At 66.7% G+C, this 111855-nt stretch carries 106 protein-coding genes and 3 pseudogenes (2 of these 109 cut by a window edge); 73 read left to right on the forward strand and 36 right to left on the reverse strand.

Annotation, left to right across the window (positions count from 1 at the left end; all coding sequences use genetic code 11):
* Positions 1-340, forward strand: partial view of a flagellar export chaperone FliS gene (gene fliS / locus L3N39_RS15305; protein ID WP_224109755.1) — the 3' portion only. It extends 47 nt beyond the left edge of the window; only the last 340 of its 387 coding nucleotides appear in the window; the start codon falls outside the window, past its left edge; it ends in the stop codon at positions 338-340.
* 126 nt (positions 341-466) lie between these two features.
* Here fliS and L3N39_RS15310 read toward each other — a convergent pair whose 3' ends face one another.
* Positions 467-748, reverse strand: a complete 282-nt coding sequence (locus L3N39_RS15310; RefSeq protein WP_237258324.1) for a pyrimidine/purine nucleoside phosphorylase — start codon at positions 746-748, stop codon at positions 467-469.
* Between the two features lie 201 nt (positions 749-949).
* On the opposite strand from L3N39_RS15310, the gene L3N39_RS15315 reads away from it, so the two are divergent.
* The gene (locus L3N39_RS15315; protein ID WP_237258325.1) at positions 950-1201 is read left to right on the forward strand and encodes a YkgJ family cysteine cluster protein; all 252 of its coding nucleotides are present in this window, start codon (positions 950-952) and stop codon (positions 1199-1201) included.
* 33 nt (positions 1202-1234) lie between these two features.
* The gene (locus L3N39_RS15320) at positions 1235-1843 is read left to right on the forward strand and encodes an START domain-containing protein (RefSeq protein ID WP_431978035.1); all 609 of its coding nucleotides are present in this window, start codon (positions 1235-1237) and stop codon (positions 1841-1843) included.
* 178 nt (positions 1844-2021) lie between these two features.
* Here the strand turns inward: L3N39_RS15320 and gltA are convergent, their stop codons facing one another.
* Positions 2022-3296 (reverse strand): citrate synthase, encoded by a 1275-nt coding sequence (gene gltA / locus L3N39_RS15325; RefSeq protein ID WP_237258326.1) that lies wholly within the window; start codon positions 3294-3296, stop codon positions 2022-2024.
* A 359-nt stretch (positions 3297-3655) separates the two neighbouring features.
* On the opposite strand from gltA, the gene sdhC reads away from it, so the two are divergent.
* The 15 genes and pseudogenes from sdhC to htpG all read left to right on the forward strand — a co-directional run bounded on the left by sdhC (position 3656) and on the right by htpG (position 21698).
* A complete protein-coding gene (gene sdhC, locus L3N39_RS15330) occupies positions 3656-4030 on the forward strand; it encodes a succinate dehydrogenase, cytochrome b556 subunit (protein WP_237258327.1) in 375 nt (124 codons plus the stop codon).
* The gene (gene sdhD / locus L3N39_RS15335; RefSeq protein WP_237258328.1) at positions 4024-4392 is read left to right on the forward strand and encodes a succinate dehydrogenase, hydrophobic membrane anchor protein; all 369 of its coding nucleotides are present in this window, start codon (positions 4024-4026) and stop codon (positions 4390-4392) included. Before sdhC ends, sdhD begins: the two co-directional genes overlap by 7 nt.
* Before the next feature lie 3 nt (positions 4393-4395).
* Positions 4396-6168 (forward strand): succinate dehydrogenase flavoprotein subunit, encoded by a 1773-nt coding sequence (gene sdhA / locus L3N39_RS15340; protein WP_237258329.1) that lies wholly within the window; start codon positions 4396-4398, stop codon positions 6166-6168.
* 10 nt (positions 6169-6178) lie between these two features.
* On the forward strand, positions 6179-6883 hold the full coding sequence (locus L3N39_RS15345; protein WP_237258330.1) for a succinate dehydrogenase iron-sulfur subunit: 705 nt from the start codon (positions 6179-6181) through the stop codon (positions 6881-6883).
* Between the two features lie 279 nt (positions 6884-7162).
* Positions 7163-9991: a 2-oxoglutarate dehydrogenase E1 component gene (locus tag L3N39_RS15350; RefSeq protein WP_237258331.1), complete on the forward strand. Its 2829-nt coding sequence runs from the start codon at positions 7163-7165 to the stop codon at positions 9989-9991.
* Positions 9992-10060: 69 nt separating this feature from the next.
* Positions 10061-11281 (forward strand): 2-oxoglutarate dehydrogenase complex dihydrolipoyllysine-residue succinyltransferase, encoded by a 1221-nt coding sequence (gene odhB, locus L3N39_RS15355; protein WP_237258332.1) that lies wholly within the window; start codon positions 10061-10063, stop codon positions 11279-11281.
* Positions 11282-11373: 92 nt separating this feature from the next.
* On the forward strand, positions 11374-12810 hold the full coding sequence (gene lpdA, locus L3N39_RS15360) for a dihydrolipoyl dehydrogenase (RefSeq protein WP_237258333.1): 1437 nt from the start codon (positions 11374-11376) through the stop codon (positions 12808-12810).
* A 182-nt stretch (positions 12811-12992) separates the two neighbouring features.
* Positions 12993-14162: an ADP-forming succinate--CoA ligase subunit beta gene (sucC, locus tag L3N39_RS15365; protein ID WP_237258334.1), complete on the forward strand. Its 1170-nt coding sequence runs from the start codon at positions 12993-12995 to the stop codon at positions 14160-14162.
* The gene (gene sucD / locus L3N39_RS15370; protein ID WP_237258335.1) at positions 14159-15046 is read left to right on the forward strand and encodes a succinate--CoA ligase subunit alpha; all 888 of its coding nucleotides are present in this window, start codon (positions 14159-14161) and stop codon (positions 15044-15046) included. The genes sucC and sucD overlap by 4 nt, the downstream gene beginning before the upstream one ends.
* Positions 15047-15319: 273 nt before the next feature.
* A pseudogene (brnQ, locus tag L3N39_RS15375) lies at positions 15320-16628 on the forward strand (branched-chain amino acid transport system II carrier protein); the annotation flags it as partial.
* A gap of 62 nt (positions 16629-16690) precedes the next feature.
* Entirely contained in the window at positions 16691-17416 is a 726-nt protein-coding gene (locus L3N39_RS15380) for a DUF599 domain-containing protein (protein WP_237258337.1), read from the forward strand.
* Positions 17417-17472: 56 nt separating this feature from the next.
* Positions 17473-17937 carry a PaaI family thioesterase gene (locus L3N39_RS15385; protein ID WP_237258338.1) on the forward strand — a complete coding sequence of 155 codons (465 nt, stop codon included), beginning with the start codon at positions 17473-17475 and terminating at the stop codon, positions 17935-17937.
* Positions 17934-18380, forward strand: coding sequence for a PaaI family thioesterase (locus tag L3N39_RS15390; protein WP_237258339.1), 447 nt, complete (start codon positions 17934-17936; stop codon positions 18378-18380). The genes L3N39_RS15385 and L3N39_RS15390 overlap by 4 nt, the downstream gene beginning before the upstream one ends.
* A 57-nt stretch (positions 18381-18437) precedes the next feature.
* Positions 18438-19676 carry an MFS transporter gene (locus L3N39_RS15395; RefSeq protein ID WP_237258340.1) on the forward strand — a complete coding sequence of 413 codons (1239 nt, stop codon included), beginning with the start codon at positions 18438-18440 and terminating at the stop codon, positions 19674-19676.
* A gap of 123 nt (positions 19677-19799) precedes the next feature.
* Entirely contained in the window at positions 19800-21698 is a 1899-nt protein-coding gene (htpG, locus tag L3N39_RS15400; RefSeq protein WP_237258341.1) for a molecular chaperone HtpG, read from the forward strand.
* A 47-nt stretch (positions 21699-21745) separates the two neighbouring features.
* Here htpG and L3N39_RS15405 read toward each other — a convergent pair whose 3' ends face one another.
* Positions 21746-22180, reverse strand: a complete 435-nt coding sequence (locus tag L3N39_RS15405; RefSeq protein WP_237258342.1) for an OsmC family protein — start codon at positions 22178-22180, stop codon at positions 21746-21748.
* A 236-nt stretch (positions 22181-22416) separates the two neighbouring features.
* Between L3N39_RS15405 and L3N39_RS15410 the strand changes: the two genes are divergently transcribed.
* The 5 genes and pseudogenes from L3N39_RS15410 (at position 22417) to sstT (ending at position 27143) form a co-directional block, all read left to right on the forward strand.
* Positions 22417-23448, forward strand: a complete 1032-nt coding sequence (locus tag L3N39_RS15410) for an amidohydrolase family protein (RefSeq protein WP_237258343.1) — start codon at positions 22417-22419, stop codon at positions 23446-23448.
* A 49-nt stretch (positions 23449-23497) separates the two neighbouring features.
* Entirely contained in the window at positions 23498-23962 is a 465-nt protein-coding gene (locus L3N39_RS15415) for a DUF3859 domain-containing protein (protein WP_237258344.1), read from the forward strand.
* A gap of 167 nt (positions 23963-24129) precedes the next feature.
* Positions 24130-24600, forward strand: a pseudogene (locus tag L3N39_RS19055) (MCP four helix bundle domain-containing protein); the annotation flags it as partial.
* A gap of 81 nt (positions 24601-24681) precedes the next feature.
* Positions 24682-25734, forward strand: a complete 1053-nt coding sequence (locus L3N39_RS15420; protein WP_431978037.1) for a methyl-accepting chemotaxis protein — start codon at positions 24682-24684, stop codon at positions 25732-25734.
* Between the two features lie 179 nt (positions 25735-25913).
* Positions 25914-27143, forward strand: coding sequence for a serine/threonine transporter SstT (gene sstT, locus L3N39_RS15425; protein ID WP_237258346.1), 1230 nt, complete (start codon positions 25914-25916; stop codon positions 27141-27143).
* Positions 27144-27249: 106 nt separating this feature from the next.
* On the opposite strand, the gene L3N39_RS15430 is transcribed toward sstT, so the two are convergent.
* The 3 genes from L3N39_RS15430 to fabA form a co-directional block, all read right to left on the reverse strand.
* On the reverse strand, positions 27250-27684 hold the full coding sequence (locus L3N39_RS15430; RefSeq protein ID WP_237258347.1) for a hypothetical protein: 435 nt from the start codon (positions 27682-27684) through the stop codon (positions 27250-27252).
* A gap of 230 nt (positions 27685-27914) precedes the next feature.
* Positions 27915-29132 (reverse strand): beta-ketoacyl-ACP synthase I, encoded by a 1218-nt coding sequence (gene fabB / locus L3N39_RS15435; RefSeq protein ID WP_237258348.1) that lies wholly within the window; start codon positions 29130-29132, stop codon positions 27915-27917.
* Between the two features lie 11 nt (positions 29133-29143).
* Positions 29144-29659, reverse strand: a complete 516-nt coding sequence (gene fabA / locus L3N39_RS15440; protein ID WP_003285418.1) for a 3-hydroxyacyl-[acyl-carrier-protein] dehydratase FabA — start codon at positions 29657-29659, stop codon at positions 29144-29146.
* Between the two features lie 364 nt (positions 29660-30023).
* Between fabA and L3N39_RS15445 the strand changes: the two genes are divergently transcribed.
* The 8 genes from L3N39_RS15445 (at position 30024) to L3N39_RS15480 (ending at position 36283) form a co-directional block, all read left to right on the forward strand.
* Positions 30024-31046 carry an NAD(P)H-dependent glycerol-3-phosphate dehydrogenase gene (locus L3N39_RS15445; protein WP_237258349.1) on the forward strand — a complete coding sequence of 341 codons (1023 nt, stop codon included), beginning with the start codon at positions 30024-30026 and terminating at the stop codon, positions 31044-31046.
* A 20-nt stretch (positions 31047-31066) separates the two neighbouring features.
* Positions 31067-31411, forward strand: a complete 345-nt coding sequence (locus L3N39_RS15450; RefSeq protein WP_237258350.1) for a DUF4389 domain-containing protein — start codon at positions 31067-31069, stop codon at positions 31409-31411.
* A complete protein-coding gene (gene sixA, locus L3N39_RS15455) occupies positions 31408-31866 on the forward strand; it encodes a phosphohistidine phosphatase SixA (RefSeq protein ID WP_237258351.1) in 459 nt (152 codons plus the stop codon). Before L3N39_RS15450 ends, sixA begins: the two co-directional genes overlap by 4 nt.
* A 39-nt stretch (positions 31867-31905) precedes the next feature.
* Positions 31906-32346: a hotdog fold thioesterase gene (locus L3N39_RS15460; protein WP_237258352.1), complete on the forward strand. Its 441-nt coding sequence runs from the start codon at positions 31906-31908 to the stop codon at positions 32344-32346.
* Positions 32347-32475: 129 nt separating this feature from the next.
* Complete coding sequence (locus tag L3N39_RS15465) at positions 32476-33285, forward strand: alpha/beta fold hydrolase (RefSeq protein ID WP_237258353.1); 810 nt, start codon at positions 32476-32478, stop codon at positions 33283-33285.
* The gene (locus L3N39_RS15470) at positions 33282-34139 is read left to right on the forward strand and encodes an alpha/beta fold hydrolase (RefSeq protein WP_237258354.1); all 858 of its coding nucleotides are present in this window, start codon (positions 33282-33284) and stop codon (positions 34137-34139) included. Before L3N39_RS15465 ends, L3N39_RS15470 begins: the two co-directional genes overlap by 4 nt.
* A 173-nt stretch (positions 34140-34312) precedes the next feature.
* Positions 34313-35119 carry a DUF4892 domain-containing protein gene (locus tag L3N39_RS15475; RefSeq protein WP_237258355.1) on the forward strand — a complete coding sequence of 269 codons (807 nt, stop codon included), beginning with the start codon at positions 34313-34315 and terminating at the stop codon, positions 35117-35119.
* Positions 35120-35197: 78 nt separating this feature from the next.
* Complete coding sequence (locus tag L3N39_RS15480) at positions 35198-36283, forward strand: AI-2E family transporter (RefSeq protein WP_237258356.1); 1086 nt, start codon at positions 35198-35200, stop codon at positions 36281-36283.
* Between the two features lie 9 nt (positions 36284-36292).
* On the opposite strand, the gene L3N39_RS15485 is transcribed toward L3N39_RS15480, so the two are convergent.
* The gene (locus L3N39_RS15485; protein ID WP_237258357.1) at positions 36293-37282 is read right to left on the reverse strand and encodes a patatin-like phospholipase family protein; all 990 of its coding nucleotides are present in this window, start codon (positions 37280-37282) and stop codon (positions 36293-36295) included.
* 149 nt (positions 37283-37431) lie between these two features.
* Here L3N39_RS15485 and selD point away from each other — a divergent pair, with 149 nt between their 5' ends.
* From selD to L3N39_RS15520, 7 genes are all read left to right on the forward strand, one after another.
* Positions 37432-38466 carry a selenide, water dikinase SelD gene (gene selD / locus L3N39_RS15490; RefSeq protein WP_237258358.1) on the forward strand — a complete coding sequence of 345 codons (1035 nt, stop codon included), beginning with the start codon at positions 37432-37434 and terminating at the stop codon, positions 38464-38466.
* Entirely contained in the window at positions 38466-39557 is a 1092-nt protein-coding gene (gene mnmH, locus L3N39_RS15495) for a tRNA 2-selenouridine(34) synthase MnmH (RefSeq protein ID WP_237258359.1), read from the forward strand. Before selD ends, mnmH begins: the two co-directional genes overlap by 1 nt.
* Before the next feature lie 26 nt (positions 39558-39583).
* Positions 39584-39862, forward strand: a complete 279-nt coding sequence (locus L3N39_RS15500; RefSeq protein WP_237258360.1) for a hypothetical protein — start codon at positions 39584-39586, stop codon at positions 39860-39862.
* Positions 39863-39996: 134 nt separating this feature from the next.
* The gene (locus L3N39_RS15505) at positions 39997-40914 is read left to right on the forward strand and encodes an AAA family ATPase (RefSeq protein ID WP_237258361.1); all 918 of its coding nucleotides are present in this window, start codon (positions 39997-39999) and stop codon (positions 40912-40914) included.
* Positions 40915-40942: 28 nt separating this feature from the next.
* Entirely contained in the window at positions 40943-41902 is a 960-nt protein-coding gene (locus L3N39_RS15510; RefSeq protein WP_237258362.1) for a DUF58 domain-containing protein, read from the forward strand.
* Positions 41899-43899 (forward strand): transglutaminase TgpA family protein, encoded by a 2001-nt coding sequence (locus L3N39_RS15515; protein WP_237258363.1) that lies wholly within the window; start codon positions 41899-41901, stop codon positions 43897-43899. Before L3N39_RS15510 ends, L3N39_RS15515 begins: the two co-directional genes overlap by 4 nt.
* Positions 43900-44007: 108 nt before the next feature.
* Complete coding sequence (locus L3N39_RS15520; protein WP_237258364.1) at positions 44008-44805, forward strand: acyl-CoA thioesterase; 798 nt, start codon at positions 44008-44010, stop codon at positions 44803-44805.
* Positions 44806-44814: 9 nt separating this feature from the next.
* Here L3N39_RS15520 and L3N39_RS15525 read toward each other — a convergent pair whose 3' ends face one another.
* Together L3N39_RS15525 and L3N39_RS15530 are read right to left on the reverse strand one after the other, a co-directional pair.
* A complete protein-coding gene (locus L3N39_RS15525; protein ID WP_237258365.1) occupies positions 44815-46287 on the reverse strand; it encodes a methyl-accepting chemotaxis protein in 1473 nt (490 codons plus the stop codon).
* Positions 46288-46380: 93 nt separating this feature from the next.
* Positions 46381-47187 (reverse strand): TatD family hydrolase, encoded by an 807-nt coding sequence (locus tag L3N39_RS15530; RefSeq protein WP_237258366.1) that lies wholly within the window; start codon positions 47185-47187, stop codon positions 46381-46383.
* A gap of 140 nt (positions 47188-47327) precedes the next feature.
* On the opposite strand from L3N39_RS15530, the gene L3N39_RS15535 reads away from it, so the two are divergent.
* Positions 47328-48743 (forward strand): MltF family protein, encoded by a 1416-nt coding sequence (locus tag L3N39_RS15535; protein ID WP_237258367.1) that lies wholly within the window; start codon positions 47328-47330, stop codon positions 48741-48743.
* Positions 48744-48745: 2 nt separating this feature from the next.
* Here the strand turns inward: L3N39_RS15535 and L3N39_RS15540 are convergent, their stop codons facing one another.
* The 5 genes from L3N39_RS15540 to L3N39_RS15560 all read right to left on the reverse strand — a co-directional run bounded on the left by L3N39_RS15540 (position 48746) and on the right by L3N39_RS15560 (position 54760).
* Positions 48746-49759: a lipase secretion chaperone gene (locus L3N39_RS15540; protein ID WP_237258368.1), complete on the reverse strand. Its 1014-nt coding sequence runs from the start codon at positions 49757-49759 to the stop codon at positions 48746-48748.
* A gap of 46 nt (positions 49760-49805) precedes the next feature.
* Positions 49806-50738 (reverse strand): triacylglycerol lipase, encoded by a 933-nt coding sequence (locus tag L3N39_RS15545; RefSeq protein WP_237258369.1) that lies wholly within the window; start codon positions 50736-50738, stop codon positions 49806-49808.
* A 291-nt stretch (positions 50739-51029) separates the two neighbouring features.
* The gene (gene greB, locus L3N39_RS15550; RefSeq protein WP_237258370.1) at positions 51030-51527 is read right to left on the reverse strand and encodes a transcription elongation factor GreB; all 498 of its coding nucleotides are present in this window, start codon (positions 51525-51527) and stop codon (positions 51030-51032) included.
* 42 nt (positions 51528-51569) lie between these two features.
* Positions 51570-54077: an ABC transporter permease gene (locus tag L3N39_RS15555; protein WP_237258371.1), complete on the reverse strand. Its 2508-nt coding sequence runs from the start codon at positions 54075-54077 to the stop codon at positions 51570-51572.
* Positions 54074-54760 carry an ABC transporter ATP-binding protein gene (locus L3N39_RS15560; RefSeq protein WP_237258372.1) on the reverse strand — a complete coding sequence of 229 codons (687 nt, stop codon included), beginning with the start codon at positions 54758-54760 and terminating at the stop codon, positions 54074-54076. Before L3N39_RS15560 ends, L3N39_RS15555 begins: the two co-directional genes overlap by 4 nt.
* A gap of 10 nt (positions 54761-54770) precedes the next feature.
* Between L3N39_RS15560 and L3N39_RS15565 the strand changes: the two genes are divergently transcribed.
* The 3 genes from L3N39_RS15565 (at position 54771) to L3N39_RS15575 (ending at position 56774) form a co-directional block, all read left to right on the forward strand.
* Complete coding sequence (locus tag L3N39_RS15565) at positions 54771-55376, forward strand: arylesterase (RefSeq protein WP_237258373.1); 606 nt, start codon at positions 54771-54773, stop codon at positions 55374-55376.
* A gap of 78 nt (positions 55377-55454) precedes the next feature.
* Positions 55455-55736, forward strand: coding sequence for a hypothetical protein (locus L3N39_RS15570; RefSeq protein WP_237258374.1), 282 nt, complete (start codon positions 55455-55457; stop codon positions 55734-55736).
* A 69-nt stretch (positions 55737-55805) separates the two neighbouring features.
* Entirely contained in the window at positions 55806-56774 is a 969-nt protein-coding gene (locus tag L3N39_RS15575; protein WP_237258375.1) for a L,D-transpeptidase family protein, read from the forward strand.
* 87 nt (positions 56775-56861) lie between these two features.
* On the opposite strand, the gene L3N39_RS15580 is transcribed toward L3N39_RS15575, so the two are convergent.
* On the reverse strand, positions 56862-57116 hold the full coding sequence (locus tag L3N39_RS15580) for an Lpp/OprI family alanine-zipper lipoprotein (RefSeq protein WP_003294452.1): 255 nt from the start codon (positions 57114-57116) through the stop codon (positions 56862-56864).
* 377 nt (positions 57117-57493) lie between these two features.
* Here L3N39_RS15580 and L3N39_RS15585 point away from each other — a divergent pair, with 377 nt between their 5' ends.
* The gene (locus L3N39_RS15585; protein WP_237258376.1) at positions 57494-57787 is read left to right on the forward strand and encodes a GNAT family N-acetyltransferase; all 294 of its coding nucleotides are present in this window, start codon (positions 57494-57496) and stop codon (positions 57785-57787) included.
* 27 nt (positions 57788-57814) lie between these two features.
* On the opposite strand, the gene L3N39_RS15590 is transcribed toward L3N39_RS15585, so the two are convergent.
* Positions 57815-58897, reverse strand: coding sequence for a 3-deoxy-7-phosphoheptulonate synthase (locus tag L3N39_RS15590; RefSeq protein WP_237258377.1), 1083 nt, complete (start codon positions 58895-58897; stop codon positions 57815-57817).
* A 485-nt stretch (positions 58898-59382) separates the two neighbouring features.
* On the opposite strand from L3N39_RS15590, the gene L3N39_RS15595 reads away from it, so the two are divergent.
* Positions 59383-61530: a dihydrolipoyl dehydrogenase family protein gene (locus L3N39_RS15595; RefSeq protein WP_237258378.1), complete on the forward strand. Its 2148-nt coding sequence runs from the start codon at positions 59383-59385 to the stop codon at positions 61528-61530.
* A 15-nt stretch (positions 61531-61545) separates the two neighbouring features.
* Here the strand turns inward: L3N39_RS15595 and L3N39_RS15600 are convergent, their stop codons facing one another.
* Positions 61546-63285, reverse strand: coding sequence for an FAD-dependent oxidoreductase (locus L3N39_RS15600; RefSeq protein ID WP_237258379.1), 1740 nt, complete (start codon positions 63283-63285; stop codon positions 61546-61548).
* A gap of 493 nt (positions 63286-63778) precedes the next feature.
* On the opposite strand from L3N39_RS15600, the gene L3N39_RS15605 reads away from it, so the two are divergent.
* The 15 genes from L3N39_RS15605 (at position 63779) to pcaC (ending at position 76157) form a co-directional block, all read left to right on the forward strand.
* Positions 63779-63961 (forward strand): hypothetical protein, encoded by a 183-nt coding sequence (locus tag L3N39_RS15605; protein ID WP_237258380.1) that lies wholly within the window; start codon positions 63779-63781, stop codon positions 63959-63961.
* Entirely contained in the window at positions 63961-64110 is a 150-nt protein-coding gene (locus L3N39_RS15610; RefSeq protein ID WP_237258381.1) for a hypothetical protein, read from the forward strand. The genes L3N39_RS15605 and L3N39_RS15610 overlap by 1 nt, the downstream gene beginning before the upstream one ends.
* A gap of 81 nt (positions 64111-64191) precedes the next feature.
* Positions 64192-64611, forward strand: coding sequence for a hypothetical protein (locus L3N39_RS15615; protein ID WP_237258382.1), 420 nt, complete (start codon positions 64192-64194; stop codon positions 64609-64611).
* A gap of 102 nt (positions 64612-64713) precedes the next feature.
* Complete coding sequence (gene pcaQ / locus L3N39_RS15620) at positions 64714-65625, forward strand: pca operon transcription factor PcaQ (RefSeq protein WP_237258383.1); 912 nt, start codon at positions 64714-64716, stop codon at positions 65623-65625.
* Between the two features lie 119 nt (positions 65626-65744).
* Complete coding sequence (gene pcaH / locus L3N39_RS15625) at positions 65745-66464, forward strand: protocatechuate 3,4-dioxygenase subunit beta (RefSeq protein ID WP_237258384.1); 720 nt, start codon at positions 65745-65747, stop codon at positions 66462-66464.
* Between the two features lie 14 nt (positions 66465-66478).
* A complete protein-coding gene (gene pcaG, locus L3N39_RS15630; protein ID WP_237258385.1) occupies positions 66479-67084 on the forward strand; it encodes a protocatechuate 3,4-dioxygenase subunit alpha in 606 nt (201 codons plus the stop codon).
* A gap of 13 nt (positions 67085-67097) precedes the next feature.
* A complete protein-coding gene (zapE, locus tag L3N39_RS15635) occupies positions 67098-68168 on the forward strand; it encodes a cell division protein ZapE (RefSeq protein WP_431978038.1) in 1071 nt (356 codons plus the stop codon).
* A gap of 10 nt (positions 68169-68178) precedes the next feature.
* On the forward strand, positions 68179-69108 hold the full coding sequence (locus tag L3N39_RS15640) for an AEC family transporter (RefSeq protein ID WP_237258387.1): 930 nt from the start codon (positions 68179-68181) through the stop codon (positions 69106-69108).
* A gap of 68 nt (positions 69109-69176) precedes the next feature.
* Complete coding sequence (locus L3N39_RS15645; protein ID WP_237258388.1) at positions 69177-70019, forward strand: IclR family transcriptional regulator domain-containing protein; 843 nt, start codon at positions 69177-69179, stop codon at positions 70017-70019.
* A gap of 269 nt (positions 70020-70288) precedes the next feature.
* On the forward strand, positions 70289-71140 hold the full coding sequence (locus L3N39_RS15650) for a CoA transferase subunit A (protein WP_237258389.1): 852 nt from the start codon (positions 70289-70291) through the stop codon (positions 71138-71140).
* The gene (locus tag L3N39_RS15655) at positions 71140-71928 is read left to right on the forward strand and encodes a CoA-transferase subunit beta (RefSeq protein ID WP_237258390.1); all 789 of its coding nucleotides are present in this window, start codon (positions 71140-71142) and stop codon (positions 71926-71928) included. Before L3N39_RS15650 ends, L3N39_RS15655 begins: the two co-directional genes overlap by 1 nt.
* Positions 71925-73130, forward strand: a complete 1206-nt coding sequence (pcaF, locus tag L3N39_RS15660) for a 3-oxoadipyl-CoA thiolase (RefSeq protein WP_237258391.1) — start codon at positions 71925-71927, stop codon at positions 73128-73130. Before L3N39_RS15655 ends, pcaF begins: the two co-directional genes overlap by 4 nt.
* 200 nt (positions 73131-73330) lie before the next feature.
* Positions 73331-74701 carry a 3-carboxy-cis,cis-muconate cycloisomerase gene (locus tag L3N39_RS15665; protein ID WP_284691951.1) on the forward strand — a complete coding sequence of 457 codons (1371 nt, stop codon included), beginning with the start codon at positions 73331-73333 and terminating at the stop codon, positions 74699-74701.
* Positions 74702-74709: 8 nt separating this feature from the next.
* A complete protein-coding gene (gene pcaD / locus L3N39_RS15670; protein ID WP_237258392.1) occupies positions 74710-75498 on the forward strand; it encodes a 3-oxoadipate enol-lactonase in 789 nt (262 codons plus the stop codon).
* A gap of 260 nt (positions 75499-75758) precedes the next feature.
* The gene (pcaC, locus tag L3N39_RS15675; RefSeq protein ID WP_237258393.1) at positions 75759-76157 is read left to right on the forward strand and encodes a 4-carboxymuconolactone decarboxylase; all 399 of its coding nucleotides are present in this window, start codon (positions 75759-75761) and stop codon (positions 76155-76157) included.
* Between the two features lie 123 nt (positions 76158-76280).
* Here the strand turns inward: pcaC and L3N39_RS15680 are convergent, their stop codons facing one another.
* The 5 genes from L3N39_RS15680 to L3N39_RS15700 form a co-directional block, all read right to left on the reverse strand.
* On the reverse strand, positions 76281-76601 hold the full coding sequence (locus L3N39_RS15680) for a copper-binding protein (RefSeq protein ID WP_237258394.1): 321 nt from the start codon (positions 76599-76601) through the stop codon (positions 76281-76283).
* A complete protein-coding gene (locus L3N39_RS15685) occupies positions 76598-79750 on the reverse strand; it encodes an efflux RND transporter permease subunit (protein WP_237258395.1) in 3153 nt (1050 codons plus the stop codon). Before L3N39_RS15685 ends, L3N39_RS15680 begins: the two co-directional genes overlap by 4 nt.
* Positions 79747-81180 carry an efflux RND transporter periplasmic adaptor subunit gene (locus L3N39_RS15690; RefSeq protein ID WP_237258396.1) on the reverse strand — a complete coding sequence of 478 codons (1434 nt, stop codon included), beginning with the start codon at positions 81178-81180 and terminating at the stop codon, positions 79747-79749. Before L3N39_RS15690 ends, L3N39_RS15685 begins: the two co-directional genes overlap by 4 nt.
* Positions 81177-82430, reverse strand: coding sequence for a TolC family protein (locus L3N39_RS15695; RefSeq protein ID WP_237258397.1), 1254 nt, complete (start codon positions 82428-82430; stop codon positions 81177-81179). Before L3N39_RS15695 ends, L3N39_RS15690 begins: the two co-directional genes overlap by 4 nt.
* Before the next feature lie 93 nt (positions 82431-82523).
* Positions 82524-82871, reverse strand: a complete 348-nt coding sequence (locus L3N39_RS15700; RefSeq protein WP_237258398.1) for a hypothetical protein — start codon at positions 82869-82871, stop codon at positions 82524-82526.
* A 265-nt stretch (positions 82872-83136) separates the two neighbouring features.
* On the opposite strand from L3N39_RS15700, the gene L3N39_RS15705 reads away from it, so the two are divergent.
* From L3N39_RS15705 to L3N39_RS15730, 6 genes are read left to right on the forward strand one after another with little or no spacing between them, the layout of a single operon-like run.
* The gene (locus L3N39_RS15705) at positions 83137-83988 is read left to right on the forward strand and encodes an STAS domain-containing protein (RefSeq protein WP_237258399.1); all 852 of its coding nucleotides are present in this window, start codon (positions 83137-83139) and stop codon (positions 83986-83988) included.
* Positions 83988-84350, forward strand: coding sequence for an STAS domain-containing protein (locus L3N39_RS15710; RefSeq protein WP_237258400.1), 363 nt, complete (start codon positions 83988-83990; stop codon positions 84348-84350). The genes L3N39_RS15705 and L3N39_RS15710 overlap by 1 nt, the downstream gene beginning before the upstream one ends.
* Positions 84347-84751 carry an anti-sigma regulatory factor gene (locus L3N39_RS15715; RefSeq protein ID WP_237258401.1) on the forward strand — a complete coding sequence of 135 codons (405 nt, stop codon included), beginning with the start codon at positions 84347-84349 and terminating at the stop codon, positions 84749-84751. Before L3N39_RS15710 ends, L3N39_RS15715 begins: the two co-directional genes overlap by 4 nt.
* The gene (locus L3N39_RS15720) at positions 84742-85755 is read left to right on the forward strand and encodes an ATP-binding protein (RefSeq protein WP_237258402.1); all 1014 of its coding nucleotides are present in this window, start codon (positions 84742-84744) and stop codon (positions 85753-85755) included. The genes L3N39_RS15715 and L3N39_RS15720 overlap by 10 nt, the downstream gene beginning before the upstream one ends.
* Positions 85748-86611 carry a sensor histidine kinase gene (locus L3N39_RS15725; RefSeq protein ID WP_237258403.1) on the forward strand — a complete coding sequence of 288 codons (864 nt, stop codon included), beginning with the start codon at positions 85748-85750 and terminating at the stop codon, positions 86609-86611. The genes L3N39_RS15720 and L3N39_RS15725 overlap by 8 nt, the downstream gene beginning before the upstream one ends.
* On the forward strand, positions 86601-88547 hold the full coding sequence (locus tag L3N39_RS15730) for a response regulator (protein WP_237258404.1): 1947 nt from the start codon (positions 86601-86603) through the stop codon (positions 88545-88547). Before L3N39_RS15725 ends, L3N39_RS15730 begins: the two co-directional genes overlap by 11 nt.
* 195 nt (positions 88548-88742) lie before the next feature.
* Here the strand turns inward: L3N39_RS15730 and L3N39_RS15735 are convergent, their stop codons facing one another.
* On the reverse strand, positions 88743-89735 hold the full coding sequence (locus L3N39_RS15735; RefSeq protein ID WP_237258405.1) for a YhdH/YhfP family quinone oxidoreductase: 993 nt from the start codon (positions 89733-89735) through the stop codon (positions 88743-88745).
* A 9-nt stretch (positions 89736-89744) separates the two neighbouring features.
* Positions 89745-90767, reverse strand: coding sequence for a protease SohB (gene sohB / locus L3N39_RS15740; protein WP_237258406.1), 1023 nt, complete (start codon positions 90765-90767; stop codon positions 89745-89747).
* A gap of 181 nt (positions 90768-90948) precedes the next feature.
* Between sohB and L3N39_RS15745 the strand changes: the two genes are divergently transcribed.
* From L3N39_RS15745 to L3N39_RS15755, 3 genes are all read left to right on the forward strand, one after another.
* Positions 90949-91659 (forward strand): histidine phosphatase family protein, encoded by a 711-nt coding sequence (locus L3N39_RS15745; RefSeq protein ID WP_237258407.1) that lies wholly within the window; start codon positions 90949-90951, stop codon positions 91657-91659.
* 62 nt (positions 91660-91721) lie between these two features.
* On the forward strand, positions 91722-92036 hold the full coding sequence (locus L3N39_RS15750) for an SCP2 sterol-binding domain-containing protein (RefSeq protein ID WP_237258408.1): 315 nt from the start codon (positions 91722-91724) through the stop codon (positions 92034-92036).
* Positions 92037-92249: 213 nt separating this feature from the next.
* Positions 92250-93260 (forward strand): sterol desaturase family protein, encoded by a 1011-nt coding sequence (locus L3N39_RS15755; protein WP_237258409.1) that lies wholly within the window; start codon positions 92250-92252, stop codon positions 93258-93260.
* Between the two features lie 202 nt (positions 93261-93462).
* Here L3N39_RS15755 and L3N39_RS15760 read toward each other — a convergent pair whose 3' ends face one another.
* The gene (locus L3N39_RS15760) at positions 93463-93906 is read right to left on the reverse strand and encodes a DUF2846 domain-containing protein (protein ID WP_237258410.1); all 444 of its coding nucleotides are present in this window, start codon (positions 93904-93906) and stop codon (positions 93463-93465) included.
* Positions 93907-94205: 299 nt separating this feature from the next.
* Here L3N39_RS15760 and L3N39_RS15765 point away from each other — a divergent pair, with 299 nt between their 5' ends.
* The 3 genes from L3N39_RS15765 to L3N39_RS15775 all read left to right on the forward strand — a co-directional run bounded on the left by L3N39_RS15765 (position 94206) and on the right by L3N39_RS15775 (position 98024).
* Positions 94206-94670, forward strand: a complete 465-nt coding sequence (locus tag L3N39_RS15765; protein ID WP_237258411.1) for an SRPBCC family protein — start codon at positions 94206-94208, stop codon at positions 94668-94670.
* A gap of 269 nt (positions 94671-94939) precedes the next feature.
* The gene (katG, locus tag L3N39_RS15770) at positions 94940-97171 is read left to right on the forward strand and encodes a catalase/peroxidase HPI (protein ID WP_237258412.1); all 2232 of its coding nucleotides are present in this window, start codon (positions 94940-94942) and stop codon (positions 97169-97171) included.
* Between the two features lie 109 nt (positions 97172-97280).
* Entirely contained in the window at positions 97281-98024 is a 744-nt protein-coding gene (locus L3N39_RS15775) for a class I SAM-dependent DNA methyltransferase (protein WP_237258413.1), read from the forward strand.
* A 16-nt stretch (positions 98025-98040) separates the two neighbouring features.
* Here the strand turns inward: L3N39_RS15775 and L3N39_RS15780 are convergent, their stop codons facing one another.
* The 3 genes from L3N39_RS15780 to L3N39_RS15790 form a co-directional block, all read right to left on the reverse strand.
* Entirely contained in the window at positions 98041-98736 is a 696-nt protein-coding gene (locus L3N39_RS15780) for a GNAT family N-acetyltransferase (protein WP_237258414.1), read from the reverse strand.
* Positions 98737-98857: 121 nt separating this feature from the next.
* Positions 98858-99208: a TfoX/Sxy family protein gene (locus tag L3N39_RS15785; RefSeq protein WP_237258415.1), complete on the reverse strand. Its 351-nt coding sequence runs from the start codon at positions 99206-99208 to the stop codon at positions 98858-98860.
* A 76-nt stretch (positions 99209-99284) separates the two neighbouring features.
* A complete protein-coding gene (locus L3N39_RS15790) occupies positions 99285-100007 on the reverse strand; it encodes an FMN-dependent NADH-azoreductase (RefSeq protein WP_237258416.1) in 723 nt (240 codons plus the stop codon).
* Between the two features lie 117 nt (positions 100008-100124).
* Between L3N39_RS15790 and L3N39_RS15795 the strand changes: the two genes are divergently transcribed.
* Positions 100125-101030 (forward strand): LysR substrate-binding domain-containing protein, encoded by a 906-nt coding sequence (locus L3N39_RS15795; RefSeq protein ID WP_237258417.1) that lies wholly within the window; start codon positions 100125-100127, stop codon positions 101028-101030.
* Between the two features lie 45 nt (positions 101031-101075).
* Here the strand turns inward: L3N39_RS15795 and L3N39_RS15800 are convergent, their stop codons facing one another.
* From L3N39_RS15800 to L3N39_RS15835, 8 genes and pseudogenes are all read right to left on the reverse strand, one after another.
* The gene (locus tag L3N39_RS15800) at positions 101076-101606 is read right to left on the reverse strand and encodes an REP-associated tyrosine transposase (RefSeq protein WP_237258418.1); all 531 of its coding nucleotides are present in this window, start codon (positions 101604-101606) and stop codon (positions 101076-101078) included.
* 79 nt (positions 101607-101685) lie between these two features.
* Positions 101686-101868 carry a hypothetical protein gene (locus L3N39_RS15805; RefSeq protein ID WP_237258419.1) on the reverse strand — a complete coding sequence of 61 codons (183 nt, stop codon included), beginning with the start codon at positions 101866-101868 and terminating at the stop codon, positions 101686-101688.
* 308 nt (positions 101869-102176) lie between these two features.
* The gene (locus L3N39_RS15810; protein ID WP_165563302.1) at positions 102177-102566 is read right to left on the reverse strand and encodes a hypothetical protein; all 390 of its coding nucleotides are present in this window, start codon (positions 102564-102566) and stop codon (positions 102177-102179) included.
* On the reverse strand, positions 102563-103918 hold the full coding sequence (locus tag L3N39_RS15815) for a hypothetical protein (RefSeq protein WP_237258420.1): 1356 nt from the start codon (positions 103916-103918) through the stop codon (positions 102563-102565). The genes L3N39_RS15810 and L3N39_RS15815 overlap by 4 nt, the downstream gene beginning before the upstream one ends.
* Before the next feature lie 221 nt (positions 103919-104139).
* Positions 104140-104364: pseudogene (locus L3N39_RS15820) on the reverse strand (REP-associated tyrosine transposase); the annotation flags it as partial.
* A 202-nt stretch (positions 104365-104566) separates the two neighbouring features.
* Positions 104567-106285, reverse strand: a complete 1719-nt coding sequence (locus tag L3N39_RS15825) for an AIPR family protein (protein ID WP_237258421.1) — start codon at positions 106283-106285, stop codon at positions 104567-104569.
* Positions 106286-106394: 109 nt separating this feature from the next.
* The gene (locus L3N39_RS15830) at positions 106395-107642 is read right to left on the reverse strand and encodes a ribonucleotide-diphosphate reductase subunit beta (protein ID WP_041104672.1); all 1248 of its coding nucleotides are present in this window, start codon (positions 107640-107642) and stop codon (positions 106395-106397) included.
* A gap of 287 nt (positions 107643-107929) precedes the next feature.
* Positions 107930-110812 (reverse strand): ribonucleoside-diphosphate reductase subunit alpha, encoded by a 2883-nt coding sequence (locus L3N39_RS15835; protein ID WP_237258422.1) that lies wholly within the window; start codon positions 110810-110812, stop codon positions 107930-107932.
* A gap of 692 nt (positions 110813-111504) precedes the next feature.
* Between L3N39_RS15835 and L3N39_RS15840 the strand changes: the two genes are divergently transcribed.
* Positions 111505-111855, forward strand: the start of a protein-coding gene (locus L3N39_RS15840) for a winged helix-turn-helix domain-containing protein (protein WP_237258423.1). 372 nt of this gene lie beyond the right edge of the window; the window shows 351 of its 723 coding nt (coding positions 1-351); its start codon is at positions 111505-111507; its stop codon lies beyond the right edge, outside the window.

Raw genomic sequence — 111855 nt, forward strand, 5'->3', positions numbered from 1 at the left:
GGCGCAGGTCACCGAGGCCGATCCGCACCGCCTGATCCAGATGCTGATGCAGGGCGGGCTCGATCGGATTGCCCAGGCTCGCGGGGCGATGCTGCGCGAGGCCTATGCCGACAAGGGCGTGCTGATCGGCAAGGCGATCAATATCATCGGCGGCCTGCGTGATGTGCTGGACAAGAACGTGGGTGGCGAGCTGGCCGACAACCTGGAGCGGCTGTACGACTACATGACGATGCGTCTGTTCGAGGCCAGCCGTCACAACGACGTCGCCAGGCTCGATGAGGTTGCGACCCTGCTGGGCGAGATCAAGGGTGCCTGGGACGAGATTTCGCCGAAAGATTGATCTGCAGCATACGCCGGGTGACACCGCGGCGGTTGCGGCAGCTTAGATACCGCCTCTGCGCACCGAGTCGCGCGAGGAAGACAAAGCGCTGGCCCAGGCTGGCGCTTTGTCTTTCCGGCATGCGGCTCAGCGGTACTCGCAGAGGTAGGCGGTGTCGGTGGCGACTTTCAGCTGGAACTTGCTGTTGGCAGGTACCGTGAAGCTGGAGCCGGCGGCGAAGGTCTGGAAGCCTTCAGCTCCGGGCAGTTGGACGTCCAGGCTGCCTGCAACCACGTGCATCACTTCCAGCTGGCTGGTGCCGAACTCGTATTCGCCCGGCGCCATCACGCCGACGGTGGCCGGCCCTGCTGCCATATCGAAGGCAATGGATTTGACGGTGCCGTCGAAGTATTCGTTGACCTTGAACATGCTGACTACCTTGCATGGGTGGAAAAGGGTCGCCAGTATGCCCAAGCGATTCAATGCCGTCACCTGGCCGGGCCGTGGCGCCTGGGGCGCAATGCCTGCACACCGGTTTGGGCGGCTTCAAAGTAAAGAATGGTCAGGCCTTGATGATCTCGTTGTGACTGTCTTTTATCATTCCGCTCCCGATTCGAGCGTGGGTCTGTAATGGAGTGTCGTCCTGGCTGTGGTGCTTGCTGTATAGCACCTTCGATCAGCTCTCCGATCCCGGGCATGCCACGGGGCAAGCCGGCCGGTCAGCGCTGCCTTCATCTTTCCGAGCAATCGCTCTGCCTGCTGTTCGGTAACCCCCTGCGGCCTGCCGTATGCGCTGCGTTCAAGCCGGATCCAGACATCTGTGGCGCTGACCAGGCCGCTGCCGTGCGCATTCTTGGCTGGCTGGAACAGGCCACCGCCTGATCGTCCAATCTCATATCTGGAAAGGGAAGGGCTATGAAGCGAACGAGCTGTTTGGCAATCGGTGCCTTGTCGATGCTGGCGATGGCGGTCCAGGCTGCGCCTGCCGGATGGGAGCTGGCCAAGGAAGAGGATGGCATCAAGGTCTATCTCCAGGCCGTCCCGGGCTCCAAGTACAAGGCCTATCGCGGTGAGGTGACCATGCGCACCGATGTCGCGACCCTACGGAAGCTGCAGGATGACGTTGGCAGCGCCTGCGCCTGGATTCATGAATGCAAGGAGCAGAAGCTGCTGGAGCGCAAGGCCGACCAGGCCATTACCTATACGCGCTTCAATACACCCTGGCCGGTGACGCCGCGCGATTCGGTGGTCCGGATAACCGAGCGGGCGCTCGTCGGGGCGGGAGTACGTCGTGACCTGGAAGGGCTCCCACAGTATCTCCCGGAAGAAGAAGGCTTCGTACGGGTCAGCCAGGTGGAGGGCTTCTGGGAGATGACGCCGCAGCCAGACGGACAGGTCGAGGTGATCTATCAGGTGCATACCGAGCCGGGCGGCAGCGTGCCATCCTGGCTGGCCAACAAGTTCGTGGTCGAGGCTCCGTTCAATACCTTGCGCGGGCTGCGCGAGCGGGCGGAGCAGCGCTGAGCGGGCGTGGCTGTCGAGCGACGCCGGTGAGGGTGGGTATAGCGCGGGCTTTGGCCAATGCGCCGGCGGCTCAACACCCGAGCCAGTTGGCGTAGCCTTCGGCTGGGGTGCGTCATGCGAACCACGTAAAAAAAGGAAGGCTGCCCAGGGCAGCCTTCCTTTTATATAGCGACGGTTATCAGCGCGTCAGGTCGCGCTTGGCCGGGCCGGTGTACAGCTGGCGCGGACGACCGATCTTCTGGCCGGAGGCGATCATTTCCTTCCAGTGCGAGATCCAGCCGACAGTCCGCGACATGGCGAAGATGACGGTGAACATGCTGGTCGGAATGCCGATGGCCTTCAGGATGATGCCCGAGTAGAAGTCGACGTTCGGATACAGGTTGCGCTCGGCGAAGTAGGGGTCGCTCAGGGCGATCTCTTCCAGCTTCATCGCCAGTTCCAGCTGCGGGTCGTTGATGCCCAGCTCGCCCAGCACCTCGTCGCAGGTCTGCTTCATGACCTTGGCGCGCGGGTCGAAGTTCTTGTACACGCGGTGGCCGAAGCCCATCAGCTTGAACGGATCGTTCTTGTCCTTGGCCTTGGCCAGGAACTTCTCAATGTTGGATACGTCGCCGATCTCGTCCAGCATGGTGAGTACGGCTTCGTTGGCGCCACCGTGAGCCGGACCCCACAGCGCGGCGATGCCGGCGGCGATACAGGCGAACGGGTTGGCACCGGTCGAGCCTGCCAGGCGGACGGTGGAGGTGGAGGCGTTCTGCTCGTGATCGGCGTGCAGGATGAAGATGCGATCCATGGCCTTGGCCAACACCGGGCTGATCGGCTTAACCTCGGCCGGGGTGTTGAACATCATGTGCAGGAAGTTTTCTGCGTAGTTCAGGTCGTTGCGCGGATACATCAGCGGCTGACCCATCGAGTACTTGTAGACCATCGCGGCGATGGTCGGCATCTTCGCGATCAGGCGATGTGCAGAGATCTCGCGGTGCTGGGCGTTATTGATGTCCAGCGAGTCGTGATAGAAGGCGGAGAGCGCGCCGACGATGCCGCACATCACGGCCATCGGGTGAGCGTCGCGGCGGAAGCCGTTGAGGAAGGTCTTCAGCTGCTCGTGGACAATGGTGTGGTTCTTGATGGTGTCGACGAACTTGGCCTTCTGCTCGACCGTCGGCAGCTCGCCGTTGAGCAGCAGGTAGCAGGTTTCCAGGTAGTCGGATTTCTCGGCCAGCTGCTCGATCGGGTAGCCGCGATGCAGCAGGATGCCCTGGTCGCCGTCGATGTAGGTGATCTTGGATTCGCAAGAGGCGGTGGACATGAAGCCCGGGTCGAAGGTGAAGTGACCCGTGGAGGTCCCCAGGCTTCGTACATCTATAACGTCAGGCCCTACGGTGCCGGAATAAACGGGCAGTTCGACGGGGGCGGCGCCCTCGATGATCAACTGCGCTTTCTTGTCAGCCATGCATGGCCTCCTGTTTTGTGCTTGGAATCATCATGGCCCCCCACGCAGGGCCCGCATCACTATAGTGTGATAAATCGCAAAGTCAATTTGCGCCGAGCCTCGCTGCAAAGGGCTTCCTGGGTGACTGTGCAGCGTTGGGACGACTGTTTACGGCATTTGTTTGGGGGTCGCCATCAGCCTTTAGTGGCACTTCACCACATTGTGCTTAGTGACCTAACTGTTTATACTCCGGCACCGACCGGCAGGGGCCTTACAGGTGAGATTCTGTAGGTTGTCACTCGTGGGTAGCGGGTACTGCTGCGTACTCTTCCCAACAACTTTGCCCTGCGCTCTGGGGCTCTCAAGTGTGAAAAGAAGCCGTGAAAAGCCAACGACCTGTAAACCTAGATCTTAGGACAATAAAACTCCCAATCACTGCTTACACGTCGATTCTCCACCGTGTATCCGGTGTCATCCTGTTCATCGGTATCGCGCTCATGCTGCTCGCGCTCGATGCGTCGCTGTCTTCGCCAGAAGGCTTCGACGAGGTGCGAGCCTACCTGGGCAGTCCGCTGGCCAAGCTGATCGTCTGGGCATTGCTGTCGGCGCTGCTCTACCACCTGGTGGCCGGTATTCGCCATCTGGTGATGGACACCGGGCATGGCGAGACGCTCGAGGGCGGCAAGCTGGGCTCGAAAATCGTCATCGTCGTTTCTGCGGTACTGATCGTCTTGGCGGGAGTGTGGATATGGTAACCAACGTCACTAACTTCTCGCGTTCAGGTCTGTACGACTGGATGGCGCAGCGTGTGTCGGCAGTCGTGCTGGCGGCTTATTTTCTGTTTCTCCTCGGATACCTGGTTGCAAACCCAGGGCTGGAGTTCGCCCAGTGGCGCGAGCTGTTCTCGGCTACCTGGATGCGCATCTTCAGCCTGCTGGCGCTGGTTTCCCTGAGCGTTCATGCGTGGGTCGGCATGTGGACGATTTCCACTGACTACCTGACCAACATGGCGATCGGTCGCTGGGCTACCGGTGTGCGTTTCCTGTTCCAGGCGGTGTGTGGCATTGCCATGTTCACCTTCTTCGTCTGGGGCGTACAGATTCTGTGGGGTATCTGATTCATGGCTAACATTCGTACGCTTTCCTTCGATGCCATCATCGTCGGTGGTGGCGGCGCCGGCATGCGCGCTGCGCTGCAGTTGTCCCAGTCCGGCCACAAGACCGCTGTGGTGACCAAGGTCTTCCCGACTCGTTCGCACACCGTTTCCGCCCAGGGTGGCATCACCTGCGCCATCGCCTCGGCCGACCCGAACGACGATTGGCGCTGGCACATGTACGACACCGTCAAGGGCTCCGACTACATCGGTGACCAGGACGCCATCGAGTACATGTGTTCCGTCGGCCCCGAGGCGGTCTTCGAGCTCGAGCACATGGGCCTGCCGTTCTCCCGTACCGAAACCGGCCGCATCTACCAGCGTCCGTTCGGTGGCCAGTCCAAGGACTACGGCAAGGGTGGCCAGGCTGCGCGTACCTGCGCCGCGGCCGACCGTACCGGCCACGCACTGCTGCACACCCTTTATCAGGGCAACCTGAAGAACGACACCACGTTCCTCAACGAGTGGTATGCCGTCGACCTGGTGAAGAACCAGGATGGTGCCGTCGTGGGTGTCATCGCCATCTGCATCGAGAATGGCGAGACCGTCTACATCCGCTCCAAGGCCACCGTTCTGGCCACCGGCGGTGCCGGTCGCATCTACGCCTCGACTACCAATGCCCTGATCAATACCGGTGACGGCGTGGGCATGGCCCTGCGTGCCGGCGTGCCGGTGCAGGACATCGAGATGTGGCAGTTCCACCCGACCGGCATCGCCGGCGCCGGTGTTCTGGTCACCGAAGGCTGCCGCGGCGAGGGTGGCTACCTGATCAACAAGCATGGCGAGCGCTTCATGGAGCGTTACGCGCCGAACGCAAAGGACCTGGCCGGTCGCGACGTGGTTGCACGCTCGATGGTCAAGGAAATCCTGGCGGGCAACGGCTGTGGCCCGGATGGCGACCACGTGATGCTGAAGCTGGACCACCTGGGCGAGGAAGTGCTGCACAGCCGCCTGCCGGGTATCTGCGAACTGTCCAAGACCTTCGCCCACGTCGACCCGGTTACCGCACCGGTACCGGTCGTGCCGACCTGCCACTACATGATGGGCGGCATCGCCACCAACATCCATGGTCAGGCGATCACCCAGGATGCCAACGGCAACGACAAGATCATCGACGGCCTGTTCGCGGTCGGCGAGGTGGCTTGCGTATCCGTGCACGGTGCCAACCGTCTGGGTGGCAACTCGCTGCTGGACCTCGTGGTGTTCGGTCGCGCGGCCGGCCTGCATCTGGAAAAGGCACTCAAGGAAGGTATCGAGCATCGCGGTGCCAGCGAGACCGACCTGGATGTTGCCCTGGCGCGTCTGGCAGGCGTCAACGAGCGTACCACCGGCGAAGACGTGGCCCCGCTGCGCAAGGAACTGCAGAACTGCATGCAGAACTACTTCGGCGTGTTCCGTACCGGCGAGTACATGCAGAAGGGCATCGCCCAGCTGTCCGACCTGCGCCAGCGCATTGCCAGCGTCAAGATCGCCGACAAGAGCCAGGCGTTCAACACCGCACGCATCGAAGCGCTCGAGCTGCAGAACCTGCTCGAGGTTGCCGAAGCGACCGCGGTCGCGGCCGAGGCGCGCAAGGAATCGCGTGGCGCCCATGCTCGCGAGGATTTCGAAGAGCGTGATGACGAGAACTGGCTGTGCCACACCCTGTACTTCCCCGGCGAGAAGCGGGTAGGCAAGCGTGCCGTGAACTTCGCTCCGAAGACCGTTCCGGCGTTCGAGCCGAAGGTCCGGACTTACTGAGGCCACCGATATGTTGCAAGTGAGTGTTTATCGCTACAACCCGGAGCAGGACGAGAAGCCCTTCATGCAGGACTTCCAGGTCAATACCGACGGGAAAGACCTGATGATTCTCGATGTCCTGGCTCTGATCAAGGAACAGGACCAGGGTTTCTCGTATCGTCGCTCCTGCCGCGAAGGCGTTTGTGGCTCCGATGGCATGAACATCAACGGCAAGAACGGCCTGGCCTGCATCACGCCGCTGTCGGCGGTGGTCAAGGGCAACAAGCTGGTGATTCGCCCGCTGCCGGGTCTGCCGGTCATTCGTGACTTGGTGGTCGATATGGGCATCTTCTATAAGCAGTACGAGAAAGTCCGCCCGTATCTGATGAACGATACGCCGGCTCCGGCTATCGAACGACTGCAAAGTCCGGAAGACCGCGAGAAGCTGGATGGTCTGTACGAGTGCATCCTGTGCGCCTGCTGCTCGACCAGCTGCCCGTCCTTCTGGTGGAACCCTGACAAGTTCCTCGGTCCTGCTGCACTGCTGCAAGCCTATCGCTTCCTGGCAGACAGCCGTGACACCGAGACGGAGAATCGTCTGGCTGCCCTGGACGATCCGTTCAGCGTGTTCCGTTGCCGCGGCATCATGAACTGCGTCAGTGTCTGCCCGAAAGGGTTGAACCCGACCAAGGCCATCGGCCACGTTCGCAACATGCTGCTGCAAAGCGCCACCTGAGGTGGTCGGGGGAAGGAGTGGTGCAGCCTGCCGCTCCAAACTCCTGCGTTACCCGTGACACCTGCGGCGCCGAGACTAGGCGCCGCAGTCTTAGTAGGAATCCCAGCCCAAAAAGCCGGGATTTCACTTTTGAAAATTTGATGACCAGCAGGAGCATCCGGGGAACCGGAACTATCTGCGCGGTCCGTAGTGGCTTTACCTGAGTCGCTGCTCCAGAACTTGGGAAGTCATGCTGCGGTCTCCACGCTGGTGGTGTCTCCTTATCGAAGGTGACCAGACATGCAAGAAAGCGTAATGCAGCGCATGTGGGACAGCGCGCACCTATCCGGTGGTAACGCTGCCTATGTGGAAGAGCTTTACGAGCTCTATCTGCACGACCCCAACGCTGTGCCCGAAGAATGGCGCAACTACTTCCAGAGGCTGCCATCGAGCACCGGTGCAGCGGACGTGTCGCATTCGACTGTTCGCGATCATTTTGTGCTGCTGGCGAAGAACCAGCGCCGCGCGCAGCCCGTTTCTGCCGGCGCAGTCAGCAGTGAGCATGAAAAGAGGCAGGTGGAAGTCCTGCGCTTGATCCAGGCCTATCGCCTGCGCGGCCACCAGGCTGCCCAGCTCGATCCGCTCGGCCTGCAACAGCGTCCCAGTCCGGCGGACCTGTCGATCCATAACTACGGCCTGACCGACGCCGACCTTGATACGGTGTTCCGTACCGGCGACCTGTCGATCGGCAAGGATCAGGCAACTCTCCGTGAAATCGTTCAGGCGCTGCAAGAGACATATTGCCGCACCATCGGCGCCGAATTCGCCCATATCGTCGATTCCGAGCAACGCAACTGGTTCATCCAGCGCCTCGAGAGCGTGCGTGGCCGTCCGCAGTTCTCCGCCGAGCTGCGTGGCCACCTGCTCGAGCGCCTGACCGCTGCCGAAGGCCTGGAAAAGTACCTGGGCACCAAGTATCCGGGAACCAAGCGTTTCGGTCTCGAAGGTGGCGAAAGCCTCATCCCGCTGCTTGATGAGCTGATCCAGCGCTCCGGCTCCTACGGCGTGAAGGAAGTCGTTATCGGCATGGCCCACCGCGGTCGCCTGAACGTGCTGGTCAACACCCTGGGCAAGAACCCGCGCGACCTGTTCGACGAGTTCGAAGGCAAGAAGGTCGAGGGCCTGAGCTCGGGCGACGTGAAGTACCACCAGGGCTTCTCCTCCAACGTGATGACCCCTGGTGGCGAAATCCACCTGGCCATGGCGTTCAACCCGTCGCACCTGGAGATCGTCTCGCCGGTAGTCGAGGGTTCGGTACGTGCCCGCCAGGATCGCCGCAAGGATCCGATCGGCGACAAGGTGATGCCGATCACCATCCACGGTGACGCGGCATTCGCCGGGCAGGGCGTGGTCATGGAGACATTCCAGATGTCCCAGACCCGCGCCTACAAGACCGGCGGCACCATCCGCATCGTGGTCAACAACCAGGTCGGCTTCACTACCAGCAAGCAGGAAGATGCTCGTTCCACCGAGTACTCCACCGACGTCGCCAAGATGATCCAGGCGCCGATCTTCCACGTGAATGCCGATGACCCGGAAGCGGTACTGTTCGTCAGCCAGCTGGCCGTTGACTACCGCATGCAGTTCAAGCGCGACATCGTCATCGACCTGGTGTGCTACCGCCGTCGCGGCCACAACGAGGCCGACGAGCCGAGCGGCACCCAGCCGCTGATGTACCAGAAGATCGCCAAGCAGCGCACCACTCGCGACCACTACGCCGATGCGCTGATTGCCGCCGGCGTGCTGAGCGCTGACGAGGTGCAGGCTCGCGTGGACGAGTACCGCCAGGCGCTGGACAACGGCCTGCACGTGGTCAAGAGCCTGGTCAAGGAGCCGAACCCCGAGCTGTTCGTCGACTGGCGCCCCTACCTTGGGCATGCCTGGACGGCCCGTCACGACACCAGCTTCGATCTGAAGACGCTGCAGGAACTGTCCGGCAAGCTGCTGCAGGTCCCGGAAGGTTTCGTCGTGCAGCGCCAGGTCTCCAAGATCCTCGAAGACCGCACGAAGATGGCCGCCGGTGCGATGCCCATCAACTGGGGCTTCGCCGAGACCATGGCCTACGCCACCCTGCTGTTCGAAGGCCACCCGGTGCGCATCACCGGCCAGGACGTCGGCCGCGGCACCTTCTCGCACCGCCATGCGGCGCTGCACAACCAGAAGGATGGCTCGACCTACATCCCGCTGCAGCACCTGTACCAGCAGCAGCCGGACTTCACCCTGTACGACTCCTTCCTCTCGGAAGAAGCCGTGCTGGCGTTCGAATACGGTTATGCGACCACCACGCCGAACGCGCTGGTGATCTGGGAAGCGCAGTTCGGCGACTTCGCCAACGGTGCCCAGGTAGTGATGGACCAGTTCATCAGCAGCGGCGAGGCCAAGTGGGGGCGTCTGTGTGGCCTGACCATGCTGTTGCCGCACGGCTACGAAGGGCAGGGGCCGGAGCACTCCTCGGCTCGCCTGGAGCGCTACCTGCAGCTGTGCGCCGAGCACAACATCCAGGTTTGCGTGCCGTCGACACCGGCGCAGGTCTACCACATGCTGCGTCGCCAGGCGATCCGTCCGCTGCGCAAGCCGCTGGTTGCCCTGACGCCCAAGTCGCTGCTGCGTCACAAGCTGGCCGTCTCCACGCTCGAGGAACTGACCCAGGGTTCGTTCCAGACCGTGCTGCCGGAGATCGATCCGATCGATCCGGCGAAGGTCGAGCGCGTGGTCATGTGCAGCGGCAAGGTGTACTACGATCTGCTGGAGAAGCGTCGCAACGAAGGTCGCGAAGACATCGCCATCGTCCGGATCGAACAGCTGTATCCGTTCCCGGAAGACGACCTGGCTGAAGTCCTGGCGCCGTACCAGAACCTCAAGCACATCGTCTGGTGCCAGGAAGAGCCGATGAACCAGGGCGCCTGGTACTGCAGCCAGCACCACATGCGGCGTGTCGCCACTGCGCACCGGAAGGAGCTGTTCCTCCAGTACGCGGGCCGCGAGGCATCTGCGGCCCCGGCGGTCGGTTACGCATCCATGCACGCCGAGCAACAGGAAAAGCTGCTCCAGGATGCCTTCACCGTTTAAACCCCAGCTGCAAGAGGCCGCGCGATGCGCGGCCTCGACGTAGACAACGAATCAATAGGACCCCTGATAATGGCTATCGAGATCAAAGCCCCTACTTTCCCGGAATCCGTTGCGGACGGCACCGTCGCCACCTGGCACAAAAAGCCTGGCGATGCCGTCAAGCGTGACGAGCTGATCGTCGACATCGAGACCGACAAGGTGGTCATGGAAGTGCTCGCCGAGGCCGATGGCGTGCTCAGCGAAATCGTCAAGAACGAAGGCGACACCGTGCTCAGTGGCGAACTGCTGGGCAAGCTCGAGGCCGGCGCTACCGTCGCTGCAGCCCCGGCTGCCGCTCCTGCCGCCCCAGCCCAGGCGCCTGCCGCTGCTGCCGCCGAATCCGCCGAGGAGCCGATCCTGGCGCCGGCTGCGCGCAAGCTGGCCGAAGAGAACGGCATCGACCCGAACAGCGTTCGTGGTACTGGCAAGGATGGCCGCGTGACCAAGGAAGACGTGGTTGCCGCCATCGAAGCCAAGAAGTCCGCGCCGGCCGCTGCTGCCAAGCCGGCTGCTCCGGCTGCCGCGGCTCCGATCTTCGCCGCCGGTGACCGCGTCGAGAAGCGCGTGCCGATGACCCGCCTGCGTGCCAAGGTCGCCGAGCGCCTGGTCGAAGCCCAGTCCTCCATGGCCATGCTGACCACCTTCAACGAGGTCAACATGAAGCCGATCATGGAGCTGCGCGCCAAGTACAAGGACCTCTTCGAGAAGACCCACAACGGCGTGCGCCTGGGCTTCATGTCCTTCTTCGTCAAGGCTGCCGTCGAAGCGCTCAAGCGCCAGCCGGGGGTCAACGCGTCCATCGATGGCAACGACATCGTCTACCACGGCTATCAGGACATCGGCGTGGCCGTGTCCAGCGACCGCGGCCTGGTCGTACCGGTGCTGCGTAACGCCGAGCGCATGGGCCTGGCAGAGATCGAGGGTGGGATCAACGAATTCGGCAAGAAGGCCAAGGCCGGCAAGCTGACCATCGAAGAGATGACCGGCGGCACCTTCACCATCTCCAACGGCGGTGTGTTCGGTTCGCTGCTGTCGACGCCGATCGTCAACCCGCCGCAGACCGCTATCCTCGGCATGCACAAGATCCAGGAGCGCCCGATGGCCGTGAACGGCCAGGTCGTGATCCTGCCGATGATGTACCTGGCCCTGTCCTACGATCACCGTTTGATCGATGGCAAGGAAGCGGTAACCTTCCTGGTCACCATGAAGGACCTGCTGGAAGATCCGGCTCGCCTGCTGCTGGACATCTGACAAGGCAGCCACGGGCGGTGGGCGGTTCGCTGGTAGCAGCGCCGCCCACGGCTCGTGGCTTTTCGTTTGCCGCTTAGAAAAGAGGATTGGTAATGAGCGAGAAATTCGACGTCATCGTCATCGGCGCAGGCCCTGGCGGCTATGTGGCCGCGATTCGTGCAGCACAGCTGGGTCTGAAGACCGCGTGCATCGAGAAGTACAAGGGCAAGGACGGCAAGCTCGCACTCGGCGGAACCTGCCTGAACGTGGGTTGCATCCCCTCCAAGGCCCTGCTGGACAGCTCCTACAAGTTCCACGAGGCGCACGAGAGCTTCAACGTGCACGGCATCTCGACTGGCGAAGTCAAGATGGACGTGCCGACCATGGTCGCGCGCAAGGACCAGATCGTTAAGAACCTCACCGGCGGCGTATCGGCGCTGCTGAAGGCCAACGGCGTCACCGTCTTCGAAGGTCACGGCAAGCTGCTGGCCGGCAAGCAGGTCGAAGTCACCGGTGCCGACGGCGCCCTGCAGACCCTGGCTGCGGAGAACGTGATCCTCGCCTCGGGTTCCACCCCGGTGAACATTCCGCCGGCTCCGGTGGACCAGAACATCATCGTCGACTCCACCGGCGCACTGGACTTCCAGAGCGTCCCGGGCAAGCTCGGCGTGATCGGCGCGGGCGTCATCGGCCTGGAGCTCGGTTCGGTCTGGGCACGCCTGGGCGCCGAGGTTACCGTCATCGAGGCGATGGACAAGTTCCTGCCGGCGGCTGACGAGCAGATCGCCAAGGAAGCCTTCAAGGTGCTTTCCAAGCAGGGCCTGAACATCCTGCTGGGCGCTCGCGTCACCGGCTCGGAGATCAAGGGAGAGCAGGTCACCGTCAGCTTCACCAACGCCGAAGGCGAGCAGCAGCTGACCTTCGACAAGCTGATCGTGGCGGTCGGTCGTCGTCCGGTCACCTCCGACCTGCTGGCTGCCGACGCCGGTGTCGACATGGACGAGCGTGGCTTCATCTTCGTCGACGACCAGTGCGCCACCAGCGTGCCGGGCGTGTATGCCATCGGTGACGTGGTGCGTGGCGCGATGCTGGCGCACAAGGCCTCGGAAGAGGGCGTGATGGTTGCCGAGCGCATCGCCGGCCACAAGACCCAGATGAACTACGACCTGATCCCGTCGGTCATCTACACCCACCCGGAAATCGCCTGGGTCGGCAAGTCCGAGCAGGCGCTCAAGGCCGAAGGCGTGGAAGTGAACGTCGGCGTATTCCCGTTCGCGGCCAGCGGTCGCGCCATGGCGGCGAACGACACCGCCGGTCTGGTCAAGGTCATCGCCGATGCCAAGACCGATCGCGTGCTCGGTGTGCACGTGATGGGCCCGGCGGCAGCCGAGCTGGTCCAGCAGGGCGCCATCGGCATGGAATTCGGCACCAGTGCCGAAGACCTCGGCATGATGGTCTTCTCGCACCCGACCATGTCCGAAGCCCTCCACGAGGCTGCACTGGCAGTCAATGGCCACGCCATTCACATCGCCAATCGCAAGAAGCGCTAAGCGCTCCTCGTGATCAAGAAAGCCCGGCCTGTTTTCGAACACGCCGGGCTTTTCTTTGACTAAAGTAGAATGTTTTCATTAGCACGACAGGTCCTTGAAAGGTATCGGCGATAGTTTTCAGGGACTTGCAAGGGGGCAGGCGTCGTCCTGCCGGAAAGCGGTACTGACCAACGGTAAGAAGCATGAATCTTCACGAGTACCAAGGTAAGCAGTTGTTCGCAGAGTATGGGTTGCCGGTGTCGAAAGGCTACGCAGTCGACAGCCCGAAGGAGGCCGCTGAGGCCTGCGACAAGATTGGCGGCACCGAATGGGTGGTCAAGGCCCAGGTTCATGCCGGTGGGCGTGGCAAGGCCGGCGGGGTGAAGCTGGTGCGCAGCAAGGACGAGGCCCGTGCCTTCGCCCAGCAGTGGCTGGACAAGCGCCTGGTGACCTATCAGACCGATGCCAATGGCCAGCCGGTCAGCAAGATCCTGGTCGAGGCCGCCACCGAGATCGACAAGGAGCTCTACCTGGGTGCAGTGGTGGATCGCGCGAGCCGTCGGGTCGTGTTCATGGCGTCCACCGAAGGCGGCGTCGATATCGAGAAGGTCGCCCACGACACGCCGGAGAAGATTCTCAAGGCCACCATCGACCCGCTGGTCGGTGCGCAGCCGTTCCAGGCCCGCGAGCTGGCGTTCCAGCTGGGTCTCAAGGGCGATCAGGTCAAGCAGTTCGTGCACATCTTCGTCGGTCTTGCGCAGCTGTTCCAGGACTACGACCTGGCGCTGCTCGAAGTCAATCCGCTGGTGATCAAGAAAGACGGCAACCTGCACTGCCTGGATGCCAAGCTCAACATCGACAGCAACGCCATCTACCGCCAGCCCAAGCTGCGCGACATGGCCGACCCGTCCCAGGATGACCCGCGCGAGGCGCACGCCGCCAAGTGGGAGCTCAACTACGTGGCGCTGGACGGCAACATCGGCTGCATGGTCAACGGCGCCGGCCTGGCCATGGGCACCATGGACATCGTCAACCTGCACGGCGGCAAGCCGGCCAACTTCCTCGACGTCGGCGGTGGCGCCACCGAGGAGCGGGTGACCGAGGCGTTCAAGATCATCCTCTCCGACAGCAACGTCGCGGCGGTGCTGGTGAACATCTTCGGCGGTATCGTGCGTTGCGACATGATCGCCGAAGGCATCATCGGCGCGGTACGCGAGGTCGGCGTCAAGGTACCCGTGGTCGTCCGCCTGGAGGGCAACAATGCCGAGCTGGGCGCGAAGATGCTGAGCGAAAGCGGGCTGAACATCATCGGGGCGCAGAGCCTGACCGATGCGGCCATTCAGGTAGTCAAAGCCGCGGAGGGCAAGCAATGAGCGTCCTGATCAACAAAGACACCAAGGTCATCTGCCAGGGCTTCACCGGTTCGCAGGGCACCTTCCACTCCGAGCAGGCGATCGCCTACGGTACCCGCATGGTCGGCGGCGTGACGCCGGGCAAGGGCGGTTCGCTGCACCTTGGCCTGCCGGTGTTCAACACGGTCAAGGAAGCGGTCGAGGCCACGGGCGCGGACGCCTCGGTTATCTACGTGCCGGCCCCCTTCTGCAAGGATTCGATCCTCGAGGCGGCCTTCGGTGGCATCAAGCTGATCGTCTGCATCACCGAAGGCATCCCGACGCTGGACATGCTCGAGGTGAAGATGAAGTGTGACGAGCTCGGCGTGCGCCTGATCGGGCCGAACTGCCCCGGCGTGATCACGCCCGGCGAGTGCAAGATCGGCATCCAGCCCGGCCATATCCACCAGCCGGGCAAGGTCGGCATCGTCTCGCGCTCCGGCACCCTGACCTACGAGGCGGTCAAGCAGACCACCGACGCCGGCTTCGGCCAGTCCACCTGCGTGGGCATCGGCGGTGACCCGATCCCCGGTTCGACCTTCATCGACATCCTCGAGCTGTTCCAGAACGACGCGCAGACCGAGGCGATCGTCATGATCGGTGAGATCGGCGGCTCGGCAGAAGAGGAGGCCGCGGCCTATATCAAGGCCCACGTCACCAAGCCGGTGGTGTCCTACATCGCCGGTGTCACGGCTCCGCCCGGCAAGCGCATGGGCCATGCCGGCGCGATCATCTCCGGCGGCAAGGGCACGGCCGACGAGAAGTTCGCCGCCCTGCAGGACGCCGGCGTGCGCACCGTGCGCTCGCTCGCCGATATCGGCAAGGCGCTGGCCGAAGTCACCGGCTGGGAAATGAAAGGCGCCTGATCGACGCCTGGAAAAAGAAGGCCACCTGCGGGTGGCCTTTTCGTTTCATTGCGACAAACCGGTCGGCATCGTCGGCGAATCGTGGCATCATTCGCGCCCCATCACGGCGCAGTCTTCACGAGGGATGCGCGCCGCCGCAGGGCCTGGCTCAACCGGCCGGGTGACATTTCCCTTACCCCTGGAGAAATCGCCCACTCTTCCCCTTACGTCGTCGATCGAGGATCGCGCTGCGCACGTGCGCGGCGGCGGCGTTCCTGTCTGGTAGTGTTTCGCATGACTCGTTTGAAAGGTTTTGACCTCGTTGCCCTCGGCTTCATGACGTTCGCGCTCTTCCTTGGCGCCGGCAACATCATCTTCCCGCCCAGCGCCGGCCTGGCCGCGGGCGAACACATCTGGCGCGTGGCCGCCGGCTTCCTGCTCACCGGTGTCGGCTTGCCGCTGCTCACCGTCGTCGCCCTGGCACGCGTCGGCGGCGGCATGGATCGCCTGACCGCGCCGCTCGGCCGCTTCGCCGGCGTCGCGCTGGCGGTTGCCGTCTACCTGGCCATCGGCCCGCTGTTCGCCACGCCGCGTACCGCGGTGGTCTCCTTCGAGATGGGCATCGCGCCGTTCACCGGCGACAGCGGCGCGCCGCTGCTGATCTACACGCTGCTGTTCTTCTCCGCCGTGCTGGTGCTGGTGCTCAACCCCGGCCGCCTGATGGAGAACGTCGGCAAGATCATCACGCCGGTGCTGCTGGTGTCGCTGTTGCTGCTGGGCGGGGCGGCGGTATTCCTGCCGGCCGGCGACATCGGCACGACCGCCGAGGGCTATCGCAGTGCGCCGCTGGTCAAGGGTTTCCTCGATGGCTACCTGACCATGGATACCCTGGGCGCGCTGGTGTTCGGCATCGTCATCGCGACGGCGATCCGCGACCATGGGGTGACCGATGCGGCGCTGGTCACGCGCTATTCGATGATCGCCGGTGTCATCGCCGCGATCGGCCTGTCTGCGGTCTACCTGGCGCTGTTCTACCTCGGTGCGACCAGCCAGGGCATCGCCGGCGATGCGCAGAACGGCGTCCAGGTGCTGACCACCTATGTGCAGCACACCTTCGGTACCCCCGGCAGCCTGTTGCTCGCCGCGGTCATCACCCTGGCCTGCCTGACCACCGCGGTGGGGCTGACCGCCGCCTGCGGCGAATTCTTCAGCAAGCTGCTGCCCGTGTCCTACCGCGCCGTGGTGATCACCTTCGCCCTGTTCAGCCTGCTGGTGGCCAACCAGGGGCTGACCCAGCTGATCAGCGTGTCGGTGCCAGTGCTGGTCGGGCTCTATCCGTTGGCGATCGTGCTGGTGGCACTCAGCCTGGCCGATGGCCTGTGGCGTTCGCCGAGCCGGGTGATGGTCCCGGTAATGGCGGTCACGCTGGTGTTCGGCCTGGTCGACGGCATGGCCGCCGCCGGCTTCGCCGATGCCGTGCCGGCATTCTTCGGCCAATTGCCGATGGCCGAGCAGAGCATGGGCTGGTTGCTGCCGGCGCTGTGCACCCTGGCGCTCGCCGTGGTCTTCGACCGGGTGCGGCCGGCCCCGGCGAGTCGTTGACGCGACGCAGCGTCCAGCCGAGGCGGGCCGCTATACTCCGCCTCAGGTTGAAGAGGACAGACCATGGCGTTATCCGAACTGCTGGTGCCCGATGTCGCTGCGATTCTCTGGTTCGTCGTCTGCTGGGTGGGCTACACCAGGTACGCCACCTGGCGCGGTCGCGACACAGCCTGCCTGGCCAGTGTCCTGCACCTGTACCGGCAGGACTGGATGCGCCGGCTGCTGCAACGTGACAACCGGATCGCCGATGCCAACGTGATCGGCAACCTGGAGCGCAACGCCTCGTTCTTCGCCTCCAGCACCCTGATCATCCTGGCCGGCATCCTCACGGCACTCGGCGCTTCGGATCGCGCGGTGTCGCTGCTGGCCGACCTGCCGCTGGCCCAGCCGGTCAGCCGCGGGCTCTCGGAAATCAAGCTGCTCGGCCTGGCGGTGGTCTTCGTCTACGCCTTCTTCACGTTCAGCTGGTGCATGCGCCAATACAACTTCGGCGCCGTGCTGGTCGCCTCGGCGCCGATGGCGGCCGAGCGCAACGTCACCGACCTCGAGCGCAAGGCATTTGCCGAGCGCGGTGCGCGGGTGCTGTCGATGGCCGCCAACCAGTTCAACTTCGGCCTGCGCGCCTACTACTTCGGCATGTCGATGCTGGCCTGGTTCATCAACCCCTGGTTCTTCATGGTCGTCGCTACTGGCGTGGTGCTGGTGCTCTATCGCCGGGAATTCCACTCCGACGTGCTGCAGGTCATGGTGTTTACGCCAACTTCCATCGCCGAGCCGTCCAAGGAGTAGGGCGGCGCGGTCCCGCCCGCTATGATGGCCGGCTGGATTCATTAGCGGGGCAACCGATGAGCGACAGCCTGATTCTCGAGCGCACCCAGCGCTTTCTTTCTCTCTTGCGCCATTGCCAGGTACTCGGGCTAAGCGTCGAGCATGCCGATCGCAAGGGGCTGACGCTGCGCCTGCCGTACAGCGAGCAACTGATCGGCAACCCCGAGACCGGCGGTATCCATGGCGGGGCGATCACCACGCTGATGGACACCACCTGCGGCATCTCGACCGCCTGCGCGCTGCCGGAACTCGAGGTATGCCCGACGCTCGACCTGCGCATCGACTACATGCACCCGGCCGAGCCTGGCCTGGACGTGTTCGGCTTCGCCGAGTGCTACCGCGTCACGCCCCATGTGATCTTCACCCGCGGTGTCGCCTACCAGCGCGACATCAACGAGCCGATCGCCCATGTGGTCGGCACCTTCATGCGCATGGGCCAGCCGCCGCGCAAGGGTGGTGCAGGCGGGGAGGGTGCGGCATGAGCCAGGTGGATTTCGATGCCATGGTCCGCCAGGCGCTGGAGAGCAACGACTACGCGCCGCTGATCGAGTCGGTACCCTACGCGCGGATGATCGGCATGCAGTGCCTGCGCCTGGGCGACGAGATGGTGTTTCGCCTGCCGCAAAGCCAGGACAATATCGGCAATCCCATGCTGCCGGCGATACATGGCGGGGTGATCGCCGGGTTCATGGAGCATGCGGCGATGCTGCACCTGTTGATGTTCATGGGCACGCCACATTTGCCGAAAATCATCGACTTCTCGATAGATTATCTACGCGCCGGTCACTATCGTGACACCTTCGCCGCCTGCCAGGTATGGCGCCAGGGCCGTCGGGTCGCCAACGTCGCGATCACCGCCTGGCAGACCCAGCAGGCCGAACCCATCGCCACCGCCCGTTGCCATTTCAAGATCGACCAGGCCTGAACGGCAGTCGTCGGCCGGTGGTGGCTGACGTCTGTCCCCGTCGTTTCAAGGATCGCAATGGATGCTCTGCTGATTCTCGCCGGCCTGCTGCTGATGCTCGCCGGTCTGGTCTGGCTCGTCACGCTCGCCTTCGGTACCAGCCTGTTCTGGGGCATCGGCAGCCTGCTGCCGCCGATCACCCTGGGCTACGTGTTCAGTCATTGGCGGGTCGCCCGGCGGGCGATCGCCGTGATCGGCCTCGGCATCGTGCCGTTGGTGGTCGGCCTGTCGATGCTCGCGGTGCGGGCACCGGACAAGCTCGATGCGATCGTCGGGCTGCAATGGCTGCCGCAACCGGACAAGGCCAAGGGGCCGAACAGGCTGCACGGCCAGCTCAACGGGCAATCGTTTCGGCCGGAAGCGGGCGAGCTGATCGACGGGGTGCTCAGTCTGCGCTCGGGGGCGGGTTTCTACGCGCGGCAGGAGGTGCGCATCGAACTGCCCGAACCGGTTGCCGGCCCGCTGCAGCTGGATGTGCTGCCGGACGACCCGGGGCCGTTGCCGGCGGTGCGCATCGCCTGGATCGAGGCGGGGCGCGAGCTGCCCGAGTCGCGGCTGATCCGCCATGGCTACACGCTGCACCTGGCCCTCGAACCGGAGCAGCCGAACCGGCTGGTCGGGCGCTTCCACCTGGTGCTGCCGCCGCAGTACGCGACCAGCCTCAGTGGCCGCGTCGAGCTGCATACCGACCGCCTGCGCTATCGCGACGGCGAGGTTGACCGCCGCTACGACTCGGCCGACACCCTCGCCTATGTGATCCGCAACTACCTGCAGCGCCGGCACGCCACCCATGACGTCGTGCTGGCGCCGCTGCCCGCGCCGGCCCTGCCGGCGCAGGCGCTGGATGTGGCCGGCGAGGCACGGATCGACGGTTCGCCCGAGCGCTACGCGTTCAGGCTGGTCCGCGCCGCGGACGGCTGGCATGTCGAAGGCGACCAGTTCGCCGCGCTGCCGGAGGCGAGCGCGCCGCCGGCCAGTGCGCCGGTCGCCGAGCCCGCGAGCGCGCCCCAGGCCCCTGCGAGCAGCCTCGATCGGCGCAAGCGTTTCTCGATGGAGCGCCTGCTGCGTGAACCCTCGACCTACGAGCACATCCTGCTGCGTGCGCACACCGAGCGCGGCGGCGTGGCCGAGGGGCGCTTCGCCGGGCTGGATCACGAGGGGCGACTGCGCATCCGGCGTATCCTCAAGGGCCCGGGCGAAGCCTATTTCAACCTGGCGCCCGGGGAGATCGTCCTGCTCGAAGCCCTCGAGCCCTGATGCTACAGGCGGCGCGCCTGCCGCGTTGCGCCGCCTGCCCCTTGAAATCCCGTGCCCGAACCCCATCTGCCTGACACTGCCGCGCTTGCGGTCCGTATCACTGATGACTGGAGTTCGTAGACGATGAGTGTGGAAACTCAAAAACAAACCCTGGGCTTCCAGACCGAAGTGAAGCAACTGCTTCACCTGATGATTCACTCGCTTTATTCGAACAAGGAAATCTTCCTCCGCGAGCTGATTTCCAACGCATCGGATGCCGCCGACAAGCTGCGCTTCGAAGCCCTGGCCAAGCCCGAGCTGCTCGAAGGCGACGCCGACCTGCGGATCCGCCTGTCCTTTGACAAGGACGCCAGGACCGTCACCCTCGACGACAACGGCATCGGCATGAGCCGCGAGGAAGTCATCGCGCACCTGGGCACCATCGCCAAGTCGGGCACGGCCGATTTCCTGAAGAATCTCTCCGGCGACCAGAAGAAGGATTCGCACCTGATCGGCCAGTTCGGCGTGGGCTTCTACTCGGCCTTCATCGTTGCCGACCAGGTCGAGGTGTTCAGCCGCCGCGCCGGCGCCGCCGCGAGCGAAGGCGTGCATTGGTCGAGCAAGGGCGAGGGTGAGTTCGAGGTCGAGACGATCGAGAAGGCCGAGCGCGGCACCCGCATCGTGCTGCACCTCAAGGGCGGCGAAGAAGAGTTCGCCGATGGCTGGCGCCTGCGCAACATCGTCAAGAAGTACTCCGACCATATCGCCCTGCCGATCCAGTTGCCCAAGGAACACCACGGCGAAGATCAGCCCGCCGAAGTCGAGTGGGAAACCGTCAACCGCGCCAGCGCCCTGTGGACGCGGCCGCGCACCGAGATCAAGGACGAGGAGTACCAGGAGTTCTACAAGCACGTCTCCCATGACTTCGAGAACCCGCTGGCCTGGAGCCACAACAAGGTCGAAGGCAAGCTGGAGTACAGCTCGCTGCTCTACGTGCCGGGCCGTGCGCCGTTCGACCTGTACCACCGCGAAGCGCCCAAGGGCCTGAAGCTCTACGTGCAGCGCGTGTTCATCATGGACCAGGCCGACGAGTTCCTGCCGCTGTACCTGCGCTTCATCAAGGGCGTGGTCGATTCCAACGACCTGTCGCTGAACGTCTCGCGCGAGATCCTGCAGAAGGACCCGGTGATCGACTCGATGAAGTCGGCCCTGACCAAGCGCGTGCTGGACATGCTGGACAAGCTCGCCAAGGACAAGCCTGACGACTACAAGGCCTTCTGGAAGCAGTTCGGCCAGGTGCTCAAGGAAGGTCCGGCCGAAGACTTCGCCAACAAGGAGAAGATCGCCGGTCTGTTGCGCTTCGCCTCCACCGCCGGAGAAGGCGACGAGCAATCGGTGGCGCTGGCCGACTACGTCGCCCGCATGAAGGACGGCCAGGACAAGCTCTACTACCTGACCGGCGAAAGCTACGCGCAGATCAAGAACAGCCCGCACCTGGAGGTCTTCCGCAAGAAGGGCATCGAGGTGCTGCTGCTCACCGACCGCATCGACGAATGGCTGATGAGCTACCTCACCGAGTTCGACGGCAAGCAGTTCGTCGATGTCGCCCGCGGCGACCTCGACCTCGGCAAGCTGGACTCGGAAGAAGACAAGAAGGCCCAGGAGGAAATCGCCAAGGCCAAGGAAGGGCTGCTCGAGCGCCTCAAGGGTGCGCTGGGCGAGCAGGTCGCCGAGGTGCGCGTGTCCCATCGCCTGACCGACTCGCCGGCGATCCTCGCCATCGGCGAGCAGGACCTGGGCCTGCAGATGCGGCAGATTCTCGAGGCCAGCGGGCAGAAGGTGCCTGAGTCCAAGCCGATCTTCGAAATCAACCCGCAGCACCCGCTGATCGAGAAGCTCGATGGCGAGCCAGACGAGGATCGCTTCGCCGACCTCTCGCACATCCTCTTCGACCAGGCCGCGCTGGCCGCCGGCGACAGCCTCAAGGACCCGGCCGCCTATGTGCAGCGGCTGAACAAGCTGCTCGTCGAGCTTTCGGCCTGACGGCAGGGGAAGGACAAACGGCCCGGCGATTGCCGGGCCGTTTCGTTTCAGGCCAGCCGGCTGACCAGCCGCGTGCCGTGGGTGAGGTTGTCGACCACCGGGCAGCGGCGCTCGATCTCCCGCAGCAGCTGCAGCTTCTCGTCGTCGCTGAGGTCGGCATCGATTTCCACCTGCACGCGTATCTCGTCGAAACCCGGCCGCACGTCCGGATTGCGCCCGAGCAGCCCGTCCGGGTCGTAGTCCGCCTCCAGGGCGAAGCGCATGCCGCGCAGCTGGATCTTGCGCTGGTGGGCGACATAGCGGGCGATGGTGCCAAAGCAGCCGGCGATGGCCGAGAGGATCACGTCCAGCGGGGTGGGCCCCAGGTCCTGGCCGGCGGCATGCTTGGGTTGATCCATGACCACACGGTGGTTGCCGCAGTCGACCTCGATGGTCATGCCGCTGCCCATGCTGCCGTTGGCGGTGATTGTCTTGCGTGCCATGCGCTTGCTCCTGTCGTTCGGGGGGTCCCGGTTCGGTTCGGGCAAGGTTAGTTCGCCGGCGTGGCGCAGGCCTTGATGGGCGTCACCATAGGGGTGGGGGTATGTCTGGTCACAAAGCGAAACGCTGCCGATGAAACGGGGCGGGGGCGCGCCGGTCTTATTGCCGAGACCGTCGGCGGGGCGCGCAGCTACAGCGCTTCCCGGCCTGGCGAGTCGCCCACCAACCGGAGGCCCGAATGTTTCGAAACGCCCTCTGCGCCCTGCTGGCTGCGTTCTGCGCGAGCGCGCCGGCCATGGCGCGGGAGTACGCCTACAGCGATGCCCATCTGCACTACGTGGATTTCTTCCAGGAAAGCCAGGGCATGGAGAAGTTGCTCGAGGCCATGGACCATGGCCGCATCGAGCACGTCATGCTCAGCGGCATCCCCGTGGCCAAGAAGTGGCACGAGAACGAGCCCAAGCGGCCGCGCTACTACGCCGGCGATGACGCGCCGGTGTACTGGTACAGCGCGACCGACGTGCTGGTCGCCGCCGCGATGGAGGAACTCGAGCCGGCGCAGCGCAAGCGCTTTCATCCGTTCCTGTCCGGTTTCAACCCCAACGACAAAAACGCCGATGCGCATATCCGGCGCATGCTCGAGCTCAACCCGGGCCTGTGGCAGGGCATCGGCGAGGTCTTCACCCGGCATGACGACGTGACCGCCCTGACCGAGGGCGATACCCCGCGCGCCAACAACGAGGCGCTGGCCCGCGTCTATCACCTGGCTGCGGAATTCGACCTGCCGGTCATGCTGCATTCGAACATCACCTCCAAGCGCGAGCGCAATCCGCTCTACCTGGCCGAGCTGGAGGAGCCGCTGCGCAACCATCCGCACACGCGCTTCATCTGGGCGCATGCCGGGACGAGCATGGAGCTGCACCGGCACCAGGAGAAGCTCGAGTTCCTCCTGCCGGTGGTCGAGCGCCTGCTGGACGAATACCCGAACCTGTTCATCGACCTGTCCTGGACCATGCTCGAACCCTACCTGCTGGACCGCCAGGGCCGGCCGGACCCGCAATGGGTCGCGCTGGTGGAGCGCCATCCGGACCGATTCATGCTCGGCTCCGACGTGGTCGGTCACTTCGAGAACCTGGCCGAAGGCCTGGCCGCGTTCGATCCGTTCCTCGATGCGCTTTCGGAGAAGACCGCCCAGCAGGTCGCGCGCGACAACTTCCTGGCGATCCTGCCGCGGTCCGCTTCATCGGAGCCCCAGCTGTCACAGCATTGAAACGCGCACGCCATAGCCTGCTGCCTTTTCCCGATACGAGAGGCTCGAGATGCGCGTGAAATCTTCGCTTTGCCTGCTGGCGGTGGTCCTGGTCGCTGACCTGGCCCGGGCCGAGGTTCGCCTGGAGGGCGAAGTCGAATACGGACTGTTCGAAAGCCCGCAGGTCGAGCTCGAGGCCGGGCAGCGCATGCTGCGCACCGGCCAGCAGCCAATCCAGCGCACCCTCGCGATTCCCGCCAGGCTCGGCAACAAGTTCGGCCTGCGCTACCGCCTGGTCGGCAAGCGCGAGGGCGACACGCCGCTGACCCTGCTCTATCTCACGCCCGGCGTGGTGACCACCGATGGCGTGCGCCACGACAAGTTCGAGGTGGTGCAGGCGCTGGTGCCGGATGCCGCCCAGGATGTCATGGCCTTCGAGTTCACCGAGCCCGAGGAACTGGTGCCGGGGCAATGGCGCTTCCTGGTCTTCCAGGGCGACCGCAAGCTCGCCGAGCAGGCGTTCGAGGTGCGCTGAGGCAGCGCCCGATCGGCGGCCGCTCGTCCAGCGTTACGCCAGCCATCGGGTTTCCGGCGTCAAGCGTTCAAGCGCACCAACCCCGTACCGATAAGTTGACCGTGCCGGCAAGTGGCTTGCCGCAAGTCCCTGTCATGGAGCGAGGTTGTCCCATGTTCATTCGTCGTATGAACGTTTCCAGGCGCTCGGCCCTGGGTTTCGGCCTGATCGGCCTCATCGTGCTGCTGCTTGGCCTGTTCGCACTGAGGCAGATGACGCTGATCCGCTCGGAAGCCGGTGAGGTCAGCGAGCAGTGGCTGCCGAGCATCACCGCGCTGGGCGAGCTGAACCAGCACACCATGCGCCTGCGCATCCACACCCTGCGCCTGCTGTTGGATCGCTCGCGCATCGAGCAGAACCGGGCCGCCGTCGAGCAGTTTCGCAGTGGCCTGCGTCCGCTCGAGGAGGCTTACGGGCGGACCATCTTCATGGCCGAGGAGAAGGCCATCTTCGAGCGCTACCTGGCCGCACGCGAGCGCTTCGAGCAGGTGGTCAAGGAGATCCAGCGCCTAGAGGGCGACGGGCAGGTCGAGCAGGCGATAGAGCTCGTCGGCACCCAGCTCAACGTGGTGGCCACTGCCATGAGCGACGAGATTCGCGCCCTGGTCAGGTTCAACGACGAGCGCTCGCGCGAGTCGGCCGAAAGCGCCGCGGCCATCTTCGACAGTGCCCGCCTGTGGATGGCGGTAACGGTGATTGCCGCCGGCCTGCTGACCTGGTTGCTGGCCTGGGTCTTCACCCGCAGCATCGTGCAGCCGCTCGCCGAGGCCGTCGAGGTCGCCGAAAGCGTGGCCGCCGGCGATCTGCGTCGGCCGATCGAAACCCTTGGCAACGACGAACCGGCGCGCCTGCTGGCGGCGCTCAAGCGCATGCAGGGCAGCCTGCGCGAGACGGTGCAGCGCATCGCCGATTCGTCCAACCAGCTGGCCTCGGCCGCCGAGGAGCTCAACGTGGTGACCGAGGATTCGACCCGCGGGCTGCACCAGCAGAACCACGAGATCGAGCAGGCCGCCACGGCGGTCAACGAGATGACCACGGCGGTGGACGAGGTGGCACGCAACGCGGTGGTGACCTCCGAAGCCTCGCGTGAATCGGATGCCACGGCCCAGCAGGGCCGCCAGCAGGTCATCCGCACGGTCGATTCCATCGGCCTGCTGGCGGCCGACGTGACGACCACCGCCGGCGAGGTCGAGCAGCTGGCCGGCCAGGTGCGCGACATCAGCAAGGTACTCGACGTGATCCGCTCGATCGCCGAGCAGACCAACCTGCTGGCGCTCAACGCGGCCATCGAGGCGGCGCGCGCAGGGGAGGCCGGGCGTGGCTTCGCGGTGGTGGCCGACGAGGTGCGGGCGCTGGCGCATCGCACCCAGCAGTCGACCGGCGAGATCGAGCAGATGATCGGCGCCGTGCATCAGGGTACCGACAAGGCGGTGCACGCCATGCAGAGCAGCAACCAGCGCGCGCACGCCACGCTGGAGCTGGCCCGGGCGGCCGGCGAGGCGCTGGATGACATCGCCCGGGCGATCAGCCAGATCAGCGAGCGCAACCTGGTGATCGCCAGCGCCTCGGAGGAGCAGGCGCAGGTGGCGCGGGAGGTCGATCGCAACCTGGTCAATATCCGCGACCTGTCGTTGCAGTCCTCGGCGGGCGCCAACCAGACCAGCGCGGCCAGCCAGGAACTGGCGCGCCTGGCGGTCGAGCTCAACGGCCTGGTGGCGCGCTTCAGTCTCTGACGGGGCGCGGCCACCCGCCCCGCGGCCCGCGCGGGGCGCCGCTCTTGCGGTGCGACGCGGACGCGCATCTGTGCGTGGCCGGCATAGCTGGCGTACCATGCCGACCCCTGCACGGGCCGGTCGGGCAAACGCTCCGGGACAGTCGGTGGAGGTCATTCCAATAAACGAGAAGCGGTGCCATGTCCGATCTACCCACACGTCTTTTTCGATTCCTGAACCGCACCAGCCTGGTGGCGCAGATCCTGGTCGGCCTCATTGCCGGCATCGTGCTGGCCCTGCTGGCGCCCGGTGCGGCCAAGTCGGTCAGCCTGCTCGGCGACCTCTTCGTCGCCGCGCTGAAGGCGGCGGCGCCGATCCTGGTGTTCACCCTGGTGGCCGCGTCGCTGGCCAACCACCAGCGCGGCCAGCCGACCCATATCCGCCCGATCCTGGGGCTCTATGTGCTGGGCACGCTGAGCGCCGCGGTGACTGCGGTGGTGGCGAGCTTCATCTTTCCGACGAGCCTGACCCTGGTGGCGTCAGCGACCGACGTGGCACCGCCGTCCGGCGTCGCGCAGGTACTCAAGACGCTGCTGTTCAATGTCGTCGACAACCCCGTGCATGCCCTGCTGGAAGGCAACTTCATCGGCATCCTGGCCTGGGCGGTGGCGCTCGGCATCGCCTTCCGCTCGGCCGGCGAGGGTACGCGCACGCTGGTCGCCGACGTCTCGGCGGGGGTCACCCAGATCGTCAAGCTGATCATCCGCTGCGCACCGCTGGGTATCTTCGGCCTGGTCGCCAACACCCTGGCGACTTCCGGTTTCGGCGTGCTGCTGGGCTATGCCCAGCTGCTGGCGGTGCTGGTGGGCAGCATGCTGTTCGTCGCGCTGGTGCTGAACCCGCTGATCGTCTACTGGCAGATCCGCCGCAACCCCTATCCGCTGGTGTTCACCTGCCTGCGCGAGAGTGGCCTGACCGCCTTCTTCACCCGCAGTTCGGCCGCCAACATTCCGGTGAACCTGCAGCTCTGCCAGCGCCTGGGCCTGCACAAGGACACCTACTCGGTGTCGATCCCGCTGGGTGCGACCATCAACATGGCGGGCGCGGCGATCACCATCAGCGTGCTCACCCTGGCGGCGGTGAACACCCTGAACATCAGCGTCGATCTGCTGAGCGCGATCCTGCTGAGCATTCTCGCGGCGGTCTGCGCCTGCGGTGCCTCCGGCGTGGCCGGTGGCTCGTTGCTGCTGATCCCGCTGGCCTGCAGTCTGTTCGGCATTCCCAACGACGTCGCCATGCAGGTGGTCGCCGTGGGTTTCATCATCGGCGTGGTGCAGGACTCGGTCGAGACCGCACTGAACTCCTCGACCGACGTACTGTTCACCGCGGCGTCCTGCATCGCGCACGGCGATACGGTCGAGGCCGACTGACGGGCGCAGGGCAGGCGAGCGACCTCCGCCCCGCTTGCCCTGGCCTTCGCCTCGGGCGGCCTGCGCCCCGACCGATGATCCGGGCGTGGCGCCTGTCGGCCGGGGGTCAATGCAGCGCAGGCGGCCGTGGGCGCTCCAGGGCATCGAACAATGCGAATTTCTCCCGGTCGATCTCGCCGCGGGTGCGCACGCCGAGGTGGCGCAGGATCGGCAATGGCGGGCACCAGCCCTGCAGTCCGTGCTGCAGCAGGAACGGCAGCACCACCGCGGGCAGTGCCAGCCACTTGCGATTGACCGTCAGGCCCAGCACCAGCCCCGACAGGGCCAGGGTCGACGCGTTGACCTCGAGCACCCGCTCCACGTCCCACTCGCGCTCCAGTTGTTCGATGCGCTGCCTGATCGCTGGTGCGTCGAGGCGGCTGTAGTGCTCGATATTGTCGTCCGTGCGGCGGTCGATCTCGCGGTTGAGCGTGGCGGCGGTCGAGCTGCGCACACGGTCCGCGTGGTCGTTCATCTGGCTGGCTGCATGACTCGATTGCATGGAATGGCTCCCGGGCTCGCTGGTGGCTGGACAATGGAATTTCCACTCTTGCTGCAGCAAGTGAGCCCGGCATGGCCGGCGAGTTCCGGCCGCCGGCGGGGAGGCGATGGCTGGCGGTAGCGGCAGAAGCGAGAAAGCGCCGGGGCGGGGCTCGCGTTGCTTGGCCAGCGTCGCCAGGCCGCAACGAAAAACGGCGCCCGAAGGCGCCGTTTTCATTCAGCCCAGGCCGTTCAGCCCTTCCAGCGCTTGAGCACCAGGGTGGCGTTGGTGCCACCGAAGCCAAAGCTGTTGCTCATTACCGTGTCGAACTGGGCGTTCTCGCGGGTTTCGCGCAGGATCGGCATGTCGGCGACTTCCGGGTCCAGCTCGTCGATGTTCGCCGAGCCGGCGAGGAAGTTGCCCTGCATCATCAGCATGCAGTAGATGGCCTCGTGCACGCCGGCGGCGCCCAGCGAGTGGCCGGAGAGGCTCTTGGTCGAGCTGATCGCCGGGACCTTGTCGCCGAACATGTTGCGAACGGCCTTGATCTCCGCCACGTCGCCCACCGGCGTCGAGGTGCCGTGGGTGTTGAGGTAGTCGATCGGGCCGTCGACGGTGGACATCGCCTGCTGCATGCAGCGCAGCGCGCCTTCGCCGCTCGGAGCGACCATGTCGTAGCCGTCGGAGGTAGCGCCGTAGCCGACGATCTCGGCGTAGATCTTGGCGCCGCGCTTGAGTGCGTGCTCCAGTTCCTCGACCACCACGATGCCGCCGCCGCCGGCGATGACGAAGCCGTCACGGTTGGCGTCGTAGGCGCGCGAGGCTTTTTCCGGGGTCTCGTTGTACTGGCTGGAGAGGGCGCCCATGGCGTCGAACAGGCAGCTCTGGCTCCAGTGCTCCTCTTCACCGCCGCCGGCGAAGACGACGTCCTGCTTGCCCATCTGGATCTGCTCCATGGCGTGGCCGATGCAGTGCGCGCTGGTAGCGCAGGCCGAGGCGATGGAGTAGTTGATGCCCTTGATGCGGAACGGCGTGGCCAGGCAGGCCGACACGGTGCTGCTCATGGTGCGCGGCACGCGGTATGGGCCGATGCGCTTGACGCCCTTGTCACGCAGGATGTCGATGGCTTCCATCTGGTTGATGGTCGAGGCGCCACCGGAGCCGGCGATCAGGCCGATGCGCGGGTTGGAGATGTCGTCGGCGCTGAAGCCGGCATCCTTGACCGCCTGCTCCATGGCCAGGTAGGCGTAGGCCGCAGCGTCGCCCATGAAGCGCAGGACCTTGCGGTCGATCAGCTCTTCGAGGTTGAGGTTCACGGAGCCGGACACCTGGCTGCGCAGGCCCATGTCCGCATAGGCCTGGTTGTAGCGAATGCCGGGGCGGCCGGCGCGCAGGTTGGCGGAAACGGTGTCTTTGTCATTGCCCAGGCAGGAAACGATACCCAGGCCGGTGATCACGACGCGACGCATGCGGATGTCCTTCAGAAACTGTCAGTGGAGGTGAACAGGCCGACACGCAGCCCTTCTGCACTATAGATCTCGCGACCATCGACGCTGACGGTGCCATCGGCGATGCCGAGGATCAGCGAGCGGTTGATGGTGCGCTTGATATGAATGTTATAGGTGACCTTCTTGGCGGTCGGCAGGACCTGGCCGAAGAATTTCACTTCGCCCGAGCCGAGAGCACGACCACGGCCGGGGTTGCCTTGCCAGCCCAGGTAGAAGCCGACCAGCTGCCACATGGCATCCAGGCCCAGGCAGCCGGGCATGACCGGATCGCCTTCGAAATGGCAGGCGAAGAACCAGAGATCGGGATTGATATCCAGCTCGGCGACCAGCTCGCCCTTGCCGTACTTGCCGCCGACTTCACTGATGTGAACGATACGGTCGACCATCAGCATGTTCGGTGCGGGCAGTTGCGCGTTACCGGGGCCGAACAGTTCGCCGCGGCTGCAACGAAGCAGGTCTTCCCGGGTAAAGGCGTGTTGTTTGGTCATGCGTATTCCTCAATGGTCCCCTCGGCAGAGGGGCTTGCTGCATTCACCGGGCCTGGGATGAAGGCCTGATCATAAACACTAAGCTCATAGACTGCCGCGCTGTGCTGAAAGTCACAGCGCGACGGACTGCACGCAGGCGCCTGGGCGCGCAGCGGCAAAATCGGCTGGCTACTTTAACATCACTGGCCTGGCCGCGAGGAACTTGTAGCCGCCTTGTTGACCTAGACCAATGTTGGACAACCGCTGGCCGCGCCTGGCAGGCGCAGGCGCTGCGGCATGCGGCCGCGGCGGGTGCGGCGCTGGTCGCTCGCGGCGTGCCACGTATAATGCCGCCTCTGCCGGGAAGGCCTACTTCGGAACATTCATGACAACAAAGCAACCCATCGCCGTGCTCGGCGGCGGCAGCTTCGGTACCGCGATCGCCAACCTGCTGGCCGAGAACGGCCACGACGTGCTGCTGTGGATGCGCGACGAGCAGCAGGCCGAGAGCATCCGCACGCTGCGGCAGAACCCGCGCTATCTGAAGGGCATCGACCTGCTGCCGGCGGTACAGGCGACTACCGACCTGCCGGCGACCCTGGCCGCCTGCGAGCTGGTCTTCGTGGCGCTGCCGTCCAGCGCCCTGCGCCAGGTCCTGCAGCCGCATGCGGCGCTGCTGGCCGGCAAGATGCTGGTCAGCACCACCAAGGGCATCGAGGCGCAGGGCTTCAAACTGATGAGCCAGATTCTCGAGGAGGTCGCGCCGAATGCGAGGATCGGCGTACTCTCGGGGCCGAACCTCGCCCGCGAGGTCGCCGAGCATGCGCTGACCGCCACCGTGGTGGCCAGTGATGACGAGGCGCTGTGCAAGGCCGTGCAGGCAGTCCTGCATGGCCGTACCTTCCGGGTCTACGCCAGTTCAGACCGCTTCGGCGTGGAGCTGGGCGGCGCACTGAAGAACGTCTACGCGATCATGGCCGGGATGGCCGCGGCGCTGGGCATGGGCGAGAACACCCGCAGCATGCTGATCACCCGCGCACTGGCCGAGATGACCCGCTTCGCCGTGCGCCTGGGCGCCAACCCGATGACCTTCCTCGGCCTGGCCGGGGTCGGCGACCTGATCGTCACCTGCACCTCGTCCAAGAGCCGCAACTTCCAGGTCGGCCATGCGCTGGGGCAGGGGCTCAGCCTGGAGGAGGCAGTGTCGCGCCTCGGCGAGGTGGCCGAGGGCGTCAACACGATCAAGGTGCTCAAGGCCAAGGCCGAGGAGCTGCAGGTCTACATGCCGCTGGTCGCGGGGCTGCACGCGATCCTGTTCGAGGGGCGTACGCTCGATCAGGTCATCGCCCTGCTGATGCGCGGCGAGCCGAAGACCGACGTGGATTTCATTTCCACGGACGGTTTCTGACATTGATGCTGGAGACAGAAATGGATCATTCCAACCGTAGCGCCGAACGCGAGTCGCTGATCCTGCGGGTCGTCTGGATGCTGGTGTTCTTCTTCGCCTGGCAGCTCGCCGAGCTGGTGCTGCTGCTGGTGGTGGTCCTGCAACTGGTGCTGCGGCTGCTTCGCGGCCAGCCCGATGCCAGCCTGCAGGGCTTTGGCGACAGCTTGAGCCAGTACATCGCACAGATCGGCCGCTTCGGCACCTTCAACACCGAACACAAGCCCTGGCCGCTGTCGGAGTGGCCGACGCCGCGCCCCGCCGACCTGCAGGCCGCGCCCCAGCAGCCCGCGCAACCCGAGCCGCCACGCCAAGAGCCGACCCCATGAGGCTCTGGCTGCTGCGTCACGGCGAGGCCGAGCCGCGGGCGCGGACCGACGCCGAGCGCGACCTGACCGAACAGGGCCGCGAGGAGGTCCGGCGCAGTGCCGCGCACCTGCATGGCCGGCCGCTGCAGGCAATCCTGGCGAGCCCCTACCGGCGTGCACAGCAGACCGCGGAGATCGTCCGCGAGGTGCTGGGCTTTGCCGGCCAGGTGGAGACGGTGAGCTGGCTCACGCCCGAGACCGACCTGCGCGACGCCTTGCTCTATCTCGACCGGCGCAACGAGCAGGAGCTGCTGCTGGTCACCCACCAGCCCTTCGTCGGCGCGCTGGGCGCCTGGCTGGTCACCGGCAGCCGCAGCGAGGGCCTGCCGATGGGCACCGCATCGCTCGCCGAGCTCTCGGGCGAGCACCTGGCCGGTGGGTTGATGACCCTGGAATCGCTGCACCATAGCCGCTAGCCGAAGGCAACAGACCAATAAGAAAGAAGGAGAACGCCTGTGGGCATCTGGACACGCGAGCCCGATCTCGCCGATCTGCACGAGACTCGCAAGAACACCATCAGCGAATTGCTGGACATCCGCTTCGAAGCCTTCGACGACCAGTCGATCACCGCCAGCATGCCGGTCGACTCGCGCACGCATCAGCCCTACGGCCTGCTGCACGGCGGCGCCTCGGTGGTGCTCGCCGAGACGCTGGGGTCGATGGCCAGCTACCACTGCATCGACACCTCGCGCTTCTATTGCGTGGGCCTGGAAGTCAACGCCAACCATCTGCGTGCCTTGCGCAGCGGGCGGGTCACCGGCGTCTGCCGGCCGGTGCACCTGGGCCGCTCCACCCATGTCTGGGACATCCGCCTGAACGGCGAGGACGGCAAGACCAGCTGCATCTCGCGCCTGACCGTGGCGGTGGTGCCGCTGCCCGACGCGCCGGCGTCCTGAACGGCGCCAGATAGCGGGTAGCGGCCCGCTGTTTGGCGTGAATGGCGCCCATTCCCTGCGGATATGGCAATTGCCCCGCAAAGCCGCGAGCCAGACAATGTGGCTCTCCTGGCCCCGGCAGCAGTTTCCATGTCCCAGCGCATCTTCTTCGCCCACGCCAACGGCTTTCCCTGTGCGACCTACACCAAGCTGTTCGAGGCGCTCGCACCGGAGTACGAGGTGCTGCACCTCGAGCTGCACGGCCATGACCCACGGTTTCCGGTCGATGACAACTGGACCTGCCTGGTCGAGGAACTGGCGCAGCAGTTGAGGCGTCTCGACGAGCCGGTCTGGGGCGTTGGTCATTCCATGGGCGGCATCCTGCATTACCACACGGCGCTGCGCTATCCGCAGTTCTACCGGGGCGTGGTGATGCTCGACTCGCCGGTGCCGACCTGGCTCGACCAGGCAGTGATCTGGCTGGCCAAGCGGCTGGGCTTCATCGACCGCATCACGCCGGCCGGGCGCACGCTGGGGCGCCGCGACTGCTTTGCCGACCCGCAGCAGGCGTACGACTACTTCGCCGGCAAGGGCCTGTTCCGCGACTTCGACCCGGATTGCCTGGCTGCCTACGTCGAGCACGGCCTGCAACCCAGCGAGGCGGGCTATCGGCTGCGCTTCGACCCGCAGACCGAAATCGACATCTACCGCAGCGTGCCGCACATCACCCCCGGTTGGCCGCCGGCGCTGCGGGTGCCGCTGGCGATGGTGCGCGGCGAGCACAGCGACGTGGTCATGCCGCACCACGCCTATCTGCTGCGCCTGATGCCGCGGGGGCAGGCCCTGAGCATGCCCGGCGGGCATATGTTTCCGCTGGAGCGGCCGCTGGAAACGGCCAGTATGCTGCGCCGGTTGCTTGCCCAGTGGCGCCAGGCAGAGCCGGTGGAGCGTTGCGCATGAACCTGCCGTTCGAGGAAATCCGCCTGTCGCTGCCGCACCTCGAGGTGGCGGCGCATCTCTACGGCCCCGAGGACGGCCGCCCGGTGATCGCCCTGCATGGCTGGCTGGACAATGCCGCCAGCTTCCATCGCCTGGCGCCGCGGCTCGACGGCTTGCGCATCGTCGCGCTGGACCTGCCTGGCCACGGCCACTCGCAACATCGCCCGGCCGGGGCCAGTTACTCGCTGTGGGACTACGCCCTGGATGTCCTGCAGGTCGCCGAGCAGTTCGGCTGGGCACGATTCTCGCTGCTGGGGCACTCCATGGGCGCGATCGCCTCGGTGCTGCTGGCTGCCGCATTGCCCGAGCGCATCGAGCGCCTGGCGCTCATCGATGCGTTCATTCCCTACACCGGCGAGGCGGACATGGCGCCGGCCAGGCTCGGCGAAGCGCTGCGCGCGCAGCTAGCCCTGGCACGCAAGCGCAAGCCGGTGCACGCCACCTTCGAGCAGGCGGTGACCGCGCGGATGAAGGCGGCGGTCAAGGTCAGCCGCGAGGCTGCCGAGCTGCTGGCCCAGCGCGGGCTGATGCCGGTGCCGGGTGGCTTCACCTGGCGCACCGACCCACGCCTGACCCTGCCTTCGCCACTGCGCCTGACCCGCGAGCACGCGCTGGCCTTCGCCCGTGGGGTGAGCTGCCCGACCTGCCTGGTGGTCGCCGAGCAGGGGCTGATGCAGGAGGCGCAGATGCTCGAGCTTGCCCGCAGCCTGCCGTACGCGCTGCACGTACTGCCCGGCGGGCATCACCTGCACCTGGATGACGATGCCGGGGCGGCAGCGGTCGCGGCGCTGCTCGGCCCGTTCCTGCTCGGCTGAGGGCGGTCTGCAAGATCCGGTGGCAATGCCGGCTTGACTTGCCGGGATCTACTGGCGAGGCTGCAAACACAGCGGACAAGCGCGCGTGTGCCGCGCCCGGCCAGCCACGCGGCGACGGCCCGGGTGCCGGCCTCGCCGACCCTGCCGCAGTCGAGAAGTGCTTAAGGAGCGTTATGCGAAGAGGGCTGGTGGCCATCGCGGCCTTGCTGTTCGGCGTCGGGGCATCTGCCGCGGACGTCACGGGAAGTGCCGATCTCCAGGTGCTGCCGCGCTATCCCCAGGCGCGCATCATCGACTATCGCCAGGAGCCGGTGCTCGAGCGCGTCTATCCGCAGGATTCGGTCCGCCGCATCAGCGGGCGCCTGCGCATCGCCCAGCAGGTGGTTTCGTCCGGCCAGCTGACGGCGATCACCTATCGCCTGCCTGACAGCCACAGCGGAATCGAAGCCTTCGAGCAGGCACGCCGGCACTTGCTGGAGCAGGGCGGCGAGCTGCTCTACTGGTGCGAAGGGCGCGATTGTGGCTCGAGCAGCCTGTGGGCGAACTCGATCTTTGGCCGGGCCATGCTCTACGGTCCCGAGGCGCAGCAGGCGTACCTGCTGGCGCGCCTGCCCGAGGCCGCCGACAGCCTGGTCGCCCTGTACGGCATCACCCGCGGCAATGGCCGGCCCTACCTGCATGTCGAGCAACTGCAGCCGGACCAGCCGCTGGGGGATCTGCTGCCCAGTGCCGCGACGCTCCTGCGGCAACTGCGCAACACCGGCGAGTTGCGCCTGGCGCGCCTGCCGGACGAGCCGGTGGCCGACTGGGGCGAGCTGCTGGCCGGCATGCTGCGCCTGGACAGTACCCTGCGCGTCAGCCTTGCCGGGCGCGCCGCGCCGGCCTGGCGCGAGGCGTTGATTGGCGGGCGGATTGCCGCCGGGCGCATGGAGCTCGATGACTCGGACGAGACCGGGCTCACCATCAGGCTATTGCGCTGACCCGGTCGGGCAGGTGCAATAGGCGCCTTCCCGTGCGGTGCGCTGGCGCACCGTGCTTTCCCCCGTCGAGTGCCGTGCATGCTCAACAATGACCGCCTTTTGGCGCAGATCCTGCTCCTCGCCTTGCTGGGCGCCTGCCTGTGGGTGCTGGCGCCCTTCGCCTCGACCCTGTTCTGGGCGGCCGTGCTGGCATTCGCCAGCTGGCCGCTGATGCGCCTGCTGACGCGCTGGCTGAAGGGCAACGCCAGCCTGGCCGCGGGTTTGCTGACGCTGTGCTGGATGGTGCTGGTCGCGGTGCCGCTGGTCTGGCTCGGCTTCAACATCGCCGACCAGATCCGCGAAGTGACCATGCTGCTGCACAACCTGCAGGTCAGCGGCCTGCCGCCGGCGCCGGCCTGGCTGGGCGAGATCCCGTTGATCGGCGACAACCTGCTGGAATTCTGGAACACCGTGGACGAGCAGGGCACCGCGCTGTTCGCGCAACTGCGCCCGTATTTCGGCCAGGTCGGCAACTGGCTGCTGGTGCGCAGTGCACGGATCGGCGGCGGCATGCTCGAGCTGGCGCTGAGTCTGGTACTGGTGTTCTTCTTCTACCGCGACGGGCCGTACCTGGCGGCCTTCGCCGAGCGCATGCTCGAGCGCCTGATCGGCGAGCGGGCCGAGCACTACCTCGAACTGGTCGCCGGCACCATCCAGCGCGTGGTCAACGGCGTGATCGGCACGGCTGCCGCCCAGGCGGTGCTGGCCTACATCGGCTTTAGCATCGCCGGCGTGCCGGGGGCGCTGGTGCTCGGCCTGCTGACCTTCGCCTGCAGCTTCGTCATGGTCCCGCCACTGGTCTGGGGGCCGGCGGTAGGCTGGCTGGCCTGGCAGGGCGAGTACGGCATGGCGATCTTCATGGGCATGTGGGGCATGTTCGTGATCAGCGGCGTGGACAACATCCTCAAGCCCTATCTCATCAGCCGCGGTGGCAACCTGCCGCTGGTGGTGGTGCTGCTCGGCGTCTTCGGTGGCATCCTGGCGTTCGGCTTCATGGGGCTGTTCCTCGGCCCGACCCTGCTGGCGGTGGCCTACAGCCTGCTGAGCGACTGGCTGGTCAAGGAAGTGCCCGAGGCGGCGACCAAGGAGGCGGTGGTGCTGCGCTCCGAGCACCACCACCACTGAGGCGCGCCGCTACTGCTCCTGCTCGTACAGGTCCAGCGCGTCGCGGGTGACGATGCGGCCCAGCTCGATCAGCTCGGGCGCCTTGTGGAATTCGTAGAAGCGGCAGGCGCGCTTGGGGATGTTCACCAGCACGTTTGGCGGATAGCCGGCGATCTTGTACTGGGTCAGCGACGACTGCATCACGTCGAAGCTCTGGTTGATCAGGTCGAGCAGCGAGGCCGGGCCGGAGGCATCCATCACCGTCGCACCCTCGGCGGACCTGGGCGCCCCCTGGCCGGTGGGCGCCGCCGGCGGCTGGTCGTCGATCGCCCGCGGGTGCGGCTCGGGCAGCAGGGCGGGCGGTTCGCCCGCGACGTCGCGGCGGCGGAACGGCAGATGCGCACTCAGTGAGCTGAACATGCCGTCGAAGCGCCCGGGCCGCTCGACCTCCGGCAGGGGGTACTGGCGGTGGTTGTTGCCGTTGAGGTTGACCGCGATGATCAGGTCGCTGTGGCTAGACACCACCGGCACGATGGGCAGCGGGTTGAGCAGGCCACCGTCGACCAGCATGCGATTGCCCTGCATCACCGGGGTGAACAGGCTGGGGATCGCCGCCGAGGCGCGCATGGCCAGCTCCAGGCGGCCTTCCTGGAACCAGATCTCCTGCTGGTGGGTGAGGTCGGTGGCCACGGCGGTGTAGGGGATCGGCAGGTCCTCGATGTTGATCTGGCCGAGCATGTCGCGGATGCGGCTGAACACCTTTTCGCCGCGAATCGCCCCCATGCTGAAGCTCGGGTCCATCAGCCGCAGCAGGTCGAGGTAATCCAGGCTCTCGATCCAGGCCTGGTATTCGCCGAGCTTGCCGGCGGCGTAGATGCCGCCGACCACGGCGCCCATCGAGCAGCCGGCGATGCAGCTGATCTCGTAGCCGCCGCGACGCTCCAGTTCGTCGATCACGCCGATGTGCGCATAACCCCGGGCGCCGCCGGAGCCCAGTACCAGGGCCACTTTCTTGCTCATGCCATCCCTCCCGTGCATGACACAAGCATACGTCGGCGGCGCGCTCGGACAAGGGGGCTTTAGGCGTAGCGGGCAGAACGGCGGCGCACTCGCGGCACGGCTGCCCTTTGCTACAATCGCCGCCCGTTTTCGAGCGCCGAGAGTCTTCCATGAGCGAACCGATCCGCCTTACCCAGTACAGTCACGGTGCCGGCTGCGGCTGCAAGATTTCGCCCAAGGTGCTGGACGTGATCCTCGCCGGCAGCGGTGCGCAGAACCTCGACCCACGCCTGTGGGTCGGCAACGCCTCGCGCGACGACGCGGCGGTGTACGGCATCGACGAGGAGCGTGGCGTGGTCTCCACCACCGACTTCTTCATGCCCATCGTCGACGATCCGTTCGATTTCGGCCGCATCGCCGCCACCAACGCGATCAGCGACATCTACGCCATGGGCGGCGATCCGCTGATGGCCATCGCCATCCTCGGCTGGCCGGTCAACGTGCTGCCGCCGGAGGTCGCCCGCGAGGTGGTCGCCGGCGGCCGCGCGGCCTGCGACGCAGCGGGCATTCCGCTGGCTGGCGGCCATTCGATCGACGCCCCGGAGCCGATCTTCGGCCTGGCCGTCACCGGCCTGGTGGACAAGCGCCACATGAAGCGCAACGACACCGCCAGCCTCGGCTGCAAGCTGTACCTGACCAAGCCGCTGGGCATCGGCATCCTCACCACCGCCGAGAAGAAGGCCAAGTTGCGCGCCGAGGATGTCGGCCTGGCGCGTGACTGGATGTGCACGCTGAACGCGGCCGGCAGCCGTTTCGCCCGGCTCGACGGGGTGCGTGCCATGACCGACGTCACCGGCTTCGGCCTGCTCGGTCACCTGGTAGAGATGGCCGACGGCAGCGGGCTGAGCGCCGAGCTCGAGTTCGCCCGCGTGCCGCGCCTGCCGGGCGTGGAGTACTACCTCGAGCAGGGTTGCGTGCCCGGTGGCAGCCAGCGCAATTTCGACAGCTACGGTCATCGCATCGCGCCCCTGGCCGATGGCCAGCGCGACCTGCTGTGCGACCCGCAGACCAGCGGCGGCCTGCTGGTGGCGGTCGCCCCGGAAGGCGAGGCCGAGTTCCTCGCCGTGGCCGGCGAACTGGGCCTGGCGCTGGAGCCCATCGGCCGCATGGTCGAAGCGCGCCAGCACGCGGTAGAGGTCGTCTGATGCGCCCCGATACCGATGATTACCGCGCGCTGTTCCTCAACGACGTGCCGATGATGGATGCGCGTGCCCCGGTGGAGTTCGCCAAGGGCGCGTTCCCCGGGGTGGTCAACCTGCCGCTGATGGACGATGCCGAGCGGCAGAAGGTCGGTACCTGCTACAAGCAGCACGGTCAGCAGGCCGCGCTGGAGATGGGCCATCGCCTGGTCTCCGGCCAGGTCAAGGAAGCGCGCCTGCAGGCCTGGACGCAGTTCGCCGAGCGCCATCCGCAGGGCTACCTGTACTGCTTCCGCGGCGGCCTGCGCTCGCAGATCGTGCAGCAGTGGCTGCGCGAGGCAGGCATCGACTACCCGCGGGTGGTCGGCGGCTACAAGGCCATGCGCCAGTTCCTGATCGATACGCTGGAGCAGGCGGTGGCCGAGTGCGGGTTCGTGCTGGTCGGCGGCATGACCGGCACCGGCAAGACCGAGGTGCTGGCGCAGCTGGACAACAGCGTCGACCTCGAGGGCCTGGCCAACCACCGCGGTTCGAGCTTCGGCAAGCGCGCCACGCCGCAGCCGGCGCAGATCGATTTCGAAAATGCCCTGGCGATCCGCCTGCTCAAGCTGCGTGGCGCCGGTATCGAGCGCTTCGTGGTCGAGGACGAGGCCCGCCTGGTCGGTCGTTGCTCGATCCCGCTGCCGCTCTACCAGGGCATGCAGGATTACCCGCTGGTCTGGCTGGAGGACAGCCTGGAAGGCCGCATCGAGCGCATCCTCAAGGACTACGTGATCGACCTCTGCGCCGAGTTCATCGGCGAATTCGGCGAGGCGGGATTCAGCGCCTTCGCCGAGCGTTTGCAGCAAAGCCTGGTCAATATCCAGAAGCGCCTGGGCGGCGAGTGCTACAAGCGTCTGGCGCTGCTGATGGACCAGGCCCTGGCCGAGCAGTCGCGCAGCGGTTCGGTGGATCTGCACCGGGGCTGGATCGAAGGTTTGCTGCGTGAGTACTACGATCCGATGTACGCCTACCAGCGCGAGAGCAAGGCGCACCGTATCCAGTTCGCCGGCAGCCAGCCGGAAGTGGTCGACTACCTGCGTGCGCGGCAGGCGTGATTCGCTCAACAAGGAGAGACGAGGCAATGAAGATCTGGTTGGCTTTACCCCTGTTAGCCCTGCTGCTGGCCGGCTGTGCCGGCAAGACCGCCTACCGCGACAGTTGCGCAGCCGAGCTCTCGGCGGCCTGGAAGGAGCAGAGCCTGGCCGAGGCCGAGGGCTTCGCCGGCACGGTGAGCTACTCCAAGGCCCTGGCGCTGCTGACCGCAGCCAAGACCCAGCAGCAGTTCGAAGGTTTCCGCGGCTGTACGCAGAAGGCGCAGAAGGCGCGCTTCTACCTGCGCGAGTCGCGCGCCGGCCGCTGACCATCCGCGCGGCCGTCGCCATGTGGCGGCCGCGTCGGACGCAGTGAGACCGAATTGTCATCGCAGGTTGCAGCCGCTTGGCGCAGGGGCTTGCGGCCAGTAGCATCGGGCGGTCCCAGGGGAAAGGGGTTCCCATGCAAGCGAGACTCGAGGCCTGTCTGGCCGCCATCAACCAGGTCGTGCTGGGCAAGGATTCGCAGGTCCGCCTGGCGGTGACCTGCCTGCTGGCCCGCGGGCACCTGCTGCTCGAAGACCTGCCCGGCATGGGCAAGACCACCCTCAGCCATGCCCTGGCGCGGGTCATGGGGCTGAGCTTCCAGCGCATCCAGTTCACCTCCGACCTGTTGCCTGGCGACATCCTCGGCACCTCGGTGTTCGACAAGCAGAGCGGCGGCTTCGTCTTCCATCCCGGGCCGATCTTCGCCGAGCTGGTGCTCGCCGACGAGATCAACCGCGCCACGCCGAAGAGCCAGAGCGCGCTGCTCGAGGCGATGGAGGAAGGCCAGGTGACCATCGAGGGCGCCACGCGGGCGCTGCCGCAACCGTTCTTCGTCATCGCCACGCAGAATCCGGCGAGCCAGGGCGGCACCTTCGCCTTGCCCGAATCGCAGCTCGATCGCTTCCTCATGCGGCTCTCGCTGGGCTACCCGGCGCGCGCCGCCGAGCGTGCCCTGCTGCTGGGCCAGCCGCGTCGCGAACTCTTGCCCGACTTGCAGCCGCTGCTCGACCATGCGGCGCTGGCGGCAATCCAGCAGGCGGTGGCGCAGGTCAGGGCCAGCGATGCGCTGGTCGACTACGTGTTGCGCCTGGCCGAGGCGACCCGTTCGCAGCCGCAGTTCGCCTGGGGGCTGTCGCCGCGCGGCAGCCTCGCGCTGCTGGCGGCCGCCCGCGCCTGGGCCTATCTCGACCGCCGCGACTATGTGATTCCGGAGGATGTCCAGGCCGTGCTGCCGGCGGTGCTCGGCCACCGCCTGCGCGAAGCGGCCGATGCCAGCGGGCACGGCGGCGGCGCGCTGGTGCAATGGCTGCTGCGCGAAGTGCCGGCGCTCTGATGCACTGCGCCGTACGGGGCTCGCCGGCTTGAGGCTGCTGCCGCGCTTTCGTGAGCGCTGGTTGCTGCGACGCATCCCGCCGGCGCCGAGCATGCGCCTGGACCAGCGCCGCATCTTCATCATGCCGACCCGCACGGGCCTGGCCTTCCTCGGCGCGCTGCTGCTGATGATGCTGGCGGCGATCAACTACCAGAACAGCCTGGCCTACGCGATGACCTTCCTGCTCGGCTCGCTGTTCCTGGTCGCCATCCTGCATACCTGGCGCAATCTCGCCGGGCTGGTGCTGCATGCCAGCGGCGCCGGGGTGGCCTTCGTCGGCGAGCAGGCGCGCATGCGGGTGCGCCTGGAAAGCCGCGGGCGCAGCTACCAGGCGGTCGCCGTCGGTTGGCCGGCCAGTGGCCTGCGGCTGCTCGACGTACCGGCGCTGGGCAGCGTCGAAGTCGATCTCGAGCTGCCGGCGCTGCGTCGCGGCTGGCTGCGCCCTGGGCGCCTGCGCGTGGAGAGCCGTTTCCCCCTCGGCCTGCTGGTGGCCTGGAGCTGGGTCGACCTGCAGCTGGCCGCGCTGGTCTATCCGCGGCCGCTGGCGGCGGAACTGCCGGCCATGTTCGGCGCGCAGGAAGGCGAGGCGGGCAGCCAGGTGCGCGGTGTCGGCGCCGACGACTACCAGGGGCTGCGGGCCTGGCAGCCAGGCGATTCCCGCCGGCGCCTGCACTGGAAGGCCTATTCCCGCGGGCAGGGCTTGCTGGTCAAGGAGTTCGCGGCGTTGGCCGGGGGCGATCCGCAGCTGGATTTCGCCAGCCTTGAGGGCGACGTCGAGGTCCGCCTCTCGATGCTCTGCCACTGGGTGCTGGCGCTGAGCGAGCAGAGCCAGCCGTTCGTGTTGCGCCTGCCCGATTGCCAGCTGGGCCCGGACAGCGGCAGCGCCTACCGGGAGCACTGCCTGCGCGCGCTGGCGTTGCACGGCAGCGCGCAGGAGCCGGTGCGATGACGGCCGCGCCGCTGATTCCGCGCAACAGCCTGGTCTGGCTGCTGGTCGCCCAGGTGTTGGTCATCCTGCCGCACCTGACGCATCTGCCGCTGTGGATCATCGGCCTGTGGCTGGCCTGCGCGACCTGGCGCGTGCAGATCTTTCGCATGCGTGCGGGCTACCCGCGCGGCTGGGTGAAGATGCTGCTGATGCTCGGCGTAGGCTTCGCCGTGTATTTCTCCCGCGGCAGCCTGGTCGGGCTGGAAGCCGGCGTGGTGCTGTTGATCGCGGCCTTCATCCTCAAGCTGGTGGAGATGCGCACCCGGCGTGATGCCCTGGTGCTGATCTTCCTCGGCCTGTTCGCCGTGGTGACCAGCTACCTGTTCGAGGATGGTTTGCTCGCCGGTCTCTACAGCCTGCTGCCGGTCACCGTGCTGCTGGCCGCGTTGATCGGCCTGCAGCAGGGCAGCCTGGTCACGCGGCCGTGGCCGACCCTGCGCCTGGCCGGCTCGCTGCTGCTGCAGGCGGTGCCGGTGATGATCGTGCTGTTCCTGTTCTTCCCCAGGCTGCCGCCGCTGTGGTCGTTGCCGCAGCCGCCGGCGCGCGGCACCACCGGCCTGGCCGACAGCATGGCGCCGAGCGATCTGGCCAGCCTGGGCCAGTCCGCCGCGCTGGCGTTCCGCGTCACCTTCGACGGTGCGCCGCCGGCGCAGGCGCAGCTCTACTGGCGGGCGGTGACTTTCGAGCGTTTCGACGGCCGGCGCTGGTCGCAATCTCACCCCGTGCAGCTGCTCGATGTGCCGGAATGGCAGCCGGCTGGCGAGCCGATCGGCTACAGCGTGGTGATGCAGGCCAGCGGCCGCCCCTGGCTGTACACGCTGGACGTGCCGCAGGTGCAGGATGCGCCGGCCCGGCTGATGGGCGACTTCCACCTGCAGTTGCCGCGCCCGGTGGACCAGCCGCTGATGTACCGCGCGCTGTCCTGGCCCGAGGCGCGCCGCGAGGCGCAGACGGCGCCGGCGAGCCTCGGCCGCGCGCTGTCGCTGCCGGAGACCGGCAACCCGCGTAGCCGCGCCTGGGCCGCCGAGCTCGTGCGCCGCGAGGGCGAGCCCGAGGCGATCGTCCGCGCGCTGCTGTGGCATTTCAACCGCCAGCCCTATCGCTACACGCTGAAGCCGCCGGCGGTGGGCGCCGACATCGTCGACGGCTTTCTCTTCGATACCCGCGCAGGTTTCTGTGCGCACTATGCCGGGGCGATGACCTTCGTGCTGCGCGCGGCCGGCATACCGGCGCGGGTGGTGGCCGGCTACCAGGGTGGTGAGTTCAACCCGACCGGCGGCTACCTCAGCGTGCGCCAGTACGACGCCCATGCCTGGGTCGAATACTGGACGCCGGGGCGCGGCTGGGTGAGCGTCGACCCGACCTTCCAGGTCGCGCCGGAGCGCGTCGAGCGGGGGCTGCAGGAAGCCCTCGGCGCGGAACAGGAGTTCCTCGAGGACGAGCCCCTCTCATTGCTGCGCTTTCGTGGCATCGGCTGGGTCGATCGCCTGCGTTTCTCCTGGGACAACCTCAACCATGGCTGGCAGCGCTGGGTGCTCGGCTACCAGGCCGAGAGCCAGGCGCGATTGTTGCGCCAGTGGTTCGGCCGGTTCGAGGCGTCGCACCTGGCGTTCGGCCTGGTCGCGGCGGCCGGGGCGCTGCTCGGCCTGCTGGCGCTGCTGCTGCTCAAGCCCTGGCAACGCCAGCAGGATCCGCAGCAGCGTGCCTTCCTGCGCTTCGAACGCCTGCTGGCCCGCCATGGGCTGGTGCGCGAGCCGGGCGAGGGCGCACGCAGTTTCGCCCGGCGCGCCGCCAGCGCGTTGCCGGCCCAGGCGGCGCTGATCGAAGGCTTCCTGCAGCGCTACGAGGCGCAGCGCTACGCCGGTGCCGGCGGTTCGGCTGTGGAGCTGGCGCGGGCGCTCGCTGAACTCCGGCGCGCGCTGCCGTGGCGATTCAGCCGCGTCGAACGGCGGGTATGACGCTCCATTCGCCGGCCTGATCGCCGATCATTCCACCTGCGCGCGGCCCGCCGTCCGGCTGGTCGCGCTGCCTATAGTTGCAGCTCACTACGGGATCCAGAGGTGGCGATGACTCTTCAAGAAATGCTCCAGGCCGCGCGCGACAATCCACAGGCCGTGACCGTGCCGGCCAGTTGGGGCCAGGGGCGTGCCGGCTTCGGCGGGCTGGCTGCGGCGCTGGTCTACGAGGCGATGCGCGCACAGGTGCCGGCGGAGCGGCCGCTGCGCTCGCTGGCGATCACCTTTGTCGGGCCGCTGGCGGTGGATACGCCGGTCAGCCTGCAGGCCGAGGTGCTGCGCGAGGGCAAGGCGGTGAGCCAGATGCTTGGGCGCGCCGTGCAGGACGGCCAGGTGGTGACCTTGGTGCAGGGCAGTTTCGGCGCGCCGCGCAGCTCGGTGATCGAGGTGGCGGCCGAGCCGGCCCCGGAGCTGCCGCCGGTCGAGGCCTGCCAGGCGCTGCCCTACCTGCCCGGCGTGGTGCCGGCCTTCACCCAGCACCTGGAGATGCGCTGGGGGCTCGGCGGGCTGCCGTTCAGTGGCAACCCGTCGCGGGAGATGGGCGGCTGGGTGCGCCAGCGCGGCGAGCCGACCGGCGAGCGGATGAACGAGGCGCACCTGCTGGCACTGGTGGATGCCTGGCCACCGGCGCTGCTGCCGCAGCTGCGCAGTTTCGCGCCGGCCAGCTCGCTGACCTGGACCATCGAGTTCGTCCAGCCGCTGCCATCGCTCGACAGTCATTCCTGGTGTCGCTATCGCGCGCTGATCGAGCATGCCCGCGACGGCTACGGACATTGCGCCGCCGCGCTGTGGACGCCGGCCGGCGAGCTGGTCGCGCTCAGCCGGCAGACGGTGACGGTGTTCGGCTGAGGCACGGCCTCAGAGCTTCAGCTGGCCGATGGCCCGGCTGAGCTCGGTGGACAGGGCGGCCAGCTCGGCGCTGGTGCTGGCCGACTGGAGCGTCTGCTGCACCGTTCGCTCGGTGACGTCGCGGATGCCGGTCACCGAGCGGCTGAGTTCCTCGGCCACCTGGCTCTGCTGCTCGGCGGCCACCGCGATCTGCACGTTGCTGTCGCGCATCTGCGCCACGGCGCCGGTGATGGCCTCCAGTGCCTGCGCCGCCTCGCGCGCTTCCTGCACGCAGTCATCGGCCTTGAGCTGGCTCTCGCGCATGAATTCCACCGCGTCGCGGGTCATCGCCTGCAGTGCGGCGATCATCTCGGTGATCTCGTTGGTCGAATCCTGCACACGCTTGGCCAGGCTGCGCACCTCGTCGGCGACCACCGCGAAGCCGCGCCCCATCTCCCCGGCCCGGGCCGCCTCGATGGCCGCATTGAGCGCCAGCAGGTTGGTCTGCTCGGCGATGCCGTGGATGACGCCGACCACGCCGTTGATGCGCTGGCTGTCGCTGGCCAGTTGCTCGATGGTCTCGGCGGTCTGCTGCACGCCGCTCGAAAGGCTGGAAATCGATTGCTCGACGCGGGCGACGACCTGGTGGCCGGCGCTGGCCAGGTGGTCGGCGTTCTGCGATTCGTCGCGGGTGGCACCGGCGTGCTCGGCGATGTTGTACACCGTCGCGCTCATCTCGTTGATGGCGGTGGCGGCCTGGTCGGTCTCGCTTTGCTGGCCGAGCATGCCCTGGCGGACCTCGCCCATGCTCGCGGCCAGGCGTGCGGCGCCTTCGTCCAGGCGTGCCGCGGCCTGGGCCACAGTGCCGACGATGCGCTGGTAGCCGCCCTGCATCGCATTGAAGGCGCTGGCCATCTGGCCGACCTCGTCACCGCTGTCCAGCGGTACGCGGGCGGCCAGGTCGCCGCTGCGCTCGACGTGCAGCATCACGTCCTTGAGGGTGTTGAGATGGCTGAGCAGGAAGCGGATCAGCAGCTGCGAGGCTGCCAGCAGGCCCAGCATCAGCGCCGCGACGGCCATCGCATAGCTGAGGAAGTGCTCGGCCAGCAGCTGGCGCAGGCTGGGCGTGGTCGCCAGCACGGCGACCTGGCTGCCGTCGGCACGTTGCACCAGCCAGGCGCCGACCAGCGGATCCTCGGCCAGCAGGCGGTCATGCGGCAGGGCATGCCAGCCCGGCTTGGCGGGCAGGCTCTGCCCGTCGATGCGCAGCGGCTCGCCGGCGGCGGCCTGGCGCAGGCCGGCGGCAGTTGGTAGCGCACGGTCGCCCGGCCACTGCGCGAGCAGGGCGGCGCGCGTCTCGGCTGCGGCCTGGGCGGCGCTCGCCCGGCTGCCCTGCTCGAGCTGCAGGGCGAACAGCGCCAGCAGCAGGGTGATGACGAACGACACCATGTTCAGTGCCCAGAATTTGTATTTCAGGGACAGGTCGCGGATCCAGGCGAGCATGCGGCTTCTTCTTCTGTGGCGATCGGGCGGTAGTGAGAACGGCGTCGCGTTCTTCACCAGCATTAGCGGCCGCGTTCGGCAGAGCTTGAGCCGTCAGTCGCTCAGCGGCAGGCCGAAGAAGGCCCGCGCGTTGATGCTCGTCTGCGCCGCCAGTTCGTCCTGCGGTTCGCCGCGGTGGCGCGCCACCTCGCGCAGCACCTCGCCGAGGAAGGCCGGCTCGTTGTGCCCGGAGCGCGGCTTGGGCCGCAGGGTGCGCGGCAGCAGGTAGGGCGCGTCGCTTTCCAGCATCAAGCGGTCGCGGGGAATGTCGCGCACCAGCGGATGCAGGTGGGTGCCGCGGCGCTCGTCGCAGATCCAGCCGGTGATGCCGATGTGCAGGTCCAGGTCCAGGTAGGCGTACAGCGCGCGCCGTTCGCCGGTGAAGCAATGCACCACCGCGGCGCTCAGGCGGTCGCGAAAAGGCTGCAGGATCTCGACCAGGCGCTCGCTGGCGTCGCGCTCGTGGAGGAACACCGGCAGGCCGCTGTCGACGGCCAGCTGCAACTGCTCCTCCAGGACGCGCTCCTGCTGCGGGCGCGGCGAGAAGTCGCGGTTGAAGTCCAGGCCGCACTCGCCGACCGCGCGCACCCGCGGATCGTTATGCAGCGCCTTGAGCGCCGCGGCCGACTCCGCGCTCCACTGGCTGGCATCGTGCGGGTGGATGCCGGCGGTGCAAAACAGGTGCCGGCCGCTCTCGTCCAGCGCGCGGCACAACCCAAGGGCGGCTTCGCTCTCGGCAAGATCGGTTCCGGTCAGCACCAGCTGGGCGACGCCCGCGGCCCGGGCGCGTTCCAGCACGCCCGGCAGGTCGCGGGCGAAACTCGGGTGGGTCAGGTTGACGCCGATGTCGATCAGCTCCATTGCGGTTCCTTGGTCTACGTGGCGGCCCGTCGTGCGGGTTGCAGCGGTCCGCCGGAATTGGCAGGCGCGCGCCCCTGTGAGAGGCTGCGCATCATTTTTTGCCCGGACGCGGTCCGCCGTACCTCGAGGTTGCCTGCCCGATGCCACGCCTTGTGCTCGTCCTGTTCTGCCTGCTGGCGCTCGTCGCCGGGCCGGCAGCCGGGCGCGTGATGGGGCCGGAGCCCTGGCAGGCCGGGGCCGGCTCGGTGCGCGACCTGGCCGACATCCGGCGCAGCGGCGTGCTGCGGGTGCTGATCAACCAGAGCCGCAACAGCTCGGGCGAGGTCAAGGGCGAGGCGATCGGCGTCGAATACGCGCGGTTGCGTGCGTTCGAGCGCTACCTCAACCGCGGCCGGAGCGGCGAGCAGGGTATCACGCTCAAGCTGATCCCCAAGGCCAAGGACCAGCTGCTTGCCGCCCTGCAGCGCGGCGAGGGCGACCTGGTGGCGCCCGGCGAGCTGATCGACGCGCGCAATGTCCGTGGCCTCGTGCGCAGCCGCCCGGTGGTGCGCGGCGTCGAGCTGGTGCTGGTCGGCCGCAAGGGCGGGCCGCGCTATGGGCGCATCGAGCAGCTCTCGGCGCGCAGCCTGGCGCTACCGCCTGGCAGCGCGGCCGGGCCGGCGCTGGCCGCGCTCAACCGGCGGCTGCTGGAGCGCAAGCTGGCGCCCATCGTCGTCGAATGGGTCGATCCGACGCTGGCCATCGAGGATGTGCTGGAGATGGTCCAGGCCGGCATCTATCCGGTCACCGCGGTGGAGCGGACCATTGCCGAGCGCTGGGCGAAGGTCATGCCGCGGCTGGTCATCGAGGACCGGGTCAGCCTGGGCGAGCCGGCGGACATGCACTGGTTCGCGCGCAAGGAGGCAAGCATGCTGCGCGCCAGCATCGACCGCTTCCTCAAGGACTACCGCCCGCCGGAAAACCAGGATGCGGCCTTCGAGCGGGTCTATCGGCGGCTCTACAAGGTGCAGTACCCGCTCGACCGTACCGGTCGCCAGCGCCTGGAGAAGGTGCGCCCGGTGCTGCAACGCTACGCGGCGCAGATGGAGCTGGACTGGCTCAACCTGGCCGCCGTCGCGTTCAAGGAGTCGACCCTCGACCCGGCCGCCCGCGGCGCCGGCGGGGCGACCGGGCTGATGCAGGTGACCCAGGCCACCGCGCGCAGCCTCGGTGTCGCCGACGTCCACAAGCTCGACAACAACGTCTACGCCAGCGCCAAGTACCTGGCCAGCCTGCGGCGCAAGTACTTCGCCAGCCCGCGGCTCAACGAGCGCGAGCGCATGGCCTTCACCCTGGCGGCCTACAACCTCGGCCCGCAGCGCGTGCAGACACTGCGGGCCGAGGCGCGGCGGCGCGGGCTGGACCCCAACCAGTGGTTCTTCCAGGTCGAACGCGTCGCCATGGCGACGGTCGGCATGGGCGTGGTCGCCTACGTCAACAGCGTCAACAAGTACTACCTGGCCTACGCCCGCGAGCGCTACCTGCTGGAAACCGACCCACGCAGCGCAGCCAACTGAGCTCAGCCTTCGCGCGCGTCGAGCAGGCGTTCGGCGGCCTCCAGGCGCAGGCGTTCGCTGGCGTCGAAGCGATCGGCGGCGAGCCGTTCGACGGCTGCGCGCCGGTCGGGCTCGCCGAGCCCGCGGTTGGCCTCGATTTGCCGCTTCTGCGCCTGGTAGCTGGCGATGCGCTGCGCCCATTGCGCGCGGCGTGCATCGAGCGCCTGCAAGCGCTCGGTGGCCGCGTTGCCGACCAATTGCTGGCGCAACTGGCGCAGCTGCTCGGGCGAGCCGCCGGCCGCCTGCAGGCGTTCGGTCTGCTGGCGCAGTTCCAGCTGGAGCTGCGGTGCCAGCGCCTGGCGCAGGTCTTCGGGCAGGCCGGCCTGCAAGCGGTCGATGGCCTCGCCCTTGGCCTTTGCATCGAGCCTTGGGTCCTGGCGGATGGCCAGGCGCTCGAGGCTGAAGCGGTCGTACTGCTCATCCAGGCCGAAGAACGCCTGGTGCACCTGCGGGTCGAGCAGGCGTGCCCGCAGCGCCTGCACCGCATCCAGGCGCTGCCTGACCGCAGCCAGGCTGTCGGCACGCGGATGGGCGCGCTCGAGGTCGAGCAGCTGGCGCTTGTAGTCCAGGTAGGCGGTCAGCAATGCCTGGGCCTGCTGCCTGGCCGGTTGCGGCAGCTGCCGGTCGAGATGGGCGCGCAGGCGCTGGACACTGCGCAGCAGGGGCTCCTCGCCGACCGCGCTGAGGAAGTAGTCGAACAGCCGGCGCAGCTCGCCGGTGATCAGCAGGTTGTTGCCGGCGTCGACCGCCAGGCGGCCGTCGACCTCGGTGCCGCGGAACGACAGCGGCAGCGGGCCCGGCGGAGGCGTACCGGCCGCTCGGCGGGGCTGTGCTGGCGGCGTTGCGGGCGCGACGGCCGCGGGCGTTTCGCTGCGCAGCGGGGCCTGGGCGGCCGCCGCCGGCGGGTCGCGGTGGGAGGCGGCCCATGCCAGCGCCACGGCCGCCAGCGCGGCCAGGGTCATGATCGTTCGGTTCATGTTCGTCTCTCGCCAGGGGCGGCCGGGCCTGGCCCGGCCGCATGGGTCACAGGCCGGCGGTCTTCAGCCGGTTGGCGTGCTGGCGATAGACGCTCAGCGGATCGGTCTCGAACAGGCTGGTCAGGCCGAAGACCTGGTTCACCTCGTCGAGATGGTTCATCCGGTAGTTGTCGCGGATGACCATGCCCAGGTGCGAGCTGCAGCGGCCGACCAGGCCGTCGTTGGCTTCGTCGAAGGCCAGCGCGCCGGCGCCCATCATGGCGTCGCTGATGTCCAGCGGGTTGGTCAGCGGGCTGGTGCCGCTCCAGGAGTAGTAGCGCACGCCATTGACCTGGTAGGCGCCTTCGCCGCATTCGCTGGTCGGAATGCCCTGCGGGTACTTGGCGTTGAAGCGCGCCGCGCCCTCGCTGTTGAGCGACTCGAGCGAGCCCAGGGAGTCCTGCGGGGCGGTGCTGCTGCTGCCGGACAGGAAGTTGATCAGCGCGCCCATGGCGTTGGTCAGCCCGGCGACAAAGGCCTCGCCCGCCGAGCCCTCGGGGATCTGGCGGATCAGGTCGGCGACGTCCGAACCCTTGTGCGGCGCGCCGACGCTGGTCACCGAGGCGACCAGGTCCGGACGTACCGCGGCGACATAGCGGATGGTCGGCCCGCCATGGCTGTGGCCGATCAGGTTGACCTTGGGCTGGCCGCTGAGCGCGACGATCTCCTCGACCTGGGCGAGCAGTTCTTCTCCGCGCAGCTCCGAGGTGTTCAGCTGGCTGACCTCGGTGACGTAGACCTGGGCACCGTCGCGCCGCAGCGCCGCGGGGATGCCGTACCAGTAGTCGACGCCGAGCAGGCTGTCGAAGCCGAGCATGCCGTGGGTCAGCACGATGGGGTAGCGGGTCTGGGTATAGCCGCTGGCGCTGGCTGTTTGGGCCAGGCCGGCGAGGGCCAGCGTGCAGAAGGAAAGGACGAGCAGTTTGTTCTTGTTGTTCATGGACGCACTCTTTCTAAGGGGTGAGATAAGCAGGGCAGTCCCTTGCCGTTCACCGCGCCAGGCGCGTACTGCGCAGCCAGAAGGGCAGCTTTTGTGCCAATCGTGCGTCGATCGTCTGTGGGGTGCGTTGCAGAGCGGCAGCGGCGGCATCGTTGGGTGCGCGCCGGCTGGCGTTACCGTGCGTGGCTGTTACGGGTGGCTACGCATCTGGCGCCTGGCTTGTTTCATCGCGACACGTTTCGCGATCTTCGAAGAATTTCGTGACTTTTCGGTCACGCAGCGCCTGCCTGGTCACGGGTAGTCGATGGCCACCACGTACCACAACCGCGGGCCGGTCGGTGTCTGTACCTGGACTTCGGCATCCAGCGCCTTGCCGACCAGCGCCCGGGCCAGGGGGGAATCGATGCTGATCAGGCCCTGGCGCAGGTCCAGTTCGTCCGGCCCGACGATGCGGTAGCGCGCCTCGTTGCCGTCCTCGTCCTCGAGCGTGACCCAGGCACCGAAGTAGACCTTGTTCGGATCGCTCGGTCGCTCGGCCACCACCTTGAGCTTCTCCAGGCGCTTGGTGAGGAAGCGCACGCGGCTGTCGATCTCGCGCAGCATCTTCTTGCCGTAGGTGTACTCGGCATTTTCCGAACGATCGCCCTGGGCCGCCGCCTCGCTGACCGCCTGGGTCACTTGCGGGCGCCTGACGTGCCAGAGTTCGTGCAGTTCGGCGCGCAGCCGGGCCTCACCTTCGGGGGTGATCAGCGGCGTGCCGGCGGTACGGGGCGGACGATAGCGGCTCATGGCGTGCGTTCCTGACGAGGCGAGCGGCGATTCTAGAGCGCTTCAGCCGTCGCGCAACACCTGCAGGGGGCTGGCATTGAGCGCGCGGCGGGTGCCGAACAGGCCGGCGCCGCCTACCAGCACGGCGCCGATCAGCGGCAGCAGCAACAGCCAGGGGTGCGGCTGCCAGGCGATATCGAAGACGAAACGGTAGAGCAGGGCGCTGACCAGCTCGCAGCCGAGCGCGGCCAGCACGCCGCTCACCGCGCCGAGCAGGCCGAATTCGGCGCGGCGCGCGCGTACCAGCATGGCGCGCTCGGCGCCGATCGCCCGCAGCAGCGCACCCTGGCGGATGCGCTCGTCCAGCGTGCTCTGCAGGCCGGCGAAGAGCACCGCCAGCCCCGCGGCAAGGACGAACAGCAGGACGTACTCCACCGCCAGCGAGACCTGGGCGAGGATACTGCGCAGCTGGGCCAGCAACGCCTCGACCTGCAGTACGGTCACCGAGGGGAAGTCCCGCGCCAGCTGCACCAGCTCGCGGTCGCGTCCGGCGGGCAGGTGGAAGCTGGTCATGTAGGTGGCCGGCATGTCCTGCAGGGTGTCGGGCTCGAAGATCATGTAGAAGTTCGGCTGGAAACTGTCCCAGTCGACCTCGCGCAGGCTGGTCACCCGGGTCTCGCGGGTCACGCCGCCAACGCTGAAGCCGAGGCGGTCGCCGAGGGTCACGCCGAGGCTCTCGGCCAGCTCCGCCTCGACCGAGACGCCAGGCAGCGCCGACGGATCCTGCCCGGCCTGCCACCAGTGCCCGGCGAGCAGGCGGTTGCCCTCGGGCAGCTCCTGCGCCCAGGTCAGGCTGAGGTCGCGGCGTACCGCGCGTTCGCCTTGCGAATCCTTGCTTACCAAGGCCCGTACCGGCTCGTCGTTGATCGCCACCAGCCGGCCCGGCACCACCGGGTAGAGTGGCGCCGCCTGGTTCGAGAGCGCCTCGATGCGGGCGGCGAAGGCGTCCTTGTCGGCGGGCAGCACGTTGAGGGCGAAGTGGTTGGGCGCGTCCGTCGGCAGTTGTTCCTGCCAGGTCTCCAGCAGCTCGCCGCGCAGCAGGGCGATCAGCGCCATGGCCAGCAGAATCAGGCCGAATGCCAGGGCCTGCCCGGCGGCCGCCAGCGGGTTGCGCATCAGTTGGCCCAAGCCAAGGCGCCAGGTCAGCGAGGTGCCGGCCAGCAGCCGGCGCAAGCCGCGCAGGGCGAGCAGCAGCAGGCCGCCGAGCAGGACGATGGCGAGCAGGCCGCCGCCGAGCAGCGAGAGCGTCAGGCGCAGGTCCAGGCTGAGCCGCCACATGATCAGCCCGAGTGCGGCGATCGCCGTGGCATAGACCACCCAGCTGCTGGGCGGCACCGGCAGCACGTCGCGACGCAGGACGCGCAGCGGCGGCACGCGGCCCAGCGAGGCCAGTGGTGGCAGGGCGAAGCCGGCGAGCGCGACCAGGCCGGTCGCCATGCCGGCCAGCGCCGGCCACAGGGTAGCCGGCGGGATGTCCTGCGCCAGCACGTCGCGCAACAGGACGAACAGGCCGGCCTGGGCGACCCAGCCGAGCAGCGCGCCGGCAGCGCTGGCGATCAGGCCGAGCATGGCCAGCTGGGCGCCGTACAGCAGCAGCGCTTCGCGCCGCGACAAGCCCAGGCAGCGGAGCAGGGCGCTGGCATCGAAGCGGCGGCTGGCGAAGCGCGTGGCCGACAGGGCGACCGCCACGCCTGCGAGGAGGATCGCCGCCAGGCTGGCCAGGTTCAGGTAGCGTTCGGCGCGGCCGAGTGCGCCGCCGATCTGGCGATTGCTGTCGCTGGCGGTCTCGATGCGCTGGTTCGCTTGCAAGTCGGGCTCGATGGCCTGCCGGTAGCGCCCGAGCAGGGCGGCTTCGCCCCGCCACAGCTCGCGGTAGCGCACGCGGCTGCCGGGCTGCACCACGCCGGTCGCGGCGAGGTCGTCCAGATGCATGAGCACCCGCGGAGTGAGGCTGTAGAAGTCGCCGACCCGGTCGGGTTCGTAGGTCAGCACGCGGGTCAGGCGCAGCGGCTGGCTGCCCACCTCTATCAGGTCGCCGATCTGCAGCCCGAGGGCGGTGAACAGGCGGGCCTCGGCCCAGGCCTCGCCCGGGCGCGGGCCGCCGCCGGGTTGTTCGGCCTGGAACGGTGCCGGCGCGCTGCGCAGCTCGCCGCGCAGTGGGTAGGCGTCGTCCGCGGCCTTGATGCTGGCCAACTGGATCTGCTCGTCGGTGGCGATCACGCTGGAGAATTCGACCACCCTGGCGTGGGCCAGGCCCAGCGTGGTGCCGGCCTCGATCTGTCGGGCCTCGGCCGGTGCGCTGCCGGCGAGCACCAGGTCGGCGCCGAGGAACTCGCTCGCGCGAAGCAACATGGCGTCGTTCAGCCGCGCGCTGAAATAGCCGATCGCCGTGCTCGCCGCGACCGCCACCAGCAGGGCGAAGAACAGCACGCGCAGCTCACCCGCGCGCGCATCGCGCCGCAGCTGGCGCCAGGCCATGAGCAGGATGCGCCGCAGCGGGATGGCCTTCATGGCGCGGCCCCGTCGTCGACGCGGCGGCCGCCCTCCAGGTGCAGCTGGTGCTGGCAGCGTCGCGCCAGGCGTTCCTCGTGGGTGACCAGCACCAGCGTGGTGCCGTGCTCGCGGTTGAGTTCGAACATCAGTTCGATGATGTGCGCGCCGGTCTGGCTGTCCAGGTTGCCGGTAGGCTCGTCGGCGAACAGCAGCTGCGGCTCGGCGGCGAAGGCACGCGCCAGGGCGACGCGTTGCTGCTCGCCGCCGGAGAGCTGGCGCGGGTAGTGATGCAGGCGGGCGCCGAGGCCGACCCGTTCGAGCAGCTCGGTGGCGCGACGCCTGGCTGCACTGCTGCCCTTGAGCTCGAGGGCGAGCATGATGTTCTCCTCGGCATTCAGGCTTTCCATCAGCTGGAACGACTGGAAGACGAAGCCGACGTGGGCACAGCGCACCCGGGCGCGCTGGTCTTCGTCGAGCTGTTGCAGTGCATGACCGGCGAGCAGCACCTCGCCCGAGCTCGGCAGGTCCAGCCCGGCGAGCAGGCCCAGCAGGGTCGACTTGCCCGAGCCCGAGGCGCCGACGATGGCCAGGCTGGCGCCGCTGTCGAGTTCCAGCGAGAGGTCGCTGAGGATCTGCAGGTCGCCTTCCGCGCTGGGGACCACTTTGCTAAGGTGCCGGGCGATGAGAATGCTGCCGCTCATGGAGAATCCGATGCGAATGTGGCTCAGGAGTGGCGTGCTGGCGCTCGTGTTCGGGGCTCAGAATGCCCTGGCCGGCACGGTGCTGGTGGTGGGCGATAGTATCAGCGCCGCTTTTGGCCTGGAAACCGAGCAGGGCTGGGTGCACATGCTGGGCGAGCGCCTGGCCCGGGGCCCCGGCGAGCACCAAGTGGTCAATGCATCGGTCAGCGGCGACACCAGTGCCGGCGGGCTTGCCAGGCTGGCGCCGCTGCTCGAGCAGCATCGCCCGGAGGTGGTGGTGATCGAGCTTGGCGGCAACGATGGCCTGCGCGGACAGGCGCCGGCGCAATTGCAACAGAATCTTGCCGCCATGGTGGACCGCTCGCGCGCGGCTGGTGCCGAGGTGCTGTTGCTGGGCATGCAGCTGCCGCCCAATTATGGGCCGCGTTATACCAGGGCGTTCGCCGAGGCCTTCGAGCGCGTGGCGGAGGAAAAGCAGGTGCCCCTGGTGCCCTTCTTTCTGGAGGGCGTTGGCGGGGTCGAGTCGATGATGCAGGCGGATGGCATCCACCCCTCCGCGCAGGCCCAGGCCCGGCTGCTGCAGAACGTCTGGCCGGTGCTCGAGCCACTGCTCTGAAAACCGGCTGCACGCCGCTCCAGCTCTTGCTTTGCGGCCCTGGCGCGGCTACTGTCGCGCCCTCGATTGGAGCCCCCCATGCCGCGCCCAGCCAGGACCCTTTATGCCTACCGCATCATCGTGCCGGACGAGCAGTTCGACCTGTTCGCCTGCCGCGAGAACCGGCTGCATATCGCCCTGCGCCAGCTGGAGCTCGATGGTCACGTCGATCGCACCCTCTGCGGCGGCTTGCTACCGGCCCAGCCGCGCTGGCATGACCTGCAGCGCGAGGTGCTCAAGGACCGGCGCCTGTGCCCGTCCTGCCGGGTGCAACTGGATGCGCGGCGCAAGGGCCTTCCGTCTGCCGGGCAGCTGTGGTAGCTCAAGGCGCCGATAGTTCAAGTACAATTCATCACCTGTTTCCCGTCCTCCATGCCAAGGGTCTTACGAATGTTCTCGCGCGCGTCCAAGGTCGCATTCCCTCTGTCACTCGCTGCACTGCTGATGGCCGCGCACAGCGCCGCGCTGGAGCTGCCCCTGCCGCCTGAGGGCGAGGACGTGGTTGGCGAGATCCGCGTGATCAAGGCCAAGTACGAGGACACCTTCGCCGCCTACGGCGAGACCTATGACCTGGGCTATGCGGAACTGGTGGCGGCCAACCCCGGCGTCGACCCGTGGCTGCCGGGCGAGGGCACCGATGTGATCCTGCCGACGCGCTTCATCCTGCCGCCGGGGCCGCGCGAGGGCGTGGTGATCAACATCGCCGAATATCGCCTCTACTATTACCCGCCGGGCAAGCAGGTGGTGCACACCTACCCGCTGGGCATCGGTCGCGAGGGCTGGGGCTCGCCGGTGGGCAATGCGCGGATCACCGCGATGACGCCGAATCCGGCCTGGTACCCGCCGCAGTCGATCCGCGAGGAGCACGCCGCCGACGGCGATCCGCTGCCGACGGTGGTGCCGCCGGGGCCGGACAATCCGCTCGGCCCGTTCAAGATGAGCCTGTCCCTGCCGGGTTACCTGATCCATGGTTCGAACAAGAAGTTCGGCATCGGCATGCGTGTCAGCCATGGTTGCTTCCGCATGCTCAACCACAACGTGCTGGAGCTGTCGCGGATGGTCGGGGTCGGTACGCCGGTCCGCATCGTCGACGAGCCGTACAAGTTCGGCGTGAGCGATGGCAAGGTCTACCTCGAGGCCCATGCGCCGCTGGACAGCGAGGAGAAGGGCATGACCGTGATGGACAAGCATGCCGTGGTCGTCAATACGCTGCTCAAGCGCGACGAGAAGGCCGGCAAGCTGAACCTGGACTGGGAGATCGTGCGTGATGTGGTGGCCGGCGAGGACGGCTTGCCGATCCAGATCGCCGAGCAGCACTCGACGACGGTGGCCAGCAGCGACGAGCCGCCGCTGTTCTGAGTCGCTCTGCCCGCCGCCTGCCGGGCCGATCCGCAGGCAATAAAAAAGCCGACCATCTGGTCGGCTTTTTCGTTTTCAGCCAGAGGCTTACTTGCGGCTGGCGCGTTCCAGCATGCGCAGGGCGCGCTCGTTGGCCTCGTCAGCGGTCTGCTGGGCCTTCTGAGCGGCGGCCAGGGCTTCGTCAGCCTTGCTGTACGCTTCGTCGGCACGAGCCTGGGCGCGGGCGGCAGCGTCTTCGGTCGCGGTCAGGCGAGCTTCGCTTTCTTTGGTCATGCTGTTGCTGCAACCGGTAGCCAGAACTGCGGCCAGAGCCAGAGCAGAGAATTTCAGAACGTTGTTCATCGTGTTCCCCTTATATGGAATCCATAAGCAACTTCCGTTATGGAAAGTTTGCGCGCACATACTACCTATAACTTTGGTTAAGTAAACTGAGCCAACCGTTCCGCCAGCGTTTTTTTTGCTGATGAACGGTCATCCTGTGTTCACCGCTCTAGCCCGGGATAAAAATGGCCTTGTGCAAGGTCGGATACGAATGGGCATTCGTCTTGAAGCGCCGCCGGGTTTGGCCGTGGCGCGTCCATTGGGCTGGCCGCACGCGATGGAACAGGGTAGAAAGATAGACCCTCTGCACGAAGCGGGAGGCCATCGGCGTCAAGGTCGGCGCCGGTGCTGAGTGCAACAATAAGAAAAACGGGTAGATCCCTCGCCGAGGAGTTCAAATGACCGACACACTCACCATTCGCCACGACCGCGACGGCCATCGCTTCGAAGCGGTCATCGATGGCCACCTCGCCTACCTTGCCTATGTCGATCTCGGCAAGCAGACGCTCGACATCTACCGCACCTTCGTCCCCGATGCGCTGCGCGGCCGCGGCATTGCCGCGGCGCTGACCCAGCGTGCGCTCGATTTCGCCGAGCAGGAGGGCTACAGCGTGATCCCGTCGTGTTCCTACGTGGAATGGTACATGGAGCGCCAGGCCCGCTCCGGCGACGAGGCGGCGGCAGTCGAATGAAAAACGCCGGGCAAGCCCGGCGTCTGGTCAGTTGTGCTCACGCTGCCGCTCGGGCAGCACGTTCCTGAGCTTGTTGTGCATCGAGAGCACGGCCTTCTCGGTGGTCTCCCAGTCGATGCAGGCGTCGGTGATCGACACCCCGTACTTGAGCTGCGAAAGATCCTTGGGGATCGACTGATTGCCCCAGCCCAGATGGCTCTCGACCATCAGCCCGACGATGGACTGGTTGCCCTCGAGGATCTGGTTGGCCACGTTGTCCATCACCAGCGGCTGCAGTGCCGGGTCCTTGTTCGAGTTGGCGTGGCTGCAGTCGATCATGATGTTCAGCGCGACCTTGGCCTTGTTCAGCTCCTGCTCGCACACCGCCACGCTCACCGAATCGTAGTTGGGCTTGCCGTTGCCGCCGCGCAGCACCACGTGGCCATAGTTGTTGCCCTTGGTGGTGACGATCGACACGCCGCCGGCCTGGTTGATACCGAGGAAACGGTGCGGGCTGGAAACCGACTGCAGGGCGTTGATGGCCACGGTCAGGCTGCCGTCGGTGCCGTTCTTGAAGCCCACGGCCGAGGACAGGCCGGAGGCCATTTCCCGGTGGGTCTGCGATTCGGTGGTGCGTGCGCCGATCGCCGACCAGCTGATCAGGTCCTGCAGGTACTGCGGGGAGATCGGGTCAAGCGCCTCGGTGGCCGTGGGCAGGCCCATCTCGGCGAGGTCCAGCAACAGCTTGCGACCGATGTGCAGGCCGTCCTGGATCTTGAACGAGTCGTCCATGTACGGGTCGTTGATCAGGCCCTTCCAGCCGACGGTGGTGCGCGGCTTCTCGAAATACACCCGCATGATCAGGAACAGGCTGTCCGAGACCTTCTCGGCCAGCTCCTTGAGCCGCCCGGCATATTCATGCGCGGCCTTGAGGTCGTGGATCGAGCAGGGGCCTACCACGAGGAACAGCCGGTGATCCTTGCCATCGAGGATGTCCCGAACCACCTGGCGCCCGTGAGCGACGGTCCGTGCCGCGGCGGCGGTCAACGGCAGTTCGTGCTTGAGCTGCTCGGGGGTGATCAGGGTTTCGTTGGAGGCAACGTTGAGGTCATCGATCGGTAGGTCAGCCATGTCTTACTCATCCGGGTCACAGGTGCTCTGCGCCAGCCATCCCGGTGCGGCGCAGCAGAGCGTCGAAGCTCAGCGGGACACGCACCTTAGCGCTATTGCGCGGCCCCGACAACGAGATTGATGGTCCGCCCGGCACCGCCAATGGTCGATGCGCCAAACGGCCGATCCGCGCGCAATCGCGCCGGATCGGGGCGCTGCCAAGGTGTCGGATCTCGGCACCCGCGGAAAGCCGATCCAGCTCGCCGGCCAGCGCCAGGACCCCGCCGAGGCCGGCCTCGGCCAGCTGTTCGGCCGAAGCCGCCTGGCCAGCGCCAGCGGGCTCCGTGCGACGTCGCAGGCCGACCACCTGCCGGAACGCTGCGCCTGGCCGGCGCTCAAACGCCAAAGCCGAACGAGAGCCCTTCGATGCCGCAGTGCCCATACCCCGCCATGTCGCTTCCTCCAATCCTCCAGCCTGATGGCTGCCTTGCTAAGGCGCACGCGGCATGACGGCTTCGCGACTGCTGCTGCTTGGCATCCTGGCCGCCGCGGTGGCGGCGTTCTTCATCCTCGATCTCGGCCAGTACCTCACCCTCGAGTCGATCAAGGCCAACAGCGGTGCCCTGCATGCGAAGGTGCAGGCCTACCCCTGGTGGAGCCGCAGCCTGTTCTTCATCGTCTATGCGCTGCTGACCGCGCTGTCGTTCCCCGGGACCGTCGTGCTGACGCTGCTGGCGGGCGCACTGTTCGGCCTGCTGGAGGGCACGCTGCTGGTCTCGCTGGCGTCGAACTTCGGCGCCGTGGCGGCGATGCTGATCAGCCGCTTCCTGCTGCGCGACTGGATACAGCGGCGCTTCGGCAAGCAGATCGCCGGCATCAACCGGGGCCTGGCGCGCGACGGGGCCTTCTACCTGGTTTCGCTGCGGCTGATCCCGATCGTGCCCTTCGTGCTGCTGAACCCGGCGCTGGGGCTGACGCGGGTCGGGCTCTGGACGTTCTGGTGGACGACCCAGCTGGGCATGCTGCCGGGCCATGCGATCTACGTGAATGCCGGCCGCCAGCTGGTCCGGATCGACTCGCTGTCGGGCATCCTCTCGCCGGGGATGATCACCACGCTGGTGCTGCTGGCGGTGTTCCCGCTGGTGGCGACGCGCCTGCTGACCTCCTACAAGGCGCGGCTGGCCTACCGCGGCTGGCGCCGGCCGAAGCATTTCGAGCGCAACCTGGTGGTCGTCGGCGGTGGCACCGGCGGGCTGGCCACGGCGCGCATCGCCGCCTCGCTGCGCGCCCGGGTCAGCCTGCTCGAGCGCGAACGCCTGGGCGGCGTGGCCATGCACGAAGGCGGCGTGCCGGCCCGGGCGCTGCGCCGCCAGGCGAATCGGCTGCATGGCCTGCGGAGCGATCCACGCGTCGCCAGCAGCCTGGATGTCGCGGGCGGTTTCAGCCAGGCCATGGACGACATGCAGCGCCTGACCCGGGCCGCGATGAAAAGCGCGTCCACCGAGCACTACGCGCGCCTGGGCGTGGAAGTGATCATGGCCGAAGGGCGCCTCAGCTCGCCGTGGACGGTCGAGGCGGGTGGGCGCAGCCTGAGCAGCCGGGCCATCGTCATCGCCACCGGCAGCCGGCCCTGCGTGCCGCCGATTGCCGGGCTCGAGGCCATCGAGCCGCTGACCTGCGACAACCTCTGGGACCTGCGCGAGCCGCCCGGACGCCTGCTGGTGCTCGGCGGCGGGGCCGGTGCCTGCGAGTTCGCCCAGAGCTTCCAGCGCCTGGGCTGCCAGGTGACCCTGGTCAGCGAGCGCGAGACCCTCCTCGAGCAGGAGGACCCCGAGGCAGCCGGGGTCGTACTGGCCGCGTTGCGTGCCGATGGCGTCGAGCTGCAGATGGGCCTGGCGCCGCTGCGCGTGGAGGTCGACGGTGACGAGTGCCTGCTGGTCTGCCGGCGTGGCGAGGAGGGCGAGCAGGCGCTGCCCTTCGATCGCCTGCTGCTGGCGCTGGGGCAGCACGCCGACATCCGCGGCCTGGGGCTGGACGAGCTGGGCTTGCGCTGCGGCGAGGATGGCAGCCTGGAGGTGGATGAATACCTGACCACGCGCTTTCCCAACATCTATGCGGTGGGCAGCGTCGCCGGGCCCTACGGTGCCCCGCACGTGGCCGAGCACCAGGCCTGGTATGCGGCGGTCAACGCGCTGTTCGGCGACTTCAAGCGCTTCGCGGTCAGCGAGCGAGTCATCCCGCGAGCCGTCTTCACCACGCCGGAGGTCGCCAGCGTCGGCCTCGGCGAGCCCGAGGCGCGTGCGCAGGGCACCGAGTTCGACGTGACCCGGGTGCCGCTCGGTGCGCTGTCCGGGGCGATTGCCGAGGAGGCGGGCGAAGGCTTCATCAAGGTGCTCACCGAGCGTGGCAAGGACCGCATCGTCGGCGTCAGCATCGTCGGCGAACAGGCCAGCGAGACCCTGGCCGGCTTTGTCGTGGCGATGAAGCACAAGATCGGCATGAACCGGCTGGCCGACACCGTGCACCTGGGCGCCACCCTGGGCGATGCCAGCCGCCTGCTGGCCGAGACCTGGCAGCGCCAGCACAGGCCGCTGCGCCTGCTGCGCTGGGCCGAGCGCCTGAACCGCTGGCGGCTGGGGCGCGCCGAGCAGTGAGGCACGGTGGCGAGATCAGGCGCTGCAGGCCGGTGCCGGTTCCGCATGTGGCACCCCGACGCCGGCGACATGGCGCCCGGCGATGTAGCCGAAGGTCATCGCCGGGCCGAGGTTGATCCCGCCTGACGGGTAGTGGCCGCCCATCACGCTGGCCATGTCGGTGCCTGCCGCATAGAGGCCGGCGATCGGCGCGTCGTGGGCATCGAGCACCTGGGCCTGGCCGTTGGTGCGCAGGCCGGCGAAGGTGCCGAAGCATCCGGGCTCGACCTTCACGGCGTAGAACGGCCCCTGTTCGATGGGCGCGACGCAGGGGTTCGGCCCTTCGTGCCAGGCCGCGCCCATCTTGCGGTTGTAGGGCGTCGAGCCGCGGCCGAAGGCCGGATCCTCGCCGTGGCGGGCATGGCGGTTGTAGTTGGCGACGGTGGCGGCCAGGCCGGCCGGGTCGATGCCGCAAGCCTGGGCCAGTGCTTCCAGGGTTCGTCCACGCTTGAGGTAGCCCGAACGCAGCACCGGGCCCAGCGGCACCGGGAACGGCCGGGCGAAGCCGAGGCCGTAGCGGCGCTGGCAGCGGTGGTCGCAGATCAGCCAGGAGGCCACCGGCTGGCCCTCGGGCACGGCCTTGAGCATGGCCTCGACGTAGTCGTAGTAGCCATCGGCCTCGTTGCAGAAGCGCTCGCCGCTGGCCAGCACGCCGATCACCCCCGGCTTGGCGCGGTCGATGATGTGTGGGAAGTGCCCGGTCACGCCTTTGCCCATCGGCAAGCGCGAGACCGGTGCCCAGGCGACCGGTGAGGCGAGGTCGGTCTCGAGCACGCCCCCGGCCGATTCGCCGAGCGAGATGCCGTCGCCGTTGCAGGCCGTGGGGGGCAGGGCCAGGTGCTCGTGGCCGGTCGGTGTGCGCGGGAACAGCGCCCGGCGCCTCTGGATATCGTGGGCAAAGCCGCCGGCAGCGAGGATCACCGCGCCGGCGCGTACCTGCAGTTCGCCCCCGGCCCGGTCGAGTACCGCGCCCTGCACGCGCCCGCCCTCGATCAGCAGGCGGCGTGCCGGCGACGATTCCAGCAGCTGCACGCCGAGGTCCTCGGCCGACTTGGCCAGCCGCGCCACCAGTGCCGCGCCGTTGACCAGTTGCAGGGCGCGACCATGGCGGGCCAGGTCGTACAGATGGCGGCCAAAGCGGCGCGCCACGTGCAGCGCGGATCGCGGCGAGCGGGTCATGGTGAGGAAGGCGGTCAGATCGGCGCCGGCCATGATCGGCATGCCGAGGAATGCGGTTTCCGCCATGGTTCGCCGCAGGCGGTGGATCAGCGGGCCGAGTTCACGGCCGTCGTAGGGTGCGGCGATCACCTGGTGGCCCTGGCTGCCGGCGCCGGGAGTGTCGCCGTGGATGTCGGGAATGCCGTTGCCGTCGACGAACTGCAGGCAGGTGTGCTGCTCGAAGAACGCCACCATCGGCCCGCAGTGATCGAGGAAGGCGTCGATACGCGCCGCGTCATAGCGCGTGCCCAGTTCGTGCTTGAGATAGGTGCGCGGCTGCTGCGGGTCTTCGTGGATGCCGGCGCGGCGCGCCAGTGGATTGCCTGGCACCCACATCCAGCCACCGGACCAGGCCGTGGCGCCGCCGAACACCGGCTCCTTTTCCGCCACGACCACCTGCTTGCCATGCCAGGCGGCGGTGACCGCGGCCGCCAGACCGGCCGCACCGGAGCCGATCACAAGGACATCGCATTCAAGGGGGCTGGGGCTGGCGGTCATGGCTGGGGTCCTTTTTGTTTTTCTGGAATTAAGTTCCAAATATACCCAGACGATGCCTTGCGGCCAAGCGTGCGATCGGCAGGATTTGCGCGCGGGGCTGGCTGTGGGAGGGCCGGTGGAAAGAATCTGGCGGTCGTTTTCGACGCTGCGTGTGGGTTCCGTAGGGTGGACAGCGGCGCGTACACGCGTCGTCGTCGGATCGACCCATCTACAGGCCCACGCAGAAGGGCAAGGCTAAGCGCCCGCCTGCCGGCACGCTTCTGGGAAATCCTTTGAGCGAGGTAGCGGTCTGTCCATGAGCGCTGCGCGGACCGTGCCGCGCTCGGGCGTGGCTGCGTTCGGGCGCTGCCGCCGGCCGGCCATCGGAAAGGAACTGATGGTCGATCACGGAACGAGACGAAGTGTTTGTGGTCAGATTCATCGCCCAGTTGCATCTGCTGACGGCTGGGTCGAATTCCGGGCCTGGGCCCGCGGAGAATCAAGGAGTATCTCGATGAAAATCTGGACGAAAGTGGTGATGCTCGGGGCCGTGCTCGCCCTGGCAGGTTGCAGTTTCAGTGCCCCGGGTGTGCACGCACGTATCGGTGACGACGACGCGGTGCGGGTCGACCTGGGCGGTCATGGGCACGGCGGTGGCTTCTGCCCGCCCGGCCATCGCATGAAGGGTAGTTGCTGATGACTGCCCGGATCGTGGTACTCGTTCTCGCAGCGCTGTTGATGTCTGGTTGTAGCCTGCGCCTGCCGGGGATCGGCATCGACATCGGCGACGTGGGCGGCGGCCCACCGCATTGCCCGCCCGGGCAGGCGAAGAAAGGCAACTGCTGACGCCTGCGTGGCGCGTCCGCTGCCGCCACGCCCGTACCAGCAAGGTCGCCTCGCCGGCGGCCTTGCGTCCAGGAGGCACGCATGTCCCGACTCCCGATACTTCTCGTTGCGCTGAGCCTGCTCGGTGGCTGCACGGTCTACGGCCACGGCGACCATGACTACCACCGGCCCTATTACTACGGAGGCTACGAGGGACACCGTCATTCGAGCTACCCGACGCGCTACTACTATTACGACCGCCCGGACTACCGCCGCCCCGCGCCAGTGGTGCGCTATTACGACGATCACCACGATCGCCGCTACCAGGACCGCCACGAGCAGCGCTACGAAGGCGACGACAAGCGCCACTACGACAACCGCCAGACGCAGCCGCCCAGGCAGTACAGCCGCGGCCCCGAGCACAAGGCGCAAGGTCACTCGGAACGCCAGCGCGCCCTGCACAAGGCGCGACCCCAGGGCAAGAGCCCCGACTACCAGCGCGGCTGGCAACGCCCCTACTGAGTTCAACCGACGACGCCCGGCACCCGCCGGGCGTTTTCGTTGGCGCCCCGAGGGCGGTGCAGCCGCTACAATCCGGGCAGCCATTGCCTGCCGGGGATCGGGGTGAACATCGACAACCGCATCAAGTACCGCCATCTGCTCTGCTTCCTCGAGATCGCCCGCCAGGGCAGCCTGGCGCGTGCCGCCGAGGGCCTGGCGGTGAGCCAGCCGGCGGTCTCCAAGACGCTCAAGGAGCTGGAGGACCTGCTCGGCACCGTGCTTTTCGAGCGCAGCAAGAGCGGCGCCAGCCTGACCGCCGCCGGCAGTGCCTTCCTGCGCTACGCCGGGCCCAGCGTGCAGGCGCTGCGCGAGGGTGTGCGCAGCCTGCGCGCCGGCGAGCACGAGGCCGGTATGGTGCGCCTGGGTGCGTTGTCCACGGTGGAAAGCTCGCTGCTGCCCGAGGTGGTGCGGCGCCTGCATGCGCAGCACGCCGCGCTGGTGGTGAGCGTGGCGACCGGCCCGGGCGCCTACCTGCTGGGCCAGCTGCGCGCCGGCGAGCTGGACCTGGTGGTCGGTCGCATGACCGACAGCCCGGAGATCGGCGGGCTGAGTTTCGAGCACCTGTACAGCGAGTCCATGACGCTGGTGGTGCACCCAGGCCATCCATTACTGGAAGAAGGGGCGCGTGAGCGCCTCGGCGAGTTCCCGCTGGTGCTGCCGCTGGCCGGCACGACCATTCGCCGGCATGTCGACAGCCTGTTCATCCAGTTGGGCATCAACCCGCCGCAACGGCGCCTGGAAACGCTTTCCATCGCCCTTAGCCGGCATTACGTGCTGTCCAGCGAGGCTGTCTGGGTGGCGCCACTGGACGCGGTGCGCCAGGATCTTGCCAGCGGTGCGCTGGCCGAACTGGACCTCGGCATCCAGGAGCCCGGTGGCTCGGTCGGTATCTGCAGCAACCCGTCGCTGGCGCCGACCCTGGGCATGCAGTGGTGCTGCGAGGCGCTGCGCGAGGTGGCGGCTGGCTATCGCTGAGCCATAACCGCTGGGTTATGGATGGCGCTGCTCTTTTCAGTTTTTCACTGCGGCAGGCTGACGCACACTGCGACCTGCCTGCGTTGCACGCGCTCATCCAAATTTACAAGGAGCCTGCCATGTCCGACCTGGACACCAGCCTGTTCGTCGCCCGGGACCGCAACTGGCACCCCAAAGCCCTGACCCCCGACTACAAGACCTCGCTCGCCCGCTCGCCGCGCCAGGCGCTGATCAGCATCCCGGCATCGATCTGCGAGACCACCGGCCCGGACTTCTCGCATCTGAAGTTCGGCGAGCACGACAACGACCTGCTGCTGAACTTCAACCACGGCGGCCTGCCGATCGGCGAGCGGATCATCGTTTCCGGGCGCGTCATGGACCAGTACGGCAAGCCGATCCCGAACACCCTGATGGAAATGTGGCAGGCCAACGCCGGCGGCCGCTACCGGCACAAGAACGACCGCTACGTGGCGCCGCTGGACCCGAACTTCGGCGGCGTCGGCCGCGCCCTGACCGACAGCCAGGGTAACTACATCTTCCGCACCATCAAGCCCGGGCCCTACCCGTGGCGCAACGGGCCGAACGACTGGCGGCCGTCGCACATCCATTTCTCCATCAGCGGCCCGTCGATCGCCACGCGGCTGATCACCCAGCTGTACTTCGAGGGCGATCCGCTGGTCCCGCTGTGCCCGATCGTCAAGACCCTCGCCAACCCCGAAGCGGTCCAGACGCTGATCGCCAGGCTGGACATGGGCAATGCCAACCCGATGGACTGCCTGGCCTATCGCTTCGACATCGTGCTGCGCGGCCAGCGCAAGACCCACTTCGAAAACCGCTGAGAAGGGAGACAGACATGCCCGTACAACTGCTGCCGGAAACCCCTTCGCAGACCGCCGGCCCCTACGTCCACATCGGCCTGGCGCTGGCCGCCGCCGGCAACCCGACCCGCGAGCAGGAAATCTGGAACCAGATGGCCCGGCCGGACGCCGCCGGCGAGCACATCATCCTGCTCGGCAACGTCTACGACGGCAGTGGCCACCTGGTGCGCGACGCCTTCCTCGAGTTCTGGCAGGCCGACAGCCAGGGCCAGTACCAGACCCGCTTCGACGTGGAGCAGCCATTCAACAGCTTCGGCCGCACCGCGACCACCTTCGACGCCGGCGAGTGGACGCTCAGCACGATCAAGCCCGGGGTGGTGCACAACCGCGCCGGCGTGCCGATGGCGCCGCACATCAACGTGTCGCTGTTCGCCCGCGGGATCAACATCCACCTGCAGACGCGCCTCTACTTCGAGGACGAAGCCGAGGCCAACGCCGCCGATCCGGTGCTCAACCTGATCGAGTGGAGCCACCGCCGCGAAACGCTGATGGCGCGCCGCTGCGAGGTCGATGGCAAGCTGGCCTATCGCTTCGACATCCACCTGCAGGGCGAGGCGGAAACGGTGTTCTTTGACTTCTGACCTGCCGCAAGGCCTGCCCGGGCAGCCCGGCGAATCCGCCGCCGGCCTGGTCGAGCGGCATTTCCAGCAACTGCTGGCGGCCCGTTGCTACCAGGCCGATGCGGCCCAGCAACAGGCCATCGGGCAGCTCGCGCGCTGGCTTGACGGCTGGTTGCGCGGTCGCGCCGGCTGGCTGCGCGCGCCGAAGGCCGGCGTCTACCTGTGGGGCGGCGTCGGGCGCGGCAAGAGCTTCGTGATGGACGCCTTCTTCGCCGCCGCACCGCTGGCGGCCAAGCGTCGCGTGCACTTCCACGCCTTCCTCCACGAGATCCAGCTGCGCCTGCAGCAGATCGGCGGCCAGGCCGACCCGCTGGCGACCGTCGCCGCCGAGATCGCCACGCAGACGCGCTTGCTGTGCTTCGACGAGTTCCACGTGCATGACATCGGCGATGCCATGCTGCTCGGGCGCCTGCTGCGGCATCTGGTGGACGCCGGGGTAGGGCTGGTCTGCACCTCCAACTACCCGCCGGCCGGACTCTGCCCGAACCCGCTGTACCGCGACCGCTTCCAGCCGGCGATCGCGCTGCTCGAGCGGCGCTTCGCCGTGCTCGGGCTCGAGGGCGGCGAGGACTATCGCCAGCGCGCCGGCTACTGCTGGGGCGATTGCGCGATGCTCGCCGAGGCCGCGCAAGGCGCCTGGGTGGCGCACCAGCTCGGCCTGGACGCCAGCGCCGAACGCGACGTGACGCTGCTGGTGAACCGCCGGCCGCTGGCGTTACTGGCCCGCCAGGCGCAGAACGCCTGGCTACACTTCGACGTGCTCTGCCGCGAGCCGCGCGCCAGCGCCGACTTCCTCTGGCTGGCCGAGGCGTTCCATGGCCTGGCGCTGTCCGGCGTGCCGCGCCTGGACGCCCAGCCGATCGACGTGCAGCAGCGCTTCCTCAACCTGATCGACATCCTCTACGACCAGGGCAACTACCTGCTGCTGGTCGGCGAGGCGCCGCCTGAGGCGCTGCTCAGAGACGGTGGCCACGTCGACTTCTCCCGTACCCGCAGCCGCCTGCAGCAATTGCGCCGCCTGCCGGGCGTTTCCCCGTCCTGCTGACGAGACCCGCATGCTCGCCATCCTCGCCATCACCGCGCCCATCTTCATCCTCATCGGCATCGGCTTCCTGGCTTGTCGCAGCCAGCTGGTCAGCCGCGAGCAGGCCGCCGGCATGGGCCGCTTCGTCATCACCTTCGCCTTGCCGGCGCTGGTGATCAAGGCACTGCTGGAGCGCCCGCTGGACGAGGTGCTCAACTGGAACTACCTGCTGGCCTTCGCCAGCGGCTCGCTGGCCAGCTTCGCCATCGGCTACCTGGTCGCGCGCCGTCTGCGCGGCGACAGCCTGAGCGGCAGCGCGTTGACCGGACTGGGCAGCGCCGTCTCCAACAGCGGTTTCGTCGGCTACCCGATCGTCGCCATGGTGGTCGGCCCGCCCGCCGGCGTGGCCCTGGCGCTGGGGATGATGGTCGAGAACCTGCTGATGATTCCGCTGGCGCTGACCCTCGCCGAACTCGGCCGGCAGCGCGAGGCCAGCGTCTGGCAGGCGCTGGGCGGGACGCTGGCGAGCCTGATGCGCCACCCGGTGCTGATCGCCATCAGCCTCGGGCTGGGCATGGCCCTGCTGGACGTGCGTCCGCCGCCGGTGCTGATGCGGGTGATCGAGATGCTGGCGCTGGCCTCGGCGCCGGTGGCGCTGTTCGTCATCGGCGCCAGCCTCAACGGCCTCAAGGTGGGCACGCTGTACGGCGACATGCTGCAGCTCTCGGCGAGCAAGCTGCTGCTGCATCCGCTGCTGGTGATGGGCGGTTTTTTGCTATTCCCGGTCGCCGACCCGCAACTGCGCCTGGCCGGGATACTGATGGCCTGTGCGCCGATGATGAGCATCTTCCCGATCCTCGGCGCGCGCTACGGCCTGGAAGGGCGCTGCGCCGCCGCGCTGGTCAGCGCCACGGTGCTGTCGTTCCTCAGCATCAGCCTGTTTCTCTGGCTGTTGCACTGAAGGCGCCTGGCGATTATCGAGCAATGTGTCGATAATCGCCCTTGTCTCCCGCATTCGGAATCGCCGCCATGACCGATGAACTGCGCGCCCCCTCCACGCCGATGGCGCCGCCCATCGTCGCCTCGCCGGCCAAGCGCATCGAGGCGCTGACCGGCGATCCCAACTTCATGACCTCCCTGGCCCGCGGCCTGGCGGTGATCCATGCCTTCCAGGAGCGCAAGCGCCACCTGACCATCGCGCAGATCAGCCACCGCACCGAGATCCCGCGGGCGGCGGTGCGCCGCTGCCTGCACACGCTGATGAAGCTCGGCTACGTGACCACCGACGGGCGCACCTACTCGCTGCTGCCCAAGGTGCTGACCCTGGGCCATGCCTACCTGTCCTCGACGCCGCTGGCGATGACCGCGCAACCGATCCTCGATCGCCTCAGCGAGCAACTCCACGAGGCCTGCTCCATGGCTACCTTGGAAGGCGACGAAGTGCTCTACGTGGCGCGCTCGGCCACGCCGCAGCGGCTCATCTCGGTGGATCTCGCGGTCGGCAGCCGGCTGCCGGCCTACTGCACCTCGATGGGCCGCATCCTGCTGGCCGCGCTGGATGACGCCGCGCTGGACGAATACCTCGACCGCGCCGACCTGCAGATCAAGACCAGCCGCACCCTGCACACCCCCGAGGCGCTGCGCGAGAACATCGCGGAAATCCGCCGCCAGGGCTGGGTCATCGTCGACCAGGAGCTGGAAGTCGGCCTGCGCTCGCTGGCGGTGCCGCTCAAGGACTCCGCCGGCCAGGTGCTCGCCGCGCTGAACGTCGGCACCCATGCCGGCCGGGTGTCGCGCCAGGAGCTGGAGACGCGCTTCCTGCCGGTGCTGCTGGAGGCCAGCCGCGAGCTGAGCACCCGGCTGTTCCACTGAGCCGTCACGCCCCGGCGCCGGGCTGGCCGCGGCGGAAGGCGCTGGACGAGCTGCCGTGCAGGCGGCGGAAGAAGCCGGTGAAGTAGGCGGGCTCGCCATCGACTGACCATCCCGGCCGGCCGCGGTGGGTGCCGCCTGCGGTCGGTTGGGCGAGGCTTCTTTGTTCGATTACCGAACCGAATGTCGATTATCGGATTGTTCCGCGACCGTGTGCTGGTTAACGTCTGCTCCACGCTACAGCGTATCGATCACCACACGAGATTCGACCCATGGCTGAACTCCTCACGCTCCGCGAAGCCGTCGAGCGCTTCATCCAGAATGGCGACACCGTCGCGCTGGAAGGTTTTACCCACCTGATCCCCACTGCCGCGGCCCACGAGATCGTGCGCCAGAACAAGCAGGAGCTGACCCTGGTGCGCATGACGCCGGACCTGGTCTACGACCTGCTGATCGGCGCCGGCTGCGTGAAGAAGCTGATCTTCTCCTGGGGCGGCAATCCCGGCGTCGGCTCGCTGCACCGCCTGCGCGATGCGGTGGAGAAGCAGTGGCCGCAGCCGCTGGAGATCGAGGAGCACAGCCACGCCGACCTCGCCAACGCCTACGTCGCCGGTGCCTCGGGCCTGCCGTTCGCCGTGCTGCGTGCCTACGCCGGTTCCGACCTGCCGAAGGTCAACCCGGTGATCAAGTCGGTTACCTGTCCGTTCACCGGTGAAGTGCTGGCCGCCGTGCCGAGCGTGCGCCCGGACGTCACCGTGATCCACGCGCAGAAGGCCGACCGCAAGGGCAACGTGCTGATCCAGGGCATCCTCGGCGTGCAGAAGGAGGCCGCCCTGGCCGCCAAGCGCTGCATCGTCACCGTCGAGGAAATCGTCGACGACCTCAACGCGCCGATGAACGCCTGCGTGCTGCCGACCTGGGCGCTGACCGCCGTTTGCCTGGTGCCGGGCGGGGCGCACCCGTCCTATGCCCACGGTTACTACGAGCGCGACAACCGCTTCTACCAGGCCTGGGACCCGATCGCCCGCGATCGTGCGGCGTTCACCAGCTGGATCGATACCTACATCCGCGGCACGGCCGATTTCGCCGAGTTCAAGCAAAAGCTCGCAGGGGAGGCCAACTGATGAGCGCTCACGACTACAGCACCAATGAAATGATGACCGTCGCCGCCGCCCGCCGCCTGGGCAATGGCAGCGTCTGCTTCGTCGGCATCGGCCTGCCGTCCAAGGCCGCCAACCTGGCGCGCCTGACCCATGCGCCGGAAGTCGTGCTGATCTACGAATCCGGCCCGATCGGCGCCAAGCCGAGCGTGCTGCCGCTGTCGATCGGCGACGGCGAGCTGGCCGAGACCGCCGACACCGTGGTGCCCACCGGCGAGATCTTCCGCTACTGGCTGCAGGGCGGGCGCATCGACGTCGGCTTCCTCGGTGCGGCGCAGGTGGACAAGTACGGCAACATCAATACCACGGTGATCGGCGACTACCACCAGCCCAAGGTGCGCCTGCCGGGCGCGGGTGGCGCGCCGGAGATCGCCGGCAGCGCCAAGGAGGTGCTGATCATCCTCAAGCAGTCGCATCGCACCTTCGTCGACAAGCTGGCCTTCATCACCTCGGTCGGCTTCGGCGAGGGCGGTGAGCACCGCAAGCAGCTCGGCCTACCGGGCAAGGGCCCGGTGGCGATCATCACCGACCTGTGCATCATGGAGCCCGAAGCCGGTACCCACGAGTTCGTCGTCACCGCGCTGCACCCGGGCGTGACCCGCGAGCAGGTGATCGAGAACACCGGCTGGGCGATCCGCTTCGCCGATGAGGTCGCCACCACCGAGGCGCCGCGTGTCGAGGAGCTGGTCGCGCTGCGTGCTCTGGAAGCGCGCACTGCGGCCGCCCACGGCCAGGCTGGGGGTGACGAATGAGCCGCGACGTCTTCATCTGCGACGCCGTGCGTACACCCATCGGCCGCTTCGGCGGCGCGCTGGCGATGGTGCGCGCCGACGACCTGGCGGCGATCCCGCTCAAGGCGCTGCTCGAGCGCAACCCCGGGCTCGACCCGGCGGCGATCGACGAGGTGTTCATGGGCTGCGCCAACCAGGCCGGCGAGGACAACCGCAACGTCGCGCGCATGGCCGCGCTGCTCGCCGGGCTGCCGGAGACGGTGCCGGGCGTGACGCTCAACCGCCTGTGCGCCTCGGGCATGGACGCGGTGGGCACCGCCTTCCGCGCCATCGCGGCAGGCGAGCTGGAACTGGCCATCGCCGGCGGCGTGGAATCCATGTCCCGCGCGCCCTACGTGATGGGCAAGGCCGACACGGCGTTCGGCCGCAGCCAGAAGATCGAGGACACCACCATTGGCTGGCGCTTCATCAACCCGCTGATGAAGGCGCAGTACGGTGTCGATGCCATGCCGCAGACCGCCGACAACGTCGCCGACGACTGGCGCGTCAACCGCGCCGACCAGGACGCTTTCGCCCTGCGCAGCCAGCAGCGCACCGCGGCGGCCCAGCAGGCCGGCTTCTTCGCCGAGGAGATCGTCCCGGTGGTGATCAAGGGCCGCAAGGGCGAGACCGTGGTCGACACCGACGAGCATCCGCGCGCCGACACCACGGCCGAGGCCCTGGCCAGGCTCAAGCCGGTCAATGGCGAAGGCAAGACCGTCACCGCCGGCAACGCCTCGGGCGTCAACGACGGCGCGGCGGCGATGATCCTCGCCAGCGCCGAGGCGGTGCAGAAATACGGCTTGAAGCCGCGCGCCAAGGTGCTCGGCATGGCCAGCGCCGGCGTCGCGCCGCGGGTGATGGGCATCGGCCCGGTGCCGGCGGTGAAGAAGCTTTGCGAGCGCCTGGGCAAGGCGGTGGACGAGTTTGACGTGATCGAGCTCAACGAGGCGTTCGCCGCCCAGGGCCTGGCGGTGACCCGCGAACTCGGCCTGGCCGACGACGATGCCCGCGTGAACCCCAACGGTGGCGCCATCGCCCTCGGCCACCCGCTGGGCATGAGCGGTGCGCGCCTGGTACTGACCGCGGTGCACCAGCTGGAGAAGTCCGGCGGCAAGCTCGGCCTGGCGACCATGTGCGTCGGCGTAGGCCAGGGCCTGGCGCTGGCCGTCGAGCGCGTGTAAGCGGAACAGGGACGTGACGTAGCGTGGAAGATTCGCGCAGCGATCTTCCACCACGCCCCCGCCAAGGGTGGGAAATGCCTTCGGCAGTTTCCCACCCTACGGCAGCTACGCGTGATCGACCGTAGGGTGCGCCGCGCGCACCACGCGTCAGGCGGCTGGACCGCGCTGCCTGGCGCTGCCAACCTTGGTCTTCCCATCGCCTGCAGGATGACTTCGTCTTGAGCAACCAACTGTTCGATGCCTACTTCACCAGTGCGCCGATGCGTGCGGTGTTCTGCGACCGCGGCCGCTTGCAGGGCCTGCTCGACTTCGAGGCCGCGCTGGCGCGCGCCGAGGCGGCGGTCGGGGTGATCTCGCCGGCGGCCGTGGCGCCCATCGTCGAGGCCTGCCGCGCCGAGCGCTACGACGTGCCGGCACTGGCCGCGGCCATCGCCAGCGCCGGAAACTCGGCGATCCCGCTGGTCAAGGCGCTGGGCCGCGAGGTGGCGGCCAGCGATGCCGATGCCGAGAAATACCTGCACTTGGGCGCCACCAGCCAGGACGCCATGGACACCGGCCTGGTCCTGCAACTGCGCGCCGCACTGGCGCTGCTGCGCGCCGACCTGGCACGCCTGGCCGGCGCCCTGGCGGTGCAGGCCGAGCGCCATGCCGAGCTGCCGATGAGCGGCCGCACCTGGTTGCAGCACGCTACGCCGGTGACTCTGGGGATGAAGATCGCCAGCTGGCTGGGCGCAATCACCCGCCATCGCCAGCGCCTGGCCGAACTCGAGCCGCGCCTGTTGTGCCTGCAGTTCGGCGGGGCCTCCGGCTCGCTGGCGGCGCTCGGCGAACAGGCCTGGCCGGTCAGCCAGGCGCTGGCCGCCGAACTCGGGCTGAACCTGCCCGAACAACCCTGGCATACCCAGCGCGACCGCCTGGCGGAGCTGGCCGGCGTGCTCGGGCTGATCGCCGGCAGCCTCGGCAAGCTGGGCCGCGACCTGTCGCTGCTGATGCAGACCGACGTCGGCGAAGTCTTCGAACCCGCGGCGCCGGGCAAGGGCGGCTCCTCGACCATGCCGCACAAGCGCAACCCGGTGGGCAGCGCGGTGCTGATCGCCGCCGCCACCCGCGCGCCGGGGCTGGTCGCCACCATGCTCGCGGCCATGCCGCAGGAGCACGAGCGCAGCCTCGGCCTCTGGCATGCCGAATGGGAAACCCTGCCGGAGCTCTGCTGCCTGGTCTCCGGCGCACTGGCACAGGCGCTGATCGCCGTCCCCGGGCTGGAGATCGACGCCGAGCGCATGCGCGGCAACCTGGAACGCACCCGCGGCCTGGTGATGGCCGAGGCGGTGAGCATTGCCCTGGCCCAGCGGGTCGGGCGGGAAAAGGCCCATCACCTGGTCGAGCGCTGCTGCCGCGAAGCAGTGGCCGAGGGTCGCCACCTGCGCGGCGTACTCGGCGAGACGCCCGAGGTGTGCGCCGAACTGAACGACGCCGAGCTGGATCGCCTGCTCGATCCGGCCTGTTACCTGGGCCAGGCACGCCGCTGGGTCGAGCGTACGCTGGCCGAACACCATGCCCTGAACGAGTGAGAACGACGATGCCGACCGTACAACTGGCCGACGCCACCCTGAACTACCGCTTCGACGGTCCCGACAACGCGCCGGTGCTGGTGCTTTCCAATTCCCTGGGCACCGACCTGCACATGTGGGACGCGCAGATCCCGGCCTTCGCCGAGCATTTCCGCGTGCTGCGCTACGACACCCGCGGCCATGGCGCCTCCAGCGTCACCCCCGGGCCCTACAGCATCGAGCAGCTGGGCCATGACGTGCTCGGCATGCTCGACGCCTTCGGTATCGAGCGCTTCGCCTTCTGCGGCCTGTCCATGGGCGGGCTGATCGGCCAGTGGCTGGGCATCCATGCCGGCGACCGCCTCGAGCGCCTGGTGCTGTGCAACACCGGCGCCAAGATCGGCACCGACGAGGTCTGGAACAGCCGCATCGACAGCGTGCTGGCCGGCCGCGAGCAGGCCATGCGCGACATGCGCGATGCGTCCATCGCGCGCTGGTTCACCCCCGGCTTCGCCCAGGCCAACCCGGCGGTGGCGGCGCGCATCACCGAGATGATCGCCAGCACCTCTCCGGACGGCTACGCGGCCAACTGCGCGGCGGTGCGCGATGCCGATTTGCGCGAGCAACTGGGCGCGATCAAGGCGCCGACCCTGGTGGTCTGCGGCGCGCAGGACCCGGTCACGACCGTCGAGCACGGCCAGTTCATGCAGCAGCGCATCGCCGGCGCCGAGCGTGTGGATTTCGAGGCCGCGCACCTGTCCAATGTCGAGGCGGGCGAGGCCTTCACCCGGGCTGTGCTGGATTTTCTCCGCGGCTGAGCGGGCGTAGGGTGGGCGACGGCGCAGCCTTGCCCAGCGTGGCCCGTGGCGGACAAGCGCTTCGCGCGTTGTCCACCCTACGCTAAGCCAATCCCGCGTGAGCGGGCGGGCGCCGCAGCCGGGCACCCACCCGATTCATCAGGGGCCGCCAGGGAGCAGGGTGGGCTTGAGCCCACCAAAGCCTCGGAACATCACCCCATATCCTTTACCCGGCAGGCCGGCGCCAGGCGCTGGTCCGCCCTGACAGGAGACGCCCCGCAATGGACGAGAAGCAACGCTACGAAGCCGGCATGCAGGTACGCCGCGCGGTGCTGGGCGATGCCCATGTCGACCGCAGCCTGCAGAACATCAGCGAGTTCAACGCCGAGTTCCAGGAGATGATCACCCGCCATGCCTGGGGGGATATCTGGACGCGCCCGGGGCTGTCGCGGCACACCCGCAGCCTGATCACCATCGCCATGCTGATCGGCATGAACCGCGAGGGCGAGTTGAAGCTGCACCTGCGCGCGGCGCGCAACAACGGCGTGAGCCGCGACGAGATCAAGGAAGTGCTGCTGCAGAGCGCCATCTACTGCGGCATCCCGGCGGCCAACGCGAGCTTCCACCTGGCCGAGGAGGTCTATGCCGAGCTGGGCGTCGAGTCCCTTGGCGAGCCCTGACCGGCCGCTGCGCCAGCCGGCCTGTCGCCCCGTACCGCCTTGCGGGTGGTCGGGGCGTTTTTCATGGAGAGCTGCGCCGGGCCTGGCTGCTGCTCGCAGCGCCTGATTGGCGTCCCCGGCGGGCTACTGCCGGCTGATGCGGGTGATGCTGGCGTTCATGCCGCGGCTGGTGAAGTCGAAGCTGACCGGGCTGCCCACCTCGAGCGACTCGATCTGCTCGGCCGTCGCCTTGAAGCCCATGGTCATCGCCGGCCAGCCCAGCGCCTCCACCGGGCCGTGGGCGATGATCACCCGGCCTTTCTCCGGCATCAGTTTCTTCACCGTGCCAGTGGCGCTGGCCGACTGGGTGGCCGGCTGCATGGCCATGCCCTGGTCGGCGGTCTCGGCGGCGTGGGCGGTCGGCAGCAGGAACAGGGCGGCAAGCGCGATATGGGTGATTTTCATGGTTGGTTCTCCGGTTGGCTTTCGGGGGTGGATGGCCGGCGGCGCATCAGCAGGTAGGCGGCCGGCAGGACGAAGAGCGAGAGTAGCGGTGCGGTGATCATGCCGCCGACCATCGGCGCGGCGATACGGCTCATGATCTCGCTGCCGGTGCCGCTGCCCAGGAGGATCGGCAACAGGCCGGCGATGATCACCGCGACGGTCATCGCCTTGGGCCGCACACGCTGCACCGCACCCTCGCGGATGGCGTCGAGCAGCGCGGGCTGGCCGTGGCGGCCGGCGGCAAGGCGGTCGTGCCAGGCGTTCTTCAGGTACAGCAGCATGATCACGCCGAACTCGGCCGAGACCCCGGCCAGGGCGATGAAGCCAACCCCGGTGGCCACTGACAGGTGGTAGCCCAGCAGGTGCAGGAACCAGACGCCGCCGGTGAGGGCGAAAGGCAGGGTGGCCATGATCAGCAGCGCCTCGTCGAGACGGCCGAAGGTCAGGTAGAGCAGCACGAAGATGATCAGCAAGGTGGCCGGCACCACGACCTTCAGCCGGGCGTTGGCGCGCTCCATGAACTCGAACTGCCCCGAATAGCTGATGCTCATGCCCGGTTCCAGGCGCACGCCCTCGGTGACCGCCTGGCGCAGGTCGCGCACCACGGCGGCGATGTCGCGGCCGCGCACATCGACGTAGACCCAGCCGGAGAGCCGCGCATTCTCGCTCTTGAGCATCGGCGGGCCGTCGCTGATCTCCACGCTCGCCACCGTGCCGAGGGTGATCTGGCTGCCGCGCGGGGTGAGGATCGGCAGTTCGCGCAGGTCGCTCAGCGAGTCGCGCCACTCGCGGCCGTAGCGCAGGTTGATCGGGTAGCGTGCCAGCCCCTCGACGGTCTCGCCGACGTTCTGCCCGCCAATGGCGCCGGCGACGATGGCCTGCACGTCGGCGATGTTCAGCCCGTAGCGCGCGGCGGCGGCGCGGTCGATGTCGACGTCGACGTAGCGCCCGCCGGTGAGCCGCTCGGCCAGCGCCGAGGTCACGCCGGGCACCTCGCGGGCGATTCGCTCCACGGCCTGGGTGGCGCGGTCGATCTGCGCCAGCTCGGTGCCGTAGACCTTCACCCCGATGGGGCTCTTGATGCCGGTGGCGAGCATGTCGATGCGGTTGCGGATCGGCGGGATCCACAGGTTGGCCAGCCCGGGCACCTGCACGGTGCGGTCGAGTTCCTCGACCAGCTTTTCCGGGGTCATGCCGGCGCGCCACTCGCTTCTGGGCTTGAACTGGATGGTGGTCTCGAACATCTCCAGCGGTGCCGGGTCGGTGGCGCTCTCGGCGCGCCCGGCCTTGCCGAACACCCGCGCCACCTCCGGCACGCTGCGGATCAGCCGGTCGGTCTGCTGCAGCAGCGCCGAGGCCTTCTGCGCCGAGAGCCCGGGCAGGGCGGTGGGCATGTAGAGCAGGTCGCCCTCGTCCAGCGGCGGGAGGAACTCCCCGCCCAGCCGGCTGGCCGGCCAGAAGCCGGAGGCGAACACCAGCAGCGCCAGCAGCAGGGTCGTCTTCGGCCAGCGCAGCACCACGTCCAGCGCCGGCCTGTAGAGGCGGATCAGCCCGCGGTTCAGCGGGTTGCGCTGCTCGTCGGGGATGCGCCCGCGGATCCAGTAGCCCATCAGCACCGGCACCAGGGTGACCGACAGCCCGGCTGCCGCGGCCATGGCATAGGTCTTGGTGAACGCCAGCGGGCCGAACAGCCGGCCTTCCTGCGCCTCGAGGGTGAACACCGGGACGAACGACAGGGTGATGATCAGCAGGCTGAAGAACAGCGCCGGGCCGACCTCGGCGGCCGCCTCGGTCATCACCTGCCAGTGCGCCTGGCCCTTGAGCGTGGCGCCCGGATGCCGGCGATGCCAGGTCTCGACGTGCTTGTGCGCGTTCTCGATCATGACGATGGCGGCGTCGACCATCGCGCCGATGGCGATGGCGATGCCGCCCAGGGACATGATGTTGGCGTTGATGCCCTGGCGCTGCATGACGATGAAGGCGATGAGGATGCCCACCGGCAGCGAGACGATCGCCACCAGCGACGAGCGCAGGTGCCAGAGGAACAGCGCGCAGACCAGCGCGACGACGATGAACTCCTCGAGCAGCTTGTGGCTGAGGTTCTCCACCGCGCGGTCGATCAGCCGGCTGCGGTCGTAGGTGGTGACGATCTCCACGCCCTCGGGCAGGCTGGCCTTGAGCTCGTCCAGCCTCGCCTCGACCGCGGCGATGGTCTGGCGTGCGTTCTTGCCGCTGCGCAGGATCACCACGCCGCCGGCCACCTCGCCCTCGCCATCGAGTTCGGCGATGCCGCGGCGCATCTCCGGGCCGAGCTGGACATGGGCGACGTCGCCGAGGGTCACCGGCACGCCGTTGCCGTCGAGGCGCAGCGGAATCGCACGAAAGTCGGCGAGGCTCGCCAGGTAGCCGCTGGCACGCACCATGAACTCGGTTTCGGCCAGCTCCAGCACGCTGCCGCCGGTCTCGCGGTTGGCCTCGTCGATGGCTTGGGCGACTTGCTGCTGGGTGATGCCGCGGCTGGTCATGCGCACCGGGTCGAGCACCACCTGGTACTGCCTGACCATGCCGCCGATGGCCGCCACCTCGGCGACGTTGGGCAGGGTCTTGAGCTCGTAGCGCAGGAACCAGTCCTGCAGCGAGCGCAACTGCGAGAGGTCGTGGCGGCCGCTGCGGTCGACCAGCGCGTACTGATAGATCCAGCCGACGCCGGTGGCGTCCGGCCCCAGCGCCGGCCTGGCCGCGGCCGGCAGGCGGCTCTGCACCTGGCTGAGGTATTCGAGCACCCGCGAGCGCGCCCAGTAGAGGTCGGTGCCGTCTTCGAACAGCACGTAGACGTAGCTGTCGCCGAAGAACGAATAGCCGCGCACCGTCTTCGCCCCGGGCACCGAGAGCATGGTGGTGGTCAGCGGGTAGGTGACCTGGTTCTCGACGATCTGCGGTGCCTGCCCCGGATAGGAGGTGCGGATGATGACCTGCACGTCGGAGAGGTCCGGCAGGGCGTCGATGGCGGTCTGCTTGACCGACCAGACGCCCCAGGCGACGGCGAACAGCGTGGCCAGCAACACCAGGAAGCGGTTGGCCACCGACCAGCGGATCAGCGCGGCGATCATGGCTGGCCTCCGAGCTTCTCGATGCGTTCGATGACCAGGCCTTCGTCGCTTTCCCGTGCGCCGACGCGCACGCGATCACCTGGCTTCAGGCCAGCGAGCAGCGCCGGGTCGGCAACCGGGAAGGCCATGGTCATGCCCGGCATGTTCAGCGAACGGAACGGCCCATGGGCCAGCCCGAGCATCTCGTCCTCGATGCCGACCACGCGGCCTTCGGCCTCGTGCAGCATGGGGGCAGGCGCCACCGCGGGGGCGGCCTCGGCGCTCAGGCCGCGCAGGCTGGCTTCCGAATCGAGCAGGAACTGCCCGGAGGCAACCACCTGCTGGCCGGCCTGCAGGCCTTCGAGCACCTCGGTGCTGTCGTCGAATTCGCGGCCGGTGCGGATCGCCACCGGACGGTAGCGGCCTTCGCCCTCGGCGAGCATCACCAGGCTGCGCCGGCCGGTGCGGATCACCGCTTCGCTGGGCACCAGCAGTGCCGGTTGTGCCTCGCGCTCGAGCGTCACCTCGGCGCTCATGCCCGGGCGCAGGCGCTGCTGCGGGTTGGGCAGCTCGACCCGCACGCGCACCGTGCGGCTGTCCAGGTTGGCCTGCGGCAGCACGGCCTGGATGCGTCCTTCGATGCGCTCGCCGGCGAATGCGGGCAGGCGTGCGCTGACCGGCTGCTCAGGGGCGAGCTGCGCGGCCTGCGCCTCGGGGATCGCCACCTCCAGCCAGACCTTGTCCAGCCCGTTGATCCGCGCCAACGAGGCGCCGGCCGGCAGGCTCATGCCTTCGCGCACTTCGAGTTCGCGCAGCACGCCGCCGACGGGGCTGGTCACCGTCCACACCGGGCGCGCCTTGCCGCTGCGCTCCAGCTCGGCGATTAGCGCCGGCGGCATGCCGGCCAGGCGCAGGCGCTGGCGGGCGGCGGCGAGCAGATCGGGCTGGCCGATGCCGCGCAGCGCCAGGTATTCCTCCTGCACGGCGGCCCATTCGGGCACCAGCAGGTCGGCCAGCGGCGCGCCTTTGGTTAGCACATCCTCGGGGGCATGCCGGTAGACGCGCTCGACGAAGCCGGCGCTGCGCGTCTGCACGATGGCGACGTCGCGCTCGTCGAAGGCCAGCACGCCGGTCGCCTGCAGCGCCTGGCCGATCGCCTCGCGGCGCACCGTGGCCAGGCGCATGCCGAGGTTCTGTACGACTCCGGCATCGATGCGCATCGACGCGGCCTGGCCGCCTTCATCGGCGTAGCGCGGCACCAGGTCCATGTCCATGAAGGGCGACTTGCCCGGTTTGTCGAAGTGCTGCTGCGGCTTCATCGGGTCGTACCAGTAGAGCACCTGGCGCTCGCTCTGCTCGCCCGCCTGAGCGGTCGCGGCGAGGAAAGGGCTGGCGCAGAGGCCGAACGCGAGGGCGAGCGTGGCCGCCAGCGGCGTGAGTCGGAAGGTCATGGGCGGGTCTCCCCAAAGGCGAAGTGCAGGCGGGCGTTGTTCAGGGCGCGGTCACGGGCGAGGTCGATGCGACGCAGGCGGGTTTCGACGAGCTGGCGGCGGGCCTCGACCACGGCCAGCAGCTCGCCGCGGCCGGCGCGGTAGTCGGCCATGGCCAGCGCGACCTTCTCCTCGGCGAGCGGCAGCAGGCTGCCGTCCAGGCGGGCCAAGGCCCGATCGAGGCGCTCGTACTCGGCCAGCTCGGCGGCCAGTTCCTGGCGATGCTCGCGCTCCAGCGCCTCGCGTTCGGCTTCCACCGCGACCAGGCGGGCGCGCTCGGCGGCGATCTTCGGCCCCTGGCGCGAGCCGGTGAACAGCGGCAGGTCGAAGCTCAGGGTGAGGTTGACCATGTCGCCATATTCGCGGCCGCGGCGCAGGTAATCGACGCCCCAACTCCAGTCCGGGGTCTTCTCGGCGATGGCCTCGTTCACCCGCGCCTCGGCCTCGCGGCTCAGCGGCTCGTAGGCGAGCAGGGCCGGATGTTGCGCGAGGCCGTGCCGATAGTGCTCGGGGGCCGCGGACCATTGTGGCCAGTCGCCCTCCAGCGCGTCGTCGGCGGCGTTGCCGATCCAGCGGGCCAGCGCGGCGCGGGCGATGTGCTGGTCGCGGCGCAGTTCGTCTTCCTGTTCGGCCAGCAGCGCCTGTTCCTGGCGCGCCAGCACGCCGTCGGCGGCCTGTCCGCGCCCGCCTGCCAGGCGCGCAGCGACGGCACGCTCGAACAAGCGGTTTTCCGCGTAGAGCTGGTCGAACAGCTGCAGCTTGCGCTCCACCGCATAGCTGGCGATCCAGGCCTCGGCGGTGTTCCGGCGGACCTGCAGGCGGGTCAGCGCCTGCTGCACGTCGGCCAGCTCGATGCCGGCCTCGGCCGCCTCGACGCGGGCCCGGCGCTTGGCGCGGTTGGGCACGTCCTGCATGAGGCCGACCATCTGCATGGTCATGCCGTCCTGGTCGATCTGCCAGCGGTTCTCGCCCTCGATGGGCAGGCTCTGGATGCCGAGCTTGAGCTTGGGATCCGGCAGTTCACCGGCCGGAACGGCGGCGCTGCGAGCCGCCGCGACATTGGCGGCCTGAGCCTGCAGCGCGGGGGCCTGTTGCTCGGCCAAGCCCAGGGCCTGGTCGAAGGTCACGGCGAAGGCCGGCGCCGAAGGTACCAGCGCAGCCGCCAACAGGGCCGCGGCGGGAAGCGGCGCCCGAGGGGTGGGGATTCTCATGTAGGTGATTCCTGATCGTCAGGCATGCCCGGAGGCGCGCCGGTCATCCGCCCGGCGCATCAGGCGCAGGCGGTACTCGACAACGAAGTGGAATCAGCCGCGGGGTGGATGCCAGACGGCATCCTTGAAATGGGAGGGGAGCAGGGCGGGGTACGCCGCGGCCCGGGGCGTGGCCGGGAACAGCAGGGGCGGCTTCACCGCGACCACCTGCAGCAGGCTGGCGGTCTTGCACTCCTGGCCGGTCTTGCAGACGCTCGTCGGGCCCTGCTCATGCTCCTGGCAGTCGCCGTCAGCCGCGTCGGCCATGGCATGCATCGCATGCATGTCGTGCTGCCCATGCTGCGTCGGCATGCCGGCCGGCATCAGCAACTGCGCCATCCCGTTGACGGGAAGCGCGAGCGCGAACAGCAGGACGAGGAACAGGCGCAGCGAGGTCTTCATGCCGGCGAGTGTAGGAAGCCGCGAAAACGATGGCAATCGCCGGGTGCGGCGAGATTGTCGCACCCGCTCGGCGGCAAGGCCCGTGGCGACTGGCCAAAGCGCCGCATGATGTTTACCCTCTGCATCTTCTGCTCCTCACGCGGCACTGGCTGGACGAACGCACCGGTCAACGGAGCCGCCATCCTTAAGGAACGTCTTCGACGGGCCGCTTTCCTATCACCGTTCATTCCAACGGCACACGAAGCCCAGGGAAAAAGGGAATCTCATGACCAACCTGAACCACCGCACCGTGGATGCGCTGCGCATCAACCACGGCGAATTGCTCCGCAATTGGGCCGCCGACATGGAAGCCAACACGTCCCAGGCGGCGCTGAAGGCCGGCGAGCTGCAACAGCAGATGACCGAGTTCCTGCGCCTGTTCGTGCGGGGTGTGGAGGCCGGCTCGCCCGGCAGCCTGGCGACCGGCGAGTGGAGCGAGATGCGCCACTTCCTCGAGAAGCTGTCCTACAACTGGGCGGTGATGGGGGTGGATTCGCAGGAGACCGCCGCCTTCATCTTTTCCCTCAAGCGGCCGGTGATGGTGCTGTTGCAACGCGAGTTCGGCGACGAAGCGCTGTTCTTCGTCGAGCAGTTGTGGGTGGTTTCCGAATTCATCGACGTGCTGGCCATGCACACCATCAGCACCTTCCAGAAATCCCGCGAGGCGGTGATCAAGCGGCAGCAGGAAGAACTGCTCGAGTTGTCGACCCCGGTGGTCAAGCTGTGGGACGGCATCCTCGCGCTACCCATGATCGGCACGCTGGACTCCCAGCGCACCCAGGTGGTGATGGAGTCGCTGCTGCAGCGCATCGTCGACACCGGTTCGCAGATCGCCATCATCGACATCATCGGCGTGCCGACCGTCGACACCCTGGTCGCGCAGCACCTGCTCAAGACGGTCACCGCCATCCGCCTGATGGGCGCCGATTGCATCATCAGCGGCGTGCGTCCGCAGATCGCCCAGACCATCGTCCACCTCGGCCTGGACCTGCAGGGCATCGTCACCAAGGCCAACCTGGCCGACGCCCTGGCCCTGGCACTTGCCCGCACCGGGCTGTCCGTGGGCAGGGCTTCGTGATGGAGCGCATCCCCATCCTGCGGATGGGTGAATTTCTCCTGGTGACCATCCAGGTCGACATGCACGACCAGCTGGCGCTGACCCTGCAGGACGACCTGGCCGACCGCATCAGCGCCACCTCGGCGCGCGGCGTGCTGATCGACATCTCGGCGCTGGACATGGTCGATTCCTTCATCGGCCGGATGATCAGCACCATCTCCGGCGTGGCCCGCATCATGGATGCCGAGACCGTGGTGGTCGGCATGCAGCCGGCGGTCGCCATCACCCTCGTCGAGCTGGGGCTGACCCTGCCCGGCGTGAGCACGGCCCTGGATGTCGAGCGCGGCATGAACCTGCTGCGCACGCGCATGGGCCGCGCATGAACAGCGTCCGCAGCGGCAGCCACCCGGTGCGCCTCGAGCAGGACGTGGTGCTGGCGCGCCAGGCGGTGCGCAAGCTGGCCCAGGAGTGCGGCCTGCGCCTGGTCGACCAGACCAAGCTGGTCACCGCGGTCAGCGAGCTGGCGCGCAACACCGTGGTCTACGGCGGCGGCGGCGAGATGGACTGGGAGGTCCTCGAGGACGGGCCACGCAAGGGCATCCGCCTGGTGTTCCGCGACGAGGGCCCGGGCATCGCCGACCTCAAGCTGGCGCTGACCGATGGCTGGACCTCCGGTGGCGGCCTGGGCCTGGGCCTGACCGGTGCGCGTCGGCTGGTCGACGAGTTCGATATCGCCAGCACGCCGGGCGTCGGCACGCGCGTCACCATCGTGCGATGGAACTGAATCTGCGCGGCACCCCGAGCGAGGTGCTCCCGATCGACGAAGCCAGCCAGCTGGGCCATGCCCGGCGCGTGGCCCAGCGCCGGGCCGAGGGGGCCGGGCTCGATGAGACGGCGGCCGGGCGCCTGGCGCTGGTCGTCATGGAGCTGGGGACCAACCTGCTCAAGCATGCCGGCAGCGGCTTGCTGTACCTGCGCGCGGTGCCCGGGCTCGACTGCCAGGGTGTCGAGGTGCTGGCGGTGGACCGCGGCCCGGGCTTCGAGCTCGGCCGCTGCCTGGTGGATGGCTATTCGACCCGCGGCACCCAGGGCACCGGGCTTGGCGCCCTGCAGCGCCTGGCCGACGTGTTCGATGCCTACGCCGATGCGCGTGGCGCGGCGATCCTGGCGCGGGTCTACCCACGCGGCGCAGCCCGCGACCTGCCGCTGGGCATCGTCCAGCAGCCGATCGACGGTGAGACGGCCTGCGGCGACGCCTGGCACCTGGTGCTGCAGCGCGGCCGTCTCGGCGTGCTGGTGATCGACGGCCTGGGCCATGGCAGCGAAGCCGAGCGCGCCGCCCAGGCGGGGGCGGCGGCGTACGCCGGCGCACCGTTCGATTCGCCGGCACCGCTGTTCGGCGAGCTGAACCGGGCGATGACCGCGACCCGCGGCGGGGCCGTGGCCGTCGCGCAGTACGATGCCGCGACCGGGTGCCTGACCTTCGCCGGCATCGGCAACATCGGCGCCACCCTGCTGGGCCCGGGCAAGCCCCGCGGCCTGGCTTCGCTGCCGGGCATTGTCGGCAACCAGTTCAGGAAGGTGCAGAGCTTCGCTTACGAGGATGTGGCGGGGCAGTTGCTGATCCTGTTCAGCGACGGCCTGCAGTCGCGCTGGAACCTGGACGACTATCCCGGGCTGCGGCACCGCCATCCGGCGTTGATCGCCGCCGTGCTGCACCGCGATTTCCGCCGCGGGCGGGACGACGTGACCGTACTGGCCATAGCCCTGGAGGGCATCCGTGACTGATTCCAGTGATCCCGATGCCCAGCTCATCGAACGCCTGCAGCTGGAGAACGAATCCCTGCGCGTCGAGCTGGAGGAGACCAACCAGGGTGTCCTCGCGCTCTACGCCGAGCTGGATAGCCAGGCCGAGGCGCTACGCCAGGCATCGGACCTGAAGAGCCGCTTCCTCTCCTACATGAGCCACGAGTTCCGCACCCCGCTCGGTTCGATCCTGAGCATCGCGCGCCTGCTCAGCGACGAGCTGGACGGCCCGCTGAACGAGGAGCAGCACCGGCAGATCGCCTTCATCCGCTCGGCCGCCGGCGAGCTGAGCGACATGGTCGGTGACCTGCTCGACCTGGCGAAGATCGAGGCCGGGCGCATCAGCATCTCGCCGGCCTGGTTCGACATGCTCGACCTGTTCTCCGCCCTGCGCGGGATGTTCCGGCCCATCGTCGAGGGCGATGCGGTGGACCTGATCTTCGAGGAGCCCGAGGGCATCCCGCGGCTCTACACCGATGACAAGAAGCTGGCGCAGATCCTGCGCAACTTCATTTCCAATGCGCTCAAGTTCACCCCGGCCGGCGAGGTCCGGGTGTCGGCGCAGATGCTCAACGCGCGCGAGGTGCGCTTCGCCGTGGCCGATACCGGGATCGGCATCCCGGCCGACCTGCAGGCCAACCTGTTCGAGGACTTCAGCCAGGTCGACAGCCCGCTGCAGAAGCGCCTGCGCGGCACCGGGCTGGGCCTTGCGCTGTGCAAGCGCTTCGCCGAGCTGCTCGGCGGCTATGTCGGCGTCGACAGCGTGCCGGGCAAGGGCTCGGTGTTCTACGTGGTGATCCCGCACGCCATCGATGCAGGAGCCGCCCATGACGCGTGAAGACTGGCTGCTGATCGTCGACGACAACGCGGCCACCCGCTATGCCATGCGCCGTGTGCTCGAGCGCCACGGCTACCGCGTGCTGGAGGCCGGCACCGGCGGCGAGGGGTTGGCGCATATCGCGCAGTCGCCGGTGGGCGTGGTGATCCTGGACGTCAACCTGCCGGACATGAGCGGCTTCGACGTGGCCCGCCAGCTGCGCGCCGACCCGCAGACGGCGGTGCTGCCCATCGTGCATGTCTCGGCCGCCTCGGTGGAGACCCGCGACATCATCAGCGGCCTGGACGCCGGTGCCGACAGCTACCTGATCCACCCGATCGATCCCGACGTGCTGCTCGCCACGCTGCGCACCCTGCTGCGGGTGCGCGACACCGAGCAGGCCCTGCGCGACAGCGAGAAGCGCTTTCGCGAGATCTTCGCCAACATCGCCGCGCCGATCGCGGTGATCGACGCCGGCCTGGCGGTGCACGAGAGCAACCAGGCCTTCCAGCGCCTGGTCGGCGCCGGTTGCCAAGCCTCGCTGCCGGTCTGCTTCGCGCCGGGGCAGGAGGCGGTGATCGAGGAAATGCGCATGCGCCTGGCTGCCCGCGAGCGCTGGCGCAGCTCGCTGCGACTGGTGGTCGATGGCCAGCTGCGCGATACCGAATGGCAGATTTCCCCCTACCGCCTGCCGGACCAGGCGCTGCTGCTGGTGGAGGACGTCACCGAACAGCGCCAGCGCGAGCGCCTGCAGCTCAAGGAGCTGGATGCCGCGCAGATGCAGCTGGCACAGGAAGTCGCCGAACGCGCCCGCACCGAGGCGCAGCTGCTGCAGGTGCAGAAGATGGACGCCCTCGGCCAGCTGACCGGCGGCATCGCCCATGACTTCAACAACTTGCTGACCGGCATCATCACCGGTATCGGCCTGCTCAAGCAGCGCCTGGCCGACGGGCGCAGCGACGACGTGGCGCGCTACGCCGATCTGGCCCTGAACTCGGCCAACAACGCCGCCGCGCTGACCCATCGGCTGCTGGCCTTCGCCCGCCAGCAGCCGCTCGACAGCCGCGCGGTGGATGTCAACGAGCGCGTATGCTCCCTGGAAGACTTCATGCGGCGCACCATCGGCGAGCGCATCCTGCTCACGCTGGACCTGACGTCCCACCCGGCCGTGGCGCTGGTCGATGCGGTGCAGCTGGACAACGCGCTGCTCAATCTGGTGATCAACGCGCGTGACGCACTGCCCGCAGGCGGGCAGATCCACGTCACCTCCTATGCGGCGCATTCGCAGGGCAGCACCGAACTGCAGGACGGCAACTACGTTGCGCTGAGCGTGCGCGACGACGGCGTGGGCATCGATCCCAAGCTGTTGCACAAGGTCTTCGATCCATTCTTCACCACCAAGCCGCTGGGCCAGGGGACCGGGCTGGGCCTCTCGACCATCTACGGTTTCGCCCGCCAGTCCGGCGGCGAGGTGCGTATTCGCAGCGTGCTGGGGCAGGGTACCGAGGTGACCCTGTTGCTGCCGGCGGCCAGCGAGGCCGTCGACCAGCCGGACGTGCAGCCGGCGCCCGCACGACAGGGCGGCAACGAACACGTGATGATCGTCGAGGACATGCCCGCGGTGCGTTTGCTGGTGACCGAACTGCTCAGCGAGGCGGGCTATCGCTGCACTGCCCTGGCCGATGCCGACGAAGCCCTGGCGGTGCTGGCTCGGGACGACAGCGTCGGGTTGCTGCTGACCGACGTCGGCCTGCCGCGGATCGGCGGGCTGGAGTTGGCCGAGCAGGCCCGGTGCAGCTACCCGGCGCTGCCGGTGCTGTTCATGACCGGCTATGCCGAGAAGGCGGTCAGCCGCAGCGCGTTGCTGCAGTCGGGCATGGACATGCTGGTCAAGCCGTTCGAGCCGGGCGAACTGCTGGAACGGGCCCGCCGCCTGCTCGACGAGGCCGCCGGCTGAGGCTACTGGTACATCCAGAAGTTCGGATGCGGCTCATGGGACTCGCCCTGGGCCTTGTGCGGCTGGCTGGCGAGCTGGCGGAGCAACTGCGCGATTTTCTTCATCTGGTTTTCCCCGTTCGGATCACAATGTGCGGCCAGCTTGGGCCAACCGATCCGAACGGTGAAATCCAGATTCGCTATCGCTGCGATTGATTCAGTCCAGGCGGACCAGAATCCGGCCGCTCTGGCCGCCGGCGAGGATTCGCTCGATGGCCTGGGGTAATGCGTCAAGGGTGATTTCCTCGGCCAGTTGCTCGAGGTTGGGCAGACGCCACTGCAGGGACAGCTTGTCCCACATCGAGGCCTTGACCACCAGCGGGATCTCCACCGAGTCGACGCCCAGCAGGTTCACCCCGCGCAGGATGAACGGCAGCACGCTGGCCTGGAACTGCGCGCCGGCAGTCAGCCCGCAGCAGGCGACGCTGGCGCCGCGGCGCAGCGACTTGACGATGTTGAACAGGATCTCGCCACCAACCGTATCGATCGCCCCGGCCCACTGCTCCTTGAGCAGGGCCTTTTCCGTGCCGGCCTGCAGGGCCGCGCGGTCGACGATCTCCCGCGCGCCCAGGCTGCGCAGGAAGTCGGCCTGCCCGGCCTTGCCGGTCGCCGCCGCCACCTGGTAGCCGAGGCTGGAGAGCAAGGCCACCGCCAGGCTGCCCACGCCGCCGGTCGCACCGCTGACCAGCAACGGCCCGGCGCCGGGCTCGAGGCCGGCCTGCTCGAGCTTGTCCAGGCAGAGGGCGGCAGTCAGGCCGGCGGTGCCGAGGATCATCGCCTCGCGCAGCGACAGCCCATGGGGCCGCTTGATCACCCAGGCCGCCGGTACGCGGATGTACTGGCCGAAGCCGCCGGCGGTGTTCATCCCCAGGTCGTAGCCGGTGACGATCACCTCGTCGCCTTCGGCGAACTCCGCCACGCTGGACTCGGCGACCACACCCGCCGCATCGATGCCCGGGGTGTGCGGGTAGTTGCGTGTCACGCCGCGGTTGCCGCTGGCCGACAGCGCGTCCTTGTAGTTCAGCGAGGAATAGCGGACGCGGATCAGCACCTCGCCGGCCGGCAGTTCGTCGAGCTGCCGCTCGACCACGCGCGACTCGAATGTGCCCGGCGACGTCTCGCTGGTCTGCAATGCCTTGAAGCTGCCCATCGGTTTCTCCTATTGCCAGAATCGGTGTTCGTTGAGTCGGGCCAGGCCCCGGTCGAGGCCCTGCTCGAGGGTGCTCGCCGCGGCGAGGCCGAAGCGCTCGGGCAGGCTCTTCTTCTGCGCATAGCGCAGGTGGTAGAGGTCGGCTTCCCGGGCACGCTCGGCCAGGTACTGGTCGCTGGTCTTGAGTTCGTCGGCCAGGTGCATGCCGAGCGCGGCGATGCCCAGCCAGACCTCGCCGGTGGCGACCTCGTCGATGGACACCTGCTGGCGGTAGCGGGCGACGAAGTTCTTGAACAGCTCGTGGGTGGTTTCCAGGTCTTCCTGGAACTTCTCCCGGCCCTTCTCGGTGTTCTCGCCGAATACGGTGAGGGTGCGCTTGTACTCGCCGGCGGTGAGCACCTCGAAGTCGACGTCGTGCTTCTTCAGCAGGCGGTGCACGTTGGGCAGCTGCGCGACCACGCCGATCGAGCCGAGCAGGGCGAAGGGCGCGCTGAGGATGCGGTTGCCGATACAGGCCATCATGTAGCCGCCGCTGGCGGCGACCTTGTCGACGCAGACGGTCAGCGGCACCCCGGCATCGCGGATGCGCACCAGCTGCGAGGCCGCCAGGCCGTAGCCATGGACCATGCCGCCGCCGCTCTCCAGGCGCAGCACCACTTCGTCGCCGGGAGTCGCCATGGTCAGCAGGGCGGTCACCTCGTGGCGCAGGTTCTCGACCGCCGAGGCGCGGATGTCGCCATCGAAATCGAGCACGAAGACCCGCGTGCGCATCGCATCCTTCTTTGCCTGCTTCTCGGCCTTGGCTTCACGCTTGCGCTGCGCCTTGAGCGCGTCCTTGTCGAGCACCGCGTGCTCGAGGCGCTCGCGCAGGCCCTTGTAGAAGTCGTTGAGCTTGTCGACCTGCAGGTGCCCGGCGCCGGGCTTGCCGCGCCCGCGGCGCAAGCCGGCCAGCACGATCAGCACGGCGACGATGGCGAGCACCACCGTCGCGGTCTTGGCGAGAAAACCGGCATAGTCGAGCAGAAATTCCACGATGGCTCCTTCGAGAGGCGAACAGGTTCGACCGCGGCAGCTGCCGTTCGATCATCCGGGCAAGCATACCGACGGCCTAGGAGCGGGCCAATCGCCGTGATTCAAACAAACGTATGAATTGTCGTTGACACCTTCTGGCGATCCTCCTAACCTCGCCCGGACACGCCAGCCGGAGCAGCAAATGGGCAGCATCTTCCTGATTCGTCACGGCCAGGCGTCGTTCGGTGCGGAAAACTACGATGTCCTCTCGCCCCTCGGCGAGCGCCAGTCGCAAGCCCTCGGCGACCACCTGGCGCAGCTCGACATCAGCTTCGACCGCTGCCTGAGCGGCCAGCTCAAGCGCCAGCAGGACACCGCCCGGGCCACCCTGGGGCGCCTCGCCGAGCAGGGCCACGCCCAGCCGGAACTGGAGATCGACCCGGCGTTCGACGAGTTCGAGGCCGATGCGGTACTCCGAGCCCATCTGCCGGACCTGCAAGCCTACGAGCCCAATGCGCTGCATATCCTGCGCAATGCCGCCGATCACCGCGCGGAGTTCCAGCGGCTGTTCAGCTACGTGATCCAGCGCTGGGTGTCCGGTGAGCATGACAAACATGGGCTGGAGAGCTGGCAGAGCTTCGTCGAGCGCGTCGGCGGCGGGCTGGAGCGCATCCTGGCCCAGGCCGGCAAGCGCGACCGCATCGCGGTGTTCACCTCCGGTGGAACCATTACCGCGCTGCTGCAACTGATCATTGGTGTTCCGCCGATCAAGGCCTTCGAAATGAACTGGCAGATCGTCAATACCTCCCTGAACCTGCTGAAGTTCCGCGGCAGGGAAGTGTCACTGGCTTCCTTCAACAGCCAAGCGCACCTGCAGCTGTTGAAGAACCCCGAGCTCATCACGCACCGCTGAGCCGGACCAAGCGGCTCAAGGCTGCATGTTTCAACCTCAACAATCTCAACAAGGAATCCACCATGAGCAACGTCGCCGATACCGTCCAGCGCATGCAGTCCAAGTTCAATCCGAGCGCTGCCGCCGGCCTGGACCTGGTATTCCAGTTCAACATCACCGATGCCGAGAACTACTACCTGGTGGTCAAGGACGGCACCTGCGATTTCCAGCAGGGCGAGTCTGCCGACGCCAACGTCACCCTGATCATGGACAGCGAGACCATGAAGGGCATCACCAGCGGCGAAACCGATGGCATGCAGGCCTTCATGGCCGGCAAGCTGCGCGCCGAGGGCGACATGATGCTGGCCCTGAAGCTCAGCGAGCTGTTCCCCAACTGACCGACCGGCGATCAGCGCCTGAAGGTTACCCGGCAACCCCGCCTTTACGGCGGGGTTGTCGTTTGTGAGTCGTCGCTCGTTCTCGCCGCTGGGGATAGCCGAACCGGGCCGACAACGGTGCGAGCCAACCTTGGCCGCGGTTGATAGCCATTAGCATATACGAGGGATTAATCCTGGCCCTATAATCCGCCACCTTCTCCGAGGCGGCAGTCCATGGGCGTTTTCGAGGCCATCCAGCATTACCTGGTCGAACCCGTCAGCTACCAGTTCACCGGTCTCTTCGACCTCAACGGCCGCCTTGGCATGCTGTTCCTGGGCATTTCCTACCTCGTGGCCTATGGCCTGTTCCGCTACCGCAGGCGGCACGGCCTGAGCGAGGCGCGCTCGTTCTGGCAGTTCATCGGTGGGCGCCAGGTGCACTGGCACCCCTCGGCGCGGCTGGACTACCTCTACTATTTCCTGCGCGGGGTGTTGAAGGTGGCGCTGGTGCTGCCTGTCATCGCCCTGGTCGATCCCTACATCCTGCGTTCGGCGGACTATGCGGCATTCTTCACCCAGCTCTGGGGCGCACGGCCGCAGCTGGGCGATAACCTCGGCCTTTCGCTGCTCTATGGCCTGGGCGTGTTCGTCCTCAGCGATTTCACCGGCTACTGGGTGCACCGCGCCTTTCACTGCGGTTGGCTCTGGGAATTTCACAAGGTGCATCACTCGGCGCCGGTAATGGTTCCGGCCACCGCCGCTCGCGTGCATGTGCTGGAGAAGATCGCCGGCCGGCTGATCGAGCTGGCCGTGCTCGGCGCCTATGCCGGCGCGTTCTGGTATGCCTGTGGCGGCGAGGTTAGTCGCTACACCTTGTTCGGCGTGACCTATCTGGTGTTCATCTTCAATGCGCTGGCCTCGAACCTGCGCCACAGCCATGTCTGGCTGTCGTTCGGGCCGCACCTTGAGCACATCTTCAACAGCCCGGCCCAGCACCAGATCCACCACAGCGATGCGCCGCGCCACTTCCACAAGAACTTCGGCACCAACCTGTCGATCTGGGACTGGCTGTTCGGCACGCTCTACGTCACCACGCCGACGCCGGAGTCGATCCGCTTCGGCACCGCCGAACAGGACTCGCACCGCTACCTGTCGCTCTACAGCCTGACCATCCTGCCATTCGTCGACACCGCCCGCAGGCTGCTGCCGACCCGGCCAAGCGTGCCGGGCACGCCGGAATCCTGAGCCGCGGGCCGTGGCGCCCGTGCGACCGCCTTAACGAACGAAGGGGGCACTGCGCGAGTTCATATACCGGCTGCGGACCATGGCAAAGCAGGGCTTGGCGCCGAGGGAGACAGCAGCCCGCGTGGCATCGGTCGCTGGAAGGGAGGGGAAGGCGCCGGGACCTGGCCGCGTGCAGTTGCAGGCAAGCCGGCGCCGTTGCTCGTTATTGGGCGAGCTTGGTATTCATCACAGCCTTGCGGCCTTCCTCATCGGATACTTCGGTGAGCTTGGCGCCGCCGACGAACAGGCCCATCTTGATCGACTGGCGCACGTAGTGGTTCTTGCCGGCCTGGGCGTCGAGCTCGAGGGTGTTGTCGCTGAATTCCGATTCGGTCGCCAACAGGTGCGAGCCGGGCGTGACGGTGCGGTAGAAGTAGGTGTTGGCGGCTGTCTCGCCAATGACTTCGCCATCGATCTTGACGGTCTTCTTCAACGCTGCGCCTAGCAACGAGTCACGAAAGATGTACAACCCGGCCTGATCCTGCGGCGGTGCAGGGAAGGCCTTGAATGCCTGGTCCTTTTCCGGCGCTTCCATGGGAACCGACGCGCAGCCGGTCATTACCGCGAAACCCAATGCCGCGGCGCTCATCATCAAATGCTTGAACATGGTTACTCGATCCTGAGTGTTGGCGAAGATTGCTGTGCCATTAAAAAGCCAGCATCTGCACGATACCCACGTTTGCAGCCCTGGCAAGTACCCGTGATGGTGCTGAAGACTTGCATCACGTTACCGACGGCTCTTCGATGCGCAGTTGGAGCTGGCTTGCCCGGCCGCCCCGGCACACCACCCGACCAGCGTCACCGCCTCGCGCGCAATCGCTTCTAGGCTCATAGGGGCTGTTAGCCGCCGGACAGGATAGGTGGCGGCCGACAGCGCAGAGTCGACTTCCATACGAGGGAATGGCCATGCCCAGCACCATCCGCCTGCACCGCGTCCTGCGCGCGCCGGCCGAGCGTATCTATCGTGCCTTCGTCGAGCCGGATGCCATGTGCAAATGGCTGCCACCGAACGGCTTTACCGGCAAGGTCCACGCGAGCGATCCACGGGTTGGCGGCAGCTACCGCATGTCGTTCACCAACTTCTCCACCGGCACCACCCACGTCTTCGGCGGCGAGTACCTGGAGCTGGCCGAGCATCGACGCATCCGCTACGTCGATCGCTTCGACGATCCGAACCTTCCGGGCGAGATGCTGGTGACCATCGAGCTCGCCCCGGTGTCCTGCGGGACCGAGCTGACCATCGTCCAGCAGGGCATCCCTGATGCCATTCCGGCCGAGGCCTGCTACCTCGGCTGGCAGGAGTCGTTGATCCTGCTGGGAAAACTGGTTGAGGCAGAGGTGGCAGACGAGCCGGCCGGACCGACCACATGATCGCCCTCCGTGGTTCGGCGCCCAGGCGAACGCGCCGGCGCGAAAAAAATGCCTATCGCTGCGATAGGCAGATTTCATGGTCTCGCCTGCGCCATGGCCGAGGCGGCTTGAAAGCGCTGTAGCCGGCGTATTCCGGGGCTTTCGCGGCCTGGACGAGCTGCCGGCAAGGTGCCGGGAGCGGCCGCCGCGCCATTCGCGCCGCGTGTGCCGATGCTAGGGTTTCCTCAGCGGTGCCTGTGCACCATCGACGACCCATTGAGGAACAAAAGATGAATGCCGAGTCTGGAGACCATGCTGGTGGCGGTTGCCCGTTCGGGCAGGGCGCCGGGGCACCGCGCAAGCGCATCACCAATCGGGACTGGTGGCCCGAGGCGCTGAGCCTCACCTCACTCAACCAACACTCGCCGCGCTCGAATCCCTATGGCGGCGATTTCGACTATGCCGCCGAATTCAATTCGCTGGATCTCGATGCGGTGATCGCCGACCTGCACAAGGTGATGACCGATTCGCAGGACTGGTGGCCGGCCGACTTCGGCCACTACGGCGGGTTGTTCGTGCGCATGGCCTGGCACAGCGCCGGCACCTACCGCATCACCGACGGCCGCGGCGGCGCCGGCGGCGGTCAGCAGCGCTTCGCGCCGCTCAACAGCTGGCCGGACAACGCCTCGCTGGACAAGGCGCGGCGCCTGCTCTGGCCGATCAAGCAGAAATACGGGCGCAAGCTGTCCTGGGCCGACCTGTTCGTGCTCACCGGCAACGTCGCGCTGGAGTCCATGGGCTTCAAGACCTTCGGCTTCGGCGGTGGGCGTGCCGACACCTGGGAGCCGGAAGAGCTGTTCTGGGGGCCTGAGGGCACCTGGCTGGGTGACGAGCGCTACAGCGGCGAGCGCCAGCTGCACCCGGGCCTGGGTGCGGTGCAGATGGGCCTGATCTATGTGAATCCGGAAGGCCCCAACGGCAACCCGGACCCGAAGGCCGCGGCCATCGACATCCGCGAGACCTTCGCCCGCATGGCCATGAACGACTACGAGACCGTGGCGCTGATCGCCGGCGGCCACACCTTCGGCAAGACCCACGGCGCCGGTGACCCCTCGCTGATGGGGCCGGAACCGGAAGGCGCAGTGATCGAGGACCAGGGCCTGGGCTGGCGCAGCCGCTACAAGAGCGGCATCGGCGCCGACGCCATCACCTCGGGCCTGGAAGTGATCTGGAGCCAGACCCCGGTCAAATGGTCCAACTACTTCTTCGAGAACCTGTTCAACTTCGAATGGGAGCTGACCAAGAGCCCGGCCGGTGCGCACCAGTGGGTCGCCAAGGACGCCCCGGAGATCATTCCGGACCCCTTCGACCCGAACAAGAAGCGCAAGCCGACCATGCTGACCACCGACCTGTCGCTGCGCTTCGACCCGACCTACGAGAAGATCTCCCGGCACTTCCTGGAGAACCCGGACGAATTCGCCGACGCCTTCGCCCGCGCCTGGTTCAAGCTGACCCACCGCGACATGGGTCCCATCGGCCGCTATCTCGGCCCGCTGGTGCCGAAGGAGCAGCTGATCTGGCAGGACCCGATTCCCGAGCGCGACCACCCGCTGATCGACGACGCCGACATCGCATCGCTCAAGCAGCGGATCCTCGGCCTGGGCTTTTCCGTGTCCGACCTGGTGTCGGTGGCCTGGGCCTCGGCCTCCACCTACCGCGGCTCGGACAAGCGCGGCGGAGCCAATGGCGCGCGCATTCGCTTCGCTCCGCAGAAGGACTGGGAAATCAACAACCCGCCGCTGCTGGCGCAGGTGCTGCAGAAGCTCGGCGAGGTGCAGGGCGCGTTCAACGCCTCGGCCAGCGGCGGCAAACAGGTGTCCATGGCCGACCTGATCGTGCTCGCCGGCTGCGCCGCGGTGGAGAAGGCCGCGCAGGATGGCGGCGTGAATGTCGCCGTACCGTTCACCCCAGGGCGGATGGATGCGCTGGAGGAATGGACCGACGCACAATCCTTCGAGGCGCTGCGCCCGGTGGCCGACGGCTTTCGCAACTACTACCACGAGTCGCACTTCATGGCGCCCGAGGAAGCGCTGGTGGACAAGGCGCACCTGCTGCGCCTGAGCGCACCGGAGATGACCGTGCTGGTCGGCGGCATGCGCGTGCTGGGCACCAACGCAGGCGGCAGCCAGGACGGCGTGTTCACCCAGCAGGTCGGCGTGCTGTCCAACGACTTCTTCGTCAACCTCTTGGACATGAAGAACGAGTGGGTGGCCACCGAGCACAAGAACCGCTTCCAGGGCCTGGACCGCAAGACCCGCCAGCCCACCTGGACGGCGACCCGCGTGGACCTCATCTTCGGCTCGCAATCGGAGCTGCGCGCCCAGGCCGAGGTGTACGGCATGGCCGACGGCAACGAGAAGTTCGTCCATGACTTCGTCAGGGCGTGGGACAAGGTGATGAACGCCGACCGGCTGGACATCGGCAAGCCGGCCGACATCTTCAGCCAGAAGCTCTCGGCGTGAGGCAAACGGCGGCGCCCTGCGGGGTGCCGCCGTTGCGCGGAATCCGCAGGCGTTTTCCCCTTCGCCCGGCTATGATGCGCGCCCTCCAGGCCCAGCCCAGACAGACATCATGCCCGGCACCGCCATCTACACCGACTTGTCGGGTTACTACGACCTCATGTGCGCCGATATCGATTACGGCGCGCAAAGCCACTGCATCCATCGGCTGCAACAGCTGTTCGGCAACGGCGGCAGGCGGCACCTGGACCTCGCCTGCGGAACCGGCCCGCATGTGCGGCATTTCATCGATGCCGGCTACGACAGCGCCGGCCTGGACATCAACCAGCCAATGCTGGATCGGGCGAGCCTGCGCTGCCCCGAGGCGCAGTTTTCGTTGCAGGACATGTGCAGCTTCAGCGTGCAGCGGCCGGTCGACCTGATCACCTGCTTTCTCTACTCCATCCACTACAGCGCCGGGCTCGAGCGGCTCGAGGCCTGCATCGCCCGCGTGCATGCCGCCCTGGCCGAGCAGGGGCTGTTCTGCTTCAACGCGGTGGACAAGCAGCGGATCGACAACGCCTCGTTCGTGTCCCACAGCGCCTGCCATGCCGATGGTCTGCTCGGCTTCAGTTCGGGCTGGTACTACAGCGGCCATGGCGAGCGGCAATCGCTGCGGTTGCGCATCGAGCGGACGGCGGGCGGGGCCAGCCAGGTCTGGCAGGATGAGCACGCGATGGTGGCGGTGAGCTTCGGCGAGTTGCGCGAACTGCTGGAGCCGTACTTCGACGTAGAGGTGCTTGAGCACGACTATCAGAAGCTCCTGCCCTGGGACGGCACGTCCGGTAACGCCATCTTCGCCTGCGTGAAGCGTTAGCCGTGCCCGGCGCGAATCAGTGCAGGCGCCCCGTCGACGCCGACGTGGCGAGCAGGTGGCCGGCTTCTCGCGCCAGCTGATCGAGCAACCGGTCGCGCTTTCTTTCGGCATCGCGCATGGCCTTGGTGCCGTGTTGCTGCAGCAGGTAATTGTGAATCTGCCGCACCTCCAGGGTCTGGAAGATCGGCTGCAGATCCTGCACCGCGAATAGGCCGCCGGACGCCTGGCTCTGCGTATTGAGCACCACCTGCGGCCCGCGCACCGCCAGCGGATGAAAGCCCAGCGCCTGGAAATACGGCACCTTGCCGGCGACGCAGGCCACTTCCGCGTGGGCATAGCGTTTCAGCATTTCGCCGACCATGGCCCGGCCGATGCCGTGCCGCCGATGGGCAGCCTGCACCGCCAGGTAGATCAGCGCGCACGCCTCGGGGTCATCCACCGAGGGCAGGTAGAGCGCGAAGCCGAGCAGGAGGGCCGGGTCGTCGGCATCCAGCGCCAGGACCAGCTCCGGCTGGCCCGACTGCGTGCCCTCCATGCGCTCCAGATAGCGATGCACCTCCAGGCCCACGACGTACTGATAGAGCGGGTACAGCGGGTTGTCGGGCTGTAGCGAGACTGCGCTGATGTCGCTGAAGTAATCCACCACCATCTGCAGCAGCTGGCTTTTCAGGCTTTCCGGCGGCGGGGTGACGAGATGGGCGAGGGTGAACATGGCGGCTCCGGAGCGCGGCAGGGAGCGCATTGTAGCGGGCGGTGTGCGCTGGGTGAGGGGTGGCTGGCGGACTGGCGCGCGGTCGTCATGAACAGCCCTGGCTCGGCGACCAACGATCCGCTCAGATCGGCTCCGGGCCCGGCTTCGATTTTCTCGGCTTGCGCGGCGCGGGGAACGGCAAGTGCCGCGCCGTCTCGATCACCAGGCGGCGCAGCGCGTCGGCATCGTCCAGGAGCTCGTCGGCCACCGGATACAGCTTTGCGCCAGGGTAGGGTGGCCGCTGCGGCAACTGCGGAGCAAGCGCTGCGGCCGCCGGGGTGGGCTTGATGAACAGGCTGTTGTCGCAGGCCAGCGCGACGACCTTTTCATCCAGGTAGACGGCGTACTCGCCGAACATCTTCCGGTAACTCAGCCTGCCGCCGAGGTCGATCTGTTCGGCCACGTATTGCATGAAGCTTTTGTCGGTCGCCATGCGTGCTCCGCTGTCTCCACCCGTGTCGACCAAAGAGCGTAGCGTGGAAAACGAAGTGCTTTCCACGCATGGCCCGCTACACCGCAGCGCACTCTGCCTGCCGGTGAGCGTCAGACAAGGGTGCCTCGACGGTTGCCTGGAGTCTGCTGACCAGCGCATCGACCTGACGCAGCGCCTCGGCCACCGAGCTGGCCAGCAGCTCGCCACCGACCTCCTGGCCCTCGATGGCGATCTGGTGGATGCGGGTGATGCCGATGAAGCCCAGCGCGGTCGCCAGGTTCGGCTCCAGGTGGTTCATGTGCGCCATCGCCTCGCCCGGGTTGAAACCGATGCCGCCACGGGCGGTAAGGATGACCGCGTGCCGCTCCCGCTCCGCCAGCATGGGCACGTAGGGATCGAGCGGGTTGCTCTCGTCCAGCCCGACCGTGCGGTTCAGGCGCACCACCTGATCGATCCAGGCCTTGAGCGCCGCCGGCATGCCGAAGTTGTAGAGCGGCGTGCCGATGACCAGCACATCGGCGGCCAACAGTTCGTCGACCAGCCTGTCGCTTTCGGCCAGCGCGTCCTTCATCCATGGCTCCCGGCGCTCTTCCGGGGTAAAGGCCGAGGCGATCCAGTCATGGCTGACGAAAGAGGGCGGGTTCTGGCCGATGTCCCGGTAGGTCACGCCATCCTGCGGGCGACGGGCCAGCCATTGGCTGACGAAGCGCTGGCTGAGGTTGCGGCTATGGGAGCCGTGCTCGTCCTTGCCGGCGAGGCCGGGGCGGGCGCTGGCATCGAGGTGCAGAAGGTGCGTCATGGCGAATCTCCTCTGTAAAAGAATTCATCTGTCATTCGCGGCAGAGTCAGCCTAGGGTTAGGATCTACAGGCGACAAACGACGATTTCTTCCAGATACAGGTGAGGCAAACTCAGCCATGGCGCACCGTTGGTTACCCTCGCTTTCCGCCTTGCGCGCCTTCGAAGCCGCCGCCCGGCACGAGAGTGCCAAGCAGGCCGCGGAGGAACTGTCCGTCACCGCCACCGCGATCAGCCACCAGATTCGCTCGCTGGAGGAGTCGCTCGGCGTCGCACTGTTTCTGCGCAAACCGCGCAAGCTGGAGCTGACCGACCAGGGCCGAGAGCTGCAACAGACGTTGGAAACCGCGTTCGACGGCATCAGCGCCACGGTCGAACGCCTCAGCGCGAAGCCCTGCCGCCAGGCGATCACCCTCAGCACCACACCGGCCATCGCGGTGCGCTGGCTGGTGCCCTGGGTCTGCCTGCTACGCGATTCCCATCCGGATATCGACCTGCGTTTCCACACTTCCCACGAGCCGGTGGCGCTGGACGGTGTCACGGCGGACATCGCGATCCGCTACGGCGATGGCCGCTGGCCCGGGCTGGTGGCGGAGAAGCTGTTCGACAACACCTTCGTCCCGGTCTGCAGCCCGCACCTCGGCTTGCGGGATGTAGCTGAGCTGCCCAAACACCCGTTGATTCACTTCCAGGCCCAGCGCGCCGCCTCGGCCCCAATCCATTGGGCGGCGTGGCAGAAGCTCGCCAACGTGCCGGGGCTGGACGTCAGCGCCGGGCTGGTCTTCTCCGACGAGACCCACGCCATCTCCGCCGCCATCGGCGCGCAGGGTGTGGCATTGATGAGTCGCCAGCTGATCGAGGACGAACTGAGGGAAGGGCGGCTGGTGCAGCCGTTCGGGCCGGAGATGGAGGGCAAGCCGTTTCATCTCGTATATCCGGAGAGCCGTCGGGATGACCCGACGGTTCGGGCGGTTAGGGAGTGGGTGATGAAGGTGCCGGGTGGGTTGTGTGAGCTGACTGGCTAATTCGCCGCAGCGTAGGGTGGAAAACGGCGAAGCCTTTTCCACGCGTCAGCCCGCATCCCCTGCGAATCCCACCGCATCATCACCGCACCAATCAACTGGGTAGATCCCAGCTCCGACCGCCAGATGAAAACTGGAGTAGGGCCAGTCGGCGACTCGCTCCACCAAACCGTGCTTTAACGGATTTCGATGCACATAGTCGACGTGATGCCGGTAATCCCGTTCGTCCTGGATCAAATGCTCCCAATAGCGTCGTTGCCAGATCCCGCGTTCGCCGCGGGAGCGCTGAGTTGCCGTCAGTACTTCGGTCTTAGGCAAGTGTCGGGCGAAAGCGAACTTGATGACTTTCCAGCGCAGGGCGAAATCGGCGTCGCCATCCGGGAGCGTCCAGACGCAATGCATGTGGTCGGGCAGAACGACCCAGGCGTCGATAAGGAAGGGATGGCGTAAGCGTGTGGCTCGCACCGTCTCGCGGAGCAGGTCGACATGGCGGACCAGCAGGTCGCTGCGACGGTTGAGCAGATTGACCGTGAAGAAATACGTGGCGCCCGGCACTTGGGCGCGGCGGTAGCGGGACATGGCGGCTCATCCTTGAGCGTTGTGTTGGCGGGAGGTCCGTATCGGTGGATAAGCAAAGCGTTATCCACCCTACGACATCTCAACCGCCCACACCGCCCACACCGCCGACGCATCGACGTTGCCGGGGCGTAGGGTGGAAAACGGCGAAGCCTTTTCCACGTGCCACTTCCAGGCTACCTCGCTGGGCGTCGCGGGCCTTCTTGACCAGATCCTGGATTTCATCGCGGGCAGGGTCGCCCAGGGTGGCCTTGTTCGTAGCCATGTTGTCCTCGATCTCTTGCAGGTTGAGTTGGCAGAGATCCTTGTCGGCCCTCGGAGCAGCGCCGGAGCGAGGGAAGTCTGGCCGGAGGCCAGATCCGGATGCCGGGGTGGCCTTCTCTTTGGTTACTTTCTCTTGGTCAGACAAGAGAAAGTGACTCGCCGTGAAGCGAAACCTGTCGGTGGGACCAAGGAAAGCGTGGCGGGGGCGCGGAACGGCCGGGCCAGCAGCAGTAAATGAATCTGCCCCCCTTTTTTCCTGTGTGGGCGGGCGGGTCCTTTTAGTTATTGCCCGGATGGCTGGCCGCGCCATCAATTTCCAGTGAGCTTTAGCAGGCTAACCGCCAGACACAGCCATGCCATGCCGATACATGCCAACTTGGTCGATAGAGTCATAAGGCGGCGCAGCGGAGGGGGGAAGTTGCTAACGTCATCGGCATCAAGCACCCCTTTCCGAATATTGAAATCCGAAAGAAGTAAGGCTCCGCTTAGTGACCCGACCAGATAGAAACGGGAAGTTAAGTTCCTTGTTCCCAAAATGTGCTGCTGCTTAGCCCACGCACTGTTTGGAAGAGCTGAGAGCATGATGTTGAAGTGGCGACTACAGGCGATGTAGACACCAATCGCCACGCCAGATAAGCCAATAACGAAGGGTGTCAGCATAAAAGCGAATGCCCACCACGAATTCCAAAAGTCAGTCATGGTTTAGTTTGCTCATACAGAAACTCTCCCATCCACTCCCCACCATCACCACCAATTGATCCACCAGCAGCCGAAGTGCCGCCAACCACAACCAAGCCACAAATCACCCCGCCGATACCTGCGGAACCCATGCCGATTGCTGCGCAGATGGCCGGCGCGGCGGCGCTTCCAATCCAGACGCCGACAGAGCCGCCACCCAGCGCCCCAGCAAAATTACCAGTCTCGGTAAATCGAATCCTCTGACACGCCTGGGTTTCGCCTGCCTGACAAACTTCTTGTACTTTCAAGACAGAGGCCGTACCGCCTAGGGCAATACCTATATAGCTGCCGTTCTTGAGGTACTTGGCCGCCTTGGCAATTTCATTCATGTGGGTCGCGTATCCGGGTATCTGGCCTGGCGCGCCGCCTTTGCTCCAATGGTGCACCAGGCTACGGGTGGAAATACCAAGATCCTGGCGCAGGGTTGGGTAGTTGCCCAGTCCCAGTTGCTTGCCGAGAAAGGTCGCCTTCAACTGGTTGTCGAGCTGGCGGTACAGTTGTTGGCGGGACGTGAAGAATTGCTGGCTGCGTAGATGACCATGCGCTGCGAACTCGCGTTGATGGAGGTATTCGATATCGCGCAGCGTGTTCTCGATTTGCTTCAAGCCGTTCCCGAGCACGTCGGTGCCAAGCCCCAGCGACCCGCTTGCGCCGCCGACCATCAAAGCGATTTCGGCTTGATGATCAGCCATGAAATTGGCTTCGCTCTCGCTCAATGGTTCCAGAGCCGCTCGCACCTCGGCGGCGGCCGCCATCAGCTCAGCTTCTTCGCGTGAGCAGGCAGCTGGATTGATCAGGTTGCCAAGGACGAGCATTTCCCCGGCTTTGAAGCCTTTCGCAAAGGTTGGATTTAGTGCCTTGATGCGATTGACCAGATGTTTGTGAGGCGCGTCGGCGAACAGCCTGGCAAGCACCTGCTCACCGGACATGCTGCGCGGCACCCTGTAGAAGCCGGGCGGCAGGGCCTCGGGAAGCTTGAGCATATCGGGTGGGGGCCAGTCCGAAAGCGCTGGAGTGGTTTCCGCCTTCTGCTCCCAGGCGGCAAAGGAGGCGCCGCCATTACCGGGCTTGGTCTTTGGCAGCTCGGCCTGGCGGCCCCAGCCATGATCAGGCAGCCAACTTGAATCGCGGCCGCCAGTGTTGTCAGGCTTCCAGCCAGTGTCCAGATCCCAGCCCTGATCGAGCGGGTAGGCCGCGTCTTTGAGGGTATCCGTCCCCATGAAACCTTCCTTGGTATGTTGAGTCCGGGCGCAGTCTATCTGTTTGACAACCTTGGCTAACCGGCCCTTGTTCACGAACTTGGGCTTGGGCACCGCCGGGGCTACTAGATTTCATATTGCGGCCCGCCTGCATCACTGGTGTCTCTTTCAACACGGCGCTATAGGGATAGGCCGTGTAAATGCCCGGCGGAAAATGGGCGGGTAGGGATACTCGAAAATAAATCTGTCCCCTTTTTTAGGAAAGTGTGGCGGTTGTTACGCTCGGAAAACCTGGATCAACAAGATTTAATCGGGGTCTGTCCCCGATTTGTCCCCAGGGCGAAATCGGCGTCGCCATCCGGGAGCGTCCAGACGCAATGCATGTGGTCGGGCAGAACGACCCAGGCGTCGATAAGGAAGGGATGGCGTAAGCGTGTGGCTCGCACCGTCTCGCGGAGCAGGTCGACATGGCGGACCAGCAGGTCGCTGCGACGGTTGAGCAGATTGACCGTGAAGAAATACGTGGCGCCCGGCACTTGGGCGCGGCGGTAGCGGGACATGGCGGCTCATCCTTGAGCGTTGTGTTGGCGGGAGGTCCGTATCGGTGGATAAGCAAAGCGTTATCCACCCTACGACATCTCACCCACTTACACCGCCGACGCATCGATGTTGCCAGACGTAGGGTGGAAAACGGCGAAGCCTTTTCCACGCGTCACTTCCAGATTACTCGCTTTTTTCATCTACCGTCAGCGGTTATCCGGACTATTCGCTTGCTTCTGGTTGGGCAATAAAATATTTAGATTGTTCCGCCTTAATGGCATCGATTAGTTGTCTGCCTTTGGCAGCTTTGTCATTTCCACCATGGTATTTATATAAGGATACGACTAAGTTAATACTGTTTTCGAGCTGGTCTTCATTAAAGGTGTCGGTGTTAAGCTTTGCAAATTTTGACGCGGATATGCTGTTTGTTTGCAGGGTTCGCACGGTGTAGTCTTGCATGACGTAAAACTTTAAGTTGTTCCTTTCTTGTGCTGAGAAGGATCTGGCCTTAAGTTGCTCGTCTATGTGCTTTGCTAGAAATACAGCGTTCTTGTAGATTTCTACATTGAATTCGGGGTTGAAGATTTGCTTGTATGAGGCTTCCTTGTCGTCCTCTAATAGCGTTGAAGGGCGGGCTCGTGCGGTGTCAGGGCGGCCGGAGATGGTTGAGATAAGAATCTGAGCCATATACGGAAGGCTGATAATTTCAGCTGGTTTTTTTCCTATATTTTTGTAGTAGTTCTTCCGTCGGTCGTAATAGATGCCAAATTTCTTCAGGTATTCTTCGATATTCCTGTGAATGGGATCTGTCGCTCGGAGAACTGCTTTGGCAATAAAATTTTGGCTGTTTGCAGCTTTAATTATATTATCTCGTACTGTGTCAATATCCGCTACAACAATTTTTATTAGTGCGTTTCGGTTTTCGGCTTTTGCTTGATTATCTTCTTGTGAGTAGAAGTTATAGATTTCATTGGATGTCTGTAGACCGTTGACAATCTCTGGGTTGATAAGTACAAGTTCTTTTCCGCTGGCGATGGTGACGTCTGTTGCAAGTATGGTTATACCATTGTTGAGCCACCAAAAATCTATTGAATCATGGTTGCTCAGTGATTCGGATATTCCAGAGTTTACATCGGTATTGCCTTGGTAGTCGCGAACGTTTGCTTCGAAGAGCCCTTTGTTGAGATTTCCATTATCGTCGGAAATAAAATTGTAATAGTCTTTTAGGTTTACCAAGGCTGCAAAAGCCTTGCCTGTTGAGGACATGGGGTTTTCTGCTAGCTTTAGAATATGATCTTTTCTAGGTTTTTTTCTATGGAGTTCTAATAGTTCATCTGCACCTTGAAATGTAAAGCTTACATTGGCTGCGCGGTGAAGTTGTTTGATGTCTGATGTCAGGGATTTTGCTTCAAGTTCGGTGTTGGGGTGGATATGGCTTGCCTTGGTGGTATAAAAGAAATTAATGGTTAGGCTGGGGGATTTTGCAATTAGTGCTCTATAACATTCGATAAATTTCCTTGATTTCTCAAGAATTTTGCTGTTGTATTTTTTGGCTAGGTTTTCTAGGTCTGCATCTAGTCTTAGGAGATTGAGGGAGGTTGATCTTAACTTGTGGACAGCATCCTCTCCAAAGCTTCTTTCGTTCTTTGATTGGATTATGTTTACTTCGATTTTTATGTCTTTTTTGAATCTAGAATAGTCGGTAAAGTCTTCTTTTATTAGTTCGCCGTTAACGAAAAGATAGAGGGCATCTACTCCGCCGTCGAGAGAGTTGTCGGTGATTCCTTCTATTACATCTTCGTAGCTTATTTCTTTGTCTTTTGTAATTAGATTCGAACAGAAGAACTCAAAGAAATCATTTTTCTGTGTGAATTCGCTTTGCTCATCAAATTCACTGTCCAAAATTTGGTCAATCAAAATTTGCTCGGTAGTGGTGCTCATGTTTTTCCTTAAATAAAAAGCCCCGCACTAGGCGGGGCTTTTTTATTTAGCTTAAACCCCAACATCCATGGCAGGTGTAGGGCCAATCTACTCTGATGTCAGTGAGCCATCAATCCCAGCTCAACGCCCCACCAGTCTGATACTCAATCACCCGCGTCTCGAAGAAGTTCTTCTCCTTCTTCAGGTCCATGATCTCGCTCATCCACGGGAACGGATTAGTCGTGCCTGGATACTCTTCCTTCAACCCGATCTGCGTCAGACGACGGTTGGCGATGAACTTGAGGTAGTCCTCCATCATCGCGGCGTTCATGCCGAGTACGCCACGGGGCATGGTGTCGCGGGCGTATTCGATTTCCAGCTGGGTGCCCTGGAGGATCATCTGGGTCGCTTCGTCCTTCATCTCGGCGTCCCACAGGTGCGGGTTCTCGATCTTGATCTGGTTGATCATGTCGATGCCGAAGTTCAGGTGCATGGATTCGTCACGCAGGATGTACTGGAACTGCTCGGCGGTGCCGGTCATCTTGTTGCGGCGGCCCATGGAGAGGATCTGGGTGAAGCCGCAGTAGAAGAAGATGCCTTCGAGTACGCAGTAGTAGGCGATGAGGTTCTTCAGGAACTGCTTGTCGGTCTCCGGGGTGCCGGTCTGGAAGGTCGGGTCGGAGATGGAACGGGTGTACTTGAGGCCCCAGCTGGCCTTTTTCGCGACGCTCGGGATCTCGTGGTACATGTTGAAGATCTCGCCTTCATCCATGCCCAGCGATTCGATGCAGTACTGGTAGGCGTGGGTGTGGATCGCCTCTTCGAAGGCCTGGCGCAGGATGTACTGGCGGCACTCGGGGTTGGTGATCAGGCGGTAGGTGGCCAGCACGAGGTTGTTGGCGACCAGGCTGTCGGCGGTGGAGAAGAAGCCGAGGTTGCGCTTGACGATGCGGCGCTCGTCTTCGCTGAGGCCGTCCTTGCTCTTCCACAGGGCAATGTCGGCGTTCATGTTCACTTCCTGCGGCATCCAGTGGTTGGCGCAACCATCCAGATACTTCTGCCAGGCCCAGTCGTACTTGAAGGGGACGAGCTGGTTGAGGTCGGCGCGGGCGTTGATCATGCGCTTCTCGTCGACGCGCACGCGGGCGGCTTCGCCTTCCAGTTCGTTGAGGCCTTCGCGCACGTCCAGTTCGTCCAGCGCGCGCTTGGCGCGGGCGATGGCGTCGGAGTCGTCAGCGGCAACGGCGCGGGCTTCTTCCACGGAGCCGGCGGCTTCGTTGTCCAGCTTGGCGGTGGCCTGGCTTGCCGGCTGCGCGGCAGCGGTGGCCGGCGCGGCGGTGGTGGTTTCTTCTTCGTCGAATTCGTCCCAGCTCAGCATGTGCGATTGCTCCTGATTGGGGACCGGGGCTTGGCCGGTCGGGTGTATGGGTGGCTTTTGGTTGTGCACGCAAAAGCGCGGAATGGGTGATGTCGAGGTGCAGCTGTTCGCGGTCGAGACCGCTCCCACGGGGCGGAATCAGCTAGCCCACTCGGCAAGGGCGGAGCTGGGCGAGTGAGCGCAAGGCGCCTGTCGAGTCGGAACCCCTGAGCGTACAGCTGTACGTGATGGGGTCCGGCTCGGCAGGCAACGCAGCGATCGCCGCCCAGATGCGTCCGCCTCCTTTATTACTGACAGGCTTCGCAGTCGGGGTTATCGATACTGCACGCCAGCGGCACCGGAGCCGGCTTCGGCTCTGCAGCCGGCGCGGCGCTGGCGGAGTTAGCCGCCTCGCTGCCACCACTGGACACGGCGTTCAGCTTGCCGGTGTTGATGGTGGACTTCTCGGTGCTGGTCGCGGCCAGGGCACGGAGGTAGTAGGTGGTCTTCAGGCCACGGTACCAGGCCATGCGGTAGGTCACGTCGAGCTTCTTGCCCGAGGCGCCGGCGATGTAGAGGTTCAGCGACTGGGCCTGGTCGATCCACTTCTGGCGGCGGCTGGCGGCATCGACGATCCAGCGGGTTTCCACTTCGAAGGCGGTGGCGTACAGGTCCTTGAGGTCCTGCGGGATGCGTTCGATCTGCTGTACGGAGCCGTCGTAGTACTTGAGGTCGTTGACCATGACCGGGTCCCACAGGCCGCGGGCCTTGAGGTCGTGGACCAGGTACGGGTTGATCACGGTGAACTCGCCGGACAGGTTCGATTTGACGTACAGGTTCTGATACGTCGGCTCGATGGACTGCGACACGCCAACGATGTTGGAGATGGTTGCGGTCGGCGCGATGGCCATGATGTTGGAGTTGCGGATGCCTTTCTTCACGCGCTCGCGGATCGGCGCCCAGTCCAGCGACTCGGTCAGGTCGACGTCGATGTACTTCTGGCCACGGGCCTCGATGAGGATCTGCTGGGAATCCAGCGGCAGGATGCCCTGGGACCACAACGAGCCTTCGAAGCTGGAGTAGGCGCCACGCTCGTCGGCCAGGTCACAGGAGGCCTGGATGGCGTAGTAGCTGATGGCTTCCATGGACTTGTCGGCGAAGTCGATGGCGGCATCGGAACCGTAGGCGATGTGCTGCAGGTACAGGGCGTCCTGGAAGCCCATGATGCCCAGGCCCACCGGGCGGTGCTTGAAGTTGGCGTTCTGCGCCTGCGGCACGCTGTAGTAGTTGATGTCGATGACGTTATCGAGCATGCGCACAGCGGTGCGCACGGTGCGCTCCAGCTTGGCCGAATCCAGCTTGCCGTCGACGATGTGGTTGACCAGGTTGATCGAGCCCAGGTTGCAGACGGCGATCTCGTCCTTGTTGGTATTCAGGGTGATCTCGGTGCACAGGTTCGAGCTGTGCACCACGCCGACGTGCTGCTGCGGGCTGCGCAGGTTGCACGGGTCCTTGAAGGTCAGCCACGGGTGGCCGGTCTCGAACAGCATCGAGAGCATCTTGCGCCACAGGTCCTTGGCCGGCAGGGTCTTGAACAGCTTGATCTTGCCGTACTTGGTCAGCTCCTCGTAGTACTCGTAACGCTCCTCGAAGGCGCGGCCGGTGAGGTCGTGCAGGTCCGGTACGTCGGAGGGGGAGAACAGGGTCCACTGGCCGTCGTCGAAGACGCGCTTCATGAACAGGTCTGGAATCCAGTTGGCGGTGTTCATGTCGTGGGTACGGCGACGGTCGTCACCGGTGTTCTTGCGCAGCTCGAGGAATTCCTCGATGTCCAGGTGCCAGGTTTCCAGGTAGGCGCAGACTGCGCCCTTGCGCTTGCCGCCCTGGTTGACCGCCACGGCGGTGTCGTTGACCACTTTCAGGAACGGCACGACGCCCTGGCTCTTGCCGTTGGTGCCCTTGATATAGGCGCCCAGCGCGCGTACCGGGGTCCAGTCGTTGCCCAGGCCGCCGGCGAATTTGGACAGCAGTGCGTTATCGCGGATGGCGTCGTAGATGCCGCCCAGGTCGTCCGGCACGGTGGTCAGGTAGCAGGAGGACAGCTGCGGACGCAGGGTGCCGGCGTTGAACAGGGTCGGCGTCGAGGCCATGTAGTCGAAGGACGACAGCAGGTTGTAGAACTCGATGGCGCGCGCTTCTTTCTGCTCTTCCTCGATGGCCAGGCCCATGGCCACGCGCATGAAGAAGATCTGCGGCAGTTCGAAGCGAATGTCGTTCTTGTGGATGAAGTAGCGGTCGTACAGGGTCTGCAGGCCGAGGTAGGTGAACTGCTGATCGCGCTCGTGGTTGAGCGCAGCGCCCAGCTTGGCCAGGTCGTAGCTCTTCAGCTTGGAATCGAGCAGCTCGAACTCGACGCCTTTCTCGATGTAGGCCGGCAGGGCCTTGGCGTACAGGTCGGCCATCTCGTGATGGGTGGCGCTGTCGGCTACGCCGAGGAAGCCCAGGGCTTCGGCACGCAGGGTGTCCATCAAGAGGCGCGCGGTGACCTGGCTGTAGTTCGGCTCACGCTCGACCAGGGTGCGGGCGGTCATCACCAGTGCGGTGTTGACGTCCTTCTCGGCCACGCCGTCGTAGAGGTTCTTCAGGGTCTCGCGCTCGATCAGCGCGCCATCGACTTCGGCCAGGCCTTCGCAGGCCTCCGTGATGATGGTCTGCAGGCGGCCCATGTCCAGCGGCTGCTGGCTGCCATCGGCGCGGGTGACGCGGATGCTCGGGTGCGGCTGGGCGATCTCGCCGGCGGCGCTGGCGTTCTTGCGCTCCTGGGCGCGGGCTTCGCGGTAGATCACGTAGTCGCGGGCGACCTTCTGCTCGCCGGCGCGCATCAGGGCCAGTTCGACCTGGTCCTGGATTTCCTCGATGTGGATGGTGCCGCCCGACGGCATGCGGCGTCGGAAGGTGGCGGTGACCTGCTCGGTCAGGCGCGCGACGGTGTCATGGATGCGCGAGGAGGCGGAGGCGGAGCTGCCTTCCACGGCGAGAAAGGCCTTGGTGATGGCGACGGTGATCTTGTCGTCGGTATAGGGCACGACGGTACCGTTGCGCTTGATCACGCGCAGCTGGCCCGGGGCGGTGGCGGTCAGATCGGACGCGTCGGCCGACAGCGGGTTCTCGCGAGTGGATGAGTTCTGCATGGGGTCTCCGGCTTTGTCTGGAACGTCGGTATTCGTTTTCGGTTGGCACGCCTGGCGTGCCTGCTCGCATTGCATGAACCATGCCCCGGCCAGCCGGGCATGGGTGTAACGAAAAAGCCCCCGCGCGGCCCCTGCGGCCGACGGTGAAAGTTCGGGGAAGAATAGCCAGGCCAACCTGGCTGTCAACACAATATCTTGTGTTCTGCGTGGGTGCCTGACACCAGCCCTGTTTGTACTGCGTCGTCGATGACGACTGTTCTGGCGGGTGGTGCCGGCGAGCCCGGACTGCACCACGACGATGCCGTTTCCAGGGGGCAGGGCGACCTTCGAAGGTGCGCCTGCAAGGGATCTTGCCTCCGCTCGGCGAGCCCAACATATGGGGCCTGGCCGCGCGGGGCGCCACAATAATCGGGGTCGGTTGTCGATGCAAGCCGGGTGTTGTTGAACAAGCTGTGGATAAGGTGTGGGTGTTTTGTGGGTGACTGGCAGGCCATCGCCGATAGCCCGGATGCGCGCTGGTATCGGCGTTCGGGCGACGAAATGCCGGGTGTTTTTCCACCCCTGGACGGGGCGGGGCGGGCAAAAGGCCAAACACTATATGTTGTGTTTATTGCAAGCGATTTTCGGCCCCTGCTGCGCCGTCTTCGGTTGAGTACAATGCGCGACGCGTTCAAGACGGTGAGGGGCAGGCGATGGAGCAACAAGCGTGGCGGATCCTGATCGTCGAGGACGACCAGCGGCTGGCCGAGCTGACCCGTGAATACCTCCTGGCACAGGGTGGGTTCGAGGTCGGGGTCGAGGCCGACGGCGCCCGGGCGGTCGAGCGCATCGTCGCCGAGCAGCCCGACCTGGTGGTGCTCGACCTGATGCTGCCGGGCGAGGACGGCATGTCCATCTGCCGCCGTGCGCGCGAACGCTACGATGGCCCCATCCTCATGCTCACCGCCCGCGCCGACGAACTGGACCAGGTGCTCGGCCTGGAAACCGGCGCCGACGACTACGTCTGCAAACCGGTCCGCCCGCGCCTGCTGCTGGCGCGCATT

The organism is Pseudomonas oligotrophica, from assembly GCF_021726475.1.
Taxonomy (GTDB): domain Bacteria; phylum Pseudomonadota; class Gammaproteobacteria; order Pseudomonadales; family Pseudomonadaceae; genus Stutzerimonas; species Stutzerimonas oligotrophica.

Bases quoted from the DNA above. Each gene is read 5' to 3' on its own strand.
- katG (WP_237258412.1), top strand. From the start codon at position 94,940: ATGAATGCCGAGTCTGGAGACCATGCTGGTGGCGGTTGCCCGTTCGGG.
- L3N39_RS15735 (WP_237258405.1), bottom strand. From the start codon at position 89,735: ATGGGCAGCTTCAAGGCATTGCAGACCAGCGAGACGTCGCCGGGCACA.
- L3N39_RS15420 (WP_431978037.1), top strand. From the start codon at position 24,682: ATGGCGGTAACGGTGATTGCCGCCGGCCTGCTGACCTGGTTGCTGGCC.
- L3N39_RS15560 (WP_237258372.1), bottom strand. From the start codon at position 54,760: ATGAGCGGCAGCATTCTCATCGCCCGGCACCTTAGCAAAGTGGTCCCC.
- L3N39_RS15415 (WP_237258344.1), top strand. From the start codon at position 23,498: ATGCGCGTGAAATCTTCGCTTTGCCTGCTGGCGGTGGTCCTGGTCGCT.
- L3N39_RS15505 (WP_237258361.1), top strand. From the start codon at position 39,997: ATGCAAGCGAGACTCGAGGCCTGTCTGGCCGCCATCAACCAGGTCGTG.
- lpdA (WP_237258333.1), top strand. From the start codon at position 11,374: ATGAGCGAGAAATTCGACGTCATCGTCATCGGCGCAGGCCCTGGCGGC.
- L3N39_RS15710 (WP_237258400.1), top strand. From the start codon at position 83,988: ATGGAGCGCATCCCCATCCTGCGGATGGGTGAATTTCTCCTGGTGACC.
- L3N39_RS15750 (WP_237258408.1), top strand. From the start codon at position 91,722: ATGAGCAACGTCGCCGATACCGTCCAGCGCATGCAGTCCAAGTTCAAT.
- L3N39_RS15795 (WP_237258417.1), top strand. From the start codon at position 100,125: ATGGCGCACCGTTGGTTACCCTCGCTTTCCGCCTTGCGCGCCTTCGAA.
- L3N39_RS15475 (WP_237258355.1), top strand. From the start codon at position 34,313: ATGCGAAGAGGGCTGGTGGCCATCGCGGCCTTGCTGTTCGGCGTCGGG.
- sstT (WP_237258346.1), top strand. From the start codon at position 25,914: ATGTCCGATCTACCCACACGTCTTTTTCGATTCCTGAACCGCACCAGC.
- mnmH (WP_237258359.1), top strand. From the start codon at position 38,466: ATGCGCCCCGATACCGATGATTACCGCGCGCTGTTCCTCAACGACGTG.
- pcaF (WP_237258391.1), top strand. From the start codon at position 71,925: ATGAGCCGCGACGTCTTCATCTGCGACGCCGTGCGTACACCCATCGGC.
- L3N39_RS15690 (WP_237258396.1), bottom strand. From the start codon at position 81,180: ATGACCTTCCGACTCACGCCGCTGGCGGCCACGCTCGCCCTCGCGTTC.
- L3N39_RS15590 (WP_237258377.1), bottom strand. From the start codon at position 58,897: ATGGCTGACCTACCGATCGATGACCTCAACGTTGCCTCCAACGAAACC.
- L3N39_RS15610 (WP_237258381.1), top strand. From the start codon at position 63,961: ATGACTGCCCGGATCGTGGTACTCGTTCTCGCAGCGCTGTTGATGTCT.
- L3N39_RS15595 (WP_237258378.1), top strand. From the start codon at position 59,383: ATGACGGCTTCGCGACTGCTGCTGCTTGGCATCCTGGCCGCCGCGGTG.
- L3N39_RS15315 (WP_237258325.1), top strand. From the start codon at position 950: ATGGAGTGTCGTCCTGGCTGTGGTGCTTGCTGTATAGCACCTTCGATC.
- pcaD (WP_237258392.1), top strand. From the start codon at position 74,710: ATGCCGACCGTACAACTGGCCGACGCCACCCTGAACTACCGCTTCGAC.
- L3N39_RS15800 (WP_237258418.1), bottom strand. From the start codon at position 101,606: ATGTCCCGCTACCGCCGCGCCCAAGTGCCGGGCGCCACGTATTTCTTC.
- L3N39_RS15430 (WP_237258347.1), bottom strand. From the start codon at position 27,684: ATGCAATCGAGTCATGCAGCCAGCCAGATGAACGACCACGCGGACCGT.
- L3N39_RS15380 (WP_237258337.1), top strand. From the start codon at position 16,691: ATGGCGTTATCCGAACTGCTGGTGCCCGATGTCGCTGCGATTCTCTGG.
- L3N39_RS15685 (WP_237258395.1), bottom strand. From the start codon at position 79,750: ATGATCGCCGCGCTGATCCGCTGGTCGGTGGCCAACCGCTTCCTGGTG.
- L3N39_RS15345 (WP_237258330.1), top strand. From the start codon at position 6,179: ATGTTGCAAGTGAGTGTTTATCGCTACAACCCGGAGCAGGACGAGAAG.
- L3N39_RS15480 (WP_237258356.1), top strand. From the start codon at position 35,198: ATGCTCAACAATGACCGCCTTTTGGCGCAGATCCTGCTCCTCGCCTTG.
- L3N39_RS15745 (WP_237258407.1), top strand. From the start codon at position 90,949: ATGGGCAGCATCTTCCTGATTCGTCACGGCCAGGCGTCGTTCGGTGCG.
- fabA (WP_003285418.1), bottom strand. From the start codon at position 29,659: ATGACCAAACAACACGCCTTTACCCGGGAAGACCTGCTTCGTTGCAGC.
- pcaG (WP_237258385.1), top strand. From the start codon at position 66,479: ATGCCCGTACAACTGCTGCCGGAAACCCCTTCGCAGACCGCCGGCCCC.
- L3N39_RS15545 (WP_237258369.1), bottom strand. From the start codon at position 50,738: ATGAACAACAAGAACAAACTGCTCGTCCTTTCCTTCTGCACGCTGGCC.
- L3N39_RS15540 (WP_237258368.1), bottom strand. From the start codon at position 49,759: ATGAACCGAACGATCATGACCCTGGCCGCGCTGGCGGCCGTGGCGCTG.
- sucD (WP_237258335.1), top strand. From the start codon at position 14,159: ATGAGCGTCCTGATCAACAAAGACACCAAGGTCATCTGCCAGGGCTTC.
- L3N39_RS15470 (WP_237258354.1), top strand. From the start codon at position 33,282: ATGAACCTGCCGTTCGAGGAAATCCGCCTGTCGCTGCCGCACCTCGAG.
- L3N39_RS15805 (WP_237258419.1), bottom strand. From the start codon at position 101,868: ATGGCTACGAACAAGGCCACCCTGGGCGACCCTGCCCGCGATGAAATC.
- L3N39_RS15785 (WP_237258415.1), bottom strand. From the start codon at position 99,208: ATGGCGACCGACAAAAGCTTCATGCAATACGTGGCCGAACAGATCGAC.
- L3N39_RS15405 (WP_237258342.1), bottom strand. From the start codon at position 22,180: ATGGCACGCAAGACAATCACCGCCAACGGCAGCATGGGCAGCGGCATG.
- L3N39_RS15605 (WP_237258380.1), top strand. From the start codon at position 63,779: ATGAAAATCTGGACGAAAGTGGTGATGCTCGGGGCCGTGCTCGCCCTG.
- L3N39_RS15775 (WP_237258413.1), top strand. From the start codon at position 97,281: ATGCCCGGCACCGCCATCTACACCGACTTGTCGGGTTACTACGACCTC.
- L3N39_RS15615 (WP_237258382.1), top strand. From the start codon at position 64,192: ATGTCCCGACTCCCGATACTTCTCGTTGCGCTGAGCCTGCTCGGTGGC.
- L3N39_RS15535 (WP_237258367.1), top strand. From the start codon at position 47,328: ATGCCACGCCTTGTGCTCGTCCTGTTCTGCCTGCTGGCGCTCGTCGCC.
- L3N39_RS15780 (WP_237258414.1), bottom strand. From the start codon at position 98,736: ATGTTCACCCTCGCCCATCTCGTCACCCCGCCGCCGGAAAGCCTGAAA.
- L3N39_RS15695 (WP_237258397.1), bottom strand. From the start codon at position 82,430: ATGAGAATCCCCACCCCTCGGGCGCCGCTTCCCGCCGCGGCCCTGTTG.
- L3N39_RS15525 (WP_237258365.1), bottom strand. From the start codon at position 46,287: ATGCTCGCCTGGATCCGCGACCTGTCCCTGAAATACAAATTCTGGGCA.
- L3N39_RS15755 (WP_237258409.1), top strand. From the start codon at position 92,250: ATGGGCGTTTTCGAGGCCATCCAGCATTACCTGGTCGAACCCGTCAGC.
- L3N39_RS15810 (WP_165563302.1), bottom strand. From the start codon at position 102,566: ATGACTGACTTTTGGAATTCGTGGTGGGCATTCGCTTTTATGCTGACA.
- L3N39_RS15310 (WP_237258324.1), bottom strand. From the start codon at position 748: ATGTTCAAGGTCAACGAATACTTCGACGGCACCGTCAAATCCATTGCC.
- L3N39_RS15790 (WP_237258416.1), bottom strand. From the start codon at position 100,007: ATGACGCACCTTCTGCACCTCGATGCCAGCGCCCGCCCCGGCCTCGCC.
- L3N39_RS15565 (WP_237258373.1), top strand. From the start codon at position 54,771: ATGCGAATGTGGCTCAGGAGTGGCGTGCTGGCGCTCGTGTTCGGGGCT.
- L3N39_RS15570 (WP_237258374.1), top strand. From the start codon at position 55,455: ATGCCGCGCCCAGCCAGGACCCTTTATGCCTACCGCATCATCGTGCCG.
- L3N39_RS15575 (WP_237258375.1), top strand. From the start codon at position 55,806: ATGTTCTCGCGCGCGTCCAAGGTCGCATTCCCTCTGTCACTCGCTGCA.
- pcaH (WP_237258384.1), top strand. From the start codon at position 65,745: ATGTCCGACCTGGACACCAGCCTGTTCGTCGCCCGGGACCGCAACTGG.
- L3N39_RS15830 (WP_041104672.1), bottom strand. From the start codon at position 107,642: ATGCTGAGCTGGGACGAATTCGACGAAGAAGAAACCACCACCGCCGCG.
- L3N39_RS15600 (WP_237258379.1), bottom strand. From the start codon at position 63,285: ATGACCGCCAGCCCCAGCCCCCTTGAATGCGATGTCCTTGTGATCGGC.
- greB (WP_237258370.1), bottom strand. From the start codon at position 51,527: ATGAGCCGCTATCGTCCGCCCCGTACCGCCGGCACGCCGCTGATCACC.
- L3N39_RS15720 (WP_237258402.1), top strand. From the start codon at position 84,742: ATGGAACTGAATCTGCGCGGCACCCCGAGCGAGGTGCTCCCGATCGAC.
- L3N39_RS15715 (WP_237258401.1), top strand. From the start codon at position 84,347: ATGAACAGCGTCCGCAGCGGCAGCCACCCGGTGCGCCTCGAGCAGGAC.
- sucC (WP_237258334.1), top strand. From the start codon at position 12,993: ATGAATCTTCACGAGTACCAAGGTAAGCAGTTGTTCGCAGAGTATGGG.
- L3N39_RS15410 (WP_237258343.1), top strand. From the start codon at position 22,417: ATGTTTCGAAACGCCCTCTGCGCCCTGCTGGCTGCGTTCTGCGCGAGC.
- L3N39_RS15650 (WP_237258389.1), top strand. From the start codon at position 70,289: ATGGCTGAACTCCTCACGCTCCGCGAAGCCGTCGAGCGCTTCATCCAG.
- L3N39_RS15395 (WP_237258340.1), top strand. From the start codon at position 18,438: ATGGATGCTCTGCTGATTCTCGCCGGCCTGCTGCTGATGCTCGCCGGT.
- L3N39_RS15760 (WP_237258410.1), bottom strand. From the start codon at position 93,906: ATGTTCAAGCATTTGATGATGAGCGCCGCGGCATTGGGTTTCGCGGTA.
- L3N39_RS15350 (WP_237258331.1), top strand. From the start codon at position 7,163: ATGCAAGAAAGCGTAATGCAGCGCATGTGGGACAGCGCGCACCTATCC.
- sixA (WP_237258351.1), top strand. From the start codon at position 31,408: ATGAGGCTCTGGCTGCTGCGTCACGGCGAGGCCGAGCCGCGGGCGCGG.
- selD (WP_237258358.1), top strand. From the start codon at position 37,432: ATGAGCGAACCGATCCGCCTTACCCAGTACAGTCACGGTGCCGGCTGC.
- L3N39_RS15700 (WP_237258398.1), bottom strand. From the start codon at position 82,871: ATGAAGACCTCGCTGCGCCTGTTCCTCGTCCTGCTGTTCGCGCTCGCG.
- gltA (WP_237258326.1), bottom strand. From the start codon at position 3,296: ATGGCTGACAAGAAAGCGCAGTTGATCATCGAGGGCGCCGCCCCCGTC.
- L3N39_RS15445 (WP_237258349.1), top strand. From the start codon at position 30,024: ATGACAACAAAGCAACCCATCGCCGTGCTCGGCGGCGGCAGCTTCGGT.
- L3N39_RS15705 (WP_237258399.1), top strand. From the start codon at position 83,137: ATGACCAACCTGAACCACCGCACCGTGGATGCGCTGCGCATCAACCAC.
- L3N39_RS15465 (WP_237258353.1), top strand. From the start codon at position 32,476: ATGTCCCAGCGCATCTTCTTCGCCCACGCCAACGGCTTTCCCTGTGCG.
- L3N39_RS15390 (WP_237258339.1), top strand. From the start codon at position 17,934: ATGAGCCAGGTGGATTTCGATGCCATGGTCCGCCAGGCGCTGGAGAGC.
- L3N39_RS15555 (WP_237258371.1), bottom strand. From the start codon at position 54,077: ATGAAGGCCATCCCGCTGCGGCGCATCCTGCTCATGGCCTGGCGCCAG.
- htpG (WP_237258341.1), top strand. From the start codon at position 19,800: ATGAGTGTGGAAACTCAAAAACAAACCCTGGGCTTCCAGACCGAAGTG.
- L3N39_RS15640 (WP_237258387.1), top strand. From the start codon at position 68,179: ATGCTCGCCATCCTCGCCATCACCGCGCCCATCTTCATCCTCATCGGC.
- L3N39_RS15730 (WP_237258404.1), top strand. From the start codon at position 86,601: ATGACGCGTGAAGACTGGCTGCTGATCGTCGACGACAACGCGGCCACC.
- sdhA (WP_237258329.1), top strand. From the start codon at position 4,396: ATGGCTAACATTCGTACGCTTTCCTTCGATGCCATCATCGTCGGTGGT.
- L3N39_RS15500 (WP_237258360.1), top strand. From the start codon at position 39,584: ATGAAGATCTGGTTGGCTTTACCCCTGTTAGCCCTGCTGCTGGCCGGC.
- odhB (WP_237258332.1), top strand. From the start codon at position 10,061: ATGGCTATCGAGATCAAAGCCCCTACTTTCCCGGAATCCGTTGCGGAC.
- pcaC (WP_237258393.1), top strand. From the start codon at position 75,759: ATGGACGAGAAGCAACGCTACGAAGCCGGCATGCAGGTACGCCGCGCG.
- L3N39_RS15515 (WP_237258363.1), top strand. From the start codon at position 41,899: ATGACGGCCGCGCCGCTGATTCCGCGCAACAGCCTGGTCTGGCTGCTG.
- L3N39_RS15680 (WP_237258394.1), bottom strand. From the start codon at position 76,601: ATGAAAATCACCCATATCGCGCTTGCCGCCCTGTTCCTGCTGCCGACC.
- L3N39_RS15450 (WP_237258350.1), top strand. From the start codon at position 31,067: ATGGATCATTCCAACCGTAGCGCCGAACGCGAGTCGCTGATCCTGCGG.
- L3N39_RS15485 (WP_237258357.1), bottom strand. From the start codon at position 37,282: ATGAGCAAGAAAGTGGCCCTGGTACTGGGCTCCGGCGGCGCCCGGGGT.
- L3N39_RS15825 (WP_237258421.1), bottom strand. From the start codon at position 106,285: ATGAGCACCACTACCGAGCAAATTTTGATTGACCAAATTTTGGACAGT.
- L3N39_RS15580 (WP_003294452.1), bottom strand. From the start codon at position 57,116: ATGAACAACGTTCTGAAATTCTCTGCTCTGGCTCTGGCCGCAGTTCTG.
- L3N39_RS15645 (WP_237258388.1), top strand. From the start codon at position 69,177: ATGACCGATGAACTGCGCGCCCCCTCCACGCCGATGGCGCCGCCCATC.
- L3N39_RS15655 (WP_237258390.1), top strand. From the start codon at position 71,140: ATGAGCGCTCACGACTACAGCACCAATGAAATGATGACCGTCGCCGCC.
- L3N39_RS15765 (WP_237258411.1), top strand. From the start codon at position 94,206: ATGCCCAGCACCATCCGCCTGCACCGCGTCCTGCGCGCGCCGGCCGAG.
- fabB (WP_237258348.1), bottom strand. From the start codon at position 29,132: ATGCGTCGCGTCGTGATCACCGGCCTGGGTATCGTTTCCTGCCTGGGC.
- L3N39_RS15835 (WP_237258422.1), bottom strand. From the start codon at position 110,812: ATGCAGAACTCATCCACTCGCGAGAACCCGCTGTCGGCCGACGCGTCC.
- sdhD (WP_237258328.1), top strand. From the start codon at position 4,024: ATGGTAACCAACGTCACTAACTTCTCGCGTTCAGGTCTGTACGACTGG.
- L3N39_RS15520 (WP_237258364.1), top strand. From the start codon at position 44,008: ATGACTCTTCAAGAAATGCTCCAGGCCGCGCGCGACAATCCACAGGCC.
- L3N39_RS15320 (WP_431978035.1), top strand. From the start codon at position 1,235: ATGAAGCGAACGAGCTGTTTGGCAATCGGTGCCTTGTCGATGCTGGCG.
- L3N39_RS15385 (WP_237258338.1), top strand. From the start codon at position 17,473: ATGAGCGACAGCCTGATTCTCGAGCGCACCCAGCGCTTTCTTTCTCTC.
- L3N39_RS15585 (WP_237258376.1), top strand. From the start codon at position 57,494: ATGACCGACACACTCACCATTCGCCACGACCGCGACGGCCATCGCTTC.
- L3N39_RS15530 (WP_237258366.1), bottom strand. From the start codon at position 47,187: ATGGAGCTGATCGACATCGGCGTCAACCTGACCCACCCGAGTTTCGCC.